Consider the following 113,989-nt stretch of genomic DNA (forward strand, 5'->3'; position numbering starts at 1 on the left):
GTCTGGAACGGCGCTACCGTCATCCGCCCCGTAAAAAGTCATCATCAAGGAGACAGTTGAACTTTCATAAACGACAGAAAAAACATTGTTTTTAAATGGATTTTCCTTAACTTAATGGCAGTGACGCAGGAGCGTGGGAACGAGTTGCGAGCCGGGGTGAATGATGGCTACGGATGCGACTGGTTCCCATGCTCCTGCGTGGGAACTGGCTGCGGAACTGTGCTACCTACCCGCGCGACTGGTTATCATAATCCTGCATGGGAACCAAATAGGTCCTGTTTCAGCAATAGGCTCAAAATGTCCACTATACGGTATAGGTAATTGCAAAAAATCTGCTAAAATGCACTTTGTTACTAGCAAAAAGGAAGTGCTCATGGCTACTGTATCCTTTGATAAAGATTTTGTAGTCAAAGATAAAGAATCCATTAAACGGATTCACCAGGATTTGGCATCTCCCCGTCAAATCACGGTAAAAAAACGTGACTATAAAGCCGAAAACAAACGGGGCGTTCAGTTATTAAAACAACAATTGTCCAACTTAAAAATCTGCTAAAAGAGCTTGGTGAAACCTCAACCACCAAGCTCCTTTCCCAATTTTGTTGCAATCTTAATGCTGATGTAGAAAATTTTCTTACACAACCCGGCAAAGCCATTCGATTTGAACAAACTGACAATGCCAGAACTTATCTTATTCTGAATGACGACTCTGGTGAGATACTGGCATATTTTTCATTATCTTTCAAAGAGTTGCGGCTGACAAATACCAGTATCAGTAAATCAAAAATTCAACGCATGGATGGTATTTCAAAAAATGCCGGGCGCATCCGTGCATTCCTCATTGGTCAAATAGGAAAAAACACTGCGGTTGCATCCAATCCAATATCCCTGGAAAACATTCTTTCTGAAATCTACGCTGTCATTTCAGCAGCGAAAGAACTGATTGGTGGTCGCATAATTATTCTGGAATGCGAAGATTCCGAGGATTTAATTAAACTTTATGAGCGACACGGTTTTACCCTTATTGCAACACTTGACCCCCAACAATCACGACTTCGTACCATGTATACGCATGTTATTGAACGTTGAGTGATGACAGCATATTTCCAGTCAAGCACCGGTCAACCAAATTTTAAAATATGCATTTCCACACGGAGCATGGGAACGCCCCCCCCGCCACAACCTCCTACCCATAATGCCGCAAGGCAAAATCAATTTCCTCGGCACAATTCTGCAGTTCAGCCACCGCCTTCCCCGCTTCCATCAAACTATAGCGCTTGTCAGACACAATAAACCCCAGTGCAGCATTAATCTGGTGCGCTTTGTTCTGGTACGGGATGGCAATGCCCACCACGCCCTGATTCAGCTCGCTGAATGTGATGCAATAACCTTTTTTCCGTATTTCCCTCAGCTCCTCCTGAACGGTTTCCGGTACTTGCCCTGCAAATGCTTCGGCATTGTCTGTGACCACTTTGCGTAACTGGGGCCTGGACAGGGTGGCCAGTACCGATTTGGACAGCGCCCCCCTGTACAAAGGCATGCGTTTACCCCGCACATAGCTGATTTTCAGGTTTTCTTCCCCAAAAAAATGACTGATGGTAATGATACGGTCGGCATAAATGGTGCCCAGCACGACATCGGAGCCCGATTTTTCGGCCAGACTGCGCATGGCTTGCGAGGAGGCCTGGATTAAAGGGTCGATATTCCTGATCTGGTAATCCAGTTCAATAATGCGAGAGCCCAGTACATAGCGGGCCCCCGAACTGTGACGCAGCAAACCGGCGTTATTCAGTTCCCGGGCATAGCGATACATGGTGGGCACGGCATAGCCCAAATGCTCTGCCATTTCTTCTATCGTCCAGGAGGGGTGTTCTGGCGTGAAAAGATCCAGCACATTCAGCATTTTGGTAAGACTAGACATGGGCAAACCGGTTTTTGGGGTGGATAAAACCTCATATTATATCAATTTACAAATTTATTGAATTTTTTATTTATTTGATAATTGATTTATATTAAATAATTATATATAATTATTTTCATTGATTTTATTAAATAGTGATAAATAATGAGCTTTAACCATAAAAACGGGCAAGATTCTTCGTTTTCTTTTAGCCATGTAGGAATTTTTGTCAAAGACATTGCACGCATGACGCAGTTTTACCAGCAGGCACTGCAACTGTTCATTACCGACAAGGGCGTGATTGGCGGCAAAGACATCGTGTTTCTTAGCCAGAATCCGGAAGAGCATCATCAACTGGCACTGGTAAGCGGCCGCCCCGAAGACGTGACGTTTAGCGTGATCAACCAGATTTCACTGCGCGTGAAGGATTTACCCACCCTGCGCCATTATCACGCCAGCCTGAAAGCCGCCGGTGCCGAACGGATCGACCCCAGCACCCATGGCAATGCCCTTTCCATCTATAGCTTTGATCCTGAAGGCAACCGCATAGAAGTCTTTATGGATACCGAATGGTATTGCGACCAACCGCTTAAGGAAACCATCGACTTTAGCCTGAACGATGACGAAATCATGGCCCGGGTCAAGGAAATTGCCCAGGCATCCCCCAAGTTCATGCCCCGCTCCGAATGGGTAAAGCAAATGCATGACCTCATGAATGCCCAAGCCTGAACCCAACAAATACCCCTATTGAATTTTTGATATTAAATAAATAAAGTAAGCAGGAAAACAAATGAAATTAATCAGTTTTAACTTGAACAATGAAGAAACATTCGGTGCGGTAAAAGGCGACGAAGTGGTCAACCTGAAGCCTTTGTTTAAAGGCGAAGCCAACACGCTGAAAGAGGTGCTTGAAAAAGACCTGCTGGCCAAGGCCGGGCAACTGGCTGCCAATGCAACGGCGACCCTGAAGTTTGCCGATCTTGAATTGTTGCCCGTGATTCCCGAGCCCGGCAAGATTTTCTGTATCGGCCTGAATTATGACGAGCACGTGAAAGAAACCAACAAGGAAAAAACCGAGTCACCGGTGATTTTCCTGCGTGTGGCCGAATCCCAGGTTGCCCATAACGACAGCATTGTTCTGCCTCCCGAGTCTGTCAAACTGGATTACGAAGGTGAGATCGCGATTGTGATTGGCAAGGGCGGCCGCCGTATTTCAGAAGAAGATTCCTGGGATCACATTGCCGGTTATGCCTGCTACAACGACGGCAGTATCCGCGATTGGCAAACCGCCACTTCGCAGTGGATTCCCGGCAAGAATTTCTGGAAAACCGGTGGTTTCGGGCCCTGGATGGTCACGGCCGATGAAATTGAACCCAACCAGAAATTAACCTTGATTACCCGCCTGAACGGGGAAGAAATGCAACGTGCCACCACCGACATGCTGATTCACAGCATTCCACGGCAAATTGCCTATATTTCCTCTTTCCTGCCCCTGAATCCGGGTGATGTGATCGTGACCGGAACACCGGGTGGCGTGGGTGCCAAACGTAATCCACCCGTATTCATGAAAGAAGGTGATATTGTTGAAATTGAAGTGGATGCAGTCGGTATTCTGAGAAATACCATTGCCGCCGAAGCATAAACATTCGTATCTGGAGACATAAATGAAAAAATGGTTGAAATCTTTCGCCCCCGTTTGCCTGGCCATGAGTCTGACAGCCGGTGTTGCACAGGCCCAAAATTACCCCGAAAAACCCATTACCTTCCTGGTGCCTTACGCTGCCGGCGGTTTGACCGACGTGTTGGCCCGTGAAGTGGGTGCCCATATGTCCAAAAAACTGGGGCAGCCCGTGGTGGTGGACAATAAACCGGGCGGTGCCGCACAGGTTGGCATGAATGTGCTGAAAAAAGCCCCTGCCGATGGATACACCGTGTTTATTGGCGATGTGCCCTCTTTGGCCACCAATGTGGGTCTGTTCAAGAATCTTTCTTATGATCCGCGCACAGACCTGCAACCTGTTGGCGAGTTGATTGTGTCACCGGCTTTGGTCGTGGTTCCCATGAACAGCCCCTACCAGACTTTTGAAGATCTGGTTAAAGGTGCCTCAGAAAAACCCCAGGGCCTGACTTACGCTTCCCAGGGTGTTGGCACGGGCGGCCATCTGTTTGGTACCCTGCTGCAAAACAAGCTGAACCAGGAAATGACCCATGTGGCCTATAAAGGTTCTATTCCAGGCTTGCAAGACACCATCAGCGGCCAGGTTGATTTCATGTATGACGCGATTCCCACCAGCGGTCCTTTTGTGCTGGGTGACAAGCTGCGTGCCCTGGCGATCGGCTCCAAAGAGCGTTCTCCCCTGCTGCCGAATGTACCCACACTGGAAGAGCTGGGCTACGGTGAGATTGTGCCTACTTTCTGGTGGGGTGCTGCCGTCAAGAAAGACACACCTCCCGAGATCGTTGCATTGCTGAACCAATCAATGACTGAAGCCATGCAGGATCCAGAGATTGCCAAAAAATTTACCAGCCAGGGTGTACTGATCAACACCACCTCGCCAGAAGCATTTACCACTTATATCAATGAAGAAATTGAGAAGTGGAGTAAAGTGATGGCCGATGCAAACATGCAAGTGAATTAATCATACAGGTAATGAATAATGAGAGGTCTTGAAAATAAAGTCGCGTTAATTTCTGGCGGCATGGGTGATATTGGCATGGCCATTGCCACCCGTTTAATCCAGGAAGGCGCCAAGGTTGTGCTGGGCGATCTAAAAGAAAAAGATGACACCTTGCTGGCCACCCGCTTTCAGGGTATGGCGGTTCCCGACTATGTACAGCTAAACGTCACGCTTGCGGAAAGCTGGAAAAGCGCTTTTGAACAGGTCGTGGCACTTCATGGCCGCTGCGATATCCTGGTCAACAATGCCGGTGTTATTTCCAGCCAAAGCGTACCGTTCAGCGATATTGATTTTCAGGAATGGAAGCGGCTGTTTTCCATTAATGTCGATGGCACGTTTTTAGGTATTCAGGCCGGCATCCAGACCATGAAAGACAATGAAAATGGCGGTACCATTGTCAACATGGGCTCAATTGCCGGGTTCGTGGGCTCGGTAGGCGGTGGCTCTTACGGTTCCAGTAAAAGTGCCATTATCAATATGACACAACAGGCAGCACTCAGTGCCGCCCGCTCAGGCCAGAAAGTGCGCATCAACGCCGTACATCCAGGCTATGTCTGGACGCAACTGGTTGATGCCACACTCAGCAAACAGTTTGGTTCAGAAGAAAAGGCACTGGAAGCGGTACGTGCCATGAACCCGATGAACCAGATTGTGACGGTTGAAGATGTGGCCGCCACCGTGGCATTCCTGGCTTCTGAAGACGCCAGAATGGTTAATGGCACCGGTATTGTGGTAGATGGCGGCAGGCTTTTGCAGTGAATGCAGGGCATTGTCTCCGTATGCATTCCCACGCTGCGTGGGAATGCATACTAACGCGGGAACGTGGGGTTTTGGTAACCACCCCGTCAGGCTTCGCCTGCCACCCCTCCACAGAGGGGAATTTTCATCGTTCTTGGAGGGGGTAGATGTCACTCGCGAAGCGTAGTGCGCAGCACAACCATTGCCAAGAAGTAGAAAAATTCCCCTCTGTGGAGGGGTGGCGCGTAGCGACGGGGTGGTTACTGGTTCCCACGCAGGAGCATGGGAACTAGATATCGTAGCGACGGGGTGGTTGGGAACCAGCTAACCATCTACCCATCAATGAACACCAGAAACTGCCCTGCCTTTGCTTCGCGCCAAAAATCCTCGGTTAAGCCGGCTATTGGGCTTCAGGGCCAGACGCTCATTGGCAAGCGCCTGGGCCAGCTCGGGTTGGCCGGCGCGAATGCTTGCTTCTATCAAGGTCAGGTCAATGATATCGCGCTGGGCATGGCTGCCCCCAAAACTGTTGGCAATAAATCTGGCTCCGTACAGTTGCTCAATGGCGGTTTGGTAGTCCTTGCGCCAGAAGGCGATAAACCCTTCAATCAGGGGCAAGGTGGTTTGACGGGTCCATTGCTGCATTTCAGACTCAAGGCCCGGTTTGATGTTCTTGCAATCTTTCAGGTTTTTTTCAACATCAATATCCCGTCCGGCACCCAGATAGGCCATGATGGCGTGCCAGTCGTTAAAGGTATAAGAATGCCCGTCGGCATGGGCCTGCCAGCAGTCGGCCAGCTCATCCCAACGATCACCCACCCCCACGCCTTCCAGGCTCAGGCGCCACAGCATGGCCGATGCATCCACCAGCTCAAGTGCCGCGGTGCTGTTGCCATGGCGGATCTGGTTATCGTAAATGCTTAGCACTACGTTTTCCTGCCCCAGCTCCTGGTGATACAGTGCCCGATGCCACCAGTTATGTACCTTGAAAAAATTGTCATTGCCAGACCAGTAGGGCAATATTCGGGCAAGGCGGTCACGCAAATTACGCGCATTGGCACGATAAAAATCCATCAAGTGACCGGCCTGCAGGGCCACAATATCCAACGGGTAATTGCAGTTGTGGATATCCAGCACCAGGGCGGCAGCGGTCCACTCACCTTTTAGCATCAAGTCCAGCGCACCCAGGTGTGAGGCTTCCCGATCGCTTAAATGCATGGTTTTCAGGTGTCGTAGCGTATCTTTGGCGTAGCCGTTCAGGACAGGCTCGGTGGCCAGGCCCAACAGATAAGCCTTAAAGATATGCGCCATGGCAAAGTCCGGTGAAATTTCTACGGCCTTGCCAACCAGACTGAAAGGATCACCGGTATAAATATTAAAAGCGGATACCGCCTGGTTGTAATAATCAACCGCCTCGGCACTAGCCTGAAAAATACGATTTCCCTGTAAATCTTTCATTATTGCCTGCTCACTCTGAAAGTTGGTTAGAACTTAAGAATACATAACGAGCAGCAAACACTACTTTTAAGGTAGTGGCCGATTCATGCTGTTTGCCAGTAAATGGTTTTTTACTATTTATTGTTTATTTTTTGTTATTGTCTGTCTGCAAGGTAATGATAAGTCGATTCCGGTACCTGAACAAGTGATAAAAAACAAACCAAGCCATTAATATGAACATCATTAAAATCAATAACATATTAACTAATATTCAGAAAAAACCGTTACCACCCATGCCCCTACTTGCTGGCCTTATGCTGTGAACGGTTACCCGAAACAACCCGCTGGGCAATTTTGACAACAGGCCCTTCAACAACACGGGTGACCATCTTGGGCAAATCCAAAGGTCGCATGAGCATTTTTGCGGCCATGCCCAAGGGGTAATGTTGCCGGAACTGTTTGCTGAATTGCGTGCACATTTTCTTGAAGTCGGTTTTATCGCTGTTGTTGTCAACCTTGCGGTGCACCATGTATACGTGCCACAAGGCGGTTTCGGCATCGCTGTTACGGGCTTCAAGTACGCGGCGGCCAATGGCGCCGAATACTTTCAGGCGGCTGGTGGGGTTCTGCTCACGATAAAGCTTGAAGTATTGGTAAAAATGCTTGTAATGGCTGATTTCATCGGCACGAATCAAACTGGCCATGTGGGCCAGCACCGGTTCACTGGCCTGCCCGGAAAGCGCCTGATAAAACGTAGCAGTACCGGTTTCCACCACGCAGCGGGCAGCCATTTCCAGGCAACGGGTGGGCTCAAGGGCCTCTTGGGTGCATTGCGCCGAATAATCAACATAAAAAGAACGGTAAGCCCGGTCCCAGTCGAATTCTGGCCAGACATGTTTGGTGTAATCGCGCAGCACATAACCATGACGGGTTTCTTCAAACTTCCAGTGGTCTACCAACCATTGCATGATTTCGGGCTGGTCATTGAAGTATTCAATCAGGTTATCGGTATACAGGTCGGCGGCAATTTCAATAAATGAAGCACCGGCGACCATATAGAACAGGTCTTCACGCGAACGAACCGCATTCAGGTCAATGTCTTGCAGGGGCACCTGGTTCAGGTCCCATAGCATGGCTGGTAAGGGTTGCTTTTGCATGGCCTGCTCCCTGGGAATGAGTGTTTTTCTTTCGTCTTCCTTAAAGAATACATGAGCACCAAATAATTTGCCACCTCTGGCAAACGCACAGGGTGGCAAATGTTCGGGCAAAACCGTAAATCAATGTGACCCCGGGGCAACGTCCCGGGACATCTTTTTCAGGCAGTATTTAGGCAGTGGCAAACCTTTTTTCAGGTTCGCTGCTGGCCATTTCCCGCATGGGTTCCAGAAGACGATCACCGTGTTCATCTTTAATGCGGGTTACCAGGCCCATATTATTCATAAGGGCGATGAACGGAGCCGGGTCCTGTTCTTCCACGTTAACCATGCATTTGCTATCCCAGGTGCCCTTGGCAATTAATATGGCAGCGGCAACGGCCGGGACGCCTGCCGTATAGGAAATGGCCTGGCTGCCTACTTCGGCGTAGCATTCTTCATGATCGCACGTGTTGTAAATCATGACTTCTTTTGGCTGGCCGTCTTTGGTGCCTTTTAGCAGGTCGCCAATGCAGGTTTTGCCCGTATAGCCGGCGGCCAGTGAAGCAGGGTCTGGCAGAACGGCCTTCACCACTTCCAGCGGCACAATTTCCTGGCCCCGTGCAGTGAGTACGGGTTTTTCTGAAAGCAGGCCCAGGTTCTTCAATACATTAAACACATTGATGTAGTGCTCACCAAAACCCATCCAGAAACGGATATTGGGTACGTCAAGGAAACGCGACAGCGAGTGCAGCTCATCGTGTCCGGTTAAATAAGCCATGCTTTTGCCGGTCACGGGCATGTCCCATTCTTTACCATGCTCAAACATTTTGTTGGCTTTCCACTGGCTGTTCTCCCAGGACCAGACGGTAGAGGTAAACTCGCGAAAGTTGATCTCAGGGTCAAAGTTGGTGGCAAAATAACGGCCATGGCTGCCAGCATTAATATCAATAATATCAATGGAGTCAACCTGGTCGAAGTAGTTGTCGTAGGCGAAACGGGCATAGGCGTTAACCACACCCGGGTCAAAACCAACACCCAGGACGGCAGTCACGCCCGCCTCTTTACATGCCTGGCTGCGTTTCCATTCGTAGTTGGCATACCAGGGCGGAGTTTCGCAAACCTTGCTTGGATCTTCATGAATGGCAGTATCCAGATAAGCGGCGCCGGTACCAATACAGGCTTCCAGCACGGACATATTCAAAAACGGTGAGCCAACGTTAATCACAATCTGGCTTTTGGTAGCGCGAATCAGTGCTTTGGTTGCTTCAATATCCATGGCATCAAGTTGGTGTGCACGCAAAACACCAGGACTTTGCAGATTGCCCTTTTCCTTGATGGAGTCAATAATGGCTTCACATTTGCCAACCGTACGTGAGGCAATATTGATATCGCCCAGCAGTTTGTTGTTTTGCGCACATTTATGTGCAACGACATGAGCGACGCCACCGGCACCGATAACAAGTACATTACGTTTCATAGGTGTACCCCTTTTATTTAAATTTAAAGATTTTATTAAGACAGGCTATTAACGTAGTCGTCATAACCAAACTCACGCACGGCACGAATGCTGCCATCGACCTCCTTGATGGCGATAGCCGGCATGTTTACGCCGTTAAACCAGTTTTTCTTGACCATGGTGTAACCGCCTGCATCCCCAATCGAAAGCCGGTCACCCACCTGCAATGGCGCATCAAAATTGCCTTCGCCAAAAATATCTCCGGCCAGACAGGTCTTGCCGCATATCTGGTAACGGTGTTCTCCGGTTTCATTACCGATGGGTGCTGTTTCACGGTAAATAAGCAAATCAAGCATATGGGCTTCGGTAGAGCTGTCCACAATAGCCAGATGTTTACCATTAAAGGCCGTATCCAGCACGCTGACTTCCAGCGTAGTGGTGTAACGCACGGTTGCCTCACCGGGCTCCAGGTAAACCTGGACACCGTAGGTTTGCGCAAATTGGCGCAAGCGTTGGCAGAATTTGTCCAGTTCATAACCCGGTTTGGTAAAACTGATACCGCCCCCTAAACTGACCCATTTCAGCTGATGCAAAATGGCACTGTAACGCGCTTCCACCTGGGCAAGAAGCTCGTCAAAACGGGCGAAGTCTGCATTTTCACAGTTATTGTGAATCATGACGCCATCAAGGCGATCGATAATGGCCAGAATACGTTCCGGGTTTCCTTCACCCAAACGGCTGAACTGACGGGCAGGGTCGGCCAGATCAAAGCTGGAACTGCTGATGCCCGGATTCAGGCGCAGGCCTTTGGGTTTGTTGCCCGCCCTGGCTTCAAAGCGCTCAAGCTGGCTGATGGAGTTGAAGATGATTTTGTCGCTGTTGGCCAGCACTTCGTCTATTTCATGGTCGGCAAAGGCAACGCTGTAGGCGTGGGTTTCACCGCCAAATTTCTGGTAACCCAGCTTGACTTCGTACAATGAGGAAGAAGTGGTGCCATCCATGTAGGGCTTCATGGAATCAAATACCGACCATGTTGCAAAGCACTTTAGGGCTAGCAGCAGTTTGGCGCCTGAGTTTTTTCTGACGTAATCAATAATTTCAAGATTACGTTGTAATGCGGTTTTATCAATCAGGTAATAGGGGGTTTGAAGCATTTTTTGTGTGTACCTTTTACTTAATCGGGAGGTCGGTTTTTTTTGCATGAAGACGTTGATTCATCTTCAAGACAATCAATGAAAATGGCAGACCGGCCAGGGAAAATAGCTGTCAACTCGAGCTTGCCGCCCAGGCTTTCAACATAGTGGCTGATAGAGGAAAGCAGCATGTCATGACGTTTTTCAAGACGGGAAACGGTGTCCTGCCCAACGCCCATGGTTTCTGAGAGATCTGCCTGTGTCAGCTTGACCATTTTGCGCAGCTGTTTCAGCGTAGCGCGCTGCATGGCGAAAACATCGCCTTTGGCGCTGTTTTCAGACGCTTTTGCAATGGCTGTGTTGTCACGCTTTTTTGACATGTAAGTTTTCTCGATATGGATCAGAGTACATATTATGCATCACAATACATATGAGTTCAAGCGCATATTTAGATTTTTAAAAAAGTTTATGAATTAACTTTTTCAGACTTCATCATGGCACACACTTTATTAATTAAATTTGCGTTGGGCGCATAGATACTGTCTTTATGGGTATACAAAACCATTTCCCCGAAATTAACGGTTTGGGTAGTGGGCAGTATGTGTAAAATGCCCTGATCAATGAAATATTGCGCAATCCCCAGTGGCAAAGCCGCAATCAGGTTTTGTCGTTCAAGCAAAATGACATTGCTCATGGTAACGCTTGACCTGATCAGGATATGCGGCTGGTTAAGCCCGTACCGGTCGCACAGCTCTATTAACCGAAGGTTAGCATATGTGTCTTCTGGCGGAAAAATCCAGTTGCACTGATGCAGGTCATCTGAAGTAATCCGGGCTTTGCTTGCCAGGGGATGCTGACGGCCACACACCAGTACCATGGGTTCATAATCAAGGATAATCCGGTTAAAACCGGTTAGGTCAATCTGTTCGCTGCTACGCCCGATAACCAGATCCAGCTTACCGACCCGCAGCTTTTCCAGTAACGGCAGTACCGTACCATCTTCAATGCTCACTTGCAGGCCTTTGACGTGCTCCATTAAAGAACAGACCAGTTCCGGCACAATGGAAATCGTGGCGGTTGGCAAGGCACCAATTTTCAGGCAACGCTGACGGCTTTGTCCCAAACGGGCAAGCTCATCCTGAATGCGCTGTGCCGAATGCAAAATTTCACGTGCATAGGGTATGAGCATTGCGCCAAAAACAGTGGGCACCGTTCCGCTGGAACTGCGATCAAACAGCGTGAAACCAAGCTCTGCCTCTATTTGGGCAAGTACTTTAGAGGCTGCTGGCTGGGTCATGTGCAACAGCTCAGCGGATCGACGAAGGTTTGCCGTCTCGGCCAAGGAAGTGATTAATTCAGCCTGGCGTTTTTTCAGGAAAAACATGGTAGATGCCAATTTGGTTATCAGGTTAGTCCAAAAATGAATTTTACAGTTATCAAGGGGTGTGGAACAATCGTCAAAAACAAATAAATCATTGACGCTAAATATAATGTTCGGAGACTGAAGTGAAATATACCCCATTTAAATACATCGGGGCGGGTTTGTCCGCCCTTTTCGTTAGCGCCCAGAACCTGACAGAAACCATCGAGTTGCTACGTAAGAAACCTGAAAAAACAATCCAGCAACCTACCACTAACCAAAAATTAAAGGGTAAATCATGACTAAACCCGTCAATTTTCTAATCTTTATCGCTGACCAGCTACGTGCAGACCATTTGGGCTGTTATGGCAACCAGGTAGTTAAAACCCCTGTGATTGACGCACTGGCCCGTCGGGGGTTCCATTTTACCAATATGCATGTGGCCACACCCATTTGTATGCCCAACCGCGCCAGCATGATGACGGGCCGGTATCCTTCCGTGCATGGTGCACGGCATAACGGCATTCCGCTTTCACTTAAAGCCAAGACTTTTGTAGACAGCTTGCGCCTTGCCGGGTACAACACCGCCCAGGTTGGCAAAATCCATTTGCAGAACATGACCAGCATGGAGCCGCTCTGGCCGCTAGAACCGGAAGAACGCACCAGGCTTGAGGCATTTGAACCCGACGACGGCAACTACAACCAGGAAAAACGTGACCGTTGGCTAGAGAGCAATGATTATGATCTTGACTATCCTTATTACGGTTTTGAAAAAGTCAAACTGGTGGATGACCATGCCGATATCGTACACGGCCATTATCGTTACTGGCTGCGGCAGAATATCCCCAATGGAGAAAGCCTGATTGGCCCTGAAAACGCCATCCCCACCCCGGATTATCAATTGAGCAAAGTTGGTCAGGCATGGCGCACACGGTTAACGGTAGATCAATACCCATCTGCCTATATTGCCAATCGCAGCATGGATTTACTTGAAGACTACGCCCAAAGCAAGCAACCCTTCTTTCTTCAGGTTTCCTTTCCCGATCCCCACCACCCGTTCACACCACCGGGAGAGTACTGGGACATGTACAAACCGGAAGACATGACGCTGCCAGACTCTTTTTATTCTGAACATGAGCGTCTTGAACACGTAAAATGGCTGCATGAAAAACGTGACTCGGGCACTGCCGCTAAAAAAGGAACAGCCGCTTTTGCCTGCGATGAACGTGAAGCCAAAGAAGCCCTTGCCCTGAACTATGGATCCATCAGCAATATTGACGCTCAGATAGGCAGGGTTCTGGACAAGCTGGAAGAAACAGGGCTGGCTGATAATATCGTGGTGATTTTTACCAGTGACCATGGTGACTTTCTGGGTGACCACCAGCTGCTTCTGAAAGGCCCTCTTCATTATCGCGGCCTGACCCGGGTACCCTTCATCTGGGCAGATCCCGTAAACCCCGAGCTAAAAACCGGTGATAGTTCCAATGCATTAACCAGTACGATTGATCTGGCACCCACCATTCTTAACCGCGCGGGAGTTCCCCTGTTTAATGGTATCCAGGGTAAAGATATGGCGCCCGTTGTTATTGGTCAAATCGACAAGTTGCGTGATGCGCTGCTCATTGAGGAAGAGGGCCAGCGCGTAATTCTGGGTTTGAATACACGGATCCGCTGCCGCAGCTTGCTGACGCAACAATATCGCATGACTATTTATGACACCGCATCCTGGGGTGAGCTCTACGATCTGGAAAAAGACCCCAATGAACTGAACAACTTATGGAACAACAAAGACATGGCTGGTATAAGGGCAATGATGATGGAAAAACTGGCATACACCAACCTGGAATTGGTCGATAAAAGCCCTTACCCGACAGCATTGGCCTGATTTCAAAAAATAAAAAATATTAATTTTGCGCTTGCATTTACTGTGAGGGCTTGGCCTGTTAAATCCGGCTACCACCAACATCAGTATCAAAATTACACGGAGACGAATTCAAAATGAAAACACAGACACTAATGATTAAAAACGGCATGGCTGCTGTATTGCTGGCCACAGCAATTTTTGGTGGACAAGCGCTGGCCGCCTACCCTGAAAAACCAGTCACGATCATCATCAACTATCCGGCCGGAGGCGCGCTTGACCTGGCAACCCGAGCGCTGGCAACCAATCTTGGCAAACAGTTCAACCAGCCCATTGTGATTGAAAACAGGCCCGGTGCTTCGGGCATTATTGGTGCCGAGAACGTGTCACGCCAGAAACCCGATGGCTACACCATGCTGGCAACCATTGACTCCCTGCTAACGGTTAACCCCTACATTTACAAAAATACAAAGTTTGATCCTGCAAAATCCCTGGACCTGGTAGGCTTGATGGGCACCTTCAACCAAGTCCTGATGGTTAACAAGGCAAGCAAGATCAAGGACATCAAGGGCTTGGCGGCACTTGCCAAAGATCGTGACCTGAACTATTCATCGGCCGGTCCAGGCACCCCGGGGCACCTGACGATGGAGAGTTTTCGTCTGGCCACAAACCTTAACATGCTGAATATTCCTTTTAACGGCAATGCACCAGCCATGAATGCCCTGCTGGGCAATCAAGTTGATGCCGGCTTTCTGGTCATGGGTGGTTCAACCCTGCAACATATCCAGGCGGGTACGCTGGTCCCCATCGCCACTTCTGGCAAAACGCGTGAATCCAAGTTACCAGACATTCCTACGGTTGCAGAAAGCGGTCTGCCCGGTCTTGAAAATTTTGACATGCAGTTCGCTTTTTTCCTGATGTCTCCCAAAGGGCTGGACCCTGCCATTGCAGAAAAATGGAACCAGGCGCTTGGCAAGGCAATGCAATCAGATGAGGTAAAAGCACAATTTGAAACGCTAACAATCCAATTGGTCAACGGCAGTCAGGAAGAGGCCCAGCGTTGGATAGAAGAATATGGCTCGAAAATGCGTCAGGTTATTACAGACGCGGACGTCAAGGTTGAATAAGCAAGAAGGAATTATCGCTTAAGGAGTTGCGAATCAGGCACAAGGGATCACTGACAATTAATCGGGTGATTCCTGCGCCTGACTAATAAAATCCTCCAGCATTTGAGTCAAGTCCTTGCAAAAGACGATTTCTTCTTCGCTGGACAGGCGTCCCAGGCTTTTATTGCGGGTTGGATAACGGCCAAACCGGTCTATCATGGCCTTGTGCTGGATTTCATGTTCCAGGGTGGCCGGATCACCCAGTTCGGTAAACAGAACCAAGGCCTTTTCATGGATACACCGGGATTCCGAATGCATGAATGGCATGATGACGAATTTTCTTTCCATGGTGGAGAGCGTTTGGTACTCAGGCAGCTTAATGGCTTCCTGGGCCAGTACCAGGGCCATGCCATCCTGGCTGAAAGCTCGCGGCGTATCGCGCCAGATATTGCGCGAAAACTGGTCCAGCACAATAATTTCAGCCAGACGCCCTTTCATGGTCGCACGCCATGCATCACACTCTCCCTGCGCCGCCGCCTCACAAACATCACCAAAGCGTTCACGAATGGTCTGGTCGTATGATTTACCACCCTGAAACCACATTTGCGGCGTGCTTTCCATGAACCAGAAATGAAGGATGTCTTGGGGAGTGGTTTGCATTGGGATCTCCATCGCCGCAGGCGAAGATCATTTCGCCCTCGTTGTAATGTTCATTTACTCAGAAAAAAATGGCCGCTTTAGATGGCGGCCGTTTCTTATTTCAAACGATAAAACGTTTGGCATAACAATGACTTAACTTAAGAATTTAACTTCACCATTTGACAAATTGTACATAGCGCCAACGATCTTGATTTTACCTTCTTTTACCAGCCCATCAAGCACGGAGCTGTTTTTGCGAATGTTTTCAATCGTGAGCAACACATTCTGCTCGGCAACCGCATCAACGAATTCATAATTGCTGCCGCTGCGTTCACCGGCATAGACAGTTGCCGTAACCGCTGGCTTGATCTGCTCCAGCAGGCCGGTCAAGTTACCCAGCTCTACACCATTGATGGCGCCTGCAATGGCACCACACGCAGTGTGTCCCATCACCAACACCAGTTTTGCACCTGCCACGGCACAGGCAAACTCCATGCTGCCAAGCAGGTCTGGTGTGGAAATATTGCCCGCAATACGTGCGCCAAAAGCATCACCAATACCGGTATCAAAAATGATCTCACCCGGCGCACGTGAGTCAATGCAACTCAGGATAACCGCTGCCGGATACTGCCCCGTTGCGGTCATTCTTTTCTGGGCAAGAAAATCATGTGATTGCATCTTTCCACTACGAAAGCGTTCATTGCCTTCGCGCAGCATATTGATGACCTGGTCAGGTGTCATGGCATCGCGCTGTTCTTGTGTTAAAGAAGCGGCCGATGCGGTAGCAGGAATAACTGATAGACCAGCTGCCAAAGCTACGCCGGCACTGGCCTTGAACCAGTTACGTCGGGCCTGGTTTTCTGGAGCACTGGGCTGACAGCAATTATGGTTGTGTTGCATAAATTTCTCCCATGAGAATATTTTGTCTGCATCAATACGCCAAGCAAGGAATTACTGAGCATACCAATGATTACTCTACTTCAGGATAAACGTCATTACCATTAACCAAACATTTAAAGTAAAGGCTACTTAATACTTTCAATTAATAACTTATTATTGATTGAATTGTTAAATTTAACATTCGCCTTACGTTTAAACCAGTCATGAAAAGTTAATTTTAGTCAAGAAAATACTACCATTAGTTACTTAAAGCAATCTGATCCACTTTGCTAACGCGAACTTGATCGCCTTGGCCTTAATGCCTTAATTGCAAAACAGGCCGCCCACAAAAAGCATGATCATATACAATCACAGAAACGACCTTGCCAATTGGAGAAAACAATGTCCGTACTGATCGTGTTAACGTCTAATGACAAAATGGGTGATTCCGGTAAAGCAACCGGGGTGTGGCTGGAGGAATTCCTTGCTCCCTATTATATTTTTACCGACAGGGGCATTCCCGTAGAGCTGGCAACACCCAAAGGCGGGGCAGTGCCTGTTGATCCAGCTTCGGTTGCCGCCCTTGAAGAATCCGCTTTGTACAAGCGTTACAAGAATGACACCAAGCTGCAGCAATTGATGCAAAACACCGTCGTGCTGAAAAAAACCTTCGCGACCGGCCACGATGCCATTTTCTATCCTGGTGGGCATGGCCCTTTGTGGGATCTTCGTTACGATGAGCACTCAAAAAAACTCATTCAGGATTTCTGGAATAACGACAAAATTGTTGCGGCCGTTTGTCATGCCGGATGCGTTTTGCTGGACGTCATTAACCAGGATGGCACTGCGCTTGTCAAGGACAAAAAACTGACCGGCTTTAGCAATGAAGAGGAAATAGCGGTTGCCTGTGAGGGTATTGTGCCCTATTTGCTTGAAACCGAATTGATTAATAAAGGAGCCCAATTCAGCAAGGCGGGAAATTGGGAAGCGCATGTGGTAATTGATGGCAGGCTGATTACCGGACAGAACCCGGCTTCTTCAGAAAAAGTGGCCCTGGCGCTGGTTAAAATGCTGAAAAGATAACGTAACAGTCAAATAATTTCAACGCCATCTCCCTTTGCAAAAAACAGAGCGCCCAATCCAGGCGCTCTGTTTTCATGCATTAAGCAATATTGTCAGGTTTTTATCAACCCGCTTATTTGGTTTTCCTGAACAGGTCCAGTTCAACTTCAAAGCTGGGTTCGGGTTTTTTGAAAAGGTATTCGCCGTTACGGATAGAGGCCAACACATCAGCACGCTGGCGCACTGCCTCGAAAGCGGACGTGGCATCCAATACCAGGAAGTTGGCCGGTTTGCCTGCCTCAAGACCGTACTGGTCTTCAACCTGCAAGGTTTTGGCACCGTTATAGGTAATCAGGTCCAGGGCCTTTTCAATTTCCGGATATGACATGGTTTGTGCCAGGTGAATGCCGTTATCCAGAATATTCATCATGTTGCCATTGCCCAGCGGGTACCACGGATCATTGATGGAGTCCTGGGCAAAACACACGTTAATGCCCGCATCCCATAGCTCTTTAACACGGGTAATGCCGCGACGTTTGGGATAGCTGTCCTGACGGCCTTGCAGGTAGGCGTTTTCAGTGGGAGGGCAAATAAAATTAAGACCTGATTTCTGAAACAGGCCCATCATGCGGAATGCATAGGCATTATCGGCAGAGCCGAAAGAACAGGTATGGCTGGCCGCAGTCCGGGCACCTATTCCCTCAACCATCACCAAGGCATTCAGCAGCTCTACAAAACGGCTATGGGTATCATCGGTCTCATCGCAATGAACGTCAATCAACTTGTTGTACTTGATGGCCAGCTCAACAGTACGGTGAACCGATTTCTCACCAAATTCCCTGGCCCATTCAAAATGCGGAATGCCACCTACGCAATCAGCACCCATTTTCAGGGCTTCCTCAACCATTTCATCACCGCCCTTATAAGCGTACATGCCTTCCTGCGGAAAAGCCACGATCTGAATGGTGACATTGTCTTTTAACTGTTCACGCAATTCCAGCATGGCTTTTAACCCGGTCAGTTTGGGATCGTCCACATCGATATGGGTACGAATAAACTGGACCCCCTTGGCAACCTCTTCACGAATGCCACGCAAGGCGCGCTCCCTGGCATCTTCAAGCGTTTGTCCTTTCTTGATATGGTGCCAGCGCTCGATGCCTTCAAACAGCGTACCGGTCGCATTGGCGGCCCCCTCATTGCGACCGGTATATACATAGTCCAGATGCAAATGAGGATCCACATAAGGCGGTACAACCAGCCTGCCTTTCAGGTCAATTTCCTCCGGGGCGGACGGCAAATGATTGCCAATCTGCGTGATCACCCCATTTTCCACAAGGATTTCCGTCGCATTATCATGACGATAAAGGCGGGCATTGATAAATTTCTTCACTTTATGACTCTCCTGGATGGACGTTAAAAACAAAAACGCCAACCCGTTAAGATTGGCGTAAATGCTTGTTTTTATTGGTGCCGCTTGCCGGAATCGAACTGGCGACCTTTTCATTACGAATGAACTGCTCTACCGACTGAGCTAAAGCGGCTTGTTATTATTGTTAGTTAAGCTTGGGATTTTATCATTTGAATGGCCTATCGTGCAAATGAACCCTACACCTTCCACAAAAACCGCTACACTGACACTTTAGCATTTATATGAACATACACCCATGACATCACTGCCCAAATTTGCCCCAAATGGCTGGCGCCGTCACAGCAACGGTACTCTTGAGCATGTTTCAGGCCTCCAGTTTGAGCCCGACCAGGCGGGTGGCATGAAACTGGTTCAATCCTCATTGCTGGTTTTCATTGAAAACGTTAAGAATGAAGGGGTTAGCCAGGAACAGGCTGAACGCCTGCTGAAAAAACTGACTTTGCAGGCCAAAGAACACTTTATTGGCCTGCTGCATTAAGGCACCCGATTATTCTTCCAGGCTGTCCAGCAACTCGGCTATTTCATCCTGGTAGGTTTCCAGCATTTCTACCGGCAGCTCGGCTTCCAGACTATGCGTCATAAAGTTTTCGGCACAAATCGTAAGCGCATTGGCAACGGCCTGCCTGTCGGTCACGTTTACCATGAGCGCATACAGGCCATGCTGCAAAGCGGCCTGTTGAGCCATGCATTGATTCAGGTTATCGGAAAGCTCTACCACCAGTGCTTTCAACTCATCAATTTCATTACTCATACTCATAAACAGTGCTTTCCTATTGGCTTATTGGCGCACTTGCGCAATTAACTCATCCAGCCAGCTTAACATCAAATCGATTTCTTCCTTGCTAATGTTAAGGGCGGGCATGAAGCGCAACAAATTGGTTCGTGGTGCATTCAGCAACAGGCCTTCAGGTGCACGAGTACGGGCGGCCTCAACAATCGCATTGCCATCTTCACGATCCAGCATCAGGGCACGTAAAAGACCCAGGCCGCGCTCACCTTTCATGCCCCATTTGGCAGACAGCTTGTTCAGGCCATCAGACAGGTATTGGGCACGCTCATTAATGCTTTCCATAAAGCCCGGTGCATTCAGCACATCAAACACGGCCACACCCGCTGCGGTCATGAGTGGGTTACCGTTGTAAGTGCCACCCTGGTCGCCGTGCTCAAAGCATGCCACTTCTTCACGGCACAGCAGGGCAGATAATGGCACGCCACCACCGATGCCCTTGCCCAGGGTCATGATATCGGGCTCGATGCCATAGTGCTGGTAGGCAAACATGGTACCGCAACGGCCCATGCCGGTTTGCACTTCATCCACAATCAGCAAAATGCCTTTTTCACGGGTTAAGGCACGCAGTTCCCGCATGAACTGCATATCGGCAGGAATCACCCCGCCTTCACCCTGCACCGGTTCCAGCATGACGGCAACGGTCTGGTCATCAATAAGCTCACGTACCGAATCCAGATAGTTCATGATGGCTTTTGGAAAGCCGTCAACCTGGGGCGCAAACTTTTTGTCCCAGCCGGCCTTGCCCGAAGCAGACATGGTGGCCAGGGTACGGCCATGAAAACTGTGGTCAAAGGTAATGATTTTGTAAGCGCCATTGCGATGGATTTGCCCCCATTTACGGGCCAGCTTGATGGCACCCTCGTTGGCTTCGGCACCGCTGTTGGCAAAGAACACGCGATCAAAGCAGGAAGCGCTGGTAAGGCGATTGGCCAGGTCAATGGATGGCTGGTTGTAAAACCCGGGCGACGGATTGATCAGCACTTTGGCCTGGTGTTCTATGGCCTGCACCACCTCGGGCGGACAATGACCCAGACAGTTAACGGCCCAACCCTGCATGATATCAAGGTATCGTCGGCCCTCCTGGTCCTCTAGCCAGGAACCTTCCCCTTTGACAAAGATCAGTTCGGGACGGGAGGTGATTTCCATTAACGACTTTACGTCAGCAGGATTAAATGCCATGACAATTCCTTTCAGGGGCAATGAACTAAACTAAACAAAACAGACACCGCATTTTAGTCAAAATCCCCGTGACTGTGCGATTAAAACCGATTCTGTGGGCAAAGTTACACACCCGTATCCTGCTGAAACAACGATCGCTTCCCAAAAGTGCACTCGCCTTTATATTTAGCGATCCTTTTTGCCTTTTTCAGTTATCATGAAGCCTGCCTTTGAATAAACCTTTTTCGGAAGTTACCACTATGTTCGATGTCCTGGTTTATCTCTTTGAAAACTACTATACACCCGATGCTTGCCCGTCTACCGACGTGCTCACCAAGCGTTTAGTGGCCGCTGGCTTCGAACATGAAGACATTAGCGATGCCATTGGCTGGCTGTATGGTCTTGCCGAAACCACTGAACAAAGCGGTGAGTTGTCGGACATGTCTGCCACCAGCACACGTGTTTATGCAAATTTTGAACAACTGCATCTGGGTCCTGAAGCCATCGGTTTTCTCTGTTTTCTGGAAAACTCCGGTGCCATCACACCCGCACTGCGTGAAATCGTAATCGACCGCGCCATGGCCACCCCCGATGCCCCGGTGTCTCTTGAGCATTTTAAAATCATTACCTTAATGGTGCTCTGGAGCCAGGAAGCCGAAGTGGATCACCTGGTTCTGGAAGAGCTGCTCACCGATGACGGAGCCAAACTCCTGCACTAATTACATTGGCCGTTTTGCGCCCAGCCCCAGCGGACCGTTACACGACGGCTCGCTGGTGGCCGCCATGGCCAGCTATCTTGATGCCCGTGCCCACCACGGCCAGTGGCTGCTGCGTATTGAAGACATTGATACCCCGCGTGTGGTGGCCGGGGCCGATCACACCATCATGCAACAATTGCAGGCCCTTGGCATGCACTGGGACGGCCCGGTCATCTGGCAGTCATCACGCCTGAACCGTTATCAGGAAGTATTCAATCAACTGAAAGAGCGCGGGCTTATCTACGGCTGCGCCTGCACCCGCAAGGAAATTGTCAGTAACGCCATTGAAAATGGCAGGCTCGGTCTGCATGGCGAACGCCCTTATGCCGGCACCTGTCGCCATGGTATTGCCGGCAACCGCCCTGCCCGGGCCTGGCGCCTTGTCATGCCCGAAGGCATCGTCCGTTTTGTGGACCGCTGGCAGGGAGAACAAAGCCAGGATGTTGTCAATGAAGTGGGGGACATTATTGTTAAACGTGCCGATGGCCTGTTTGCCTACCAGCTGGTGGTGGTCATTGATGATCATGACCAGGGTGTGACCGACATTGTGCGGGGCAATGACCTGCTAAGCTCAACCGCCCGCCAGCATTGCATTGCCCGCATGCTGGGTTATCCCACTCCCCGCATGATGCATGTTCCCCTGGTTCTGGATGAAAACGGACGCAAACTGTCCAAACAGAACCATGCCACCGCGATTGATATACAAAACCCGCTGACCAGCCTGGGTAAAGCCTGGCTGGCTCTGGGGTTTGACCCCTTGCCAGCGGGCAACGTAACGCAATTCTGGCAACAGGCCGTGCCGGTGTGGCACCGGCGCTTTGGGCTGCTGCCGGTGCACCCTACGCTTTAATGCAAAGGTTTTTCTTTGGCGTATTTAATCAATGCGCCCAGCCTGTACAAACCATGCACAAACTTGCCAAAAGGCATGGTTATGAACAAAGACAGAATAACGGCCAAATGAATCACCAGCAAAGTCGCCAGTGCCGGTGTTTCCCTGAAAACCATCAGCGCAAGACCGGTAACCGCAGCCAGGAACAATTGTGCAATGAACGCGTAATCCATGCCCATCTGCCTGATATTCACAATGGCCGGGTCCGCTTTGCGTTTGAGCCAAAACTGTCCCGCTGTACCAATTGCCAGGCTAATGCCGCCAATGGTTCCTGTGAGTTTGGGCAAACTGAAAAAATTGTACGGTGCCTGCCAGCCAAACACATAGTGAAAAATCGTACCAGACACGGTTGCGGCAAAACACAGCATGAACCCATAAAAAGTGAAGTGATGGAAACGTCGACGCCACGGAGAAATTTCATCATCCGGGTAAGTACATCCGGTTTTCACATTGCCATGCAAGTATTTCAGGCTGAATGCATCGGCCATCCCCTCTTTGACGTTTTTCCACGATAACAGCTCACCCGGCTTTTCACCCGTATCTTTCAGGAAAGCCCGAAAACCCATTATCAGCGCCGTCACTACCCAAAGGGCTGCCAAACCAAACACCGTTACCAATACACCATGCGGGAAAATAGCGTAGAAATCTCCGGCTGGCGCAGAAGAAAGGCCATTTGAAAACAAGGTTGCCACACCTAAAAGAACAATAAGGGCCAACATAAAAAACAGGCTGCTCAATAAACCGCTTTTTTCAAAACCACGCGCAATGCCACGCGGCCAGGCATAACTTTGATAGGTCGTTTGACGCACCGCAGCCAGTTGTACCGGCAAATTCACATTAAATTCATGCGGTGGCGCATACTGGCAGGCGTAGTAACATTCGCTACAGTTATGACATAAATTGGCCAGATAATTTATATCGCCCTTGGTAAAATCCAGCCGTTGCTCCATAGCAGGGAACACGGCACAGAATCCTTCACAATAACGACATGAATTACAAATACCCACAGAATGACGGGCATCTTCAATCAATTTTTCAAGCTGTTGCATGCTTTGCTGCCTCCTTGCCGGCAATCCTGCCAAATACCGTACCAATTGCCATACCAAATCCGGCAACATAACCTTTACTTAAAATATTTCCTGCCATGATTTCTCCGGCAGCAAATACATTTTTCGACACCACTTCATCTTGCATGACAACCCTGGCCTCACGGGTAACCTTGACCCCCATGTAGGTAAAGGTAATACCCGTCGCCAGTGGATAGGCATAAAACGGACCCTGATCTATTTTGCGGGCCCAATGACTTTTATTCGGCTGCAAGCCCTGTGTATGGCAATCATCAAGCTTATTGTGATCAAAGTTGCCGGCCACTACAGCGGCATTGAACTGTGCAACCGTCTCTTGGACGGTATCCACGGGAAGCCCCAGTTTTTCTGCCAAGGCTGGAATCGTATCAGCCACAATAGATTTGAAAACCGACGGCATGAAGTGACCGATTGCCTTTGAGTCAATAATGCAATAGGCGATCTGATCGGGTTGCCCGGCCACCAGACGTCCCCAGATGGCATAACGTTTGGGCCAGAAGTCCTCGCCCTCATCGTAAAAACGCCTTCCTTCTTTGTTCACCACGATACCCAGGGAGACACAATCGACCCGGGTCACGATGCCACCATCATAGCGTGGGGAACGGGCGTCAATGGCAACCGCATGTCCCTGGGTAGGATCACCAATAATGCAGGCGTTATTACGCATCAGCTCGCGTAGCATGACCCCTTCGTTAAAGCGGGTGCCACGTATGATAAAGTTACGCGCACTGGGGCCCCATGCCTCTTCCAGCCACTCCCGGTTCGATTCAAACCCACCAGAGGCGATCACTACAGAACGTGCATTTATCCTGATTTTTCTGCCCTTGCAGACAGCCTCGACACTTTCACATTCTCCGTTGGAAAAATTCAGGGTGTGGGCTTGCGTTTCGTAAAGGATTTGCACACCCGCTTTTTCTGCTGCCTTGAAATAAGCATTGACCAGGGCTTTGCCACCGCCCAGAAAAAATGCATTGGTTCGTCCCAAGTGCAACGTACCACCCAGGGATGGCTGAAAACGCACGCCATGCGCTTTCATCCAGTCAGTGCAGGATGCGGTTTCACGAATGACATAACGCGCCATTTCCTCATTCGTTTCCCCCCCTGTTACCCGAAACACATCCTGAAAATATTCATCTTCGGTATAAGCATCGGTTAAGACATCGGTTGGCGCGTCATGCATACAACGCAAGTTGCGGGTATGGCTGCTGTTTCCGCCACGCCATTCCCGTGGGGCACTTTCTATCAGAATGACAGACGCCTTTTGCTCACGCGCCGACAATGCGGCACACAGCGCAGCATTACCACCGCCAACCACCAGAACATCACATGATAATGTATCTTTCAAGGCTTCCTCTCTATTAATAATACATTTGTATTCTATTGTACACAAAAAATTATTATTGTTCAAAATAATTTAATTCGACTGGCGTTTGGTATAATTGGTTTGTCACGTTTTAATCTATGGAAAAATTTGTAATGGCTCGTAAAGCAAAACCTGGCCCACAACCGGTCAATCATGACAGCAATGTCCCTGAAGCCAGTGATCGGGGCGTCTCTTTGGGTGACCAGGCTTACAACTACATTATTCAATCACTGGAAAACGGCACGATGCCACCAGGCACACGTCTTCGTGAAGCCGAGCTGGCTGCTGAAATTGGCCTGAGCCGCACCCCCATCAGGGAAGCACTTAACCAGCTGGTCTCTGAAGGCCTTGTTGTTAACGACCCCAAACGCGGCCTGATCATTACCGAACTTGACCAGAGCATGGTGGGTGAACTTTATGAAATGCGGCGTGTGCTGGAAAGCACGGCAGCTGCGCTGGCCGCCCGTCACGCCACAGATGTGGAAATAGCTGTTTTAAAACAGATCATCGAACAGGACAAAACCAGCGATGACCCTGCCTTTCTGGCCAAAAACAATCGACTGTTTCACCAAACGCTTTATCAATGCGCCCATAACCGCTTCCTGCTGAAAACCCTTCAGGTTCTTCAAAATGCAATGTTGTTGCTGGGAAAAAGCACCCTGGCAGAAAGCGGCCGCCCATCCACCTCTTATGAAGAGCATGCACAACTGATTGAGGCGCTTGAACAACGCAACCCCGAAAAAGCCCAGGAAATAGCCAGCCAACACATTAGTGAAGCATATAAAGTCCGGCTAAGCCGTTTCCTGCTGAACCAGGCTTAATCAGTCAACTTGCGCACCCGATGATCTGACCGCATTTCCCCAGCTTTCAATTTGGGATTGAATAAACCCGCCAAACTGATCTGAGGTCATTTGTGCGGCACGTGCACCTTCCTGTGCCAATTTGGATCCAACTTCTTCACTCATCAATGCCTTGGAAGCCGCTGCGTACAGTTTTTCAACCACAGCCGCTGGTGTGCCGGCAGGCGCCACCAGCCCATGCCAGGAAACCGCATTGAAACCGGGGATGGCTGCTTCAGCAACCGTTGGCAGTTCAGGTAAAGCCTGGGAGCGCTCACTGGATGTTACGGCCAGGCCTTTAATGGAACCCGCCTTGATATGCGGCAATGCGCCGGGAATAGTCGTAAACATGAAGTCAATCTGATCACCAATCAAGGCACTGATTGCTGGCGCACCACCCCGGAACGGCACATGAACCATATCCAGTTCACGGGCATCCTGAAGCATCACGCCCGCCAAATGGCCCGGTGTCCCGCTTCCCGCTGAACCCATATTGGCTTTCCCCGGATTCGACTTGATATAGTCAATCAATTCCCGGGTACCCGTCATATTTTTATGTGCGGGACCCACGACCAGTACATTGGGAACGGTCGCGAATAAGGTAACGGGTGCAAAATCTTTAATGGCATCGTAGCTCAGCTTATTGTAAAGCGTTGGATTAATGCCATGCGTACTGGCTGTTGCCAGCAATAAGGTGTAGCCATCCGGCTTCGCCAGGGCAACAGACTGCGCTGCGATGGCACCGTTTCCCCCGCCCTTGTTTTCAACCACGATGGACTGCCCCAAATCTTTTGACATGGCTGCCGCCATAGTGCGGGCCAGGATGTCCGACGAGCCGCCTGCGGGATGCGGCACGATGAGCCGTATAGGTTGTTCGGGATAATCTGCCTGTGCGGTCACGGGCAAAATAGCAACCGCTGCAATTAAACAGGAATGAATAAATTTCATTATTAACGTTCTCCTCTAATGGTAATCTATAACTCCTTTTTTAATATACTAATGAATACATTTGAATACAAGCATATTTAATCAAAAATTTGTATAAAAAAACTGCCTGATGATTAATCAGGCAGCTAAATCATGGAAATACCCTGCAAATTACGTTATCCAATCACCCCCAAAAAAACCACATCTGCTGCAAATACCTGGCATGCATTGAATAATGCTAGCGACATGGGTTGATAACACCTACAAGCGGTTCAGGTTTTCATCCAGCAGACCGCTAAGCAGGGCCTTGCCGTCTTTGCGAACCCGGAACTCGCCATATTTGGCCCGTGCGAAATGCGGGCCTTGCCCCTCGGGGAAAAAGTACTCATGTGAGGCTAGGGATACGGTTCCGAAGGGGCCGGCTTTGTAACGCATGATGACTGTTTTACCATCAGCCAGAATCATGCTGGGATAAGATTGGGAAACACCGGCAAGCGATGCCACCCCCTTGTCATCAATAGACAAAATAGCGTAGCCTTGCATTATTTTTTGACCGTTTGCATCCTTATTGGCGGATTGTGTCGCCTGTACTGCCGTGCGCAAATGATCCACCAGTTCAAAATTCAGTGACATATAGTCACCCTGCATCAGTGAGCGCGGATCAACTGGTGCCAGCGCCAGCACCACGCGCTGTCCGGTTTGCAAAATGGCTTCATGGGTCCAGATGCCCCAGTTGGCAACGGTTAAGACCGACACCACTCCCAAAGCCGTCATGAGCGGTAGCAAGCCGCGTGCCTTGGCGGGTGCTTCAGAAGCGTGCAGTGCCTCTGGCGCCTGGGCTGTTGCCAAGGCGTGCCGATCTTGCCCCTTGCGCAGCCAATGGCGGCAGGCAACGGTTACTGTCAGCAGCACCAGCCCGGTGCCCAACAGCAGGAAGGCTTTTTGCAGCAGGCTTAACTCCATTTGGTAATAAAACATCCAAAGGAAGCCAATCATGGCAATCGCACCTGTACCCCCAAGGACCCGGTCACGGCACTGGTAGGCCAGCAGCACCAGTATCAGCCCATATACCACCCCATTGCCATTGCCCCAGTACAGGCACAAGACAAACACCAAGGCGGCGGCCAGCCATGAAAACCGGCCTGCCCCTTCCTGCCGGCGCGTGCCCCAAAGCACCAGGGCCGCTGGCAGGAACTGGAATACAATATTGCCCCAATTACCCGTTTTCAAGGGGCTTAGCCCCGCCAGGACAGCCCTGAACATGTCAAGCGGCCCCAAAACCTGTCCCAAGCCCGGTTCCCAGCTGGCTTCCAGGGTATTCAACACCGTAAGCACCAAAGTGGTCACGGCAAGCGCCCAGGCCAGCGGGCGCAGGCCGTCACGCCCATACTGATGCGCACCCACGAACAGCACCACCGAAGCCAGCGCCAGCCAGGGAACCGAATGCAAGGACAGTGTGAAAAAGGCGGCTTCGGCCGCCCCATAACTGTCATCAACCCACATAAAGGTATACAGCACCAGCAACATCAGTCCAATCGCCTGCGCGGCGGACAGGAAGCGAACCCACCCCTGTCTGAACAGAACGTAAACCGCCATGCTGACCGCGGCAATGGCACCGGCGTGCAGGCGCAACACTGCCCGCACCTCGGGGTTGAAGAAATCATCATGGATTTCCAACAGCGAGGCCGCCATCATGCCAAGGCCTATCAGCGCCAGCGAACCGGATACCAGGCCTTCCTGAGAGCGGTCTTTGCCTGAAAAGCAGATCACGCCGGCAATCAGCAGCAGCAGAATACCGCTGCCCAGGAACGACACGTTCATCATGGCCAGAAACAGGACAAACAACAGGGAAACCACCATGACCACACAAACCATCAGCAGGTGGACCGGCCAAAGGCTCTTGTGAGCACGGTCGGGATTGTTTCTGCGATACAGACGATTAATGGCTGCGGCCCCCAGGCCTGCCGTTAACAGCACCAGGCTGGCGATGATGAAGAGAGACAATTCAGACATCCGCCAAAAACTGAAAAAACTCAGGGAGCGGACCAATACCACGGCAGACAGAAACCCGACCAGGTTGGCCAGCATGAAATAATCCACCCGCTTGCGGCTGTAATACATGAAACCCGCCACAAATACCAATACGGGCACCACCCATACCAACACGTCTGTCACACGGGTTTCAGGATTGCCGTACATGCCACCATCATCAAAACCCAGCAAAGGCCACAGGCAAAAGAAGCTCAAAAACCGTGGTACCAGCCTGAAGCGGTCACCCAAACGCATAAGATTGCTTTCGGCCAGCACCAGTAATAAAAGATTAAATCCGCCAAAAGCCAGCGCCTGGTAATAATGCTGACGACTCATCATGGATAAAAAATCGTCCATGTACAATTGCCAGGCCAGGTTGATAACCGCGCACCACAGCAGGGCAATGACCGCATTGGGTGCTGCCAGCAAAAAAGGCAGCAGCAGGGCGCCCCAGATGGCAAACAGGGTCCAGGGGTCTGCTCCGGTTTGATAAACCTGGCCAATCAGTGCCAGCAGGGCACCGGTAATGACTGCAGCCAGAAACAAGGCTCCCTGGCTGCCCAGCCCAGCTTTTGCCTGCCCGGTTTTTCGGGTATAACGCCAATAAGCCAAAAAAGCGGTCAGGCAGGCAAGAATAAACAGAAGCTGGATTCCATACAGTTTCTGCAAGCTTGAAAAGTAGTCCCAATTTGCCGCAACCCATGTAACGACGCCACTTGAGGCAAACGAAACACCCGCCACGAGAGACAAAAAAACCAGGAATCCCTGCCATTTATTTAAAAATAAAAATTTCAAATTGTCATCTTGCACTTGCATGAACTGTTTTTCCTCTCGTATTATCCACGCCATACACTTATTAAAACCGGATCGGGTTTCACCATTTTGGTCAAACAGGCAGTATCGTAACGCGATATTTTATAAGATACTCCCAAAGTCCTCGGTTTGAATACTCGGAAGCATATGACTAAGACACTGATTATTGCCGAAAAACCATCGGTGGCGCTTGATATTTCAAGGGCCTTGGGCGGGTTCTCCCGCGAAGGTGATTATTTTGAAAGTGACGAATACGTCCTTTCCTCAAGCGTGGGGCATTTACTAACGCTGACCAATCCTGACGATGTTGTCCGGGGCAAGTGGTCGTTCGCCCATTTACCTGCCATTCCGGCCAAAGAATTTGATCTGAAGCCCTCCGATAAAAAATCAACCGAGCGCCTCAAACTATTGGTGAAACTGCTGAAGCGCAAAGATGTCACTGCCATTATCAATGCCTGTGACGCCGGACGTGAAGGTGAACTGATTTTCCGCTACATTGTGCAGTATTCAGGGGTTAAAAAACCCATCAAGCGCCTGTGGCTGCAGTCCATGACAAAAACCGCCATTGTTGAAGCGTTTGAGAACCTGCGTGACGATGACGCCATGAAACCCCTTGAAGCGGCTGCGCGCTCCCGTGCGGAAGCCGACTGGCTGATAGGTATCAACGGTACCCGGGCCATGACCGCCTTCAACAGCAAGGAAGGCGGCTTTTTCAAGACTCCGATCGGGCGGGTGCAAACCCCCACGCTGGCCATTGTGTGCGAGCGCGAGGAAAAAATCCGTGCCTTCCAGTCACGCGACTACTGGGAAGTGCATGCCACGTTTGTGGCGGCAGCCGGCCTGTACGAAGGCCGCTGGTTTGACCCCAGCTTCAAAAAAGACGAGCACGACCCCGAGAAAAAAGACAGCCGTTTATGGTCTTTGGCCAGTGCGCAATCGGTTGTAGCGGCCTGCCGCGGTAAAAACGGCACGGTGACCGAAGAATCCAAGCCGTCCACCCAGATGTCACCGGCCCTTTTTGACCTGACATCATTGCAACGCGAAGCCAACTCCAAATTCGGCTTTACCGCCAAAACCACCCTGGCCCTGGCACAAACCCTGTACGAACGTCATAAGGCCCTGACTTACCCGCGTACCGACTCGCGCTACCTGCCCGAAGATTACCTGGGTACGGTCAGGCAAACGTTTGACACCCTTTCGGCCAGTGACTCTCACCTTAACCGTGGCCATAAGGAATTTGCCGGAAAAATCCTGGCCAATGGCTGGGTCAAACCCAACCGCCGGATTTTCGATAACAAAAAGGTATCCGATCACTTTGCGATTATCCCAACCCTGCAGGTACCCAAGGAATTAAGCGAGGCCGAAGCCAAGATTTACGATTTGGTCACCAAGCGCTTCATGGCGGTGTTCTTCCCGCCTGCCGAATACCGCATTACCACCCGGATTACCGAAGTGTCGCAACACCGCTTCAAAACCGAGGGCAAGGTTCTGGTCAAGCCGGGCTGGCTGGAAATTTACGGCAAGGAAAGCCAGGGTGACGATGCAAACCTGATACCGGTGGCAGACAGCGAGTCGGTTCGCACCGAAGATATTGCGCCCAAGGCACTGCAAACCAAGCCCCCCGCACGCTATACCGAAGCCACCCTGCTAAGCGCCATGGAAGGCGCCGGTAAATTGGTGGACGATGACGAGTTGCGCGAAGCCATGTCCGAACGCGGCCTGGGCACACCTGCCACGCGGGCAACCATTATCGAAGGCTTGCTGAATGAACATTACCTGCGTCGCGAAGGCCGCGAACTGGTACCTTCAGCCAAAGCCCGCCAGCTGATGACACTGCTAACGGGCCTGAATGTCAAAGAGCTGACTTCCCCCGAACTGACTGGCGAATGGGAACACAAGCTCAAGCAAATGGAACAGGGCAAGCTTGACCGCGCCGCTTTCATGCGTGATATTGCCCAAACCACCCAGGTAATCGTCAAACGCGCCAAAGAATATGAACAGGCCACCATTCCCGGTGATTACGCAACCCTGCAAACCCCCTGCCCGCAATGCGGTTCGGTGGTCAAGGAAAACTATCGCCGCTACGCCTGCACCCAGTGTGATTTTTCCATTACCAAGCATCCGGGCGGACGCACGTTTGAAATTCCCGAAGTCGAAGAGTTGCTTGAAAAGAAAACGCTAGGCCCGCTTAGCGGCTTCATCAGTAAAATGGGCCGGCCGTTTTCCGCCATTTTGCGCATTACCGATGAAAACAAGCTGGAGTTTGATTTCGGCCAGAACAATGAGGACGATGCCGAGCCCGTTGATTTCACGGGCCAGACGGCACTGGGCAAGTGCCCCAAATGCGGTGCCGGTGTGTTTGACAATGGCATGAACTACGTCTGTGAAAAATCGGTGGCACAGGAAAAAAGCTGCGACTTCAAGTCGGGTAAAGTGATTTTGCAGCAGGAAATCCCTGGCCTGCAAATGACAAAATTACTGGAATCGGGAAAAACCGATTTACTGGACGGATTTGTTTCCAATCGTACCAATCGTAAGTTCAAGGCCTTTTTAACCTTGCAGGAAAACGGTAAAATCGGCTTCGAATTTGAACCTCGTCCGGCCAAGGCGGCATCAAAAACAGCAGCTAAAAAGGCAGCCAAAACAACGGCTGATGCCGCTGATAAGCCAACTGCCAAAAAAGCCGCGGCCAAAAAAGCCACGAAAACCGCCAGCAAAACAGCCACCAAGACTGCTGCCAAAAAGGCAACAAAGACAGCCGCCAAAAAGGCCGCCACCAAAACAGCGGTAAAATCAACAACAAGGAAGCTGGCTTCAGACATCCCGGATGACGACGACCCGGCTTTCTGATCCCGTTCCTGACCAAGCCCTGCAGGCCTCTTCTGCAGGGCGTAACCGGCATTGAAGCGCATGAGCAATTTTATCCAAAAGTACAATATCCCAGGCCCCCGCTATACCAGCTACCCAACCGTTCCTTACTGGGACGAGGCCTGTTTTACGGTGGATTCATATAAAGAAACCCTGATTCGCAGTTTCAATGAATCCAATGCTTCCGAGGGTATCAGCCTGTACATTCACCTGCCTTTCTGTGAAAGCCTGTGTACTTTTTGCGCCTGCCATAAACGCATTACCAAAAAGCATGCCGTTGAAGGCCCCTACATTGATGCCGTGATCAAGGAATGGAACATGTACCTGGAACTGTTGGGCAGCAAGCCCCGGATCCGGGAAATCCACCTGGGTGGCGGCACGCCCACTTTTTTCAGCACCGAAAACCTGACCCGTTTGCTGCGGGCGATTTTTGATACCTCCGAGATTGCGCCCGATCACGAATTCAGTTTTGAGGGCCATCCCAACAATACCCGTCGTGAACACCTGGAAACCCTGTATGAACTGGGTTTCAGGCGTGTCAGTTTCGGGGTCCAGGATTACGATCCGGTCGTGCAAAAAGCCATCCACCGGATCCAGCCCTACGAAAACGTCTTCAATGTGACCGATGCCTCACGCAAAATCGGCTACCACAGCATTAGCCATGACCTGATTTTCGGCCTGCCGTTCCAGACCTGGAAATCCATGGAAGCCACCATCAAGCGCACCATTTCCCTGAAACCCGATCGCCTTGCGTTTTATTCTTACGCCCATGTACCCTGGCTCAAGGGGGTTGGCCAGCGCGGTTTTGATGAAAATGACTTGCCCAGCGGCGAAGAAAAACGCGCCCTGTATGAAAACGGCAAGAAGCTGCTGGAAGAGCTGGGTTATGTCGAGATTGGCATGGATCACTTTTCCCTGCCCACCGACGAGCTTTACCAGTCCATGTTGAATAAAAAACTGCATCGCAACTTCATGGGCTATACCTCTTCGTCCACCCAGCTCATGATTGGCCTGGGCGTTTCAGCCATTAGCGACTCCTGGTATGCCTTTGCCCAGAACGAAAAAGTGGTTGAAGACTATTATGCGCGTCTGGAAAAGAACGAATTGCCCCTTTACCATGGCCATCTCCTGGATCAGGAAGACCTGGTTATCCGCCGGCATATTCTAAACCTGATGTGCCTGCAGGCCACCCGCTGGGACACGCCGGAACAACAATTTCCGGAACTGCCCCAGGTCATTGAACGCCTGCGCGAAATGGAAGCCGACGGCCTGATCAGGATTTTGCCCAACGGGATTGATATTACCGAAGAGGGCCGCACGTTTTCACGCAACATTTGCATGGCCTTTGACCTGCGCATGCTGCGCGAGCAGCCCGGTACCCGTATTTTTTCAATGACCGTATAAGCAATGAGCCTGATACCCGAAATAAAGCCCCAGCAATCGATTGAATTGCTTAAAGAGCTCCATATCCTGACCCGTGACGGAAAAATCAACCAGGACACGCGTCGCAAGCTTAAACAGGTGTATCACCTGTACCAGTTCATTGAACCGTTAATGGCGGATGTACTTAAACAGAAAGACAGCCTGAGCCTGGTTGATCATGGGGCGGGCAAATCTTACCTGGGTTTCATTTTGTATGACCTGTTCCTGAAAGACAAACCTGGCGCACATGTGTACGGCATTGAAACCCGTGCCGACCTGGTTACCAGATCAGAAGCCCTGGCACATCGGCTGGGTTTTGAAGGCATGTCATTTCTGGCCATGACCGTAGAGGAATCCATGTCTTCAACGCAACTGCCCGAAAAAATCGATATCGTGACGGCGTTACATGCCTGCAATACCGCCACTGATGACGCCATCCGCTTTGCCCTGAACCGGGATGCCCAATATATTGTGCTGGTGCCCTGTTGCCAGGCCGAAGTGGCTGCTGCCCTGCGCAGCAACAAGGGCAGCACGCTGGGTAAAACCCCCTTGTCGGAACTGTGGCGACACCCGATTCATACCCGTGAGTTCGGCAGCCAGCTTACCAATGTCCTGCGTTGCCTCCAACTGGAAGCCCGTGGCTACCAACTGACCGTGACCGAACTGGTGGGCTGGGAACACTCCATGAAAAACGAGTTGATCATTGCGAAAAAAACCGGTGGCTTCAAAAAAAGCGCCCGTGAGCGCCAGTTGCAAATCCTGAAAGAATGTCACCTTGAGGCGCTTGCCGACCGGTTTGCGTACTAGCTGATGTTGCCTTGGGCAAGGCGTTCTAGTTCCCACGCTCCCGCGTGGTAACTAGAGAGTTATTGCCTGTTTCTCGTTCCCACGCTCCCGCGTGGTAACGTGTACGAGCCTCGGCATCTGCCTATTGTTTCATCCATATGCATCCCCACGCAGGAGCATGGGGACGAGAGATCCCGCGTGGTTTCTAGTTCCCATGCTCCGCGTGTGAACCAGACGGTTATTGCCTGTTTTAACAAGAAATTGAACACAGAATCCAAGGACTTGTTAATCTGGATCAAATTGATTTTTTAATCACGGCTTAAAATTCATACTTGTATGAAAACAAGATCCGCGCAATGAACCCCAACCGGCAGCCCCTGCAACACTATTTAGCTCAAATCCTGGAAGCCATCAAACGCCTTCAAACCCACACCGGCAATATCAGTGAAATCAACTTCCTGTCCAATATCCCGGCCCAGGATTCAAGCCTGCACGAACTGGCCAACATCGCCCAGTCCTGCCGTGCACTTTGCCAGTTTTACGAGCTGTATGCCAAGGCCAACCCGCAAATCCCTTTCCAGGCAATGGCCCGCTTTGATCAATTACCAGATGGCGAAAAAAATCCGGAAATCCTGGACCTGGAAGCCATGGATCTTTGGGAAATCATCAAGGTGGATCTGCCCCGTTTTCAGCAACAGGTTACGCAAGCGCAGACTGTTTTGAAGCAGAAAAAAAGTTAATGTTATTTGGCAACCCGGGCGATGGCATCCATTAACCATTCAACCGCAGAACGGGCTTGATCACAGCCCCACTGGCCGAATCCGCGAACGCCTGATTAATTTGATCCAGTTCATAAAACTGTACCAAACGGTCAAAAGGAAACTTACCCTGCTTATACAAAGCAATCAATTGCGGAATAAAAATCTTGGGGATGCTGTCGCCCTCAATCACGCCAATCATGGATTTTCCCTCGGCCATGAGCTCATTTTGAATGTTTAAACTGACCTCGCCGGTAAAACCGACAATAGCCACTACACCCAAGGGCTTAAGCGCCGCCAGAGACTGTTTGACAACCGCAGCCACACCCGTGGTTTCAACGGCATAAGGCACACCAATACCTGAAATACGGTGTACCGCTGCCACCGTATCTGTGGTGCTGCCATTAATCACGTGGGTGGCCCCCAGTTCTTTGGCCAGTTCAAGACGATGCTCATGAACATCTACTGCAATAATAGGGTAGCAGCCAATGACACGGGCGGCCATAATGGCGCTAAGGCCCACGGCCCCTGTACCAAACACCACAATGCCTTCACTGGCTTTGGGACGCAAACGGTTCAAGACTGTACCGGCACCCGTTTGAAGGCCACAACCCAAAGGTCCTAAAAGTGCCAAATCCACGTCTTTATCAACCACCACGGCATTATCTGCCTTGGTAATCACGGTTTGACTAAATGATGACTGGCCAAAAAAAATGGAAAGCGGCTGATCATTTAAAGAATAAGGTGTCTGCCCGCCAGCCAGGACACCACCAAAATTCAATGGATTGAATTCACTACATACGGTTGGATGACCGCTTAGGCAGTGATCACAATGACGGCAACTGGCAAAGCTAAGTACGACATGATCACCCACCTGCACTGTGCTGACATCAGCCCCCACCTCTTCGACAATGCCAGACCCTTCGTGCCCCAAAATACCCGGTAACGGGAAAACGCCTTCCAGGTCACGCGCTACGGCGTCTGTGTGGCACACCCCCGAAGCAACCATTTTGAGACGAATTTCATCGGCTTTAACGGGGGCTACGTCAATTTCATGAATTTCAAAAGGTTGACCAAGACCAAAAGTAACCGCTGCTTTGGTTTTCATACAAAACTCCCTACAGGTTAAAAGGTATTCATCACCCGTCAAGCCTATCACATTCTGCCTTAAGCAACGAGATTAGTAATTATGTCACCCATGGAATACTGAACTGAACCCAAAAAGTTGGACACCCATTCAACTTATTTCTCGTTCCCACGCTCCCGCGTGGTAACAAGAAACAAGAAATGAATTATTCCTCCACATACCAGTTATCTTCAGACAGCATGACCTGCTGGTGGCCATAACCGGCCGGCATCATGGGGAAACAGTTTTCCAGTGCCTGAACCCGCACATCCAGGAAATAGGGGCCTTCGGAATCCAGACATTCTTGCAGGGCCGCTTCCAGCTCATTGGGATCCGACACAGTTGCGGCCTCCCAGCCAAATGCCCGGGCCAGCGCCACAAAGTCGGGGATGGAATCATTGTAACTATGGCTGTAACGCCCGTCATGAATCAGTTCCTGCCACTGTCGTACCATGCCCATGTGCTGGTTATTGCACAAAATAACCTTGACCGGGGTACGGTGCTGGGTGGCAGTGGCCAGCTCCTGGATATTCATAAGGACCGAGGCATCCCCACTGATACATACCACCAGCGAATCGGGATTGCCAACTTGCGCACCTATGGCAGCCGGGACGCCATAACCCATGGTACCGGCCCCACCCGAGGTCAGCCAGCGGTTGGGCTGGTTGAATTTCAGGTATTGGGCCGCCCACATCTGGTGCTGTCCCACGTCGGTACTGACAATGGCGTCACGGTTTTCAATTAAGGCATTCACCGTGCTTAGCAAGTGTTGCGGCAAAATATGAGTCTCGGACGGCGTAAAACCCAGGCAGTCTTTTTCACGCCACTTGCCAATACGTGTCCACCAGTCATCCAGCTGGGTATTGTCGCGTTCCAGTGCCTTGATCTCGGTAAACAACCCCTTCAGCAAAGGATAGCAATCGCCCACCAGCGCCACATCGGCACGCACGACCTTGTCAATGGAAGCAGGGTCGATATCCAGGTGAATTTTGGTGGCATGCGGGCAAAAATCGGACAGGCGACCGGTAATACGGTCATCAAAACGCGCGCCCACGCAAATTATCAGGTCGGCATGGTGCATGGCCAGGTTGGCTTCAAGGGTGCCATGCATGCCCAACATACCCAGAAATTGTTTATCGGTGCCGGGGAAAGCGCCCAGGCCCATGAGCGTCAGGGTGCAGGGTGCCCCCAGATAATTAACCATGTTGCTGAATACTTCGCAGGCATCGGGGCCGGAATTGATCAGGCCGCCGCCGCCATAAAACACTGGCCGCCGGGCATTCACGATTAAGGCTGCCGCCCGTTTGGTGGCCGCCTGCAATACCGATGGGGCGACCTGTGACACCGCACTGACCGGTACCTCACCATTTGCATCGGCATCAGATTCCGGGGCCGTGGCCATCTGGATATCCTTGGGAAAATCAATCAGTACCGGGCCAGGACGACCGGAGGCCGTCAGGTTATAGGCCTTGGCGACCAGGCCGGCCACGTCTTCAACCCGCTTGATTTGCGCATTCCATTTGGTCACCGGACGGGAAATGCCCACGGCATCACATTCCTGGAACGCATCGGTACCAATCGCACCGGTGGCTACCTGGCCGCTGATGCACAGCACCGGAATCGAATCACACATGGCATCGAGCAGGCCGGAAGTGGTATTGGCCATGCCGGGCCCGGAGGTTACCAGCACCACACCGGTTCGACCGGTGGAACGGGCATAACCTTCGGCCGCATGCATGGCCGCCTGTTCATGACGAACCAGAACGTGACGGATGCGCGGTTCCGCGTACAGGGCATCATACAGCGGCAGCACGGCGCCGCCCGGATAGCCAAAAATCGTATCTACGCCGTTGGCAATCAGCGTTTCCAGCAACACTTGGGCACCGCTCATGGCAGTATTCTGTAAAGGTAAGGAAGTCATGATAATTTACACACAAATTAAGGATCCTTCGATAATATCAATATTTTATTCTTCCCTGTCCGAACTCGCGCGTAATACACGTTAAACTATCCGCATTCTTCCTGCCGTTTTTACCTTCAAGGAATCTTGAAATGAGTGTTCACGCTGACATCAAACGCATCACTGTTCCTCAGCTGATGGCTTACAAGGGCCAGAAAAAAATTGTCTCCCTGACCTCCTATATTGCACCTTTTGCCCGTATTCTGGACGAATACATGGACATGATCCTGATTGGCGACTCAACCGCCATGGTGGGCTACAACATGGATGACACGCTCTCCATTACTGTAGACCAGCTTGCCGCCCATGCCAAGGCGGTGGTCAGTTCCACCCGGCGCGCCTGCATTGTGGTGGACATGCCTTTTGGCAGTTACCAGGAATCTCCCGAACAGGCTTTTCGCAATGCCGCCAAAATGCTGTCAGTCAGTGGTGCCGATGCCGTGAAGTTTGAAGGCGGTGAATACCTGGCCGAGACCACCCGTTTCCTGGTTGACCGTGGCATTCCCGTACTGGCCCATATTGGCTTAATGCCACAGTATGTCAACACCATGGGCGGTTTCAAGGCACAGGGCTTAAGCGAAGAGGCCGCCAACCGCATTTTCAATGACGCGATTGCCCAGGAGCAGGCCGGCGCATGGGGAATCGTAATTGAAGGCACTGCCGAACCGCTGGCCCGCCGCATTACGCAAAACGTAAAAATCCCCACCATTGGCATTGGCGCCTCGCCTGAATGTGATGGCCAGGTTCTGGTGGCCGAAGACATCTTCAATTTAAGCGGTTCACGTATTCCGAAATTTGCACGGCAGTTTTCTGACGTGCAGGCAACCATCCGCCAGGGTGTCGAAGCCTATGCCAGCCAGGTCCGTGATGGCTCATTCCCCACCCTGAACCACTGCTTCGGTGTACCCAAAAATGGCTAAACCGGAAAAACAGGTGAACGGTGCCCCGTGGCATGAAGTACGCAAATCCTCGCTGCATGGCAACGGGGTGTTTGCCCTGCGGGATATTCCTGCCGGTACCAAAATCATCGAATACACCGGCAAACGCATTACGCCCGAACAGGCCGATGCCATGTTTCCGGTCAATCCCGATGATCCGTTCCATACCTTTTTCTTTTCCTTAAGTTCAGGAAAAATCATTGATGGTGGCCAGCGTGGCAACGATGCCCGCTGGATCAACCACAGCTGCGACCCCAACTGTGAAACCCAGGAAGGACGCCACGGAAAACGGGTGTATGTATTTGCCAAAAGGGATATCAAAGCAGGCGAAGAACTGTTTTACGATTATGGCCTGGTCATTGACGATAAACTGACCGCCAAACTGAAAAAGCAATACCAATGCCTGTGTGGCGCGGAAAACTGCCGCGGCACCATGCTGGCCCTGCCTGAAAAGAAAAAAACCGTCAAAAAGGCGACTGCAAAAAAGAAACCGGCTGATCCGGCTTAACGCCAGTCATTGCCCAAAACCCGGCCTTATGCGCCGGGGACCCCATTAACATCAACAGCATCAGGTCAGTTCGGCCACCATTTTTTCAAGGCAATCCCGGGCATCGCCCACCACCACCCTGGTGCTGCAGGCAATCATCAGATTCAGGTTCAGGCCAAAATCCTCAACCGTAAAACCGTGTGCATCAATATCACGCCCCTGTTCATGGCCAAGCGAAACCTGCTCCACCAGCGACCGGCCATCATGGGTATACACCCAAACCGGCTTGCCCAAGGCAATGGCGAACCCCACTTCAAACACCGTGCCCGAATCGGGCTCATGCCCCCGAAAAGCATTGACATTGGCCATGACGGCATCTGCCTGGCGGATCAGCCCGATATTGGACTGGTAAATCCAGTGCGCCAGCAACGGCTTATCCAGCCCCGCCGGGGCATGATTATCCAGCGGATACAAGCCCGCAAAACCGAATGACTCACAAAGGGCCTTAAGCTGCTGGCCATATTCAACGGCATCGTGCCGGAATACATCGGGCCCGGCCAGATAAATCTTCTTCATTTAAACCACCTTTTACAACGGCAAGAGAGAAACCATCACCAACCGGAAAATGAGCAAATTTTACTTCAACCTGAAAACCGGTAAGGGTCAAATTATAGGCATCTGCCCCATGTTTACCGATTAATCGCCCGCTTTCAGCACCCCGTATCGCAACAGTGTGCGTTCTCGTGCCTGGGCATGATCCACAATAGGTGGCAAGTACACGCCTGCCATCAGCCAGGGCTCATGAATGGCCTTATCAGGCACCTGCTTCAGCTCGGGCACATAACGCCGGATGAATTTACCTTCGGGATCAAATTTTCTTGACTGAGTCACCGGATTAAAGATGCGAAACCAGGGCTGGGCATCACACCCGGTAGAAGCGGCCCATTGCCAGCCGCCATTATTCGAGGCCAGGTCATAATCATTCAGTTTATCGGCAAAATATTTTTCACCTTCACGCCAGTCAATACCCAGATCCTTGCACAAAAATGAAGCGGTGATCATGCGCAGCCGGTTATGCATGTAACCGGTCTGGTTCAGCTGGCGCATGGCGGCATCCACAATCGGATAACCTGTTCTGCCTTCACACCAGGCCGCAAAATACCCGGGATTACTATCCCACACGATGCGGTCGCAGGCGCGCTGGAAAGACCGGTTCACGACATGTGGAAAATGATACAGAATGGCCTGATAGAACTCTCGCCAGATCAGCTCGGACAGCCAGGTTGCCGCGCCGTCATTGTTTTGTTGCAGGGCAAAACGGGCCAGCTTGCGCACAGACACCGTACCAAAACGGATATGTACCGACAGGTACGACACCCCCTTGACCGCCGGAAAGTCACGCGCCTCTTTATAGCGCGCCATCCGGGTGGTGAAGTCTTCAAACAGGGTTTGCGCACCGCTGCTGCCTGCCGGCATAGGCAATGATTCCCAGGTGCCAGACTCAAAACCCATCTGTTCCAATGAAGGGATACTTTCCCCTCGTGGTTTGCTGGCCAGCCGGGCGGCATATTTTTCAACCGGATAGGCTTTAAGCTGGAAATCATCCACTTTCTTCAGCCAGGCATTCTTGTATGGGGTGAAAACACTGTATGGCTTACCCGCCTGGGTCAGAACCTCATGGGTTTCAAAAACCACCTGATCCTTGAAATCGGCAAACCCGATACCCATGACATCAAGACTGGCCGCCACCCTTTGGTCACGCGCGATGGCCACCGGTTCATAATCGCGATTGGTGAATACTTTCTGCACGCCCAGCTGCCGGGCCAATTCGGGAATGCAATCCCGGGCCGCCCCATACCTGACAATCAGCCCACTGCCCTGCCCGCCGGCATGCAAGGACAAGGCATGCAAGCCGGCATCAAGAGCCAGAACGCTTTGATGAATAAATTCAACCCGGCGGTCTTTACGGCCAGGCAGGGCATCCAGGATATCGGTATCAAAAATAAAAACACAATACACTTTGCGCGCAGTCCGCAAGGCATGGTAAAGCGCGGCATGATCCTCACAGCGCAAGTCACGGCGAAACCAGACCAGGGCCGCTGTCATGGGCGCGGACTCAGCCAGAGATTCTTTTGTATCATCCTTGAGCATCAAATTGCCTCCCGCTTGGCACGCCAGGCGGCCAAGGCCTCGATAATATCCTGGGCTTTACGAAAAAAGACGGTATTTGCCGGCAACCGTTTTGAATTGAATAAAGCCGCATTCCCACCCATCCATAGCTCTGTGCCGACAGGCAGATTCTGGCGCAATTGCTTCAGGTTCTGGATCACCTCCTGAACCGGTGCATGGGTACTGACACCAATGGCCACAATATCTGCATTCAATTCCCCGGCCGCCGCCAGAATTTCCGACAAGGGGGTATCCGCCCCCAGGGACAGGCACTCACAATTTTCAAGGGCAAAAAAGCATTCGGCCATAAGCAAACCCAACGTGTGTTTTTCTTGCGGCAAAGTCGTTAACAACACACGCGGAGTACGGATTTCACCGGGCAATTTGATGTCGATAGCCGTCATGGCGTCTCTTAAAATCCCCTGGATGGTTTCCGTAAAAAGATGCTCCTGAAATACGGAAAGCTCACCCTGCATCCAGGCAGTACCCACCTCCCGGGCCAATGGGGAAATAATATTTTCTATGGTTGCAGCCAGGCCATATTTAACCAGTTGTTGCTGTACAGCGCGACGAAATCGTTCTGACTGATTGTCTTTCAGCCACTGTATCCATTCTCTATCCAGGGTCTGTCCGTTTTTTGTTTTTCCTGAATGACGCCCGGATCCTGATTCTTGGACCGTCTTGCTTAAGGCGTGCAATTCATCCAGCGATAAGCGGGCCACCTTTGAAGGCCGGTAACCCGCCACCAGCAAACGTTTGATAACCAGCAATTTATCAAGATCAGACTGAAGATAGCTGCGATTGCCCTGTGCATCCCTTTGTGGATCCGGGAACCCGTAACGATGCTCCCACATGCGCAAGGTCATTTTGCTTAGCCCCGTGTCACGTTCAATATCGGATATTGAGTAGTTCACGGCAGGAAGAATCGTATTGGTGGTTTGGTTCATTACAAATCTACAAAAAAGAAAAAACGGTCATTTGAAAAAGTGCCTGGCTTGCTGTGCACACTTTGCTGCATTAATGGGACAGGCATGCTCTGCCGCCATTTTCACCACTCGAGGCAATAAAAACAATAGTGAATTTTAAGCTGGCCCTAAAAAAACATAATACACATATACAAAAACATTTTTATTTAAATTGTATTATACAAAATAATATTTTGGTTATACAATTATAAAAATTCATCGTTTTTTAGATGCCATTTAGAAGTCGTATTTTTTCTGCATCAAGGTTTTAATTATGAAAGTTGCCATTATCGGTTCCGGAATTAGCGGCCTGGCCGCTGCCCATACGCTTGGCAGCAGCGCCAACATTACTTTATTTGAGGCCAACAGCTATTTTGGCGGACATGCCAATACCGTCAATGTAACCCTGCCAACCCCGACAGGAAATATCAGCCATGGCATAGATACCGGTTTCCTGGTGTTCAATCAAAAAACCTATCCCGAATTGATCCGTCTTTTCAAAAGCCTGAATGTATCCACAGCCAGCTCTGATATGTCATTTTCAGTACAGGTGCCGAATGCCTTCAGGCAGCGCAATCTGGAGTGGAGCGGCAGCAACCTGAATACGGTTTTTTCACAAAGAAGCAACTTTCTGCGCCCCCGTTTCTGGCTCATGCTCAAGGATATTCTGCGTTTCAATACCTTATGCACAAAGCTGGCGAACAACCTGGATGATAAAAAACTGTTAACACAAACCCTGGAAGATTTTCTGGCGCAGCACAAATTTGGCCAGACATTCAGGGAATGGTACCTGTTGCCCATGCTGGGTTGCATCTGGAGCTGCCCCACTCAGCAAATGCTGCAGTTTCCTGTGGCAACCATGATTCGCTTCTGCCACAACCACGGCCTTGTCCAGGTTACCGACCGGCCACAATGGCTGACGGTCAACAACGGCTCACGCCAGTATGTTGAGAAAATCACCGCAAGTATTGCCGACAAACGCCTGAATACACCCGTTCTACAGATCAGGCGCAACCAAAACAGCGTGCAGATCCTGACTGCAAACGGTCTGGAGCATTTCGACCATGTGATTATGGCCACCCACTCCGATCAGGCCCTGGCCTTGCTGGAACAGGCCACGCCAAGGGAACGGGACATACTGGGGGCCATCCAGTACCAGACAAACCATGCCATTTTGCACACCGACACCGCTGTCTTGCCCGACAACAAGCGTGCCTGGGCTTCATGGAATTATGAAAGAAGCGCAAACACAGACGCTTCTTCCTCCCGTATCTGCCTGCATTACCTGATCAACCGTTTACAACCCCTGCCTTTCAGCCAACCGGTTATTGTGTCACTGAACCCGGTCAAGCCGATCGACCCGGCAACCATTATTGGCGAATATGAATACGATCATCCCGTTTTTGATATGGCCGCCATTTATGCCCAGAAAATATTGAAAAAAATACAGGGTCAACACCGCACCTGGTACTGTGGCGCCTGGACCGGCTATGGTTTCCACGAAGACGGACTCGTGTCGGGCATGCAAGTGGCCAGGCAGCTCATGGCAGAGCATGAAGACAGCCTGAAAAAAGCAGCCTGACATGAGCAGCAAAACGCCTCCCCCTTGCGCATTGATAGGTTTCGGACAGGTCTACCATGCCCGGTTGCAACCCACCGTCAATCGTTTTCGCTATCCCACTTTTTTCCTGATGTTGCCCATGCGACATCTGCATGACAGTGGTGGTGCATTGGCCATCAATAAGCCGGGGGCCATCAGTTTCCATGATTGTGACCACGGCGATGGCCGGAGCCCAGAACAGGGTGGCGCCCTGGCCTGGCTCAATGAACTGCTTTTGGCCCAGGGCATTGATGATGCCAACGGTGAAATATGGCTGCATTGCTACCCGCGTGTTTTGGGGTACACCTTCAAACCCGTCAGTTTCTGGTTCTGTCATCATGCCGACGGGCATCTTCGGGCCATTGTCGCGGAAGTCAATAACACTTTTGGCGAACGGCATTTCTATTTGCTTGACCAGCCCCGCTTTGGTGCATGGACAGACATTCAGAAAGTCTTTCATGTTTCCCCGTTTTGCGACATCAAAGGCCAGTATCACTTTTGCTTCATGCGCAGCGAACACCAGGACGGCCTGAAAACATCGGTATTGATTCACTATCACGAAGCCGAAAAACCGATCCTGAAAACCAGCATCAGCGGAACATTGCTGCCCATTACACCGGCCACTTTAAGGCGGGCGCTTTGGCGCTATCCTGCCATGACAGTCATGATCATGCTGCGCATCCATTGGCAGGCACTCAAACTCTGGGTCAAACGCACCGGATTCCGTCACAAACCCAGTCCTCCTGATCAACCTGTAACCCGTTGAGACTATTCACGATGAATACCACCACCGCCAGCAACCCACAAACCCTGAGCTTGCCCCGCAACGTACCGGCCAGTGTCAAAAACGCTTTTCGCCTGTTAAGCCATTTGCAATATGGCAAATTGATTGTTGTCTTGCCCGACGGCCAGTCCCAGCTTTTTGGTACCCAGGAGACAAGCGCAAACCAGAGTGTTCCTGTTCTGCACCTGCACAACTGGCAGGTTTGCCAGGCCGTCTTCAAATCAGGTGACATTGGTTTTGCCGAAACCTATATTTCGGGTGACTGGAGCACTCCGGACCTGCCCGCCCTGCTGACCCTGCTGGTACGAAATCGCCAGCATTTGAGCCAACTGATTTACGGCAACTGGCTGGGTCGGCTGGCGTATCGCATTCGCCATTTGCTCAATCGCAATACCCGCAGCAACAGCCGCAAAAACATTCATGCCCATTATGATCTGGGCAATGATTTTTATTCCTTATGGCTGGATAAAAGCATGAATTACTCCAGCGCCCTGTTTGAGGCTAACCCTCAGGCAGATCTTGAAACCGCGCAGATGGCAAAAATCAGACGGGCACTGGAAATGGTGCACCTGAAGCCGGGCGATCGCCTGCTTGAAATTGGTTGCGGCTGGGGGGCCCTGGCCGAGATGGCCGCCGTTCAATTCCAGGCACACCCAACGGGCGTCACGCTTTCAAGCGAACAGCTGGCGTATGCCCGCCAACGTATGGACAGCCTGGGCATGAGCGCTCAGTCCGATTTACGCCTGCAGGACTACCGCGATATCAACGACGACGCTTTCGATGCCATTTGTTCCATTGAAATGGTCGAGGCGGTGGGCAAAGAATACTGGCCCGTTTATTTCCAGTCCATCAGCCGCCTGCTTAAACAGGGTGGCCGTGCCTGCATCCAGAGCATTGTGATTAAGGATGAATTATACGAGCGTTACATCAACGGTACCGACTTCATTCAGCAATACATTTTCCCCGGTGGCTGCCTGCCCTGTCCTGACGAATTACGCCATCAGATCAACAAGGCCGGACTCAAACTGGAAAACGAATTTTCCTTTGGTCTGGATTATGCCAAAACATGCCGGCTCTGGCGTGAGGACTTCCTGGCCCAGCAGGCACAGGTCAAACAACTGGGCTTTGATGAAACCTTCATGCGGACATGGGAATTTTACCTTGCCTATTGTGAAGCCGCCTTTACGGAAGGCAGTATCAATGTCATGCAACTGACACTTGTCAAGGAGTAAAAAATGAACGCGACCCGTTTATTGGCCATGCTGACACTTGCCGCCAGCTGCGCCACGTTGCCAAACGCCATGGCTGCCGGCAAGGCCGGCCCTGTTGCCCCAACTGCCATGACGGTGTCCCTGCCTGCCAATTTGCAGCCGGTGGGCAATGCCACAATGCGTTTCCTGGGCTGGAATATTTACCAGGCGTCGCTTTGGGCGGCTCCCGGTTTTAACCCGCAACGCTATGCAGACTATCCCCTGGCACTTGAACTGACTTATTCAAGATCTTTCACAGGCAAAGCAATTGCCGACCGATCGCTGGAAGAGATGCGTCGCATTGGCCGCTTTACACCCGAACAAGAGAAACAATGGCAACAGGCACTGGCCGAAATTCTTCCTGATGTCCAGGAAGGTGACAAAATCCTGGGCTTGCACCAGCCTGGCCAAGGCGCGGTTTTCATGCAATCCGGACGCCCGCTTGGCAGTATTCGTGATTCTGAATTTTCGAACCTGTTCTTTGGTATCTGGCTTTCTGAAAAAACCTCGGAACCGGCCTTGCGACAGTCCTTGCTTGCCCTGGGTAAACCGGCCGCCAACTGAACAGGCCTGAACAAATCATGTCAGCACCTGCCAAACTTACCCTGCCACAGGCGGCAAGCTATGGGACTTTGGGGTTACCACTGNCTGGGTTTACTATTCCTGGCAAGCAGGCTGTTTGATGCCCTGACCGATCCCTTGCTGGGCCGCTTAAGCGATTTCCTGTTCAACCGGCCAAACGCCAGCATCATGCCCTTTATTGGCCTGGCATCCATCGTGCTCATACTGGGTCTGGCCGGACTGCTGTTTCCCCCCGTTCCGGTCGCTTCAGGGTCAAGACTGATCATCTGGATTACCACCTGCCTGCTCATCACCTATACCGTCTACAGTTTCCTGATGATCATGCACCAGGCGTGGGGTGCCCGGCTGGGTGGCGATGCCGTCATGCGTGGCAAGATTGTTGCTGCACGGGAAAGCGCCGGGCTGATCGGTGTCATGCTGGCCTCAGCCATTCCCGGATGGCTGGGCTACCAGGCCATGCTGATCAGCTTCATGATTTGCCTTGGCCTGGGGTTTTTCTGCTTAAGCCTGGCTACCAAACCGGTCCACAATCATTTAAACCCGACACAAGTCACTTCCCTGTGGCATCCCTTCAGGCAGGCACCGTTTCGGCGTCTTTTGCTGGTTTTCGTGCTCAATGGTATTGCCTCGGCCATTCCAGCCACCCTCGTGCTTTTTTTCATCCAGGACCGTATCCGTGCGCCTTTGGCCAGCGAACCCTGGTTTTTAGGTCTTTATTTTCTATGTGCCGCCTTGTCCATGCCCTTCTGGCTATATCTCGTGCGTCGCATTGGCCTGGCCAAAACCTGGCTCAGCGGCATGCTTTTATCCATTCTGGTGTTTATCTGGACACTTTCATTGGGTGAGGGCGATGCCATTTATTTTGCGTTCATTTGCGCATTTTCCGGTTTTGCCGTGGGTGCCGATCTGGCCCTGCCTGGCGCCATGCTTGCCGGCCTGATCCGCGCGCTGGGCCATGGCGGCAAGCATGAAGGCGCCTATCTGGGCTGGTGGAACTTCATGACCAAAGCCAATCTGGCACTGGCGGCCGGCCTGACACTGCCTTTGCTTGAATGGCTGGGTTACACCCCAGGTATCCGGGATACGCAGGCATTGCAAATGCTCAGCCTGGTTTATGCCGGCTTGCCCTGCCTGCTTAAATCTTTGGCCGCCTGGGCACTTTACCGTTTTTTCCAGGCACCACATTCACCTCAGGAGCTTTAACCATGAAGAAACGTATTTTATTTTCAGCTACCGCCCTGCTTTCAGCACTTGCCCTGGTTGGCTGCACCGGGCAACAGCTTGCCGATTACCAAAACGAAACGCCCTCCCTGGATCTGGCTACTTATTTTAATGGTCCGCTTGAGGCCCATGGCATTTTCCAGGATCGTAGCGGTAAGGTGGTCAAACGCTTCATTGTCAAAATGGAAGGCCGCTGGACGGGCAACAAGGGGGTTCTGGACGAACATTTCACTTATTCTGACGGCACCAAAGAACGCCGGGTATGGCATCTTGAAAAACTCGCCGATGGCCGCTATACTGGCACCGCGGGTGATGTTGAAGGCCAGGCACAGGGGCAGATCTCGGGCAACGCCTTCAACTGGCAGTACACGTTGAAACTGCCGGTGGATGGCAAAACCTATTCTGTCCAGTTTGATGACTGGATGTACCTGATGGACGACCGGGTCATGCTGAACCGGGCCACCATGAGCAAATTCGGCATCAAGCTGGGCGAAGTGACTTTGTCATTTTACAAATCATGATGAACCTGAATCCACCCATCACCCAGTGGCAAAACAGGCGTGTGTGGCTGATTGGTGCCTCTAGTGGCATAGGACTGGCCCTGGCTGAAAAACTGGCCGCCCAAAAAGCAAACGTGATTGTTTCGGCACGCAACCGTGAGGCGCTGGATGCTTTTGTAGCCAAACACCCTGGCAGCCAGGCCTTGCCACTGGATGTAAGCCACCCCGAGAGCCTGGCCCAGGCTTTTGATACCCTGTACAACACAACTGGCTGCCCAGACCTGGTGTGCTATTGTGCCGGCCATTACAAGCCGCTACGTGCCCCTGAATACGATCTGGAAGAAATGCTGCGTCATCAGCAAATCAACGTGACCGGCCTGCTTTATTTGCTGGACCGGCTTCTTCCCCTGATGCTGGAAAACGGCCGGGGCCATATCAGCCTGATCAGCAGCGTGGCCGGTTTTCGCGGTTTACCCAAAAGCCTGGCCTATGGCCCCACCAAGGCGGCCCTGATCAATCTGGCCGAGTGCCTGTATCTTGACTTGCATGACCGTGGGCTGGGGATCAGCCTGATAAATCCGGGATTTGTACAAACACCGCTCACCGCCCGGAATGATTTTGCCATGCCTGCCCTGATCACACCCGATCAGGCCGCCGACCATATCATTGCAGGCTGGGAGAGGGGCCGCTTCCACATTGATTTTCCGAAAAAATTCACGCTGTTTATGCGTTTGCTAAGAATCCTGCCCTACCCGCTGTATTTTTGGCTTGTCCGCAAAATAACCGGTCTTTAAGCCAATGAATGATGACCTTTACCATGAATACTGCCATGACATCACCCAGCACTCAGCATAACTCAGCCCAGCAGCGCTTGCTGGATTTTTATACCACCATCAGTCCAAACAGCCTGAACCGGATTTTTGAAATATACGCCGCGGAAGCCCGTTTCAAAGACCCTTTCAATGATGTCAAAAACCCTGCCCAAATCAGGAAAATTTTCGAACATATGTTTGAATCTTTAAATAAACCGCAATTCACCATTTTGCAATGCATTGCGCAAGACAATCATTGCTTTATCTTGTGGGATTTAACGTTTTATTTCAAAAGCACCCAGCCCGATACACGGCAAACCATTCATGGCGGCAGTCATGTGATTTTCAATGAAGAAGGCATGGTCAGCTACCATCGCGACTATTGGGATGCCGCTGAAGAACTGTATGAAAAATTTCCCCTGCTGGGTAGCCTGCTCAGATGGATCAAACGGCGTCTTTGCGTCCACTAACGATAAATTCAAACGGTTAAATAAGCCCGTTTGACGTCTTCATTTGCCATGAGTGACTGAATGGAGCCGCTGTACTTGACTTGGCCCTTTTCAAGCACATAGGCCCGATCCGACACCAGTTCAGCAAAAGGCAGGTTCTGTTCAGACAGCAAAATGCCAATCCCTTTTTCTTTAAGGGCCAGTATCATGCGGGCCATTTGTTCCACCACCACCGGTGCCACCCCTTCCGAGGGCTCATCCAGCAGCACCATGAAGGGATTGCCCATTAAGGTCCGGGCCACGCTCAGCATTTGCTGCTCACCCCCACTCATCTTGCCACCGGGCCGGTCCAGCATCTTGCCCAGATTGGGAAACAGGGAAAACAGGGATTCACGGGTCCAGACAACGGCTTCACGGCCATCGGGCCAATACCGCACGGGCTGGCGCCCCACGTCCAGATTCTCGGTCACGCTCAGGTCGGAAAACACCCGCCGGTCTTCGGGTACATAACCCAGGCCCTGCCGGGCAATCCGGTAAGGTTGCCAGCGTGAAATATCCTGGCCCATGAAAGTAACCTTGCCGCTGGTGCGATCGAGCAGGCCCATGATGGATTTAAGCGTGGTTGATTTTCCCGCGCCATTACGGCCCATTAACGCCACCACTTCACCCTGGCCCACCGTCAGGTTCACATCAAACAGGATATGTGCCCCGCCATACCAGGCATTCAGGCCCGAAACCGTTAACAGGTCTGTTTCACCCGCTGACGGCTTGGTTTTTTCCGGCAAGATGGCACTCATGTTGTCAACCCTTCTTTCAATTTTTCCAGCCCGATTCCCGAGCCCAGGTAAACCTCCCTGACCTGCGGATGGTTGCGGATTTCGTCGGGTGAGCCTTCGGCAATCAGCCAGCCCGCGGCCAGCACAATGATGCGGTCGGCATAGGCAAACACCACATCCATACTATGTTCGGTAAACAGGACACCCATATTGCGCTGCCTGGCCAGTTTGCGCGTCAGGGCCATCAATTCATTACGTTCCTGGGGCGCCATGCCTGCCGTGGGTTCATCCATGAGCAATAAAACCGGATCATTGGCCAATGCCATGGCCAGTTCCACCCGCTTTACATCACCATAGGCCAGTTCACTGCAGGGCCGGTCGGCCTGGTCGGCCATGCCTACCTGCGCCAGCAAGGTCAAGGCCTGTGCCCGGTACTGCAAGGCGGCCGGCCTGAAAAACGAAAACATTTTCCGGTGAAAGGACAGCAGGGTCATTTGCACGTTTTCCACCACGGTGAGCGATGCAAAGGTGGCGGCGATCTGAAAAGTGCGACCCACACCCAGTTGCCAGATATCACGTGCCTGCAGGCCCAGGATGGATTGACCGTTCAGGCAAACCCTTCCCTGATTGGCCCTGGTTTGCCCGCCAATCATGTTAAAGGTGGTTGACTTGCCTGCCCCGTTGGGGCCGATCAGGGCCAGCATCTCACCCTGCTCAAGGCTAAAATCCACCCCCCGGACGGCCATGAAATCGCCATAGGCTTTATGAAGATCGGTAACCTGCAACAAACTCATGGCTGTCCTTTGGGAGCAATGGCCTGACGGGCCTGAAAACGCCTGCCCAGCTGGGCAAAAAACCCGGCAATACCCTGCGGAAACAATAAAACCAGCACCAGAATAACCAGGCCGAACAGGGCTTTCCAGTAATCAGTAATACCCACCACATAATCATGCAGCACGGTATAGGAAAACGCGCCAACAATGGGCCCCAGCAAAGACTGCACCCCCCCCAGCAACACCATGACCAGGCCATCTATAGACTTGCTGATATGCAATTCTTCAGGAGAAACACTGCCTTTGGAATACACATACAGCACGCCTGCCAGGCCGGCAAACAGGCCGGCTATCACAAAAGCCAGCCATTGGGTTTGTTTCACGTTAATGCCAATCGCATCACTGCGCAATACCGAATCGCGCCCGGCCCGCATGGCATAACCAAACGGCGAAAACAGCAGGCGACGCAACACCAGCACACTGCCCGCAACGATGATAAGCGTAAAATAATAGTAGGCTTGCGGACTGCTTAACCATTCTGGCGGCCAGATCCCGATCAGACCATTGGAGCCGCCGGTAAAGCTGTCCCACTGGAACACGACTGACCAGGTAATTTGCGCAAACGCCAGGGTCAGCATGGCCAGGTAAATACCGCTAAGACGCACACAGAACCAGCCATACACCAAAGCCCCAAAGGCCGCAAACAGGGGGGCGATGAACAGGGTTGCTATCAGGGGAAGGCCCGCTTTTTGCATCAGCAGGGCGGCGGCATAAGCCCCCAGGCCAAAATAAGCGGCATGGCCAAAAGTATGCATGCCCGCCGGCCCGGCAATAAAATGCAGGCTGGTGGCAAACAGCACGGCAATCAGGGCATCCTGCGTGAGGATCATTAAATAGGGAAACTGGTCTTCCAGCAGCGGCACCCCCGCCAGTAACAGCAATGCCAGGCAAGCGGCTACCTGAAGCAGGCGGCCTGCCGGGCGAATAGGTGCCTCGATGGGTGCCGAATTGCGCGAAGCGGCCTGCTCCCTGCCCAGCAGGCCCCACGGCCTGAACACCAGTACCAGCGCCATAATCAGGAACTCAACCACCATGGTCAACTGGGAAAACTCAATTTGCAGGCCAGCAATATGTACCGTGCCCAGCCAGATACAAATGGCCTTCATTTCGGTAATCAGCAACGCTGCCAGAAAAGCACCGGTAATGGAACCCATGCCCCCCACCACCACAACGGCAAAGGCATCGCCAATAATGCGCATGTCCAGCCCCAGGCTGGCCGGTTCATTGGGCAACTCGAGCGCACCACCCAAACCGGCCAGAAAAGAACCCAGTGCGAATACACCGGTAAACAGCCATGCCTGGTTCACCCCCAGCGCCCCCAGCATTTCCTTGTCTTGCGTGGCCGCACGCACAAACGTTCCCCAGCGGGTACGGTTCAGCAACCACCACAATAACAGTAATACCAGGGGGCCGATAATAATCAGAAAAACGTTATACGTGGGAAACATGCGCCCGAACACGGGTATGGCGCCTTCCAGCCCCGGGGCCTGCATGCCCAGCAGGTCTTCAGGCCCCCATAACCAATGGGCCGCGTCGCTGGCGATCAGCACCAGGGCAAAAGTGGCCAGCAACTGGAACAGTTCGGGGGCCCGGTAGATACGCCTGAGCAAAAAAACCTCAATAAGTACGCCCAGTACGGTCACCATCAGGCCAGCCGCCAGCAGCCCCCCCCAGAATCCCAATACCGTGGCACCCAGCCATGATGTAAGCGAATAGGCAATATAAATGCCCAGCATATACAGGGAACCATGGGCGAAATTGATAATCCGGGTGACCCCGAAAATCAATGACAGCCCGGCAGCAACCATAAACAGGGATGAGGTTCCCGCCAGACCGTTCAGCAGCTGAACAATTAAACCCGAGACTTCCATTGTGACTTATTCGGCAGGACGCAGTTTTTTCACTTCCGCATCGGAAGGCTGTACATCTTTACCGTCCACATAGCGGATATCAGTCATGATGCCCTTGCCGTCCCTGACATCCAGCCTGCCCACATAAGCACCCATGGTGGACTGGTTGTCAATGTCACGGTATTCAATTTCGCCAAACGGGGTGGGCACTTTCAGTCCCTTGAAAGCCTTGATCAGGGCTTCGGTATCGGTAGAGCCCGCTGCCTTAATGCCTTCGGCCAGTGACATGATCATGGCATACCCCACAATCGAACCGGCACGTGGATAGTCGTTGAACTTGTCCTGGTAAGCTTTCAGGAAGGCATTGTGTTCAGGCGTATCAATGGCATACCAGGGGTAACCGGTCACGAACCAGCCTTTGGGGGTGTCTTCACCCAAAGGATCCAGATACTCGGGCTCACCGGTTAACAGGCTGACCACCGGCAGGTTGTCAAAGAACTGGCGGGTTTTGCCGGCCCGCACGAATTTGGTCAGGTCGGTGCTGAACAATACGTTAAACAGCGCATCGGGTTTGGCATCGGCCAGGGCCTGCACCACATTACCCGCGTCAATCTTGTTTAAGGTGACAGCCTGCTCGGCCACGAACTCCACATCGGGCTGCTGCGCTTTCAGCAGTTTCTTGAACGACTCGATGGCCGATTGTCCGTACTCGTAATTGGGATACACCAGGGCCCAGCGCTTTTTGTTCATCTTGACCGCCTCGGGAATCAGCATGGCCACCTTCATGTAGGTGGAGTCACGCAGGCGGTAGGTATACCGGTTACCGTTTTCCCAAACGATTTTGTCCGTTAACGGCTCTCCGGCCAGGAAGAACACTTTTTTCTGTTTAGCAAAATCGGCCAGTGCCAGCCCGATATTCGACAGGAAGCTGCCGGTTAATACATCCACCCTGTCGCGCGTTAACAGTTGCTGGGCCTCGCGGATGGCATTGCCCTGGTTGCCCGCATCATCACGAATCAGGACTTCGACTTTTTTACCATTCAGGCCACCGGCCTGGTTGATCTGCTCAACAGCCAGATCAATCCCTTTTTTATACGGTTCCAAAAAGGCCGGTATGGTTTTATAACTGTTGATTTCACCAATGCGGATCACATCTTGTGCGTATGCCGTTACTGATACCGACACGGCAAGCAGCGGAGCAACACCCCATTGCCAGATTTTTCTGGAAAATGCTTTCATCATCATATTTGTAGACTCCCTGCCACACGCCATTAGACAAGCTGTTTATAAACTTATTACTGAATAATTGGAAAAAGGGGGAATTAACCCGAAAAAAACGAATTTAATAGTAATTTACTGCTTTTTGATTAATTAAAAGAAGATTGTTTGATTATATTCAAGAAAATATTTTGCTTTCTTTTGTAGAATGATAAATTCTTTTTCAATAACTCCAACAGGTCAATCGTTTATGGCTGCTGCTTTTCTTGAAGGCAAAGTATTAAGTGTCCACCACTGGACAGATCGTCTTTTCAGTTTCACTACCACCCGTGACCAGGCCCTTCGTTTCAATAACGGCCATTTCACCATGATCGGCTTGCCGGTTGATGGCAAACCGTTGCTGCGTGCCTACAGTATTGCCAGCCCCAACTACGAAGAACATCTCGAATTCCTTAGCATCAAAGTCCCCGACGGCCCGCTTACCTCACGCCTGCAGCACATCAAGGTTGGCGACAATATCATTATTGGCCGCAAGCCTACCGGCACCCTGCTCATTGATTACCTCTTGCCCGGCAAACGCCTGTATATGCTGTCAACCGGTACTGGCCTGGCACCGTTCCTGAGCATCATGCGCGACCCCGAAACCTATGAGCGTTTTGAAGAGGTCATTCTGGTGCATGGAGTACGTTTCGTTAACGAGTTGTGCTATCGCGATTATTTCACCAACGAATTGCCCAACAATGAATTCCTGGGTGAAATGATCACCCATCAACTCAAGTATTATCCCACGGTTACCCGCGAACCCTTTGAAAACCAGGGTCGTATTACCGATCTTATCGAAAACGGCAAGCTGTTCACCGACCTGAATGTCCCCGAACTCAACCCCGAAGAAGATCGCATCATGATTTGCGGCAGCCCGGGCCTGTTGCGCGACCTTAAACCCATTCTGGAAAAGCGCGGCTTTAACGAGGGCAGCACCTCCAAACCGGGTGCCTATGTGGTTGAACGCGCTTTCGTTGACCAATAAACCTTTTGGCAGGAAACCACCGCCTATCAACATCCAAAATAATGATGATAGGCGGCCAAGCTAACTAAACATTAGCCGGGCCAACTATAAAACCGCTGTTTCTTTTAACTATCCGGCTAAAAGAAACAGCGATTTTTTTGCACGGGTAATCGCCACATAAAAACGGTTGCGTTCTATCGCATCATCACTGCCCCGGGCCTTAAACCCCCCAAGGCCGGCGTTATAAACCATCACCTCATCAAATTCACGTCCTTTGGCTTCACTCACGGTATAAAACCGGATGCCGCCACGTGTTTTCCAGCTTGCCAAAAGCCGGCCATACAGGGCTGGCCATTGCTCAATGGTGGCCTGCCGGGCAGACAAAAACCGCAGCAAGCCCTGCCATGAGCACCAGGCAGTCTGTTCCAGCACCCGGTGCTGGCTGGCTCCATAGCTGAACACCCCCGACAAGCGGGCAAAGGTTTCCAGTTCTGCCACCAGCCCGGCTTTCGAGTCTTTTTGCCCAAGCCACCATTGCAAGGCATTTTTCATCTCGTCAGAAAATGCCTCTCCTTTGACCGAACCACCGCGCAAATGCAGATCCAGATACATGCGCAAACTGCCAGGCGTTGCCTTATGGGCAATTTCATGCTTGGCCTGCTCGTCCAGCAGGCAATGCGGCAGGCTTAAAAACTGCAGCACCGCCTCATCCATTTTTTTAACCATGGGGGCAAGCCGGGGAAACCGTACCGAATACAGGTAAACCAGCAGACTGGCGGCAAACGTATTCACCAGCGGATAGGCCAATTCGGGGCTGCTGTCACTGCTATTGAACAGGCTAAAGGCGGCACTGACCTTATCTGCCCCATTACGGCAAACCACCGCCAAATGCGACAAACGGGCCGGCTTGATATGGGGCAGCAAATCGGCCATCGTACCCTTGACGGCCGTAATGTCTGTTTTATGTCTGGCCATTGACTGCAATTGCCGGCCCGTCAGTTTGCCGGCCAATTCGGCCAGGCTGTCACCAAAACGGTATGTTTGCAGGGAATGAATGATACGGGCCGAATAATGCTGCACATAGGTGTTGAATACCGCATCGGTATCGGTGCCACGCCAGGCAAAAATATTCTGCATGCGATCGCCAACCGCCAGAATGCGGGCCTGTGGACTTAAGATCCGGAACAGGAACGCCAGTTGCAAGGGGGTCGTGTCGTGAAACTCATCAATAAACACAAAACGGTACCCGCCCATAAAGCGCTCATCCAGGGTTTCTGACTCGAGCCGCTCCAGCAGGTCAAACACCGCCTCGGATATCAGCCGGAACCCAAACACCCCGGTTCTTTGGGCTGGCGCGACGTAAGGATCAAGCAGGAGATTTTCCGTGCCGGCCTCGGGCCCGGGCCAATGGGCCCGGTACGAGTCATAAGCATAAAAAACGCGGCGCACAAAACGATAATCAAAATTTAACTTGCCTTCACAGATGAACTCACAATCTTCGGCAGACTCGGCCTCCCAGGCCCTGGAAGCACGAAAAAATTCCAGATCCGCCATGAGCGCGTTCATGTGTTCTTCATTAATCTGCGGTGCCGTAAATTCCCAGTCAAAGCCTTCTTCACAGGCCTCTTCCACCAATTGCGGCAACAAGTCCCGCACAACGGCATCGCGGTCCAATACATAGCGTTCATCCCCCAGGCGGCGCAATAACTGATGCGCCAGACCATCAATCGTGCTGATGGTCAGATTGGGTTGTTCGGCTGACACCAGCCCCCGTTTTTGCATATAGCCGCTTAACACATCACGCCCGGCACGGCTGAATGTCATCAGCAATGTCGGCGCACTGGACACGCAATATCGGGCCTCTTCCGCAATCAGGGTGGATTTCCCGCTACCGGCCACGCCTTCGACCAGCAAGGCCTTTTCAGGATAATGATTGAACAGGTTTTGCATGAACCAATGCTTCCATTTATAAACTCAAAATAAATATTGCTTTTTACTAAAAGTAAAAACTGTGTTTACCCCAGGCACCTTGAGGCTTAGTGTGCATCGCGTCATAATAGCATCATCATTCTTCAAATATACGCAAAAAAAATTTCCATGACAGGAGCACGACATGACTGAAAGAACCCAATGCCACCGTTTGCAGGTAGCCACCGTACTGAAAGACTTCATCGATACCCGCGCCCTGCCGGGTACCGGTGTCGATCCTGCCGCCTTCTGGCAAGGGTTCGACCAGCTTATCCATGACCTCGCCCCTGAAAACAAGGCATTGCTGGCCGAACGTGACCGCATCCAGGCCGAGATGGACAACTGGTACCGCGCCAACCCCGGCCCTATCAAAAACATGCCTGCCTATAAAGATTTCCTGAAAAAAATCGGCTACCTGAAAGACGTACCGGCCGACTTCAAGGTCAGCACCGCCAATATTGATTACGCTATTTCCGACCAGGGTGGCCCGCAACTGGTGGTACCCATTACCAATGCACGTTATGCCCTGAATGCCGCCAATGCGCGCTGGGGCAGCCTGTACGATGCCCTGTATGGCACCGATGCCATCAGCGAAGACGATGGCGCAACCAGCACCGGAGGCTATAACCCTGTGCGCGGTGAAAAAGTCATTGCCTATGGCCGCGAATTCCTTGACCAAAGCATTCCGCTGGCCCAGGGCTCACACAAAGATGTCAGCCAATACAGCGTCACTCAGGGCGGGTTTTGTGCCACCCTCACAGACGGCAGCCAAACCACGCTGGCCGATCCCGCCTGCTTCCTGGGTTACCGTGGCAATCCCAACACCCCTGAAGCACTTGTGATTCGCCACAATGGCCTGCATTTTGAAATCCAGATCGACCGCAACCACCCCATTGGCAAACAGGACCTGGCCGGTGTCAAAGACCTGTTACTCGAATCCGCTCTCAGTACGATCATGGACTGTGAAGACTCGATCGCCGCTGTCGATGCCGAAGACAAAGTCCTGGCCTACAGTAACTGGCTGGGCCTGATGAACGGTACCCTGAGTGATACCTTCGTCAAAAACGGCAAGACCATGACCCGTACCCTGAACCCCGATCGCCAGTACACCACCAAAACCGGTGAAACAGCAACCCTGCAGGGCCGCTCGCTCATGTTTATCCGTAACGTCGGTCACTTAATGAGCAATCCGGCCATCCTTGACGAAAACGGCAATGAGGTCCCTGAAGGCATCATGGACGCCGTCATTACCAGCCTGATCGCCATTCATGACCTGAAACGTGAAGGCAGCGAACGCAACTCACATACCGGCTCCATCTATATTGTCAAACCCAAAATGCATGGCCCCGACGAAGTTGCCTTTGCCACCCAACTGTTCAGTCGCACCGAACAACTGCTGGGCCTGGCTCCCAATACCCTGAAAATGGGTGTCATGGATGAAGAGCGTCGCACCAGCGTCAACCTGAAAGCCTGCGTATTTGAAGCCAAAGAACGCATCGCTTTCATTAACACCGGCTTTCTTGACCGCACCGGTGACGAAATCCACACTTCCATGGAAGCCGGCCCGGTTATCCGCAAGGCCGATATCAAGCAAACCGCCTGGATTGATGCCTACGAGCGCAATAACGTACAAACCGGCCTGGCCTGCGGCCTGGTTGGCAAGGCACAAATCGGTAAAGGCATGTGGGCCATGCCAGACCTGATGGCCGCCATGATTGAACAGAAAATCGGCCACCTGAAGGCAGGTGCCAATACCGCCTGGGTGCCTTCACCTACCGCAGCCACCCTGCATGCCCTGCATTACCATCAGGTTAATGTGAAAGAAGTCCAGAAAAGCCTGGAAGGTGATACCACCGATTACCTTGACCGCATCCTGACCATTCCGGTAGCTGAAAACACAAACTGGAGCGAAGAAGAGAAACAACAGGAGCTTGACAACAACGCCCAGGGTATCCTGGGTTATGTGGTGCGCTGGGTAAACCAGGGCATTGGCTGCTCCAAAGTACCCGATATCCACGATATCGGCTTAATGGAAGACCGGGCCACCCTGCGCATTTCCAGCCAGCACATTGCCAACTGGCTGCGCCATGGCATTGTCAGTGAAGAGCAGGTTCGCAAAACCCTGGAACGCATGGCTGCCGTGGTTGACAAGCAAAATGAAGGCGATCCGGCTTACCGCCCCATGGTTGGCAATTTTGATACCTCTCCCGCCTTCCAGGCCGCCAGTGACCTGATCTTCAAGGGCCTGACTCAGCCTAATGGCTATACCGAGCCGCTATTGCATCACTGGCGTCAGGTTGCCAAGGCACAATATCGTTCATAAGCCGCTTATTCATAAACCCCATGCACCTTCCCCCAAGGCATGGGGTTTAACCATGATTAAGCAGTAAAGTCAATTTCATTTTCAACGGAATTAACAGAATTTAAGCGAAAAACCCTTAAAATAAAAGCTATTGCTTGCCTTACCTTTTTAAATGGTAGTAAACTCAAGCACATAGGATCATCAAAATCACACAAGGCTGAAAGGTTGCAGGGCCCCATCTGCCGTTTTTTCCGCATGGGATTCCCTACCAGACACACCACGTCACCCAAGATCAGGACGATGGAAAAAGTCAATTCAGAAACTGACATGCAAACCCCGAACACCTCCTATTCAGGGCAGAAGGAATACGCTGCTCACGGCATGCGCTATCGCTGGTATTTTTATCTGGCCCTGCTCCTCATTCCGGTCATCACCATTCTGGCTTGCAACGCGATTACCAATTTCTACAATACTCATATCGACTCCTGGGCCTACCATGACCGGTTTTATGTTCAAGAACAAAACCAGGACCCCATACCGTCACAAATCCTTTACGAGGAAGCCCGTAAATACCTTCCTGCCAATGCCATTCTGGTTAGCGCAAAAATTGATCAGTCCCCCGATAGCAGTGCCCAGTTCAAGTTCAAGGTAAACGGACTATATAACCAGAGCATTTTCCTGAACCCCTATACCGGTGAGGTGCTGGGCGTCCTGGATGGCCAGCAATCCAATACCCGGTTCTGGGTTGGCACCGTCATTTACTGGCTGCTCCTGTTACTGACATGCTGGCTGGCACTATGGTGCGCGCTCAGGATAGAACGTTGTCGATCTTCTTGAACATGCTTCATTTGTTCCTGCTACGCCTCTTGCCGGTACTGGGTCTCTTGCTATCCACCCAAGTACATGCCAAAGAACAGGTCAGTCCATGCATACAATATGAAAAGGCGGACCAGAACCGGGTTCATATTGCCAAAATCGACCTTCACTGCCCCGGCATTCAAATCATTGGCACCCCAATTAAACAAGCCAATCAAACCACCTCCAATTTTGCTTTTCCCAACAAAACCACCGTCGCCATTAACGGTGCTTTCTTTGATGCAAACAACAAGCCGCAAGGCTTGAATGTCAGTAATGGCATCCGCTGGCCGGGCAGCTACGACACCACCCACCATTCCTTTCTGGCCTGTACCCTTGAAAATCGTTGTTTTATCGAGGCGCCCAACCGAAAGACCGCACATAACCCCGCCTGGCATACGGTTATTTCAGGGTGGCAAACCCTTAAAAACGGCCGCTATATCTGCCCGCATGGCAGCCAGAAAATATGCCATTCAAACGCCCGTGGCCAACACCCCCGTACAGCACTGGGCCTAAGCAACAATAATCGCTATTTATATCTGGTCGTGGTGGAAGGCCGCAAGACTGATTTTCAGGGATATACCCTGAACCAGCTGGCGCGCCTGTTTAAAAAAATGAATGTGAACAATGCCCTGAACCTGGATGGCGGCGGCAGCAGCACCATGATTATCAACCGCACCCGAGTCAATGAACTGCCATCACGCCAGTTCTTCCTGGAGCGCAATGTCGCCAACCATCTTGGCATTATCGACACCACGCCGCATTAACGTCATCTTCGGTTCACGTCAACCAGCCAAACGCAAGCTGAGCAGAGCCAGAACGACAACAGATTAACCCGACACGGTTTCGTTAATACCGGCCTGCATTTCCAGCGTTCTGCGGCTTTCAAAAAAGCGGGTTTGTCCGGTGACCGGATCGGTAAAGCCTATTGAGCGTGCCAGCAGTTGCAAGGGTTGGTCAAAACGGTTCTCTTCACGGGCAGGTAGCATGACAGGATAAAACTCATCGTTACAAATGGGCAAACCCAGGCCATTCATGTGAACCCGCAGCTGATGCTTTTTACCCGTAAGCGGTTCCAGCAAATAATGACCCCACTTCCCGTTATGCCGCAACAGGCTGATGCGGGTACGGCTGTTGGGCTCCTCGGCGACTTCTTCCATGGTGAAATACCGTGCACTTTTGCGGATATGGCTCTCGCGTATCAGGGGAAATTCCATGCTGGCCCTGAAAGGAGCGATCGCCTCATAGGTTTTATAAACCTCACGTGTCTGAAATAATGTCTGGTAGGCACCCCGATGGTGTTTATTGGCACAGAAAAGCAGCAGACCCGCCGTATCCCGGTCAAGGCGGTGAATCGGGCTCAGCTCAAAGTTATTGAGCTGTTTACGCAGGCGGATCAGGGCGGTTTCCTGCAAATAACGCCCACCCGGAATACTGGCCAGAAAATGGGGTTTATCAGCCACCACCAGACATTCATCCTGGTACAGTACCTCTAGGTCAAAGGGGACGTTCACTTCGGCAGGCACTTCACGGTAATACCACAACCAGCTATCCGCGACAAAAGGACTGTCCAGCCGCATGGACACACCCGCGGCATCCACCATATCCCCGCGGGCCAGCCGCTCACGCAGGATATCAGGGGGCATATGCGGAAATTTCACCAGCAGAAAACTGAACAAATCGGGCCATTGCTGCTCTCGCGGCAAATACAGGCGACTGGGTACTATGCCATCGCGCACGGGCAAGGGAAAAGATTGAGACATGAAAACAGAAACAGGGCTAAACCGTAAAAAAAGATTATAGCCCTGAGGATGCCTACATTACAAAGCGCGTAATATGGACTCTACCGTTCCTTTCGCATCACCAAAACACATAAAGCTGTTGTCTTTGAAAAACAGCGGATTTTGCACACCGGCATAACCCGTGCTCATGGAGCGTTTGAACACGATCACCTGCTGCGCTTTCCAGACCTCAAGAACCGGCATGCCGGCAATCGGGCTGGTCGGGTCTTCGCTCGCGGCCGGATTCACGGTATCGTTGGCACCAATCACCAGCACTACATCGGTATCGGCAAAGTCTTCGTTGATTTCGTCCATTTCAAGCACGATATCGTAAGGCACCTTGGCTTCGGCCAACAACACGTTCATATGACCGGGCAGACGGCCCGCCACCGGATGGATGCCAAAGCGCACGTTAATCCCTTTATTGCGCAAGTGCTGGGTAATTTCAGCCACCGGATATTGGGCCTGGGCCACTGCCATGCCATAGCCGGGGGTGATAATGACCGAACTGGCGTTCTTCAGTATTTCCGCCACTTCTTCGGGCACCATTTCACGATACTCACCCATTTGCTCAGCGCTGCTGCTGGCAACCGCATCATTGCCAAAACCACCGGCAATCACCGAAATGAAAGACCGGTTCATGGCCTTGCACATGATATAGGAAAGAATCGCCCCCGATGAACCCACCAGGGCCCCTGTCACGATCAGCAGGTCGTTGGACAGCATGAAACCGGCAGCGGCCGCGGCCCAGCCCGAATAGGAGTTGAGCATGGACACCACCACTGGCATATCGGCGCCCCCGATGGAAGCCACCAGATGCCAGCCAAACGCAAGCGCGATGAAGGTCATGAGAATCAGGGCAAAGGTTGAGCCGCCCGAAGCAATAAATTGCCACATCAGCAGGAATGACACCAGCAATGCCAGCGCATTAAGCTTGTGACGATGTGGCAACATTAAGGCCTTGGAGCTGATGGAACCGCGCAGTTTGCCAAAAGCGACAATGGAGCCCGTAAAGGTTACCGCACCAATAAACACGCCCAGGAAAACCTCACCCAGATGAATGTTCTGCATGGCGCCTGACACGATGCCATGGCTGTCTGCCGTGATATAACTGTTGTAGCCCACAAAAACCGCCGCCAGGCCCACAAAACAGTGCAGCATGGCAATCAGCTCGGGCATTTGCGTCATTTCCACTTTTTGTGCCAAACGCATGCCGATGGCACCACCAATGATCATGGCAATGATAATCCAGACCAGTCCTTCCACGTTCTGGCTGAAAATGGTGGCCAGCAGGGCAATCGCCATGCCGGCAATCCCGAATGTATTGCCATTGCGGGCGGTTTCCTGTTTTGACAAGCCTGCCAGACTGGCAATGAACAACAATGCGGCAATAATATATGCCGCCATAACCAAACCTTGAGACATATTATTCACCCTTGTCTTTTCTGAACATTTTCAGCATGCGCTGCGTAACCAGGAAACCACCTGCAATATTGATACTGGCAATGAGAATGGCAATAAATGCCAGCACACTGACCAGCCCGTTGCCATGCCCGATTTGCAGCAGGGCGCCCACCACAATAATGCCGGAAATCGCATTGGTGACCGACATAAGCGGCGTATGCAGGGAGTGGGTTACGTTCCAGACCACGTAGTAACCCACCACGCAAGCCAAAACAAAAACCGTAAAGTGAGACAGGAACTCGGGGGGGGACCAGGCACCTGCCAGCCCAAACAGCACAAGCAGTACGGCCAACACCCCCAGCTTGAAGCGGGCGGATTTCGGTTCGGCTTTTTTGACCGCGGCAACCGGCTTGGCAGCAGCGGCAGGCGCTGCCGATACACTGATGGCCGGGGGCGGGAAAGTAACGGCACCCTGGGTAATCACGCTCATATTGCGCAACACCACGTCTTCCTGATTGATATCAATCTGGCCGTCTTTATCCTTGCACAGCAGTTTGCTTAAATTCACCAGATTGGTGGCATACAGCTGTGAAGACTGGGCCGGCAAACGACCGGGTAAATCGGTGTAACCCACGATCTTGACACCGTTATCGGTTACAAAAACCTCACCGGCACGGGTATATTCGCAGTTGCCACCCGCAGCGGCCGCCATGTCCACAATGACTGAGCCCGGTTTCATGCTGTCCACCATGTCACGGGTAATCAACCTGGGTGCCGGTTTGCCCGGGATTAAGGCAGTGGTAATAATGATATCCACTTCCCTGGCCTGTTCGGCAAACAGGGCCATTTCGGCACGAATGAACTCTTCGGACATGGTTTTCGCATAGCCATCAGAAGATGAGCCGTTTTCAGCACCAAAATCCAGTTTCAGGAACTGGCCACCCATGGATTCAATTTGCTCGGCCACTTCAAGGCGGGTATCAAAAGCCCGCACAATGGCCCCCAAAGATCCGGCCGTGCCAATAGCGGCCAGGCCAGCCACCCCGGCCCCTATCACCAGCACCTTGGCAGGCGGCACCTTGCCGGCTGCCGTGATCTGTCCGGTAAAGAAACGACCAAACTGGTGGGCGGCTTCAATAACAGCGCGATAGCCGCCAATATTGGCCATGGACGACAGGGCATCCAGGGACTGGGCCCGCGAAATGCGTGGCACCATGTCCATGGCCAGCACGTTGATCTGCTTGCCCGCCAGCTTTTGCACCAGCTCGGGATTTTGCGCCGGCCAGATAAAACTGACCAGTGTGCCGCCTTCCTTGAGCAAGGCAATTTCTTCATCAGTGGGAGCATTGACCTTGTAAACCAGGTCTGACTGCCAAACTTCTTGTCGTGTGCCTGTTTGTGCACCGGCCTTAATATAAGCCTGATCATCAAAACTGGCCAACTGGCCAGCCGAATGTTCAATCATGACATCAAAGCCCAGTTTTTGCAGCTGTTCAACCGTTACTGGCGTTGCCGCCACCCTGGTCTCCCCCTGCAGGCTTTCTTTGGGTATACCTATACGCACAACCTACCTCCCTATAGCTTTTTAAATAAAAAATCCCAATCAAGTATTTCTGTTTATTATGGTCATTGATTTTTTTCTAACGTAACATACTAATGTTTAATCATGTATAGATTTTTTAACCTGACTGTTTAATAATCTGTTCATGCATTAATATAGGCAAAAAACATACAGCCCCCCATGACACCCACCCACACTAAAAAACAAAAACGTGACTTATTCTGGTTTCCAGTAGCACTGGTTCTTTTTGAATTTGCGGTTTATATTGGCAACGACCTGGTGCAACCGGCCATGCTCACCATTACGCATGAATTCAAGGTGGATGACAGCTGGGTTGCTTCTTCAATGTCGCTGTACATTCTGGGTGGGGCCCTCCTCATGTGGCTGATCGGTCCCCTGTCAGATCGGTATGGCCGGCGCCGGGTCATGCTGGCCGGAACGCTTTATTACGCCCTTACCAATCTCCTGATCCTGTTCAGTGTCAATATTGAAAGCTTCATGCTCATGCGACTGCTGCAAGGTGTGTCTCACTGCTTCATCGGGGCGGTGGGGTATGTCAGTATCCAGGAAGCCTTTCGGGAAAGCACGGCTATTAAAGTCATGGCTTTAATGGCCAATATTGCGCTTATTGCTCCCCTGCTGGGCCCGCTGGCCGGTGCCGCCCTCATCAGCTATTTGTCCTGGCACTGGGGATTCATCCTGATTGCCAGCATTACCTGCCTGAGCCTGATTGGCCTGTTCCGCCATATGCCCGAAACCGTTGACCTGGGCGCCCCCAAGGAACCCATCCGTAGCGTCCTGGACCACTACAAAACCACCCTGCGCAACCGGAAATTCATGCAACTGGCCCTGTTCAGCCCCATTATCGGACTGCCCATGCTGGTCTGGATCGGACTGTCTCCGGTTTTTCTGGTCAAAGACCTGGGCCTGGATAACCTGGGCTATGCCAAATCCCAGATTCCCATTTTTGCCTGCCTGATTCTGGGCAACCTGGCCCTGGCCCGCGTATCGGGAAAAGTACCGCTTGGCCAAACCGTCCACCATGCACTGCCACTGGTTTTTCTGGGCGGACTTAGCCTGTTGCTGGCCGGGCTGCTACCGGCCTTTACCCTGGCCGGGCTGATTGTGGGCATGAGCCTGCTGTCTTTTGCCCAGGGCTTGAGTTTTGCCGTCCTGTACCGCCTTACCCTGCTCGCCTCTCAGGCACCCAAAGGTGTGGTTGCCGGTGCCATGAGCCTGATCATGATGTTCATGTCCGCCATCAGTATCGAAGCCTTCAAATGGCTTTATGTCAGCGCCCATTTGCCCTGGCTCTGCTTTGCCTGCGCTGTCCTGGCTGGCATCTATGCCTTGCTGACCCGTCCGGTCATGCGCCTGGCCATGCAAAAAAACGATCCGGCCTAACCCTTACACAGGCACCCAACCATGGCCGAAACCGACATTGCTGTTAAAATCGTCCCAACAAGACTTTTTTTCATTCCATTGTCATGGCCATCCATAAGAACAATAACCTGCCGCTGGTATCCGTCCAGGCACTGAAAAAACATTTTCCCATCAATAAGCATCAGACCGTCAAGGCCCTGAATGGTATTTCATTTAATATCCATAAAGGGGAAACTTTCGGCCTGGTGGGAGAATCCGGTTGCGGCAAATCCACGGTGGGCCGCACCATCATGGGCCTGTACCTGCCCACAGCGGGCCAGGTCCACATTAATGGCAAAGATATCCACCAGACAAGCGTGCAAGAAAACAGAACAAGGCGCCGCCAGGTCCAGATGATCTTCCAGGATCCTTACGCCTCGCTTAACCCACGCGCCACCATTTTTGAAATTATTGCCGAGCCGCTGGAAATTCATCAGGTTCATAAAGACAAAAATGCCCTGCGCCAACACGTTTACAAGCTACTTGAAGAAGTGGGGCTGAATCCCTCTCACGCCCACCGTTACCCGCATGAGTTCTCGGGCGGCCAGCGCCAGCGGGTGGGCATTGCCCGTGCGCTGGCCCTTGAGCCGGAAATCATCATTGCCGATGAGCCGATTTCGGCGCTTGATGTATCCATCCAGGCCCAGATTGTGCTGCTGTTGCAACGCCTGCAGCAAGAAAAAAAACTTACTTACCTGTTTATTGCCCATGACCTGGCCATGGTGAAATATTTGTCAGACCGGGTAGGCGTCATGTACCTGGGCCAGATGGCTGAAGTGGCCGGCAGCGATGAATTGTATGCCAATCCCCTGCACCCTTATACCCAGGCATTGCTTTCCGCGATTCCGGTGCCCGACCCCGATCTGGAACAAAAGCGGCAACGTATTTTGCTCAAGGGTGAATTACCCAGCGCCATCAACCCACCCACCGGCTGTGTGTTCCATACCCGATGCCCGCAGGCACAGGCTGTTTGCCGGCAACAGCCCCCTGTCTGGAAAGAGCATGCGCCCGGTCATTTTGCCGCCTGCCACTTTATTGCCGAAGGAAATCGTTAACATGAAAAGCTACCTCATCAAACGATTCCTGCTCATGATTGGCACGATTTTCACGATCGCTTCACTTACCTTTATCCTGATGCACCTGATTCCGGGCTCCCCCTTTGAACAGGACCGGCAAACCAGTGTCGCCGTGCAAGAGAACCTGCGCGCCTTCCACCAGCTTGACCAGCCCCTGTACATACAGTACTTCAGCTACCTGAAATCCATTGCCACCTTCAACTTCGGGCCGTCTATTTCCAGTCCCGATACCACCGTCAATGAATTGATTGGCCGCGGTTTTCCGGTTTCATTCGAGCTGGGGATGTGGGCCATTGGCATTGCCCTGGTTTCCGGCCTGGTGCTGGGCGTCATGGCGGCCTTACACCATAATGGCTTGATTGACCACCTGTGCATGGGCATTGCCGTACTGGGCATTTCCATCCCCAATTTCGTGCTGTCCACCCTGCTGATCCAGGAATTTGCCGTCAATCTGGGCTGGTTTCCGGCCGCCACATGGCGTACGCCCATGCATATGGTGTTGCCGGTAACCGCCCTGGCGACCGCCCCCATGGCCATCATTGCCCGGCTGATTCGCGCCAGCATGCTTGAAACCCTTACACAAGACTACATCAAAATGGCCCGTGCCAAAGGCCTGTCACCCATGCGGGTGGTTATCCGGCATGCCCTGCGCAATGCGCTCATGCCGGTCGTGACCCTGCTGGGCACCCTGATGGCCTCCATCCTGACCGGTACTTTCGTGATTGAAAAAATTTTTGCCATTCCGGGCATGGGGCGCTATTTCATCGACTCCATCAGCACCCGGGACTACCCCGTCATCATGGGCACCACCGTCTTCTACAGTGCCATTCTTGTTTTCATGCTGTTTTTGGTCGATATGGCGTATTGCCTGCTAGACCCCCGCATACGACTTAACCATCAAGAGGGGCAAGCATGAAGCAACACGAGCAAGGCGATTTTCCGCCCGAATGGCTGCAACCGGTCGTCAGGAACGCGGGTGATATCCACGTAACCATTGAGCGCCCTTACGTTTCCTACTGGCAAGATGCCTGGCAACGCCTGCTGCGCAATAAACTGGCCATGCTCGGGCTGGTGTTTTTGCTGGCCCTGGTCAGCATGGCCATTTTTGCCCCCTTGTTTTCCCCGTATTCGGCCGCTGCCCAAGACCTGAGAAACCAGAACCTCCCGCCTTCGGCCATGCACTGGTTTGGCACCGATGACCTGGGTCGCGATGTCTTCACCCGCACCTGGCAAGGTGCCCGGATTTCACTGTTTGTCGGATTCATGGCTGCACTGATTGATTTTGTCATTGGGGTGGCATACGGTGGATATAGCGGCCTGAAAGGCGGCAAAACCGATACCGTCATGATGCGTATTGTCGAGATCCTGTATGGCCTGCCCTATTTGCTGATGGTTATCCTTTTAATGGTTGTCATGAAACCCAGCCTGTTCACCATTATCATTGCCCTGACCATTACCGGCTGGATCAGCATGGCAAGGATCGTGCGCGGTCAGGTCCTGCAACTTAAAAACCTTGAATTTGTCACGGCCTCACAAACCTTCGGTGCCAGCACCGGCCGTATTATCCGCAAAAACCTGCTGCCCAACACCATGGGTCCCATTATTGTGCAAATGACCCTGACCGTACCCAGCGCGATTTTTGCGGAAGCTTTCCTGAGCTTCCTGGGATTGGGCATCCAGGCCCCCCACGCCAGCTGGGGTGTCATGACCAATGATGCCTTGCCCGTTATTTTGTCGGGTGACTGGTGGCAATTGTTTTTCCCGGCCCTGTTCATCTCCCTTACCATGTTTGCCTTCAATGTGCTGGGTGATGGCCTGCAAGATGCCCTGGACCCAAAACTGAAGAAATAGCGATGAATACACCTGCCTTGCTTGAAATTCGACATCTTTCAATCCAGTTCCGCACCCATGGCGGACAGATTCATGCCGTACGTGACCTGTCGCTCACCGTGCGACCCGGTGAAACCCTGGCCATTGTAGGTGAGTCGGGCTGCGGCAAATCGGTTACCTGCAATGCCATCATGGGGCTGTTGCCAAAGCACTCCGCCAGGATTACCCAGGGTGAAATCCTGTTTAAGGGACAAAACCTGCTGGATCTGGATGCAAAGGCCATGCGCCAGCTGCAGGGCAACCGGATTGCCATGATTTTCCAGGACCCGATGACAGCACTGAACCCCACCCTGACCATTGGGGAACAATTAACCGAAGGCGTTATCAGGCATCAAAACCTGACGCCTGATATTGCCAGACAAAAAGCCGAAAAAATGCTTTCCCTGGTGGGTATTGCCAATCCACAGGAAAGGTTGGGCCAGTATCCGCACCAATTGTCGGGAGGCATGCGCCAGCGCGTGGTCATTGCCATTGCCCTGATGTGTGAACCGGAACTGCTGATTGCCGATGAACCTACCACGGCCCTGGATGTAACCATACAGGCACAAATCCTGGACCTGTTCAGCCATATCCAGGCCGCCACCGGCATTTCCATCATCCTGATCACCCATGACCTGGGGGTGGTGGCACAAATTGCCAGCCAGGTAGCCGTCATGTATGCCGGGCAGTGTGTGGAATCGGGCTCCCAACGGGATATTTTCTATCATCCGCAACACCCTTACACCCAGGGTTTGCTGCAATCTGTCCCGAGACTGGATATGGCGCGCGAAAGCCTGCGTCCGATTCCAGGGCAGCCACCCGATCTGTTTTCACCGCCACCGGCCTGCAGTTTTTACCAGCGATGTCCCAAGGCCCTGGTTATTTGCAACAAAGTACCTCCCAAACTCACTACAATCAGTCACACTCAACAAAGCCTGTGCTGGTTGCAAGACTTACGCACCCGTAGTAATTTATCCGCCTGCCTGTAAAACAGGCAATCATGCAACTGCTTACCGAAGGATATTCTCCATGAAACAAAAACTGTTGGCTGCCTGTCTTGTAACCGTTTTGGCGACCACCCTGTCTGGTCCCGCTTTGGCTGAAAAAGTGCTGCGCCTGAACAACACCGAAGAGCCCACCTCGCTGCATCCAGCCGCCGGTTTCAACCTGATTTCATGGGAACCCCTCAACAACCTGGTTGAGGGCCTGGTCAGGCTGGATGGGCAGCATCTGGCTGCCCCGGCCGCCGCCGAAAGCTGGCTGATTTCCGAAGATGGCAAAACCTACACCTTCAAGCTGCGTGCCAACGCCAAGTGGTCCAATGGCGACCCGTTAACTGCCCATGACTTTGTCTATGGATGGACACACATGCTGGCTCCGGAAACGGCCTCGCCGGCCGCTTTTCTGGCTTACCCCATTGCCGGCGCCAAAGCCTTCAACGAAGGCAAAGGCCAGGATCTGGGCATCAAGGCACTGGATGAGCACACCCTGGAAATCACGCTGGAAGCGCCCAACGTGTCATTCCTTAATGTCATTACCAATCCCAACTTTGCACCGCTTAACCAGAAAGTGGCCAAATCCAACCCCAAATGGCATGCCGAAGCCAACACTTATGTCAGCAATGGGCCTTTTTTATTAAAAAACTGGGAGCATGCGCAAAGCATGCGTTTTGAAAAGAACCCGCATTACTGGGATGCCGGCAGTGTGCAAATTGATGCCGTGGATTTTGCCATGGTCAATGACCCGAACACCTCGTATCAGATGTATCGCACCGGCGAACTTGATCTGACTCCCTCGCCCCTGCCGTCTGCCCTGTATGATAAAGTCAAAGACCATAAAGACTTCAGGAATGTACCGCAGGCAGGTGGTTATTTCTTCCGTTTCAATACCCGAATGCCTCCTTTCCAGAATGCGGATATCCGCAAGGCGTTTGCCTTGGCCATCAACCAGGAAGACATTGTGAAATATGTCACCAAGCAGGGACGCCAGGCCGCTTACGGTTTTGTGGCGCCCGGTTTTACCGGCCCCAATGGCAAAGATTTCCGTGAAGAAAACGGCCATTTGCTAAGCACCAGCCCGGAAGCCGCCAAACAGCACCTTGCCAAGGGTATGGCCGATGAAAACTACAGCACCTTGCCCACGGTAACGCTTAGCTATATCAACAATCCCGGCGACCGGAAAATTGCCGAAGCCATGCAAAACATGTACCGGGAAATCCTGGGGGTGGATATCCAGCTGCAAAGCATTGAAAGCAAGGTTTTTTATGCCAAGCAACGCGGGCTTGAACTGCAATTTTCACGCAGTTCTTTCGTTAATGATTATGCCGACCCTTACAACTCGCTGGAAAGTTTCCTGGGCAACTCGTCCATGAACCGTACCGGTTGGACAAACCCTGAATACGACAGGCTGGTTGGCCAGGCCAACACCGAACCGGATGCCCAAAAACGCTGGAACCTGCTTTTACAGGCTGAAAAGATACTGTTTGACGATATGCCCATTTTCCCGCTTTTTTTCTATAATCAAATTTATCTGCAAAAAGAAAACATCAGTGGAATACTGCGTCACCCCGTTGGCTATATCGATTTGAAATACACCCAGATTAAATAAAAGTAAGGAATACTCATGATCGACCTCATTATTGCCGATTTGGAAAACCCTGCTCATGCTGCGGCAATATTAACTGTCTTGAATGATTACGCTTCCGACCCCGCAGGTGGTGGGCAGGAGTTATCAGCCCATGTACAGAAAAACCTGATTGCCTCCCTGAAAAAACGCAGCAACATCTACACGATTCTGGCCTTCCGCCAGCAACAGCCAGTCGGGATAGCCTTATGCATGGAAGGTTTCTCTACTTTTGCCTGCAAGCCCCTTCTTAATATCCACGATTTTGCGGTATTAAGGCCCTACCGTGGCCAGGGTATTGGCAAACTCATGCTTGGCCGGGTCAAACAACTGGCCAAAAACCTGGGTTGCTGCAAAATCACCCTCGAAGTCCTTGAAGGCAACACGGTGGCACGTCATCTATACGAAGAAGAGGGATTCCTGGACAGCCACCTCAATCCTTCCATGGGAAAAGCACTGTTCATGCAATTTCCCATGGAAACGGAATAATCTGCCTAATTGGCCACACCCTGGCCATGCTTGTTTTTTCAACAGGTTTCCAAAAGGCCTAATAGCCAACTATAGAAACATCTGTTGCTTACAATAACAACCCAACCTCCTTGCATTTGAGATGATGAGCTTGACATGGTTTTACATTGCAAGGAGTGAGTGATGAACATCAAAAGCCAAAGCCGCATTATCCTGATTGGCCTGTTCAGCCTGGCTATTACCGGATGTGCCGGATATGACCGTTATGGCTACAACGGTAACCAACGCACAACCGCCACTGTGGGTGGTGCAGCATTGGGTGGTTTGGCGGGTGCCGTTGTTTCCGAAGGGGATCCTTTTGTTACTGTGGGTGGTGCAGCCCTTGGGGGCCTGATTGGCAACCAGCTTTACCGGGATGATGACCGCTCATACCGCCGTAGCCGCGATCGCGATGACAGATACTACCGGCGCACATACGATAATAACCGCCGATACAGGGACAATCGCCGTTACTGGGATTAGTCTTCCGGTTTAACGATGATGCCAGACAAGCTGTTATGGACTGAAAACGCCTTGGTACCTGGAGAATCCCCTGCACCAGGGCGTGTCATATCATGGTAATGGATTATCGCTTTCAAACCACATCATAGCCGGCGTCTTCAATGGCTTGCCTGATTTGTGCCGGGCTGACCTGGCCATTGGTGCTGACTTTCACCTTTTTTTCTTCAAGACTGACCTGTGCAGCCTCTACACCATTTATTTCCTCCAGGGCTTTCTTGACATGCGCAACACAATTGCCGCAAGTCATGCCATCCACCTTAAACTCCAATTCTTTTTCCATGGTAGGTTCCTATTGCTTAAACAAGGTTGAAAATACACGCCTATCTTAAACCTTCTCATAATGGTAATGTCAAGACAGGTATGGTGAAAATCCCATCCAGCCCCCAAACAGTTGCCTGATCACACAATTACCATCTGCCGGCACCATCCATTCACACAATACCAAAACCGTTATCCGCGATTAACTGCCGTGCATTATCCTGGCCACCCGGTTTTCATGCAGGCCATCCATTTCACCGGGCAGGATTATGCGGCCATCCAGTGCCGTGACCCCCCGATAACCCACCGAATAGGTGCAAAAACCCATGCGCACATAATGGGCGCTGTAATCGTAATTATCATGATGATGGCCATGAAAATGCGTGTGTACACCCAAATGGCGGGCCAGGTGATCCAGCACCTGAAAGCCGAAACGGTTACACGAGGGCGCCTCATGGGTCACCAGCACATCGGCATTTTCTTTTAACAAAGCCTCGTACTCAGATGGAAAAATCGTGCTACGATGCCGCAAGTTCACGCCATTTCGCCAGCCGGCCCGAAAGCCGCCCCGGGCAATAAACTCTTCGGGAGAATAAAAATTCCAGCCGGATTTGGCCGGATCCCAGATTTTTCCGCGAAAAACACCACCCAGGCCGGCAATCCGCACACCCGCCACCTCACACACCCGGCCGCTTAAATTACGGTGTTTCAATTCGGACAGAAACAGGTTGTCGTATTGCTGTTCGGTATCGGTATCGTGATTGCCGTGAATCCACCAAACTTCAGTCAGATTGATAATATCGGCCAATTGCTCATGAAACGGATACGGTGTTTGTATATCTCCCAGAAACACAATGGCCTGCGGCCTGATTTGCCTGACAATATCAGCGCAATGATCAAAGCCGCCATGCGTATCTCCAAAGAAAAGAATTTTATTGTCTGTATCCATAAAAATTTATTTGGCGTCTGTTTCGTTGAGAAAACCATGAACCTGGCCCTTCTCTTCCTCCTGAACCTAATCATAGCTTAATTTGGCATTTTGTTAAGACCAATCCTGCTACAAATTGCCAGACACGAATCAAGCCTTCATTTCATTTGGCTGGCATAAACGGTGCCACCCACAACAGCAACTGATAAACCATTATAAAAACCAACAAAAAAACATCCCAACATAAAAAACATCACCTTTTTGTTAAAAAAAACCGTAAAACAAAATAATTTTAAACATTAAACAATTATTTATTTACAAATTAAATAAAACAAATAAAATGGAAATACTTGATAAATATGATTATTTTTGTTAAACTAGAAGTCTTAACAAAAATTTATATATTCAAATTGTGTTCATCATGTAATAAACATGATTTAACCTGTCAATGGGTAAATTTATTTCACCCTTCAATTAATGTTGGTATGTATCGACGGCAGCGCCGTTTTCCGCACACCCTCTTTGGCAAGCACAGTTATTTTTCAGTAACCTGCGAAACTTAAGGAGGCTTAGCGCCATGCTTAAACCTACTAAACTCATCTCGGCAACCATTTTTTCCATGGCTACCCTGGGCCTGGCCCAATCTGCCCAGGCTGCTGACACCCCTCAATGTGAAGTTAACCGCCCCATCAATATTGGTGGAATGACCTGGGAATCCAATCTTATTCTGGCAGAACTTGAAAGCTATATCCTGCAAAAAGGTTATGGTTGCAAAACCGATATCCTGCCAACAGAAACACTGTCAGCCATCGCTGCACTGGAACGCGGCGATCTCGACATCAAACCCGAAATCTGGCTTAACAGCGAACGCGACCCCTGGGAAAAAGCCGTCGCCACCGGTAAAGTCAAAGCCATCGGCTCACTTTTCACAGGCGGTGAAGCCTGGTACATACCCAAATACACGGCAGAAAAATACCCTGACATCAAAACCCCTGCCGACCTGCTGAAATACAAAGACAAATTCAAAGACCCCGAAGATCCATCCAAAGGCCGTATCTTTGGCTGCCCGGCCGGCTGGAGCTGCGAAGTGGTCACCAATAACCTGCATAAAGCCCTCAAGCTGCAAGACGATTTCAACATGTATTCACCCGGCACCGGCGCAGCACAAAAAGCCGCCCTCATGTCGGCCTACAAGCGCAAACAGGATATCGCCTTTTACTACTGGTATCCAACACCACTGGTTGGCTCACTTGAGCTGGTAGAACTTGAACTGCCCGAACACGATGAAAAAACATTTGCCTGTTTAACTGCCATCGATTGTGAAAATCCACAACCTTCTGCCTATCCAACCACACCTGTTTATACTGGCATTAACGTTGAATTTTCCAAACAGGCTCCTAAACTGGCCGAGTTTCTAACTAAAATAACCCTGCCCGTTGACGTCCTTGATGCCGCTTTGGCGCGTATGGAAGAAACCGGTGATGAAGCCAGTGACATCGCCACATGGATCCTGAAAAGCCATGCCAACACATGGACCCAATGGGTTCCTGAAGACGTCGCAAAACGTGTCCAGGCTTCACTGTAATATAAACCCGTCACAACAATAAAAACATGAGCTTGCTCCGGCCCTTTCCTGTACAGGACAAGGCCGGAGCAAGCTCCATCATTAATTAAAAAACGGATCTTATATGTTTCCCGAAATCATTTCATCCCGCAGTGTGCGTGACAGCATTGACGGTTTTGTCGATTACCTGGTCATGAATTACGCCGACGGCTTAAATAGCATGTCCGAACCCATTCTTGCCGCTCTGGTATGGCTGGAACAATTATTGCGCAACGCACCCTGGTGGAGCATCATTATGCTCACCATGCTTCTTGCCTATGGCATGAGCCGGCGCATTGCATTCAGTTTTGGCATGGGTGCCATGCTCTTTCTGCTGGGTGCCATGGGGCTTTGGGACGCCGGCATGCAAACCCTTTCGCTCATGATCATGGCAACCGGTCTTTCCATTATTATTGGCATTCCCATGGGCATTCTCATGTCCAAATTCGACCGTTTCCGCTCTGTCATGCTACCCGTACTGGACGTGATGCAAACGATGCCCAGCTTCGTCTACCTGATCCCTGTCGTCATGCTGTTTGGCCTGGGCAAAATACCAGCCATTATTGCCACCGTCATTTATGCCGTGCCACCGGTTATCCGATTAACCGACCTTGGCATCCGCCTGGTTGACGCGGAAGTCCTTGAAGCCTCCCGCGCCTTTGGTGCTTCCAGTACCCAGCAGCTTTTTGGTGTCCAAATTCCCCTGGCCCTGCCCAATATCATGGCAGGTATTAACCAAACCACCATGATGGCGCTTTCCATGGTGGTGATTGCCTCCATGATTGGTGCGCGCGGCCTGGGTTATGAAGTATTGCTGGGAATTAACCGCCTTGAAGTGGGCCGCGGCCTGCTGGCAGGGTTGGGTATTGTCATTCTTGCCGTACTGTTTGACCGGATTACCCAGTCTTATGGAAAACGCAAACAGATCAGGGGTGCACGATGAGTAAAATCGAAGTCAAACATATTTACAAGATCTTCGGCAAGCACCCTGAAAAATGGCTTGATGCCGTCAAACAGGGTATGAGCAAGGAAGAGTTGCTGGCCAAAAGCAAACATACCCTGGGCCTGAAAGATATTTCGCTGAACATTGAAGAAGGCAGCATCTATGTCATCATGGGCTTGTCAGGATCAGGCAAATCCACGTTAATCCGCCACTTCAACCGGCTTATCGAACCCACCGCAGGGCAGATCCTGGTTGATGGCACCGATGTGACCACGCTGGGAAAAAAAGAACTGGAAAAATTCCGCCAGAAAACCATGAGCATGGTGTTCCAGCGCTTTGGCCTGCTGCCCCATAAAACCACATTGGAAAATGCCGCCTACGGACTGAATGTCCAGGGTATAGGCAAAGACAAGGCACAGGAAACCGCCCGCTACTGGCTTGAGCAGGTTGGCCTGGCCGGTTTTGAAAACCAATACCCCAGCCAGCTGTCTGGCGGTATGCAACAACGGGTAGGCTTGGCCAGGGCCTTGGCCACCGATGCTGAAATTTTGCTCATGGATGAGGCTTTTTCGGCCCTTGACCCGCTGATTCGCCGGGAAATGCAAAACCAGCTGCTGGAACTGCAATCCCGCCTTAACAAAACCATCGTATTCATTACCCACGACCTGGATGAAGCATTGCGGCTGGGTAACCGGATTGCGATCTTAAAAGACGGTGAACTGATTCAGGAAGGTACGCCCGAAGATATCCTGCTGTCGCCCAACAACGAATATGTCGAGGCATTCCTGCAGGATGTAAACCGCAGCAAGATCCTGAATGCCGGTCATGCCGTTAATAAAACCCGTTTGGCACTTACCATGCGTACCCGCCCCCTGCTGGCACTGGAAAGAATGAAGCAGTATGATTACCAGTTTGCGCCGGTTCTTGATGGTAATCTGATTGCCGGTATCCTGCATTTTAGCGATGCCGAACAGGCCGTCAGAAGCGGGCTGCGTGACATTTCCAGTCTGGTCAAGGATATCATCAGTGTACCGGCCAGTACCGGTCTGGATGCCGTGCTTACCCACATGCTGCAGTCTGATCAGCCGGTGGCGGTTACCGATGAAAACGATGAATTCATTGGCATGATGTCACGGGCCAAAGTAGTGGAACTGGTGACGACCGATACCCCCAACACCGACAACAGCAATGGCGCCGGCAGCGACCCTGAAAACCCAGATATTGCCAGCGATGACAATCCTGCTGAAAAACCCGCTAATGCAACGGGCCATACTGATAACAGCAGTCAGGCCGACGATACCGGTAAAAGCGCCTGACCTCAACCTGGCAAACAGCCCCTTGAATCTTGGTTTTCCAAGTATTTAAGGGGCTGTTTTTATTAGCTGAAAAATGTTTATTGCTTAAGCTTGTAACCGGTCCTGAACAGCCAGGCAATAAAACCAAGGCAAACAAACAGGAACACCACGATCATGCCCAGGCTGATATAGTGATTGACGTCAGACACGCCATAAAAACTCCAGCGAAAACCGCTAATCAAATACACCACCGGGTTCAGCAGGGCGACTTTCTGCCAGAACTCGGGCAACATATTAATGGAATAAAACGCCCCACCCAGAAAAGTAAGCGGTGTAATCACCATCAGCGGAATGATTTGCAGTTTTTCAAAGCCTTCCGCCCACAAGCCAATAATAAAGCCGAACATGCTGAACGTGACCGCCGTCAGAAACAGAAACAGCAGCATCCAGACGGGGTGCTGTATTTCATAATCCACAAACAATCTTGCCGTTAGCAAAATCAAAGCGCCAACCATTATCGATTTGGTCGTTGCCGCCCCCACATAACCAATAACCACTTCCACAAAAGATACCGGCGCCGACAGTATTTCATAAATGGTTCCCGACCAGCGTGGCATGTAAATGCCAAAAGAGGCGTTGGAAATACTCTCGCTAAGCAGGGAAAGCATGATCAGGCCCGGTATGATAAAAGCTCCGTAACTGACTCCGTCCACCTGCCCCATGCGCGAACCAATAGCCGCACCAAACACCACAAAGTACAGGGAAGTGGACAATACCGGCGAAGCAATGCTTTGCGTCAGGGTCCGGAAAGCCCGGGCCATTTCAAATAAATAAATAGCTTTGATGGCATACCAATTCATGCTGGCTCCTTGACCAGATTGACAAAAATTTCCTCAAGCGAACTTTCTTTTGATTTCAGGTCGGAGAACTCAATCTGCGACTGGCCCAGCCGCTTCAGAAATAACGCAATACCACCGGAACCGCCCTGCTCCTGCCGGGTATCATAGGTATAAACCAATGTTTTTCCCTCATCGGCCAGGCTCAGCTGAAATTCCGCCAGTTCTGGCGGAATAAACATCAACGGCATGCTCAGCTGCACATGCAACTCTTTTTTGCCCAGCTGGCGCATCAGGGTTGCTTTTTCTTCCACCAGCACAATTTCACCATGGTTGATCACGGCAATCCGGTCAGCCATATCTTCAGCTTCCTCAATGTAATGGGTCGTCAAGATGATAGTTACCCCGTTTTCCCGTAAACGGCGTACCATACGCCACATATCATGGCGAAGTTCCACATCAACCCCCGCGGTGGGTTCATCCAGAAACAAAATGGCCGGTTCATGGGACAGGGCCTTGGCGATCAATACCCGCCGCTTCATACCGCCGGAAAGGCTCAAGAGTTTATTGTTGCGTTTGTCCCATAAAGACAGATCGCGCAAGACCTTTTCAATATGGGCCGGGTTGGCCGGCTTGCCAAACAGGCCCCGGCTGAAACTGACTGTGGCCCAGACGGTTTCAAAGGCATCGGTATACAGTTCCTGGGGTACCAGGCCAATCCTGGGGCGTATCTTCCTGGCATCCCGGACAATATCCATGCCATCAACGGTTACCGTACCGCCGGTTGCATTAAGCAAACCGGTCACAATACCGATCATCGTGGTTTTACCGGCGCCATTCGGACCCAGCAAGGCAAGGATTTCTCCGCGCCGGATATCAAGACTGACCCTTTTAAGCGCGCTGAAACCGTTTTTATACGTTTTGTCCAGATCCCTGATGGACACAATCGTGTCTGCTTTTTCCATGCTTTTTTCCTGATGATTGACTTGCTTGCCTGACTGCGGATTGAATACCAACGTTTCCAGCAGTCCCTGATTGCGCTATGATTATTCCATCTTTTCAATATCCTTCATATTACATAAACATCATGTCATCTGTTCCAGGAACACGCGGTTACGCCCAAAAGCCAGAGAAATTTGCCAAAGACTACGAAAGCGTCACGTTTGAAAAAGTCCACAAGCCCGTCAGGCATTATTATCCCATCCACAACAAACTGGCCAGCATTCTGGATATTGGCGCCGGTACCGGCCGCGATGCCGCCGCCTTGGCACGGGCAGGCCATTTTGTGGATGCCGTTGAACCCACCGCAGGCATGCGTGAACACGGCCAGCAACTGCATGCCAATGAACAAATCAACTGGATTGACGACAACCTGCCACATTTGCATAAAATTGTCGCCAGCCACAAAAAATATGATCTGCTGCTGCTAACCGCGGTATGGATGCACCTGACGCCAGAAGAAAGGGAAACCGCCATGCGCGTTTGCAAAAACCTGCTGCTGCCCGGTGGTGTCATGTCACTGTCCCTGCGTCATGGCCCGGTGCCCGCCGACCGACATATGTTTGATATTCCCGATGAAGAGGTGATTGAACTGGGCAAGGCACATGGCCTGCACCTGCTGCACCACAGTGTTCACAAAGGTGACACGCTGGGCCGTAATGAAATTCACTGGAGCTATGTGGTTTTTTCTGCAGCGCCTTCCGCATAAACACATCATCATAAAAAATTTGAAACTTTAAATGATTAATGAATATACCCGCTTCGCCCGACAGCATTTTCCGGAACTGTGCCAGCCCCGCCCCCTGGACAGCCACAAAGGCACTTTTGGCACCCTGGGTATTCTGGCCGGTGGCAAAAACATGGTGGGTGCTGCCCTGCTGGCGGCACGGGCCGCCCTGAAACAGGGTACGGGACGGGTTCATGTTGGCTTTACCCAGGACAGCCAACCGCTGGAAGTCGATACCGTGCAGCCCGAACTCATGCTCAACACGGCAGGAAAACTGCTGGGCAAAGAAGATATTGGCGCATGGGTGGCCGGTTGCGGCATGGGCCTGACACCCCTGGCGCAAAATTGCCTGGCGACCCTCTTCAACCGTTACCCCTATGCAGCCATTGTGCTGGATGCCGATGCCCTTACGCTTTTGTCTGAACACGCCTTTGCGCTTTCCCATGACAAGGCCCCACTGGTCCTGACGCCTCACCCGAGTGAAGCGGCCCGGCTGCTGGGCTGCACCACCGCCGATATCCAGAAAGACCGGAATCAGGCAGCACGAGAAATTTCAGGAAAACATACCGCCTGGACCGTCCTGAAAGGCTATCAAACGGTTATCTGCAGTCCCAAAGGGGAAATCACGGTTAATCATACCGGCAACCCGGGCCTGTCCACGGCTGGCACCGGAGATGTCCTCGCGGGTATGATTGGCGCCTGCCTGGCGCAGGGTATCACACCTGAACAGGCCATTGCCGGGGCGGTATGGCTGCATGGTGCCGCTGCCGATTATCTGGTATCACAGGGCATTGGCCCTGTCGGCATGACCGCCGGTGAAGTGCTGGATGCAGCCAGAACGGTGCGCAACCTGATTACCGTCCAGGCTTAATTAAAAAAATCGTATAAACTGAAATTAATTTCAAATTAAACCAGGATAGATAATGGCAAATATTTTAAATAATAAAAAATTTATAAATGCAGAAAATACAGCAAATGGAGAGGTATCTGGCGAAACCGTTTTTAACTATAAACAGGATGGCAAGCAAATAGAAGCCGTTTATTCAGGGGGTATTATTAAAAAAGGACACCTGATTGGTGTAATGACGGGCGATAATACATTTACCATGTTCTATCATCATGTAAACCTGAATGATGACATACGTGCAGGCCAATGCCATAGCACTATACTCACAGAACAGAATGGCAAACTAAAACTCATTGAAAGCTGGCAATGGCTCAATGGTGATTGTTCTAAGGGCCAATCTATCTTGATAGAACACGCATAAAAAAGCCACTGTCACATACAGCTTGCGACAGTGGCTTTAAACAGGATGCCGTATATACAGCCTGTTTTTAGAACTTAGTGATCACCCACGCTCCTGCGTGGTAACGAATCATTTACAGCAGTTCTTTACGCAATTCTGCCGCGCTCTTGGGCGACAGCAAACCTGGTGGCACGTCAAACGCTGTTTTCGCACCGGTCTGCCCCATCTGGTTCAGCCTGTAAGCGGCACGGGCATAGGCAACCAGCACGCTGGAGGTAAATTCAGGATTGCTATCCAGCGCCAATGAATATTCCATGACCTGGTTAGTGCCCGCACCAGTTTTACCACTGCGAATCACAAACCCGCCATGCGGCATGGCGGCATGGTCACGCTTGAGTTCTTCTTCAGTAATAAACGTAACCGTAGTATCGTAATCGGCAAAATAATCGGGCATGGTCACGATAGACTGTTCCACTTCGCCGGCACTGGCGCCTTCGGCCAACACCACATAGCAATCACGCTTGTGCTTTTCACGGGTGCTTAGTACAGGCATGGTACCGCTGCGTACCTTGTTCATGGCCTCTTCCACCGGAATGGTGTATTGCACACCGGCTTTAACGCCTGGCAGGCGGCGAATGGCATCAGAGTGCCCCTGGCTTAAGCCCTTGCCCCAGAACGTATAAGTGGCGCCTTCTGGCAAAATGGCTTCGCCAAACAGACGGTTAATCGAAAACAGGCCCGGATCCCAGCCAATCGCGATCAGGGAAGTCTTGCCAGCCAGTTCGGCCGAATTGTTCACTGCTTCAAAATACTCGGGAATTTTGGCATGCGTGTCAAAACTGTCAACCGTGTTGAACAAGGCAGAAAGAGCCGGTCCCTGCTCGGGCAAATCGCTTTTTGAACCACCACACAATACCAGTACGTCTATTTTGTCCTGGAATTGGGCAATATCGTCCAGCTTGTAAACCGGCACGTTTTGATTAACCAATGAAACACTTTCCGGGTCACGGCGTGTAAACACCGCCACCAATTCCATATCGGGTGTTTTTGCAATGGCAAGCTCCGTACCCCGGCCCAAATTGCCATAACCGGCAATACCCACTCTGATTTTCTGACTCATGCAATCGTTCTCCGTTTAAAGACAACAATTTTAACCGCAAATCAGACCGAATTTTTAGACAATCCAAATAGCATGCCAGGTTAACCTTAGTATGACCAATGATTAAGATAGAATTGAAATCATCCACCTTGATGACCAAGCCGCCATGATGTATGACCTTTTTGCCAACGAAACCACGGGTGAACATGAACAGATCGGCCCCGCCGCCTGGGTGCTAAGGGGATACGCACTGGCATACGCGCCCGAATTGCTGAATGCCATACAAATATTGGAACAAATCTCCCCTTTTCGCCATATGACCACGCCGGGGGGCTTCACCATGTCGGTTGCCCTTACCAACTGTGGCCGTTTTGGCTGGAGCAGTGATGAATCAGGTTATCGCTATTCTCAAACTGATCCCCTTAGCGGCAAAGCTTGGCCAGTCATGCCCGACATATTCATGAAACTGGCCAGCGAAGCAGCGGCAGTAGCCGGTTTTCCCCGTTTCCAGCCCGATGCCTGCCTGGTCAACCGCTATCTACCCGGTTCAAGGCTTTCTTTACATCAGGACAAGGATGAACGCGACTTCAGCGCCCCCATCGTTTCCGTTTCATTGGGCATGCCTGCCGTATTTTTGTTTGGCGGCCTGAAACGTACCGACAAAGCCCGGCGCATTCCACTGTTACACGGCGATGTCGTGGTTTGGGGTGGCCCCGACCGGCTACGTTACCATGGCATTTTGCCGCTAAAAGACAAACCGCACCCATTGCTGGGTAGCGTGCGATTGAATTTTACGTTTCGCGAGGCGGGCTAGATTCGGGCATAAACCCCACTTCACGCAAAATTTCTTCCGTATGTTCACCCAGATTGGGTGCATGCCGGTAAATACCGGGCGGGGTTCGTGAATAATTACCCACTGGCGCCACCGTACGCAAATGACCTTCGGTGGGATGCACCATTTTCACAATCTGTCCCGTCGCCTGCAAATGAGGATCCTCCAGCAAGTCTTCCACCTGATTCAAGGGTGCTACCGGGATATCTACCGCCGCCAGGGTTTCAACCCAATAGGCAACGGTATTACCCAAAATCATATCGGCCAGAAAACCATATACCTGGTTCACATGCCGGGCCCGGGATTCCACCGACTCAAATACTGAACCTGGCACCAGCAAATCGGGTCGGCCCACCAGGTCCAGAAAGCGCTGCCAGTGCTTATTGGTATGCACAATCACGCAAACATAACCGTCAGCAGCCTGATACGGTTTTCGTGGTTCCACCAGCAGACGGGAATAACCCATTTCGCCTTTGGGGGGTTCAAACGTGGCACCGCCAAGATGGTCATTCAGGACAAACTGCGCCATGGTTTCGAACATGGGAATTTCAATCGATTGCCCCTGCCCGGATTGCCGGCTTTCCAGTACGCCTGCCAGGCAGGCAATACCCGCCTGCAGGCCCACAATGCGGTCTGCCATGGTCAGGGGTACATAACGGGGTGGCAAGCCCGTATGCTGGCTGTACAGGGCCGGAATGCCCGTCATGCCCTGGATAAGATCATCGTAGGCCGGTCTGCCGGCATAAGGACCGTTATCACTGAATCCGTAGGCACCCGCATATACAATCTGCGGATTGACAGCCTTTACCGCCTCATAAGACAGTCCCAGACGCGCCATTGCCTGCGGGCGCACATTGTATAAAAAAACATCAGCGGTTTTGGCAAGGGCCAGACAGGCCTCACGGCCTTCTGGCGTTTTAAGATCCAGCACGACCGAACGCTTGTTACGATTCAAGTGCAGGAAATTGGAGCCCATGCCTTTATGCTGCCGATAGCCCATATTCCGGGTGGTATCCCCGGCGGGCGACTCAACCTTGATCACATCAGCCCCCAGATCGGCCAGAATCTGCGTGGCAAATGGCCCCATCACCACCGATGTCAAATCAATAATACGGATACCTTTAAGCGGACCGCAGGGTTCTGAAGCAAGCATAGTCATATTCTCTTCATCATTAACAAACTGTCCGGACATAACAGACAGGAGGTCGGTCATGTCATATTCAGGCAAAAATCACGTCCAGGGTGACGCGAATATTATCCTGCTGCTCCAGCCCGGACAACGCCTTAAACAAGGGCTGGGCCTTGCCGGCAATGCCCGTATGGTTTTGCCAGATCTGCAGGCAATCCATGAATTTGGCTTTCAGTGTTTCGGCATCAAGTGGTAAATTGGCATGCCCTATCGGGTAACGGATATTACCCGAATCAAATACACGGCCATCCTTCAATTCAATAACAACCCGGTCGTGCAAGGCGAAAGCGGTATCTGCCGGATCAAGCTCATCGGTAATTGCGATGCGTATCTTCGGATAGAGAGATTGCAGATCGGCTCTTTTGACAAAATCATCACTAAGCTCTGCCAACCCCACTTTACGAACCAGCAATGCGCAGGCAATATCAAATTCAAGACTGAACTTGGCTTCAAGCCCTGTTTCAGGGCATGGGTTCCTTAGCATGGATGCCTGCGGCTGGCCAATGGTGGCGACAATGGACGTAATTTCTTCAAGATTAAAATTTTCTTTATTGATAATGGCCAAGGTGCCGTCTATCACCCTGTGACCGGAATAACAAACCGGATATTGCTTGATATTCAATCCCTGCTGCACCAGCCGCCAGGTTTGACCCAATGTGGCGGGTGTTTGGGTATCCACATTGCCGGCCAGCGAGGTGGCTTTCAGAAAACCGGCCCGATGCTCGAAAATATCCGGACAGGCGGTAATGCCGGCGCGGGCCAGTTCTACTGCCTCTATGGCCATGCTGGCTGCACGTCCTGCATGCAGGGGTTTGGTCATCGTACCGAAATTGGCCACCAGCCCACTGGCCATACTGGCAGCAATTCCCAAGGCATTGGCGATTAATTCCTGGGGCAAACGGCTTAAATACGCATAGGCGGCTGCCCCTGCCACGGTGCCGAAAATGGTGGTCGGGTGCCACCCCTTGATATGGTAGGGGTCTTTTTCACGGGTAAACAGTTCGGCCCACACCTCATACCCCAAAATATAGGCATTTAAAACCGCTTGTCCAGACGCCGACAGATGAATACCGCCCGTCATCACAACCGGCATCAGTACCGTGCTGGGATGCGCCGACATGGCTACATCGTCGTAATCAAGGGCATGCGCTGCGGTTGCCCACAGGCAAGCCGCCTGTTCCAGTGGCAAGTGTTTTTGTTTAAGAAAAGGCACCGCCACATCAGTTTGGCCATTGCCTGCCCGCTGGCCAAAATGCCTGGCCAGAATTTGCACCACCGGCTCTTCACTGCCGGCAAACATGCAAGCCATGCTGTCCATGATGCCAATTTTGGCCAGGCGATACGCCTCCGGATCAACCGGATATTGATCAAACTGGTTAATAAAATGGACAATATCCTGCGTCAGACTACTCATTTTTCTTATCCTGAATAAAATTATGCTTATTTGCCTTTGAAGACCGGCTTGCGTTTTTCATTGAAGGCAAGCACACCCTCATAACGATCCTCGGTTTCAACCAGATGGTTATAAGCTTCAACTTCAAAGCGATAAGCGGTACGCAATTCCATTTGGCCGCCATAGCGCACGGATTTTTTGATTTGTTTCACCGAAAGCGGGGCATTACCGGCAATCACCGTTGCCGTTTCCAGTGCGGCGTCAAAAACAGCAGCGGGTTCGCAAACTTTATTCACCAGGCCCCATTCCAGCGCCTGTTCTGCCGTAAACGGTTTACCCGTCATGAGAATTTCCTTGGCACGCCGCTCACCAATCGCGCGCGGCAGGTTTTGTGTGCCGCCTGCCCCTGGCATGATGCCCAGGCCAACCTCGGGCAAGGCAAACCGGACATGGCTGCCAACATAAATAAAATCGCAACTTAACGCCATTTCAAAACCGCCCCCGTAAGCATGTCCGTTAACAGCCGCAATCACGGGAACCGGCAAATCAACCAGCGTCCAGTACATCCGTTCAAACAGTTCATGCTGCTTTTGCCATTGTTCACGGGTCATGCCATTGCGCTCTTTTAAATCGCCGCCAGCACAAAATATTTTTTCCTGTGCCCCCGTCAGAATAACGCAGCGAACCGGACCGGCATCGGCCGTCAGACGGTTCCATAAATCCAGTAAATCATGACCCATTTGCGTATTCAGCGAGTTGCCGGCAGACGGTCTGTTAAGGGTGACGACCAGGACGTGCTCATGACGCAGTTCGGTTGTTATTGTTTCGTATCCGGTTAATTCAAAAACCATGTTTGTCCCTATATAAATTTATGTGCACAGGCATTAATATATTTACTTCGTTTTGTACGTACATTATAAATATTTATCAATTAAATTCAATTAAATCAATTACTTTAATAATTTATAATTGTACGTATATTAAATATGAATTATGATCTTTCATCCAGACATTCACGAACCCGGCCATGCAACAAAAATCTGTTCCCCTGAAAAAACCCATCCCCAGGGAATCCGGCAACAAACGGATGCCCCGTTATGCATGGTTGCATCAAACCTTGCTCACGGATATTGAATCAGGCAAATATCCGGTAGGCAGCTATTTGCCAACCGAAGAACAATTAAGCATTATTTATGGCGTCAGCCGGCATACGGTTCGTGAAGCAACCCGTCGTCTGGCTGAAAAAGGAATGATTACCCGGTCTCCCAGTACCGGGACGGTTGTCAATTCGGCAACCCCCATACAAAACCAATCGGTCTATGTTTCAACCTTTGGTTCCATGAATGACTTAATGCTGTATACCGCCCAAACCCGCATTGAACCCTTTGCCCATGAAACCATACTGGCCGATCAGGACATAGCGCAGCAGCTGCTTGTACCGCTTAACGAAAAACTGGTCCGTTTACACGCCTATCGCAAACTGGTCAAGAATGATTTGCTGATTTCCTATTCACACATTTACCTGAATCCCGCTTTCAAAAGCCTTAAAAACCGGCTTAAAGGTAACCACCCCAGTGTTTTTGAGCTTTTAAAAACGGAATTCAGTCAGGAAATCGTGAAAGTTCACCAGGAAGTAGGAGCATGTCTTATGCCTCATCAAGGCATACAGGCGCTGCAACTTAAACCAGATTGCCTTGCTTTACGTATTACCCGCGTTTATTTTGACAAATCAAACCGCCTGCTGGCGGCCTCAGACAACTTCTATATTGAAAACAACTTCCGCCTGATTACCACATGGCAGAAAGAAAATGAGTAAACCAAAAGTTTAATTAAATAATGTTATTCAATAAAGAACTTATTCATTCTTCCTTATGGAGACAATATATGAAGAAATTTATCGCTTCACTCTTACTTGGCTGCACACTTGCTACCGGTGCGGCATTCGCCGCTTACCCTGAAAAAAGCGTTCGTATTACGGTACCCTACCCAAGCGGTCAAACCACCGATGTGATTGCCCGCTTGCTGGCAGAACAGTTTTCAAAAGAACTGGGCCAGCCTTTTGTGGTTGAAAACAAAGGGGGTGCAGGCGGCATTATTGGTGTGGAAGCCGCCAAACGGGACAAACCCGATGGTTACAGCCTGTTGATTGCCGCATCAGGACCATTGGGCATCAACCCTTCCCTATATACCAACCTGCCTTATGATCCAGTCAAAGACTTCACGGCCGTTGCCATGGTTTCAATGGTGCCTTTGTTTCTGGTGACCCGTAGCGATTTCCCGGCAAATACGGTCCCGGAACTAATTGACCATATCAAAAAAAATCCGGGCAAAATCAATTATGGTTCAGGTGGCATTGGCTTAACCAATCACTTAACCATGGAAATGTTCAAACAGGCTACCGACCTTAGCCTGCTGCACGTTCCCTACCGGGGTGCCACGGCCGCGGTGGCGGGCTTGGTGGGTGGTGATACCAGTGTCATGTTTGAAGCGGCTCCAGCTATCAAACCATTGGTCCAGGACGGGCGCCTGAAAGTATTTGCCGTTGCCAATAAAAGCGGTGCCCAGGCTTTTGAGGGCGTACAGCCACTGGATAAACTGGGTGTTCCCAACTTTGATGCCACTGCATGGATTGCATTGATTGCGCCAACCGGCACACCTGATGAAGCTATCCAGACATTAAATAAAACCATGAACAAAATTTTGCAGGATCCTGAGCTTAAAGCAAAACTGGCGACTATTGGCAATGAAGTTTTTATTGCCAGTCCGCAAGAAAGCCAGGCATTTATTAAAAAAGAAATTGAAAGTTGGGGTAAAGCTGCCAAAGCGGCAGGTGTTGAACCGGCAAAATTGTAAAACCGGGTTTTTCAGTTATTAAAGCCGGTTTTACGGCAATATTTTTTCAACACTGCATTTATCACGGGATATTGAATCCTCTGATGAATGCAGTTTTTTATTGGTCAAAATTTATATTTTCAGAAAAATTTTGATAATTCAAAAAAACAGGTGTTTATGCCGATTTTGGGTTTTCTTTTATGTTATTAAACTTATTTATATATAAATGATTAATAGACAGATGCTCTGTGGATAAGTCTGGTTACCCTATAATTTTCTTTATTTTCAATAATTTACAGCAAAATTTTGTTGTTTACTTATGCTCTTTTTAAAATTGGATAAAGTTGAACAAGTTATCCACAAAAATTCTAAGATCTGCTTATGAACTTTTCATACAAAAGTTATCCACAAATCATTTTCTTAGCAGTTATCCACAGGTCGAATTTTCATTTTCCCCGTTTTTTTGAGCATTTTTTGACCAATTTAATGGATTAATTTGTAAAACAGGTTTTTGTATTTGAAAAAATTCGCACAGCGATTATTTATATCTATACATTTAAATGTATTGATATATTTTTTGTTACAACTTATAATATTTGTGTAATCCGAGCTTTATTTTTTTACATAAATATCAACAGGGAGATAATATGGCTTATACCAAGACAGGGTTATCTGCAGCAAGAAGGAAACTCATCAAAATCATGGGAGCTTCAGGTCTTGGCATGTCTGGCCTGGCTTCTGTTGCACAATTTGCTTCTGCTCAAACTATATTAAATAATAATGTTCGTATTGTGATTGCCGGCAGTGGTCTGGCGGGTCTGGCAGTTGCTTACCGTTTACGCAAGCAGTTGCCCAATGCAAAAATCACCATTCTTGATGCCAAGAAAGAACATAATTACCAGCCAGGTTATACCCTGCTGGCAACAGGTATCTGGAACTCAACCCAAAGTGTTCGTGATCGCAATGAACGCTTAATGCCACAAGGGGTTGAGTGGGTACAAGAGGCTGTAGGCGGTTTCGAACCCGAATTGAACCAGGTTCAAACCGTTTCGGGTAAAAAGTTTGACTACGATTATTTAATCGTGGCCACGGGACTGGTTTTCAGATACAACGAAATTGAAGGCATGGATATTTCCGCGATTGGCCAAAATGGCGTGGGCAGTGTTTATCACAGTCCCGATGCGGCAGCCAATACCTGGAAAGCCATGGATGCATTTCGCCAGGAAGGCGGTCGTGCCGTGATGACATTGGCGCCCACGTTCATGAAATGTGCCGGCGCCCCCCTGAAAATGACCTTCATGGTGGCTGACCGGCTGGATGAAGCAGGTGTAAAAAGTAATTCACAGGTTGATTTTTTTGCGCCGTCCACGTCTATTTTCAGCGTAAAAACGGTAAATGATCTGGTGCTTGATCGATGGAAACAACTGCCGGTTAGCACCAATGTTCATTTCCACCGGAAATTGACAGGTGTTGACATCACGGCCAAAACCGCTTATTTCACTGATCAGGATGGGGCGGTTCATAAAGAAGACTATGGTTTCCTGCATGTCGTGCCGCCCATGTATGCCCCCGATGCCGTAAACCAAAGCAGTCTGGTGGTTGCTGATGGCGTGCAAAAAGGCTGGCTGGATGTAGACAAGGGAACCTTGCAGCATACCCGTTACCCGAATGTATTTGGATTGGGGGATGTAAACGGGACGCCACGCGGAAAAACAGCGGCCACTATCAAGAAAAGTGCGCCCATTATGGTGCATAACCTGTTGCAACACATGCAAGGTAAACCGGCAGACCAGCTATTTGATGGCTATACATCGTGCCCTATGCTGATTCGTCGCGGTTCGGCCTGGTTGGTTGAATTCAACTATGCCGGAGATCTTACCCCCACTATGCCGCTTATTGACCCCTTACAAGACAGTTACCTGGCCTGGTTCTTAGAGGACATGTTGTTAAAACCCGCTTATATGGCCGTTCTGAAAGGCAAGGCTTAGTTTAAAAGGAGAGAATAATGACTGAATTTTTACTGGGCCTGAATATTCTATATGAGTGGTTTTTGTTAAGCCCCGTTTTGCCAGCAGTGATGGTGTTGCTGTTGCTTGCCGTTTATATATTGGCTTTGCTTAAAAAACCGCTTAACTGGAAAGGTGGCTGGCCATTAAGCTGGAAACTGGGTGCATTACTGGCCATTATTGCTTTTTTTGGCGTTCCCTGGTGGGTGGATTCTTCGGTTGCCGAATTGAAATATCTTCCCGATTGGTTAATGAATATTGCCATGGCAATAGGTATTGGCGCTTATGGTGCCTTGCTGGTGTGGCCATTGCTGGGAATGAAACGTAAGACCTGATTGATCCCGGGCGTAAATCCCCGTTTAATCCAGGACGGGGAATCCACTTGGCCATAACTAATATTCAAGATTATTGTCCCGCTAATGGAATTGATCAGTTCATTTCCAGTGAATCTGCGCTTAATATTCCTGCCGAAATGGTTCATTATGGTGTTAGCAAAGCCGCATTGCAGGGTGTTTCACGCGGGCTTGTTGAAAGCATTGCCTAAGGTGCTTACCGTTAACGGGAACCCCCGTCATTGGGTAAATTGTCTGGCTGTATAAAAAAGACTGACATCGATTTTACATGGATGTCAGTCTTTTTTTGTTTAAGCCGTTGGCAAGATGATTATGATGCCTGTTAGCTGGTTTCGACGTTGTCGCCAGAGCAGTAAATTTTGTACAGTGCGGCAATAATGGGTTCGGCATTTGCCGTACTTAAGCGGTAAGTCAGGGTGCGCTGGTCGCGCGTGAAGTCCACCACGTTTTCACTACGTAATTTAGCCAGATGATTGGACATGGCAGTTTGGCTGATACCCACAATTTTGGTCAATTCGGTGACGTTACGCTCACCTTCAAGAAGTGTGCATAAAACCAGCAAACGGTGAGGATGTGCAATGAGTTTTAAAAAGCGGGCAGCTTTTTCGGCACTGGCAGCCATGTCTTGCATGATGGGCTCGTATAATTGAATAATTCTGTGATTATAGACTTAAGCATAATATTAATCAATAAACATCAATATATTTGAATTTCATGATTTATTGATATAATAGCGGCAAGACTATTATTTCCCTATTACAGGAGTGCCCCGTCCATGAATGATTTAAACATCCCGCAAGCCGATCAATTAATCAAACCGCTGGTGACCGCTTTTTTTGATGAGCAAACCAATACCTATTCCTATATTGTGCAAGACCCGCTTTCCAAGGCTTGCGCCATTGTAGACCCAGTCCTGAATTTTGATTCGCCATCGGGTACAACCAGTTACGAAGGGGCAGACGTCATTATTGCGGCGGTTAAACAGCAGGGTTTGCAAACCGAGTGGATTATTGAAACGCATGCCCATGCCGATCACCTCTCTGCCGCTCCTTATATCAAGCATACCCTGGGCGGGAAAATTGCCATTGGTGAAAAAATAACCACCGTTCAGCAAACTTTTGGCAAATTGTTTAACGACGGGCCTGGTTTTGCACGTGATGGAAGCCAGTTTGATCATTTGTTCAAAGAAAACGAAACCTATAAAATTGGTCACCTGACAGCCACTGCCTTATATACGCCTGGTCACACGCCTGCTTGCATGAGTCATGTGATTGGTGACGCCATTTTTGTAGGTGATACCATTTTCATGCCCGATGGCGGTACTGCCCGAGCCGATTTTCCAGGTGGTGACGCAGCTGAACTTTATCGCTCGATTCATAAAATCTTAAGTTTGCCGGGTGATTACCGTATATTTGTGTGCCACGATTATGCGCCCAATAATCGGCCTTATGCCTGTGAAACCACGGTGGCAGACCAGGTTACTCACAATATTCATGTGAAAAAAGGGATTAGTCTGGAAGAATTCGTGTCAATGCGCCAAACCCGTGACAAGACCCTTGGCATGCCACGTCTTATTTTGCCATCCCTGCAAGTAAACATAAGGGCGGGAAATATGCCGGAACCCGAAGATAATGGGCTTGTGTATTTGAAATTGCCGGTGAATGCTTTTAAATAAACATTCAAACAGATGAGTCTTTGAAAAGCGGGAAATGCATATTGTTTAATCGGGTAAACGCATTTGATGTATCCGGTTTATCAGACATTTTACTCAAGAACCTTGCATTTCCTGCTTGAACAAATCAATAAATGCCTGGGTCCGTGTGGGTAACAGTCGTCTTCCGGGGGTTACGCACCAGACCGTATCGGCAGGCATGGACCATTCAGGCAAAATGCGTACCAGGTGGCCTTCTTTTTCATACGCACGCGCAAACATTTCTGACAGCCCCACAATGCCCATGCCCTGGGCAGCCAGGTCTTGGTGCAAACCAACCGAATTGGATGAAATCCTGTGCAGGGGCAAGCCTACCCACTCTTCTTTATCATTGTTCAGTTTCCAGGGAAGAAAATCACCCCGGCTGTTAATTAATACCATCCCTTGATGTTTAAGCAAATCCTCGGGTGTGGTAGGTGTGCCGTGTCTTTTCAGATAAAACGGGTTGGCATAAAGGCCATTATTCAACACTGCTATTTTGCGAGCAACCAATGTACTGTCATCGGGCAAAGAAGGGGCAATACGAATGGCAATATCAAAACGCTCCACAATCAAGTCTACCCTTCTTGCCGATAAATCCAACTCAACGGAAACCTGGGGATACTGACGGGTAAATTTCTCAAGGAACGAAACCAGGGCAAATTCCTTGAATTCGGTGGGCAGGGAAACCCGTAATTTTCCCTGTGGTGTGGTTTGCCGATTCTGGGCAAATGCGCTGGCTGCCTCGGTTTCTTCCAGCAGACGTTTGGCATGCTCCAGTACCCCCTCACCAAAATCGGTAATGGCCAGTTTGCGGGTACTGCGGGTAATCAGTTTTTCTCCCAGCAGGGTTTCCAGTTCACTGATACGCCGTGACAAGGTGGATTTGGGCAGTCCCGTATGATCGGAAGCCGCAGAAAAACTGCCATATTCCATAATATGGGCAAACAAAATCAAGTCATTCGCATTTAAAACCATGGATTTGATCCCTTATTATTCCATTGATGGGACAATTATATCCAAATTAAGTGCTTCTGCTTTCAGACAGTATTGAATAGAATGTTAAACATCAATAAGTCATTATTTACACATCAGGAATTTTTTAAGGAAGCGGTTCCATGCGTCAACGATATACCCCTACCGCTATTGCCATTCACTGGTTAATGGCTTTGGGCTTAACGGGCACCTTTGCCCTGGGCTTTTATATGCAGGATCTGCCCTTGTCTCCGTCGAAGCTGCAATTTTATGCCTGGCATAAATGGGCGGGTATTGCCATGCTGATATTGGTGTTTGTCCGGCTTGCCTGGCGCATAACGCATGCCTCACCTCCATTACCTGCCTCCATGTCCGGATTCATGCGATTTATGGCGCATGCGGCTCATTGGGTGTTGTATGCCCTGATGATATCGATTCCTTTTAGTGGCTGGCTGATGAGTTCAGCGCAGGGATTCCAGGTAGTCTGGTTTGGCGTTTGGCCTTTACCGGATCTGGTGGGCAAGGATGCAGCGCTGGGTGAATTACTGAGCACCGTGCACTGGGTCTTGAATTACGCTTTACTGGTTTTTGTGGTTTTACATATTGCTGCGGCGCTTAAGCATCATATTGTGGACAGGGATGATATTTTGACACGCATGATCCCGGTTCTGGAAAAACAGAAATAAGCGAAATTATCAGGAGAAATTAATGTTGAAACAGCATTTGCGTCATTTTTTTACCGCTACAGCCTTGTTGCTTGCCATGACGGGTACTGTCAGTGCGGTTGAATATAAAACCATTGATCCATCGGCCAGCAAATTGTCTTTTACCTATAGCCAGATGAACGTCAATATGGATGGGCACTTCAAGCAAGTCAATGCATCACAATTCAGTTTTGATCCTGCCGTGCCGGAACAGGCTCGTGTGATCATTGAAATACCGCTTGCGGATATTGATGCCGGTTATGGTGAAGCCAATGAAGAATTGAAAAAAACCGAATGGCTGGATATATCCACTTATCCGGTTGCCAAATTTGAGTCTGTCAAGGTCCAGGCCTTGGGTGACAACCGTTTCCAGGTGGATGGCAAGCTTGACATCAAGGGCAATACCCGTGACGTATCCATTCCATTCACGTTTTCTGAAAAAGACGGTCAGGGTATTTTTGAAGGTGAATTTGCTTTCAAACGGGCCGATTTTAAAGTGGGTGAAGGCATGTGGGGAGATTTTGGCATTGTAGCCAATGACATCCGGATTACATTCAGTGTGGTGGCAGGACAATAATCCTGTCGGTTTATACCCAACAATATATTTGAGTTATTTTTTATTAAATGAAAGGATTTATCATGAAAAAACATCTTATTGCAGCCGCGTTTGCAACGCTTATCGCTTCACCTGCCTTTGCGGCCACCGAAACTTATAACATTGACCCAAGCCATACATTCCCGCGCTTTTCTTATGACCATATGGGCATGTCCAAGCAGATTCTGCGTTTTAACAAAACCTCAGGCACTGTACAGCTGGACAAGGAAGCCAAAACCGCTGCCGTTGATATCACGGTAGACATGAAATCCATTGATACCGGTTTTGAACTGTTTGATGAACATATCCAGGGTGAAGATTTTCTGGATACAGGTAAATTTCCAACCGCCACGTTCAAATCCACCAATGTGGTCTTTGAAGGTGATAAGCCGGTCAGCATCGACGGTGACCTGACCATCAAGGGCATTACCAAACCGGTAACCCTTACCATCACTTCTTTTGTCAATATGCCTCATCCCATGTTGAATAAAGATGCCATTGGTGCCAACGCCACCGCCGTCATCAAGCGGACCGAATTCAATGCCGGTAAGTTTGCACCCGGCGTGGGTGATGAAGTTACACTGGATATCGCATTGGAAGCCGTCAAGCAATAATCGGATTATTTGAATCATGCCCGATATGATTTTCATATCGGGTCGTTGCAAATCATTCCTTGCTGGCACACATAACAAGCGGGCTCTTTAACTGGGCCCGTATATTTGCCAGGATGTATTCGGATTGATGGCTGTTTATTTTTTCCACAGGAGTTTTACATGTCGGATTTATCGGATTTCCCCATTACCAAACGTTGGCCCGCCCAGCATCCTGACCGTTTGCAACTGTATTCATTGGCCACTCCCAACGGGGTCAAGGTGTCAATCATGCTGGAAGAAATCGGTTTGCCTTATGAGGCTCATTACGTGGATTTTGGAGAAAACGAAAGCCATACACCTGAATTTTTGTCATTGAATCCCAACGGCAAGATTCCGGCCATTCTGGATCCGAATGGTCCTGGTGGTAAACCCCTCCCCCTGTTTGAGTCAGGTGCGATTTTGCAATACCTGGCTGAAAAATCGGGTAAATTGCTGCCCACAGAGCCTGCCCTGCGTTACGAAACTATCCAGTGGGTGCATTGGCAGATGGGCGGTGTAGGTCCCATGTTTGGGCAACTGGGCTTCTTTTACAAATTTGCGGGCAAGGAATATGAAGACAAACGTCCTTTGGAACGATATCGTGCCGAATCCAAGCGTTTGCTGGGTGTGCTGAATACGCGCCTTGAAGGCCGGGATTGGGTCATGGGCAATGAATACACGATTGCCGATATTGCCTTGCTGGGCTGGGTGCGTAACCTGATTGGTTTTTATGAAGCCAGGGAGCTGGTTGATTTTGACAGTTTTGGGAATGTAGCCAAATGGCTGGATCGTGGTCTTGCCAGACCTGCTGTGCAACGCGGGCTGGCAATTCCTGTAAAACCCTGATTAGAAGCGGTAGCCAACGCCAACGGTGGCTACCCAAGGGTCAATCTTGGCGGTTCCAATCCGTTTTCCGTCAAGTTTGACCTTGGAGTCGATATCGATATAGCGCAAATCGGCATTCATGAACCAACGTTCACTTAAGCGGATATCAACACCCACTTGTGCGGCAATGCCCCATGAGTCTTCAAGCTTGAGCTTTTTGAAACCAAGGGTTTTAAGCGCACCCTGGGGTTTGGTATCAAAGAACGTTGTATAGTTTAAACCTACACCAACGTAAGGCTGGATGTCTGCATCCGGGAGGAAATGCCACTGTACGCTAAGGGTCGGTGGCAGATGTTTTGTTTTACCGATTTTTCCGAGATCGCCACCCAGGTCTGTTGCATCGCCATAAATTTTATGGCTGAATGGTGTTGCCGCCAGTAATTCTATGCCGACATTTTTAGTGGCCATGTAAGTGAGGCTAAAGCTGGGTTGCATGTTGTTGCTAACGTCCAGATCTATGCCTTTGGGAACCAACCCCTTGCCTACGGTGCCGTTATTGGACTTTGGCATGACACCGGTGACGCCTGCCTTGACAAGCCAGTCGCCAGCTTCGTGGGCCAAGGCCGGTGTTGCGGCAAAAATACCCATGGCCACTAAACAGCCGGTTACTACTTTTGGTGTGAACTGCATCAGATTTCTCCACAAACAGATAAAAATTACATCAGGCTCTAGGTTGATGCAAAAGGTAACTGTTTGTCTTGAGCCATATCAAACTTTGTAATAGGTTTGAAACAATACATTGTTTGATATCAAACGCCTCTGATATTCCACCCTTATTTTTTGAGAAAACCAAGCCATTTATCCAGGGATGGCATGCCCTTTATGGTTTGCGTACTGTATTCCGGGTCGGGCAAACGCTCAAGCGTCGGGTGAGATTGCACGTATTTGAGGAAACTGTCTGCATAGGGCAGAAAAGTATCTTCACGGGCAATCCCTGGTGCCGTGGCAAAGTGCTGATAGCCATCCTTGCCATCTGCCAGAAAATCAATGGTTATCACTTTGTAAGTGCTTTCCGGATTCAGGGCCACCCAGGAACCGTCTTCCTGCCGGGTTTGCAAATTAGTCAGCCGATTCTGCTTTGGTGCCATCAGGTCAAGATCCCAACGCAAGCCAGCTGCATAAGGGTATGAACCGGTATTGCCGGCAAGCACCGAGTCAATGGCATCTTCCAGCACTTTTTTGAGATCATGGCCTTTCATGGTTAGTCTGACCAGCATGTTTCTGAATGGCAGAACAGTGTAAATATCTCCAACCGTTATCGGTCCTGCCACAATATCCGTGCGGACGCCACCGCCATTTTGAATCGCGATATCGGCTCCACCAAAATGTTTCCCCTGCATTAGAAAGGCATGGGCGACCAATTGCTGCATATCTCCGCCATGAGGATTGGGATGTTGCCTGACATCACAGCCAGCCAGTTTTGAGTTGCCAGCCCCGGCCAGGCCAGGGAATCGGCGACTGCAAATATCGTAAGGGGCTGTGCCAACCGGTTGGCTGGCAAATGCCAGCAGTTTTTCACGATGCGGTTCAAGCACTGACTGTGCGCTGGTAGCCGGTTCAATGGGCATGATTTCTGTTTGTGCAGCCAAATCGGCCAGAATGGCTTGTTGTTCCTGGACGTTGACGGGATTTCCCTTGCGATTGAAATCGGTACCGATGAGTACATGTGCTTGTCCCTGGCAATCACTGACGTTACCATCTGCATCAAAACGAACATTGAGTTCACCGACTACTGAACTGTACTGCCAGGCCTGCACCAGACAAACCGGCTGATGATCGGCATTGACAAGTCGTGTGGGGTAAGGTCCCTTGGGTTCCAGACCATAATCATCCAATGCTTTGCTGCCCAGTAAGGTATGGGAATCGCCACCTATAATCACATCGACCCCCGATAATTGCTGTGCCAGTTTTTGTTCGGCAGCATAACCCAGGTGGGCCAGCACGATAATCCGGTTAATGCCTTGCTCAGTCAGCCGGTTAATTTCATTTTGCACCGCTTCAAGTTCATCACTCAGGATCGTGCCCGCATCAGGACGTGAGGCGTTTTGAGTTTTATAGGCAGTGGTTACACCCACGATACCGATTTTATGGCCGCCACGTTCCAGCACAATAAATGGTTTGATGACGTTGCCGCCCAGTGGCGAATTGGGACCAGGCTTAAGATTGCTGGAAAGCAGTGGTGTCTGGCAGTTTGGATGACTCCCGAGCATTTCGATAAAGTTGAATAATGCCAGATCACCCAGGTCCAGTTCGTGATTACCAACGGTCATTGCATCAAAACAGACGGTATTCATCAGGTCGGCATCGGCCTGCCCCGCTGACAGGCTATGGTAAAGCGTGCCGGTTGTGGCATCACCGGCATGCAGTTTCAGAACATTTTCCTTGTTTTGGGCCAGTGATTCAAAAGCAGCGGTTACTCTTGCGAATCCACCCATGCTGACTGAAACCGGTTCACGTTGAGGTTGTTTACCTGTCTTTAATAACAGGCTGCCAGGATAGTCATCCAGATTGGAGTGGTGGTCATTGATATGCAGAATAGTCAGTTCATTGGCGTTTGAAACAGGAGTCGGGGTTTGCCCAATAGCAATACCCGAACAGCATAGACCCAGAATGAATACGAATGACTTGTGCAATTTCATGACTTTACCTTTAGATATGCTACGGAATATGCTAGCAGAAAGCCAGGCATGGAACGTCAGCAAAATAAAAAAAACTGAAATGTTATACTCATAACAATAAATTTCGACTATTAAGAGTATCCGATAATGAGCAGGAAAAAAGTCCCCATCAATACGCAGGAAGATATCGCCAAAGCCCGAGAAGCCGCAAGGTTGGCTGCAGATGTCCTGCACATGATTGCACCTTACGTTCAGGCAGGTATTACCACCGAAGAACTGGACCGGATTTGTCACGATTATATTGTTGATGTACAGAGGGCCATTCCAGCCAACGTGGGGTATTGCGGGTTTACCAAAACCATTTGCGCATCGGTCAATCACGTCATTTGTCATGGCATTCCCTCACCAGGCAAGGTACTCAAGAACGGTGACATCATCAATATTGACGTTGCCGTGATTAAAGATGGCTGGTATGGTGATACCAGTCGCATGTATTTTGTGGGTCCGCCCAGTACCTTGGCCCGTCGTCTGGTTTACACAACGTATGAAGCCATGCGCGCCGGTATCATGCAGGTTCGTCCCGGTGCTACCCTTGGTGATATTGGCCATGCCATTCAAACCGTTGCCCACCGGGAAGGTTTTAGTGTGGTACGTGAGTATTGCGGACATGGTATTGGCAAAATTTACCACGATGAACCACAGGTGCTTCATTATGGCAGTCCTGGTCAGGGCCTGAAACTTGAACCGGGCATGATGTTTACCATCGAACCCATGATTAATGCCGGTAAAAGACATTGCAAGCAACTGGCGGATGGCTGGACGGTTATTACCAAAGACCGCTCCCTGTCGGCCCAGTGGGAACATATGGTGGTGGTGACTGAAGATGGTTTTGAAGTACTGACCCAATGGCCCGAGCACATGCCTGAATATCCCACGATTCCGTGATGAAAAAATCTTGTATGCTATAGCCAGTGTTGGTTATGGCATGCAAGATGGTGTGATTTTTGCCTGGCATCGTACCCGTTTTTTGATGTGGTGGCTTCTGGTTTAAAAAAATGGCCTTGGTGAGTTATGTGTTATCGGGTCTTTTGACATGATTCTTTGACCGGTAAAAATCAATCTGGAAACTGCCAGGTTGTTCAAAACCGACGTGATGGGCAGAGTCGGGGGCAATCACGATTTGTTCACCGGTGTTCAGGACAACCTCTGTGGGTGGTTCTGTTTCATAGGTAAAACGCAATGTTCCGCTAATAACCCTTAACAATCCATAGGTACCCGGTTTGATGAAGTGGCTGGCTTTCAGCCTTTCCGGTAAGGTATCAGGGGTGAACACGGGTGATTGGCTGTAGCATTCCAGCCCTGGCGGCATGGTATCGGGTAATGTCATGACGGTTGTCTCCTTGTAAGCTGTTAAACCGGAACCCGGTTGGGTACGTTTTGGTATTACCTTAACCATTTTATGATCCGATTTTTCACACCCTTGCCATAATTTAGCAATAATCGTTAAATATTAGTGATAAATCAATGAAATTGAATATGAGATCTAATAACATGGGCAGGTAATATTATCTTTTTATCTGTATATGGCAGATGGGAAGCACACTTAAAAAGAGGTTCGAATGCAGATTAATGGCATTACTTTGAAAAGAATATCTTTAGGGATCCTTTGTTCTTTAACGGTTGTGACCAACGTGCATGCCGATATCGCAAAAGGCAAGGCTGCTTATGAACAATACGATTTTGATACTGCATACCAAGAGTATAAATTAGAAGCTGACAAGGGCAATACCGATGCCATGATTTTAATTGGCGGTTTATATGAAGACGGTCATGGTGTTGAAAAAAGTTATGATAAGGCGCTTGAGCTGTACCAGAAAGCAGCCGAACTAGGTAATGGAGCAGCTTTCAATAGCATGGGGCTTATGTACCGTTTTTCCCGTGGTGTTGAGCAGGATTACACTAAAGCCATAAAAATGTTTGAAGAGGCACTTAACCGGAAAAACACCGATGCCCTTACCAATCTGGGGTTAATGTACGAAAGGGGGTATGGTGTATCTGACAATAAAATTGTTGCCTGGGCCTTGTACAATCAGGGTAAAACCATGAAAAATCCTGATGCGGTAAAACTGTTCCTGAGTGTTGAAATGGGTATGAGTAAAGACGATATTGCCAAAGCCCGCGACTTGTATCGTGAAATGTATAAGTCACCTGAAGATACCGTTTCCATTCTTCAAATGTATCTGGATAAGAATGATTAATCCAGGTGTTATATAAAAAAGGGCCGGTTCATAATTTTGAACCAGCCCTTTTTCAATGAATGAATTACTTTACCTCATGTCAAACAGTTCCTGATGGAAATCATCTTCAGACAGGCCTTTTTGTATCATGTCTTTTTTTAGCGATTTTCCAAAACCTGCCGGGCCACAGAACCAGATATCGGCTGTTTGCCAGTCTGGCACGATGTTGCAAATCCGCTCGGCATTTAGATGCGGATCTTTACCCGAGACAATGACATGCAAGGTCACTTTTGCCTTTTGTGCGAGTTTCCTTAGCCTTTCAATAAAGTCCTCTTGTGGTGCGCTGGTGCTATAAAACAAGTGGATTATCTGGTTATGATTTTCAGTGCTTAATTTTTGCAGGCGGGCAATAAATGGGGTAATGCCAATGCCACCACCTATCCATATCTGTCTGGGTTTGTCTCCATTGAACATGAAGCGTCCATAAGGACCCTCAATACTGGCCAGATCACCTTTTTTAAGGGTTGTTGGCATGACATTGGTGTAGTCACCCAGACCCTTTACCATAAAGCTGATATTACCGTCATTGTTCCATGAAGAAGATATGGTAAATGGATGCGCTCCTTCATTATTATCAAATGTGACAAAAGCAAATTGACCGGTTTGGTGGCTCTGCCAATAGCTTAACAGTTTGATATCTATTTTGAGGACCCGATTATCTGTAAAGTATTCCAGGTTACTGATTTCTCCGATTGCTTTGCGGTAATGGCCTACTTTTCTAGACAGGGATATGATGGCAGCGACGGTGCCTCCGAACATGAGAAGCAGCATGACAGGCCCGATGGATTCCCGCCAGTAATAAAAAGGCATCAGCACTACAGAGTGAAATACAAGAAACAGGTAAACAATAGGCAGCAATCGATGCGTTTTGAAAAAGTGCTTATAGGGAAATTTTTTAATCAGAGCAAGAGAAATCAATATTACGACGGCATAAAATGCCCATTCCCCAATGCTTTCAGCCAAGCCACGCTGTGACTGGAAAAAGCTGAAAATGGCATTCGCCGGCTCGGCCCGTGGTCCACGGGCAGGCCTTTCCAGCATGCCCCAACCCACCAGCCATTTGGGTACTTTCACCAGAAGCCAGTGCATAATGGATATGACGAGCCCTGTAATGCCAAGCCATTTATGCAGGCGATAGGTTTTATCCAGCCCGCCGGTTAAGGGCTCCATAAAAACAGGACGCAAAGCCAGGATCATGGCAATGCTCATGGTACCTATTCCAATAATACCGGTATGACTTAACAAAGAAGATCGAACGGCAAAAAACTGGTTGTTTTGCGAAAAAATGGTATCGGTCATCAGCCAGAGTAATGTCAGTATTACCAGAATGGCGAAAAATGAAACTTTGATTTTTTTCATGGCTTGATCCTTGCATTTACCCGCACAGGAAATAGGTGAGGAAAATATTTTGATTACACCATTGTAACCTTATGTTAATACCAACTGAATCAGTATCAGTTGGTATTTTTAATTTTGAGCTTACATTCCAAAATGTGAGTGAGAGAAATCAAAGGTCAATGTTATTGCCGTATTTACATGGTTTCATTGAGTTTCAATTGGGGAATAGTTGTTTTTTGGATAGATGCCCCAAGATATTTTTTAGCATAAAAAGAAACCCCCCAAAACCGGTTTTTTCAGGTTTTGGGGGTTATTCAGGCGAACAGCTTTATTGCCTTTGCCAACTATTCAGGCAGGTGATTACAGAAAACCGGGTTGTCCTTTGGCCGGGTCTGTTTCACGGGCTGCCTGTGCGTCGGCCACAGTCATGCCCAATGCTTTGGCAACACCTTCACCATACGCCGGATCGCAGGCATGGCAGTTACGGATGTGACGGTATTTGATGAAATCAAGTGCATCACCCATGGCGGCTGCCGTGTTGTTGAACAAGGCCTGTTTCTGCGTATCGCTCATTAAATTGAACAGGGCACGTGGCTGACTGAAGTAATCATCATCATCCTGGCGGTAATCCCAGTAATCGGCATCACCGTTGATTTTCAGTGGCGGCTCTTTATACTCGGGCTGGGCTTGCCACTGATGGAAGCTGTTGGGCTCATAGTGCGGCAAACCACCATAGTTACCATCAACACGGCCAATACCGTCACGGTGGTTGGAATAGACCGGGCAACGTGCCTGGTTTACAGGGATTTGCTGATAGTTGGTACCTAAACGGTAACGCTGGGCGTCAGCGTAGTTGAACAAACGGGCCTGTAGCATTTTATCGGGTGAAACACTAATACCGGGCACCAGATTGCTGGGGGCAAAGGCAGACTGTTCAACATCCATGAAGAAGTTCTCGGGGTTGCGGTTCAGTTCAAACTCACCCACCTCAATCAATGGGTAGTCGCCATGCGGCCAGACTTTGGTCAGATCGAACGGGTGATAAGGTACTTTTTCAGCATCGGCTTCTGGCATGATCTGGACACACATTGTCCACTTCGGAAAATCACCATTTTCGATTGAATTGAACAGGTCACGCTGGTTGCTTTCGCGGTCTTTACCAATTACGGCTTCCGCTTCAGCGTCTGTGAGGTTTTGAATGCCTTGTTGGGTGCGGAAATGGAATTTAACCCAGAAACGTTCGTTTTGTGCATTGATGAAGCTATAGGTATGGCTGCCAAAACCGTGCATGTGACGGTAAGATTTGGGAATACCGCGATCAGACATCACAATAGTAACCTGATGCATTGATTCGGGCAGCAGCGTCCAGAAATCCCAGTTGTAGGTGGCATTGCGCAGGTTGGTGCGCGGGTCGCGTTTAACGGCTTTGTTCAGGTCGGGGAAGTTGCGTGGATCACGGAAGAAGAATACGGGGGTGTTGTTCCCCACCATATCCCAGTTACCTTCCTCGGTATAGAATTTCAGGGCAAAACCACGAATGTCACGCTCAGCATCAGCAGCACCGCGCTCACCGGCAACAGTTGTGAAACGGGCAAACATCTCGGTTTTTTTACCCACTTCAGAGAAGATTTTGGCACGAGTATATTTGGTAATATCATTGGTTACGGTAAAAGTGCCAAATGCGCCCGATCCTTTGGCATGCATACGACGCTCAGGAATCACTTCGCGGGCAAAATTACCCAGTTTTTCATGCAACCAAACATCCTGGGCCAGCAAAGGTCCACGTGGGCCAGCAGTCAAGCTGTTCTGGTTATCGGGAACAGGTGCGCCAAAATCGGTAGTCAGGTGGGTGACGGGACATTTTTTGATATCTTGACTCATTGCATTTCTCCATTGTATGGGTGAGTTTCCCGTTTGGGAAAACACTTGATGGTTCCAATATAGCACACCTGTATTCAACGTAAATTTGCATTATTTTATGTTGATAATAGTTTTATTGTATAGATTATAAAAAACAAATAAAATATACCCATAATTAGGATGGGTGTAAAAAAATCCTGATAGATTATTGCGTGCTATCGAGCTGTATTTTTACGGTACTTGCCGTTGCGCAGAGATGGCATGCTGAATCCAGCTGTATTACAGTGGCATTACCTTTGCCAACCCGGCTGCAGCTGGTATTAAGCAAAGGCTTAATTTTTTAACTTTAAAAGGCAAATTTGAAATGAGAAAAACCGGATTGGCGATATTGCTTGCTTCTTTTTTTGCTGTTGGTTGCGCCAGTAACCCTGACCGTGAAACCCAGGCTCCTGACATGCATACTGCTGAAATCGCGCTGGATTGGAGCGGTACTTATGGCGGTGTTTTCCCTTGTGCCGACTGTGAGGCCATCCAGGTACAACTGGAATTGCTTCCAAACAAAACCTATAAACTAAGGCAAGAATACGTGACCAACCGTCCTGGAAACAGGATTTTTGAAACCGGCGGAAAATTTGAATTCGATAAAAACAATCCTTCACTGATCCGTCTGGATGACAAGGCCGACAACAGCGTTTATTTTGTCGGGGAAGGTCATGTGGAAGCAAGAGACAGGCAAACCGGCCAGCCCATGTCTACCAGGCTGAATTACAAATTAATAAAAAAATAAACTTATTCCGGTTTTAGTCGCACGTCTCAGGGTTTCCCTGGCGTGCGAGTCCCTTAACTATTTTTTTTTACACATCGTTTAGTGTGGCAGTGTCAGTACTCCCTTGCTTTGCAAATCAGCCAGTTCCTCATCACTTAGCGCAAGCAGTCGGGTAAGGACTTCACGTGTTCCTTCACCCAATTGTGGCGGCGCATGACGTATGGGAAGACGTTGTCCGTCCAGGCGGTAAGGGGGGGCAAAAACATGGGTACTGCCGGCATCCGGGTGAGGCATTTCCTGAATCAAGCTGCCCTGTCTGGATCGTTCACTGGTAAGTGCCTCATACAAACCGGCGACTTCGCCGCATGGAATACCGCAGTCAGTCATGCGATCCAGTAACTGTTTACGCGGATACTTCCCGATAGCTTCAACCAAAAACGGCAGCAGGATGTTTCTGTGCCTGGCACGTTCCACATTGGAAATAAAGCGGGGGTCTTCAGCCAGTTCCGGGCATTCAATAACCTGGTTACAGAATTTGAAAAATTGTGCGTTATTACCGACCGCAATGATTAAGGGGCCGTCTGCCGCTTCAAACATGCCATAAGGCATGATAGAGGGATGCTCATTACCATAGCGTGGCGGATCTTTTTCCAACAACAGGGCATCCAATCCGTAATAACCGGTAATCATGATGCCACAATCATATAAAGCAAGTTCAATGAGCCGGCCCTGGCCAGTTTTACTCCGCTTGTACAGGGCGGCCAACACAGCCTGGGCAGCATGCATGCCTGTCATCATGTCAACCACAGCCACCCCAAACTTGAGTGGAGGCTGGGTGGCCTCTCCGTTCAGGGCCATCAGACCGCTCTCTCCCTGGATCACAAGATCATAACCGGGCCTTTTCGCCTCTGGGCCGCGGGTATCGTAACCGGCAATGGCGCAATAGATCAGGTCGGGTTTAATGGCTTTAAGCTGTTCATAGCCAAGTCCCAGCTTTTCAGCGCCACCCGTTTTAAAGTTATGAATGACAACATCAAACGAAGGCAGCAGCTTATAAATAAGCTGTATCCCTTCTTTGCTTTGCAAGTCTATAGTAATTGAACGCTTGTTGCGGTTCATGCTGTTGTAATAGGTCGTTTCGGTTTTACCAATACGCATACCCCAATCACGCGTATCATCGCCACGGGCCGGATGTTCCACCTTGACCACTTCCGCACCAAAATCGGCCAGTACCTGTCCGCAAAGCGGTCCTGCAAAAACCCGGGAAAGATCCAGTACGCGTATATCATCCAGTGGAAAATCTATATTTGCTGAAAGATTTGGGGTTGCCACTATTATTCTCCATCTTAAATTTGAATTTAATATAGTAAAAATATACAGATTATATTGTGTACATTCATTTTACGCATTATAATTTGTAAAATGAATATACAGCTTGGGGTTTGTATGCCTGAATTTACCGTTCGCACTGCCGAACAATTACCCATATTATTACAAGCCTTTCGTAAACAGGCCGGTTTAACACAAGCCGCCACCGCAAAACGACTGGGTATTACCCAGCAAACCTTTTCCGCTCTGGAACGTAACGCCGATAAAATAAGTACCGATCGCCTGCTGCAGGTACTAAGCCTTTTTGGGGTGGAACTGGTCTTGCGTGAAGCATGTAGTCCAACTGAACCTCAAAACTCTTCCGAACCCGTTTGGTAAGCACATGGGAAGACGCTCTCGCACCCGATCCCTGGGCCTCTGGATGAATGGCAGTTTTGTTGGTACCTGGCGTATCCAACCACATATGGGTGAAGAGCTTCAATATGATGCTAATTGGGTCTCTTCAAAACAGGGACGGCCATTATCTTTATCACTTCCTTTTACCCCAGGCAATGAGCCTCATCGGAATGATACCGTTCGCACTTATTTTGAAAACCTGTTACCGGATAGCAAGGATATTCGTGAACGCATCGCTCGCCGGTTTCAGACCAGGTCTATTGATGCCTTTACTTTATTGACCGAGATTGGCAGGGATTGTGTGGGCGCCTTGCAAATTTTGCCAGAAGGCATCACACCAACTAATGTCGAAACCATCCAGGCAACAACCATGACAGAGGCCGAAGTGGCACAGTTGCTGCGCGGTGTCATAACACCCACGCAAATGGGTGGTCCTGAATTTGATAATGATGACTTTCGTATTTCCATTGCCGGTGCACAGGAAAAAACTGCCTTGTTATGGTTCAACAATCAATGGAACCGGCCACATGGCACGACCCCAAGCTCCCATATTTTAAAGCTACCTCTTGGGCTGGTTGGCAATATGCAATTCGATCTTAGTGAATCAGTCGAAAATGAATGGCTATGTTCAGAAATTCTGGCGGCCTATGGCTTGCCAGTAGCACAAACGAAACCTTTGCAGTTTGAAGAGATGAAAGTACTGGCTGTGGAAAGATTTGACCGACGGTGGTGGAAAAATGATAGTGGCACACCTTGGTTGGTTAGATTGCCACAGGAGGATATGTGCCAGGCTACCGGTACCCCGCCTCACCTTAAATATGAAGCTGATGGAGGCCCTGGGGTAAGCCGCATCATGAGCTTACTGGAAACCTCCATACAAGCAGAACAAGACAGGAGAATGTTTTTTGCTGCACAAGTCCTGTTTTGGATGCTGTGTGCAACAGATGGACATGCAAAAAATTTCAGCCTGTTTATACAGCCAGGCGGTGTTTATAAACTCACGCCACTCTATGATGTCATATCAGCCTACCCGGTTCTAGGAGAAGGTCCCGGTAAATTATCACCTTTTCGTGCAAAAATGGCGATGGCGGTACGCTCAAAAAATCCTCACTGGATCACGCGTGATATCAGACGCCGGCACTGGGTGGCTGTTGGAGAGCGTTATGGCATTATGACAGCCGACGGTCACGATGTGCATCATATTCTTGATGACTTGGTCTCACGTACACCAGAAGTTGTACATACGGTTCGAACCAAGCTGCCGCCAAATTTTCCTGAAACATTGGCTGACAGTATCTTGAATGGCCTGCAGTCTATGGCAGACAGGCTTGCAGATTGAATAAGTCCCGCTGCATTCCACCACCTGAACCTTACTGGTTATAGGTGGCGGTAGTTCATATTTGGATAATTGATATTTAGTGTTACGGGTATCGGTATCTGTCAAGCTAGTTGGAACATAAGTCACGCGGCCTCTAACACTTTTTTGTGTTGAATGATCTCCTGGTTTTTATCGGGATTGAGCCATACTTCCCCAATCGGTTGCCAGTTACGTGTCTGACCTGACCAGCGGGCGGGATGGGCACGTTGGGCCTGTTGCCACTGTCCGACGGATTGACACCGAACGGCTTTGAACTGGCGTACCTGACCGGCATGGCGGTGAACGATATTGACAGCGTCATTGGCGCTGCCCGCAGCTTGCTGACGGGGCGTACCCAATGGGTTGCGGTAACCAGTGCCGCACCCGATACCTGGACACCATATGAGATGAAGGTTGTGCTTGTCAGCCGCAGCCAAACCAAAGTTATTTCACATTCGCGTATCCACGCCACCCCCAAGGGCACGGGTGACCTCTTCTGCGCCACCCTGACCGGACTCTGGATCAAGGGCATGGATCTGTTTGAAGCCGCCACCCAGGCGTGTGACCAGGTGGTGCAAGCCCTGCGTTATACAGAACAGGCACAAAGCGCTGAATTGTTGCTGCCGCCAATGGCGGGTGGTCATGGTAACCATGAAATACAGGTACGTGAATCGGAGTCACGATGATATCTGCGTAACCTCCAATAACATCGACAATGCACCGAAAGGCTCCTGCAATAAGAACTGATTTACCAGCTAAGGATATTTCCATCACTGTTTCACTTCTATGACAACACTAGATACCCCCAGACAAACCAGGGTCACAGGATATTTTTATTAAGATTTAAAAATTTTTGTATAAAATTAAAGTTCGTAATCCAGTACAACTGTATTGAGCGCCAGCTGGTTTATCATTTTTTTCAACAATACATGCGCCTCTGCCACTTGGTAATTATCATGTGCATTTTCGTCGACAAACTCAACCACAAATGCATGTGTATACCCATGTGCCCTGCCAGAAACATTTTTGACAAAACGCATATTAATGACATCTGTTAATTCATTTTTGATATTTATACAAAATTTCTCGATTTTCTTGTGTTCCGCTTGCGTAATATTTTTATTGAATTCAAGCATGACTATATGGTGAAACATTTGACTCTCACTTCTTGTTTATTCAGGTAGAGATGAAATCTGACTGGACGGTTTAAAGCAGCGAAGCGGCATGATTCGTCATCATGAAATGGTCAGGCCGCCATCTACCACCAATATATGACCGGTAGTTGATTTAGACTCATCAGAAGCAAGGTACAAAGCTGCATGGGCGATATCATCCGGCTGCACCAGTCCAAAAAGCTGGCCATCCAATGACTTGGACGTAACACCATCTTCCTTAAGTAACTTAAGCACACGTTCAGTCGCAGTGGCTCCGGGTGCGACAGCATTAACCCGAATCTTATCTTTTGCATACTCAACAGCCATGGAACGCGTAAGCGCACTCACAGCCCCTTTTGCCGCAGTATAAGCATCTTTACCATGAGTACCGATCAGGGCAAAAATAGATGTGCTATTGATCACAGAACCGCCATTACCGGCATCTATCATTGCTTGAATACCATATCGACATCCCAGCCAGGTTCCAAACAAATCCAGCTTCATTTTGTCCCAAAACTCATCAATTGGTGCGTCAGTAACGCGTGAGTCCCTGGCTGATGACCCACCTGCGTTGTTATAGAGCACATCCAACCGGCCATAAGTTCGGAGGATTTGTGCCACTGTATTCTGAACACTGTCGCCTTCTGTTACATCAGTCGGAATGAATAGTGCCTTTTCCCCGCCTTCTTGATTGATAAGGGCTACCGTTTCCTCTCCCGCATTTATGTCACGTTCTGCAATCACAACCGTGGCACCTTCACGGGAAAAAAGCAGTGAGCTAACTCTCCCGATACCAGCTCCCCCACCAGTAATCAATACTACTTTTCCTTCCAAGCGTTTCATAAATTTTCTCCTTGATAGATCTAGTGTTGGAATGGATCGTACTTGACACTCAAGCCAACACAAGCCACTCCAAGCTTTCCTTAGATTCCTAAATAAGCTTTGCGTACTTGTTCACTTTTAGCCAGATCATGTGCTGGACCATCCAGCAAAATCTGACCACGTTCAATGATAAAAGCATGAGTTGCAATTTCGAGTGCCATTTCAGCATTTTGCTCGACCAACATCACATCGACACCTTCTGCCGCAATATCCAGAATGATCTGGGCGATGTCATCCACAATAGCCGGAGCCAAGCCAATAGTCGGCTCGTCAAGCAAAAGCATCTTTGGTCTGGCCATCATTGCACGACCCACAGCAACCATTTGCTGTTGTCCCCCACTTAGACTCCCAGCTCTTGCACCAAGACGATTCTTGAGCGCTGGAAAACGTTCCAAAACCTCATCTAGATACTTTTTAATAGCCGTTTTATTTCTTTCCAGATAAGCCCCTGTCTCCAAATTCTCGCGAACTGTCATATCTTTGAAAAGACGCCTACCCTCCGGCACCAACACCAGACCACGCTCAACAAGACAATCCGGCGCTACTCCAGAAATATCCTCACCAAAAAACCGAATACTGCCTTTGTGTGGGGTAATTAACCCGGTAAGCGCTTTCATAATGGTCGACTTGCCCGCACCATTCGAACCCACGATTGTCGCGATAGTTCCTTTTTTAACAGAGAAAGTCACGCCATCCACAGCAGGTACAATCCCGTACTTTACGGATAAATCCTTAACTTCGAGCACGATATCATTGTTTTTCATGTCGTTTCCCCAGGTAAGCCGAAATTACGTTCGGATTGCTCTGCACTTGTTCAGGCGTTCCAGTTGCAAGAAACTCTCCGTGATCTAATACGACGATACGGTCACAGATCTCCATAACTGCTTTCATATTGTGTTCCACCAGCAAGATCGAAATACCATACTCTTGCCGCATCCTGTGAAATATTTCCAATACCGAAACTACCTCAGTCTGGTTCAATCCAGTAAGTGGCTCATCAAGGCATAACAATTTCGGTCGAGCGGCAAATGCTATGGCAATACTGACCAAGCGCTGCAAACCATGTGGCAAACTACCTGCCACATTATCCAAAACTTCAATAAGTCCCATTAACTCAGCAGTTTCACGCACTCTGGCATCGCGTTCTGCTTTATGCTTGATAGAAGAAAAGGTTCCGATCACAATATTGTCGTAGACTGTCATATCTCGAAGCATACTATCGTGCTGAAAAGTACGGACAAGACCCAATCGCGACACCCGGTCAGACTTAAACCCGGTAATATCCTGCCCGTTAAAATTCAAGGTTCCACTACTGGGTTTGAAAAATCCGCTCACTACATTGAAAGTGGTACTTTTGCCAGCCCCGTTGGGGCCAATCAATCCAAGAATTTCATTTTTATTAACATAAAAACTCAACTCATTGACAGCTATTAAGCCACCAAACCGACGGGATAATTTATCTACTTTTAGAAGTACTTGAGTATTCATAAACTCCTCCTAAACCGATGACTTTGTCGCCACAACGGGTGCAGGCGAAGATTTTTTGAAATACCGTTTCAGCCCAATTAGGCCTTCTGGCAATATGGTTACGGACAGAACAATGGCAGCACCATAGAAGATGTGTTCGTAAGGTCCAAAGCTCAGTGCAAACTGTGCCAGCAATGTTAAAACTATGGCCCCAACTACAGCACCTGAGATATGCGATTCACCACCCACTTTGAGATAGGCCAAGGCATATACCGAAAGCAGAAAACTAAAATCACCAGGACTAATCACGTTATTTCCATAGGCCATCAGGGCACCGGCTATACCGGCAACAAAGGAGGAAATCCCAACACATAGTACTTTTGCAAAGTGCACGTTTATTCCGACTGTCTCAACAATGGCATCATTATTTCGGATAGCGATCAAGACCTTCCCATAATCTGATTTTTCCAGTTTCCAGAGTAACCACAACATTCCAATTACAACAGTAACGACAAATACAGGATAATAACGTTCCAGGTATTCGGGAGGAAAGATACCAATCATGCCAGAGCTGCCACCAATGATTTCAGTCTTGGTGTAGATCATCCGAATCACTTCTGTGAAGGCAAAGCTTATTAGCATGAAATACGGTCCCTTAGCACGTAAGGTGACATAACCGAATCCGATGCTAATTAAACCTGCAATGAATGCCGCCAACACTAGTGTTAAATAGAACGGTAGGTCTAACAACACCGTGCCAGAGCCAGCAACATAAGCTCCTATCCCAACAA

At 50.2% G+C, this 113,989-nt stretch carries 112 protein-coding genes, 1 tRNA gene and 1 pseudogene (1 of these 114 cut by a window edge); 62 read left to right on the forward strand and 52 right to left on the reverse strand.

Annotated features, from left to right (window positions below):
* Positions 1 to 160: 160 nt before the first annotated feature.
* Together IE074_RS14765 and IE074_RS04180 are read left to right on the forward strand one after the other, a co-directional pair.
* Entirely contained in the window at positions 161 to 553 is a 393-nt protein-coding gene (locus tag IE074_RS14765) for a hypothetical protein (protein ID WP_229793876.1), read from the forward strand.
* A gap of 239 nt (positions 554 to 792) precedes the next feature.
* Positions 793 to 1,086 (forward strand): N-acetyltransferase, encoded by a 294-nt coding sequence (locus IE074_RS04180; RefSeq protein WP_211182203.1) that lies wholly within the window; start codon positions 793 to 795, stop codon positions 1,084 to 1,086.
* Positions 1,087 to 1,183: 97 nt separating this feature from the next.
* Here the strand turns inward: IE074_RS04180 and IE074_RS04185 are convergent, their stop codons facing one another.
* Positions 1,184 to 1,918, reverse strand: coding sequence for an IclR family transcriptional regulator (locus IE074_RS04185; RefSeq protein ID WP_189384197.1), 735 nt, complete (start codon positions 1,916 to 1,918; stop codon positions 1,184 to 1,186).
* A 144-nt stretch (positions 1,919 to 2,062) separates the two neighbouring features.
* On the opposite strand from IE074_RS04185, the gene IE074_RS04190 reads away from it, so the two are divergent.
* From IE074_RS04190 to IE074_RS04205, 4 genes are all read left to right on the forward strand, one after another.
* The gene (locus IE074_RS04190) at positions 2,063 to 2,626 is read left to right on the forward strand and encodes a VOC family protein (protein ID WP_189384198.1); all 564 of its coding nucleotides are present in this window, start codon (positions 2,063 to 2,065) and stop codon (positions 2,624 to 2,626) included.
* A 61-nt stretch (positions 2,627 to 2,687) separates the two neighbouring features.
* Complete coding sequence (locus IE074_RS04195) at positions 2,688 to 3,539, forward strand: fumarylacetoacetate hydrolase family protein (RefSeq protein ID WP_189384199.1); 852 nt, start codon at positions 2,688 to 2,690, stop codon at positions 3,537 to 3,539.
* 22 nt (positions 3,540 to 3,561) lie between these two features.
* Positions 3,562 to 4,536: a Bug family tripartite tricarboxylate transporter substrate binding protein gene (locus IE074_RS04200; RefSeq protein WP_229793877.1), complete on the forward strand. Its 975-nt coding sequence runs from the start codon at positions 3,562 to 3,564 to the stop codon at positions 4,534 to 4,536.
* Between the two features lie 18 nt (positions 4,537 to 4,554).
* On the forward strand, positions 4,555 to 5,334 hold the full coding sequence (locus tag IE074_RS04205; protein WP_189384200.1) for an SDR family NAD(P)-dependent oxidoreductase: 780 nt from the start codon (positions 4,555 to 4,557) through the stop codon (positions 5,332 to 5,334).
* 318 nt (positions 5,335 to 5,652) lie between these two features.
* On the opposite strand, the gene IE074_RS04210 is transcribed toward IE074_RS04205, so the two are convergent.
* From IE074_RS04210 to IE074_RS04235, 6 genes are all read right to left on the reverse strand, one after another.
* On the reverse strand, positions 5,653 to 6,771 hold the full coding sequence (locus IE074_RS04210; protein WP_229793878.1) for a tetratricopeptide repeat protein: 1,119 nt from the start codon (positions 6,769 to 6,771) through the stop codon (positions 5,653 to 5,655).
* 278 nt (positions 6,772 to 7,049) lie between these two features.
* Positions 7,050 to 7,907 (reverse strand): ferritin-like domain-containing protein, encoded by an 858-nt coding sequence (locus IE074_RS04215; protein WP_229793879.1) that lies wholly within the window; start codon positions 7,905 to 7,907, stop codon positions 7,050 to 7,052.
* A gap of 169 nt (positions 7,908 to 8,076) precedes the next feature.
* On the reverse strand, positions 8,077 to 9,363 hold the full coding sequence (locus IE074_RS04220) for a saccharopine dehydrogenase family protein (RefSeq protein WP_189384201.1): 1,287 nt from the start codon (positions 9,361 to 9,363) through the stop codon (positions 8,077 to 8,079).
* Positions 9,364 to 9,398: 35 nt separating this feature from the next.
* Positions 9,399 to 10,496 carry a carboxynorspermidine decarboxylase gene (locus IE074_RS04225; RefSeq protein WP_189384202.1) on the reverse strand — a complete coding sequence of 366 codons (1,098 nt, stop codon included), beginning with the start codon at positions 10,494 to 10,496 and terminating at the stop codon, positions 9,399 to 9,401.
* Positions 10,497 to 10,516: 20 nt separating this feature from the next.
* The gene (locus tag IE074_RS04230) at positions 10,517 to 10,855 is read right to left on the reverse strand and encodes a helix-turn-helix domain-containing protein (RefSeq protein ID WP_189384203.1); all 339 of its coding nucleotides are present in this window, start codon (positions 10,853 to 10,855) and stop codon (positions 10,517 to 10,519) included.
* 86 nt (positions 10,856 to 10,941) lie between these two features.
* Positions 10,942 to 11,859, reverse strand: coding sequence for a LysR family transcriptional regulator (locus IE074_RS04235; protein ID WP_189384204.1), 918 nt, complete (start codon positions 11,857 to 11,859; stop codon positions 10,942 to 10,944).
* Positions 11,860 to 12,133: 274 nt separating this feature from the next.
* On the opposite strand from IE074_RS04235, the gene IE074_RS04240 reads away from it, so the two are divergent.
* Together IE074_RS04240 and IE074_RS04245 are read left to right on the forward strand one after the other, a co-directional pair.
* Positions 12,134 to 13,720 carry a sulfatase family protein gene (locus tag IE074_RS04240; protein ID WP_189384205.1) on the forward strand — a complete coding sequence of 529 codons (1,587 nt, stop codon included), beginning with the start codon at positions 12,134 to 12,136 and terminating at the stop codon, positions 13,718 to 13,720.
* 113 nt (positions 13,721 to 13,833) lie between these two features.
* Positions 13,834 to 14,823 (forward strand): Bug family tripartite tricarboxylate transporter substrate binding protein, encoded by a 990-nt coding sequence (locus IE074_RS04245; RefSeq protein WP_189384206.1) that lies wholly within the window; start codon positions 13,834 to 13,836, stop codon positions 14,821 to 14,823.
* Positions 14,824 to 14,880: 57 nt separating this feature from the next.
* On the opposite strand, the gene IE074_RS04250 is transcribed toward IE074_RS04245, so the two are convergent.
* Both IE074_RS04250 and IE074_RS04255 read right to left on the reverse strand, forming a co-directional pair.
* Positions 14,881 to 15,462, reverse strand: a complete 582-nt coding sequence (locus tag IE074_RS04250; protein WP_189384207.1) for a DUF924 family protein — start codon at positions 15,460 to 15,462, stop codon at positions 14,881 to 14,883.
* A 132-nt stretch (positions 15,463 to 15,594) separates the two neighbouring features.
* A complete protein-coding gene (locus tag IE074_RS04255) occupies positions 15,595 to 16,341 on the reverse strand; it encodes a carbonic anhydrase family protein (RefSeq protein ID WP_189384208.1) in 747 nt (248 codons plus the stop codon).
* 381 nt (positions 16,342 to 16,722) lie between these two features.
* On the opposite strand from IE074_RS04255, the gene IE074_RS04260 reads away from it, so the two are divergent.
* On the forward strand, positions 16,723 to 17,403 hold the full coding sequence (locus IE074_RS04260; protein ID WP_189384209.1) for a type 1 glutamine amidotransferase domain-containing protein: 681 nt from the start codon (positions 16,723 to 16,725) through the stop codon (positions 17,401 to 17,403).
* Between the two features lie 112 nt (positions 17,404 to 17,515).
* On the opposite strand, the gene codA is transcribed toward IE074_RS04260, so the two are convergent.
* Positions 17,516 to 18,772, reverse strand: a complete 1,257-nt coding sequence (codA, locus tag IE074_RS04265; protein ID WP_189384210.1) for a cytosine deaminase — start codon at positions 18,770 to 18,772, stop codon at positions 17,516 to 17,518.
* Between the two features lie 75 nt (positions 18,773 to 18,847).
* A tRNA-Thr gene (locus IE074_RS04270) sits at positions 18,848 to 18,923 on the reverse strand.
* Between the two features lie 123 nt (positions 18,924 to 19,046).
* Here IE074_RS04270 and IE074_RS04275 point away from each other — a divergent pair.
* Entirely contained in the window at positions 19,047 to 19,289 is a 243-nt protein-coding gene (locus tag IE074_RS04275) for a hypothetical protein (protein WP_189384211.1), read from the forward strand.
* 9 nt (positions 19,290 to 19,298) lie between these two features.
* On the opposite strand, the gene IE074_RS04280 is transcribed toward IE074_RS04275, so the two are convergent.
* Positions 19,299 to 19,568: a hypothetical protein gene (locus IE074_RS04280; protein WP_189384212.1), complete on the reverse strand. Its 270-nt coding sequence runs from the start codon at positions 19,566 to 19,568 to the stop codon at positions 19,299 to 19,301.
* Between the two features lie 21 nt (positions 19,569 to 19,589).
* Positions 19,590 to 20,780 carry an acetylornithine transaminase gene (locus IE074_RS04285; protein WP_189384213.1) on the reverse strand — a complete coding sequence of 397 codons (1,191 nt, stop codon included), beginning with the start codon at positions 20,778 to 20,780 and terminating at the stop codon, positions 19,590 to 19,592.
* A gap of 239 nt (positions 20,781 to 21,019) precedes the next feature.
* On the opposite strand from IE074_RS04285, the gene IE074_RS04290 reads away from it, so the two are divergent.
* Together IE074_RS04290 and gluQRS are read left to right on the forward strand one after the other, a co-directional pair.
* On the forward strand, positions 21,020 to 21,478 hold the full coding sequence (locus IE074_RS04290) for a Smg family protein (RefSeq protein ID WP_189384346.1): 459 nt from the start codon (positions 21,020 to 21,022) through the stop codon (positions 21,476 to 21,478).
* Entirely contained in the window at positions 21,453 to 22,367 is a 915-nt protein-coding gene (gene gluQRS / locus IE074_RS04295; RefSeq protein WP_189384214.1) for a tRNA glutamyl-Q(34) synthetase GluQRS, read from the forward strand. The genes IE074_RS04290 and gluQRS overlap by 26 nt, the downstream gene beginning before the upstream one ends.
* Here gluQRS and tcuB read toward each other — a convergent pair.
* Positions 22,364 to 23,455 carry a tricarballylate utilization 4Fe-4S protein TcuB gene (tcuB, locus tag IE074_RS04300; RefSeq protein WP_169292975.1) on the reverse strand — a complete coding sequence of 364 codons (1,092 nt, stop codon included), beginning with the start codon at positions 23,453 to 23,455 and terminating at the stop codon, positions 22,364 to 22,366. The genes gluQRS and tcuB overlap by 4 nt on opposite strands.
* The gene (gene tcuA / locus IE074_RS04305; RefSeq protein ID WP_189384215.1) at positions 23,442 to 24,836 is read right to left on the reverse strand and encodes an FAD-dependent tricarballylate dehydrogenase TcuA; all 1,395 of its coding nucleotides are present in this window, start codon (positions 24,834 to 24,836) and stop codon (positions 23,442 to 23,444) included. The genes tcuB and tcuA overlap by 14 nt, the downstream gene beginning before the upstream one ends.
* A gap of 131 nt (positions 24,837 to 24,967) precedes the next feature.
* Between tcuA and IE074_RS04310 the strand changes: the two genes are divergently transcribed.
* A complete protein-coding gene (locus IE074_RS04310; protein ID WP_189384216.1) occupies positions 24,968 to 25,675 on the forward strand; it encodes a GntR family transcriptional regulator in 708 nt (235 codons plus the stop codon).
* Here the strand turns inward: IE074_RS04310 and IE074_RS04315 are convergent, their stop codons facing one another.
* On the reverse strand, positions 25,676 to 26,641 hold the full coding sequence (locus tag IE074_RS04315) for a Bug family tripartite tricarboxylate transporter substrate binding protein (protein WP_189384217.1): 966 nt from the start codon (positions 26,639 to 26,641) through the stop codon (positions 25,676 to 25,678).
* Positions 26,642 to 26,881: 240 nt separating this feature from the next.
* Entirely contained in the window at positions 26,882 to 29,467 is a 2,586-nt protein-coding gene (locus IE074_RS04320; RefSeq protein WP_189384218.1) for a GDYXXLXY domain-containing protein, read from the reverse strand.
* A 144-nt stretch (positions 29,468 to 29,611) separates the two neighbouring features.
* Between IE074_RS04320 and IE074_RS04325 the strand changes: the two genes are divergently transcribed.
* The 4 genes from IE074_RS04325 to IE074_RS04340 all read left to right on the forward strand — a co-directional run bounded on the left by IE074_RS04325 (position 29,612) and on the right by IE074_RS04340 (position 35,280).
* Positions 29,612 to 32,314: a DNA topoisomerase III gene (locus tag IE074_RS04325; protein ID WP_189384219.1), complete on the forward strand. Its 2,703-nt coding sequence runs from the start codon at positions 29,612 to 29,614 to the stop codon at positions 32,312 to 32,314.
* 60 nt (positions 32,315 to 32,374) lie between these two features.
* Positions 32,375 to 33,736, forward strand: coding sequence for an oxygen-independent coproporphyrinogen III oxidase (gene hemN / locus IE074_RS04330; protein WP_189384220.1), 1,362 nt, complete (start codon positions 32,375 to 32,377; stop codon positions 33,734 to 33,736).
* Between the two features lie 3 nt (positions 33,737 to 33,739).
* The gene (locus IE074_RS04335; protein ID WP_189384221.1) at positions 33,740 to 34,561 is read left to right on the forward strand and encodes a class I SAM-dependent methyltransferase; all 822 of its coding nucleotides are present in this window, start codon (positions 33,740 to 33,742) and stop codon (positions 34,559 to 34,561) included.
* A gap of 335 nt (positions 34,562 to 34,896) precedes the next feature.
* Positions 34,897 to 35,280: a ribonuclease HepT family protein gene (locus IE074_RS04340; RefSeq protein WP_189384222.1), complete on the forward strand. Its 384-nt coding sequence runs from the start codon at positions 34,897 to 34,899 to the stop codon at positions 35,278 to 35,280.
* Positions 35,281 to 35,311: 31 nt separating this feature from the next.
* Here IE074_RS04340 and IE074_RS04345 read toward each other — a convergent pair whose 3' ends face one another.
* Both IE074_RS04345 and ilvB read right to left on the reverse strand, forming a co-directional pair.
* Positions 35,312 to 36,406 carry an NAD(P)-dependent alcohol dehydrogenase gene (locus IE074_RS04345; protein ID WP_189384223.1) on the reverse strand — a complete coding sequence of 365 codons (1,095 nt, stop codon included), beginning with the start codon at positions 36,404 to 36,406 and terminating at the stop codon, positions 35,312 to 35,314.
* Between the two features lie 184 nt (positions 36,407 to 36,590).
* Complete coding sequence (ilvB, locus tag IE074_RS04350) at positions 36,591 to 38,345, reverse strand: biosynthetic-type acetolactate synthase large subunit (RefSeq protein WP_189384224.1); 1,755 nt, start codon at positions 38,343 to 38,345, stop codon at positions 36,591 to 36,593.
* A gap of 131 nt (positions 38,346 to 38,476) precedes the next feature.
* Between ilvB and panB the strand changes: the two genes are divergently transcribed.
* Both panB and IE074_RS04360 read left to right on the forward strand, forming a co-directional pair.
* On the forward strand, positions 38,477 to 39,304 hold the full coding sequence (panB, locus tag IE074_RS04355) for a 3-methyl-2-oxobutanoate hydroxymethyltransferase (RefSeq protein ID WP_189384225.1): 828 nt from the start codon (positions 38,477 to 38,479) through the stop codon (positions 39,302 to 39,304).
* The gene (locus IE074_RS04360; protein ID WP_189384226.1) at positions 39,297 to 39,830 is read left to right on the forward strand and encodes an SET domain-containing protein; all 534 of its coding nucleotides are present in this window, start codon (positions 39,297 to 39,299) and stop codon (positions 39,828 to 39,830) included. Before panB ends, IE074_RS04360 begins: the two co-directional genes overlap by 8 nt.
* Before the next feature lie 60 nt (positions 39,831 to 39,890).
* Here the strand turns inward: IE074_RS04360 and IE074_RS04365 are convergent, their stop codons facing one another.
* The 3 genes from IE074_RS04365 to IE074_RS04375 all read right to left on the reverse strand — a co-directional run bounded on the left by IE074_RS04365 (position 39,891) and on the right by IE074_RS04375 (position 42,925).
* Positions 39,891 to 40,385, reverse strand: a complete 495-nt coding sequence (locus IE074_RS04365; RefSeq protein ID WP_189384227.1) for a nucleoside 2-deoxyribosyltransferase — start codon at positions 40,383 to 40,385, stop codon at positions 39,891 to 39,893.
* Positions 40,386 to 40,505: 120 nt separating this feature from the next.
* Entirely contained in the window at positions 40,506 to 41,960 is a 1,455-nt protein-coding gene (locus tag IE074_RS04370) for a cryptochrome/photolyase family protein (protein WP_229793880.1), read from the reverse strand.
* Positions 41,960 to 42,925 (reverse strand): MerR family transcriptional regulator, encoded by a 966-nt coding sequence (locus IE074_RS04375; protein WP_189384228.1) that lies wholly within the window; start codon positions 42,923 to 42,925, stop codon positions 41,960 to 41,962. The genes IE074_RS04370 and IE074_RS04375 overlap by 1 nt, the downstream gene beginning before the upstream one ends.
* Before the next feature lie 292 nt (positions 42,926 to 43,217).
* Here IE074_RS04375 and IE074_RS04380 point away from each other — a divergent pair, with 292 nt between their 5' ends.
* The 8 genes from IE074_RS04380 (at position 43,218) to IE074_RS04415 (ending at position 50,162) form a co-directional block, all read left to right on the forward strand.
* The gene (locus IE074_RS04380) at positions 43,218 to 44,525 is read left to right on the forward strand and encodes an NAD(P)/FAD-dependent oxidoreductase (protein WP_189384229.1); all 1,308 of its coding nucleotides are present in this window, start codon (positions 43,218 to 43,220) and stop codon (positions 44,523 to 44,525) included.
* Position 44,526: 1 nt separating this feature from the next.
* Positions 44,527 to 45,309 carry a DUF1365 domain-containing protein gene (locus IE074_RS04385; protein ID WP_189384230.1) on the forward strand — a complete coding sequence of 261 codons (783 nt, stop codon included), beginning with the start codon at positions 44,527 to 44,529 and terminating at the stop codon, positions 45,307 to 45,309.
* 11 nt (positions 45,310 to 45,320) lie between these two features.
* The gene (locus IE074_RS04390; protein ID WP_189384231.1) at positions 45,321 to 46,559 is read left to right on the forward strand and encodes an SAM-dependent methyltransferase; all 1,239 of its coding nucleotides are present in this window, start codon (positions 45,321 to 45,323) and stop codon (positions 46,557 to 46,559) included.
* A 3-nt stretch (positions 46,560 to 46,562) separates the two neighbouring features.
* Positions 46,563 to 47,141, forward strand: coding sequence for a chalcone isomerase family protein (locus tag IE074_RS04395; protein WP_229793881.1), 579 nt, complete (start codon positions 46,563 to 46,565; stop codon positions 47,139 to 47,141).
* A gap of 60 nt (positions 47,142 to 47,201) precedes the next feature.
* Positions 47,202 to 48,362, forward strand: a complete 1,161-nt coding sequence (locus IE074_RS04400) for an MFS transporter (RefSeq protein WP_189384232.1) — start codon at positions 47,202 to 47,204, stop codon at positions 48,360 to 48,362.
* Between the two features lie 2 nt (positions 48,363 to 48,364).
* Positions 48,365 to 48,901, forward strand: coding sequence for a DUF3833 domain-containing protein (locus IE074_RS04405; protein WP_189384233.1), 537 nt, complete (start codon positions 48,365 to 48,367; stop codon positions 48,899 to 48,901).
* Positions 48,901 to 49,674: an SDR family NAD(P)-dependent oxidoreductase gene (locus tag IE074_RS04410; RefSeq protein ID WP_189384349.1), complete on the forward strand. Its 774-nt coding sequence runs from the start codon at positions 48,901 to 48,903 to the stop codon at positions 49,672 to 49,674. Before IE074_RS04405 ends, IE074_RS04410 begins: the two co-directional genes overlap by 1 nt.
* Before the next feature lie 35 nt (positions 49,675 to 49,709).
* On the forward strand, positions 49,710 to 50,162 hold the full coding sequence (locus tag IE074_RS04415) for a nuclear transport factor 2 family protein (RefSeq protein WP_189384234.1): 453 nt from the start codon (positions 49,710 to 49,712) through the stop codon (positions 50,160 to 50,162).
* A gap of 8 nt (positions 50,163 to 50,170) precedes the next feature.
* Here IE074_RS04415 and IE074_RS04420 read toward each other — a convergent pair whose 3' ends face one another.
* Genes IE074_RS04420 through IE074_RS04435 form a run of 4 tightly spaced genes read right to left on the reverse strand, consistent with a single transcriptional unit; the run spans position 50,171 to position 54,842 of the window.
* Positions 50,171 to 50,938, reverse strand: coding sequence for an ABC transporter ATP-binding protein (locus IE074_RS04420; RefSeq protein WP_189384235.1), 768 nt, complete (start codon positions 50,936 to 50,938; stop codon positions 50,171 to 50,173).
* The gene (locus IE074_RS04425; protein WP_189384236.1) at positions 50,935 to 51,711 is read right to left on the reverse strand and encodes an ABC transporter ATP-binding protein; all 777 of its coding nucleotides are present in this window, start codon (positions 51,709 to 51,711) and stop codon (positions 50,935 to 50,937) included. Before IE074_RS04425 ends, IE074_RS04420 begins: the two co-directional genes overlap by 4 nt.
* Entirely contained in the window at positions 51,708 to 53,621 is a 1,914-nt protein-coding gene (locus tag IE074_RS04430; RefSeq protein ID WP_189384237.1) for an ABC transporter permease, read from the reverse strand. The genes IE074_RS04425 and IE074_RS04430 overlap by 4 nt, the downstream gene beginning before the upstream one ends.
* 6 nt (positions 53,622 to 53,627) lie before the next feature.
* A complete protein-coding gene (locus IE074_RS04435) occupies positions 53,628 to 54,842 on the reverse strand; it encodes an ABC transporter substrate-binding protein (protein WP_373297769.1) in 1,215 nt (404 codons plus the stop codon).
* A gap of 226 nt (positions 54,843 to 55,068) precedes the next feature.
* Between IE074_RS04435 and IE074_RS04440 the strand changes: the two genes are divergently transcribed.
* Entirely contained in the window at positions 55,069 to 55,845 is a 777-nt protein-coding gene (locus IE074_RS04440) for a ferredoxin--NADP reductase (RefSeq protein ID WP_189384238.1), read from the forward strand.
* Positions 55,846 to 55,953: 108 nt separating this feature from the next.
* Here the strand turns inward: IE074_RS04440 and IE074_RS04445 are convergent, their stop codons facing one another.
* Entirely contained in the window at positions 55,954 to 57,774 is a 1,821-nt protein-coding gene (locus IE074_RS04445) for a UvrD-helicase domain-containing protein (protein ID WP_189384239.1), read from the reverse strand.
* A 163-nt stretch (positions 57,775 to 57,937) separates the two neighbouring features.
* On the opposite strand from IE074_RS04445, the gene IE074_RS04450 reads away from it, so the two are divergent.
* Positions 57,938 to 60,115, forward strand: a complete 2,178-nt coding sequence (locus IE074_RS04450) for a malate synthase G (RefSeq protein WP_189384240.1) — start codon at positions 57,938 to 57,940, stop codon at positions 60,113 to 60,115.
* A gap of 56 nt (positions 60,116 to 60,171) precedes the next feature.
* On the opposite strand, the gene IE074_RS04455 is transcribed toward IE074_RS04450, so the two are convergent.
* Positions 60,172 to 60,423, reverse strand: a complete 252-nt coding sequence (locus IE074_RS04455; RefSeq protein ID WP_169292948.1) for a hypothetical protein — start codon at positions 60,421 to 60,423, stop codon at positions 60,172 to 60,174.
* On the opposite strand from IE074_RS04455, the gene IE074_RS04460 reads away from it, so the two are divergent.
* Entirely contained in the window at positions 60,422 to 60,931 is a 510-nt protein-coding gene (locus IE074_RS04460; protein ID WP_189384241.1) for a PepSY domain-containing protein, read from the forward strand. The genes IE074_RS04455 and IE074_RS04460 overlap by 2 nt on opposite strands.
* Positions 60,916 to 61,716 (forward strand): phosphodiester glycosidase family protein, encoded by an 801-nt coding sequence (locus IE074_RS04465; RefSeq protein WP_229793882.1) that lies wholly within the window; start codon positions 60,916 to 60,918, stop codon positions 61,714 to 61,716. Before IE074_RS04460 ends, IE074_RS04465 begins: the two co-directional genes overlap by 16 nt.
* Before the next feature lie 63 nt (positions 61,717 to 61,779).
* Here the strand turns inward: IE074_RS04465 and IE074_RS04470 are convergent, their stop codons facing one another.
* The 3 genes from IE074_RS04470 to IE074_RS04480 are packed head-to-tail and all read right to left on the reverse strand — an operon-like array spanning position 61,780 to position 65,698.
* On the reverse strand, positions 61,780 to 62,712 hold the full coding sequence (locus IE074_RS04470) for a pseudouridine synthase (RefSeq protein ID WP_189384242.1): 933 nt from the start codon (positions 62,710 to 62,712) through the stop codon (positions 61,780 to 61,782).
* 57 nt (positions 62,713 to 62,769) lie between these two features.
* A complete protein-coding gene (pntB, locus tag IE074_RS04475; RefSeq protein ID WP_189384243.1) occupies positions 62,770 to 64,155 on the reverse strand; it encodes a Re/Si-specific NAD(P)(+) transhydrogenase subunit beta in 1,386 nt (461 codons plus the stop codon).
* Position 64,156: 1 nt separating this feature from the next.
* A complete protein-coding gene (locus IE074_RS04480) occupies positions 64,157 to 65,698 on the reverse strand; it encodes a Re/Si-specific NAD(P)(+) transhydrogenase subunit alpha (RefSeq protein ID WP_189384244.1) in 1,542 nt (513 codons plus the stop codon).
* Positions 65,699 to 65,875: 177 nt separating this feature from the next.
* Between IE074_RS04480 and IE074_RS04485 the strand changes: the two genes are divergently transcribed.
* The 8 genes from IE074_RS04485 to IE074_RS04520 all read left to right on the forward strand — a co-directional run bounded on the left by IE074_RS04485 (position 65,876) and on the right by IE074_RS04520 (position 73,674).
* Positions 65,876 to 67,099, forward strand: a complete 1,224-nt coding sequence (locus IE074_RS04485) for an MFS transporter (RefSeq protein ID WP_189384245.1) — start codon at positions 65,876 to 65,878, stop codon at positions 67,097 to 67,099.
* An 83-nt stretch (positions 67,100 to 67,182) separates the two neighbouring features.
* Positions 67,183 to 68,172, forward strand: coding sequence for an ABC transporter ATP-binding protein (locus IE074_RS04490; RefSeq protein ID WP_189384246.1), 990 nt, complete (start codon positions 67,183 to 67,185; stop codon positions 68,170 to 68,172).
* A 1-nt stretch (position 68,173) separates the two neighbouring features.
* Positions 68,174 to 69,109, forward strand: a complete 936-nt coding sequence (locus IE074_RS04495; RefSeq protein WP_189384247.1) for an ABC transporter permease — start codon at positions 68,174 to 68,176, stop codon at positions 69,107 to 69,109.
* Positions 69,106 to 70,044 (forward strand): ABC transporter permease, encoded by a 939-nt coding sequence (locus IE074_RS04500; RefSeq protein ID WP_189384248.1) that lies wholly within the window; start codon positions 69,106 to 69,108, stop codon positions 70,042 to 70,044. Before IE074_RS04495 ends, IE074_RS04500 begins: the two co-directional genes overlap by 4 nt.
* 2 nt (positions 70,045 to 70,046) lie before the next feature.
* Positions 70,047 to 71,051: an ABC transporter ATP-binding protein gene (locus tag IE074_RS04505; protein WP_189384249.1), complete on the forward strand. Its 1,005-nt coding sequence runs from the start codon at positions 70,047 to 70,049 to the stop codon at positions 71,049 to 71,051.
* Between the two features lie 40 nt (positions 71,052 to 71,091).
* Positions 71,092 to 72,669, forward strand: coding sequence for a peptide ABC transporter substrate-binding protein (locus IE074_RS04510; protein ID WP_189384250.1), 1,578 nt, complete (start codon positions 71,092 to 71,094; stop codon positions 72,667 to 72,669).
* A 15-nt stretch (positions 72,670 to 72,684) separates the two neighbouring features.
* Positions 72,685 to 73,173 (forward strand): GNAT family N-acetyltransferase, encoded by a 489-nt coding sequence (locus IE074_RS04515; RefSeq protein WP_189384251.1) that lies wholly within the window; start codon positions 72,685 to 72,687, stop codon positions 73,171 to 73,173.
* Between the two features lie 162 nt (positions 73,174 to 73,335).
* Complete coding sequence (locus IE074_RS04520; protein ID WP_189384252.1) at positions 73,336 to 73,674, forward strand: YMGG-like glycine zipper-containing protein; 339 nt, start codon at positions 73,336 to 73,338, stop codon at positions 73,672 to 73,674.
* A gap of 112 nt (positions 73,675 to 73,786) precedes the next feature.
* Here the strand turns inward: IE074_RS04520 and IE074_RS04525 are convergent, their stop codons facing one another.
* Together IE074_RS04525 and IE074_RS04530 are read right to left on the reverse strand one after the other, a co-directional pair.
* Positions 73,787 to 73,993, reverse strand: a complete 207-nt coding sequence (locus tag IE074_RS04525; protein WP_189384253.1) for a heavy-metal-associated domain-containing protein — start codon at positions 73,991 to 73,993, stop codon at positions 73,787 to 73,789.
* 180 nt (positions 73,994 to 74,173) lie between these two features.
* On the reverse strand, positions 74,174 to 74,920 hold the full coding sequence (locus IE074_RS04530; RefSeq protein ID WP_189384254.1) for a metallophosphoesterase family protein: 747 nt from the start codon (positions 74,918 to 74,920) through the stop codon (positions 74,174 to 74,176).
* 556 nt (positions 74,921 to 75,476) lie between these two features.
* On the opposite strand from IE074_RS04530, the gene IE074_RS04535 reads away from it, so the two are divergent.
* The 3 genes from IE074_RS04535 to IE074_RS04545 all read left to right on the forward strand — a co-directional run bounded on the left by IE074_RS04535 (position 75,477) and on the right by IE074_RS04545 (position 78,761).
* Positions 75,477 to 76,484 carry a glycine betaine ABC transporter substrate-binding protein gene (locus IE074_RS04535; protein ID WP_373297765.1) on the forward strand — a complete coding sequence of 336 codons (1,008 nt, stop codon included), beginning with the start codon at positions 75,477 to 75,479 and terminating at the stop codon, positions 76,482 to 76,484.
* A 103-nt stretch (positions 76,485 to 76,587) separates the two neighbouring features.
* Entirely contained in the window at positions 76,588 to 77,445 is an 858-nt protein-coding gene (locus IE074_RS04540) for an ABC transporter permease (RefSeq protein WP_189384255.1), read from the forward strand.
* On the forward strand, positions 77,442 to 78,761 hold the full coding sequence (locus tag IE074_RS04545; protein ID WP_189384256.1) for a quaternary amine ABC transporter ATP-binding protein: 1,320 nt from the start codon (positions 77,442 to 77,444) through the stop codon (positions 78,759 to 78,761). Before IE074_RS04540 ends, IE074_RS04545 begins: the two co-directional genes overlap by 4 nt.
* A gap of 77 nt (positions 78,762 to 78,838) precedes the next feature.
* On the opposite strand, the gene IE074_RS04550 is transcribed toward IE074_RS04545, so the two are convergent.
* Complete coding sequence (locus tag IE074_RS04550; RefSeq protein WP_189384257.1) at positions 78,839 to 79,600, reverse strand: ABC transporter permease; 762 nt, start codon at positions 79,598 to 79,600, stop codon at positions 78,839 to 78,841.
* Positions 79,597 to 80,541, reverse strand: a complete 945-nt coding sequence (locus IE074_RS04555; protein WP_189384258.1) for an ABC transporter ATP-binding protein — start codon at positions 80,539 to 80,541, stop codon at positions 79,597 to 79,599. Before IE074_RS04555 ends, IE074_RS04550 begins: the two co-directional genes overlap by 4 nt.
* Positions 80,542 to 80,663: 122 nt before the next feature.
* Here IE074_RS04555 and IE074_RS04560 point away from each other — a divergent pair, with 122 nt between their 5' ends.
* From IE074_RS04560 to IE074_RS04570, 3 genes are read left to right on the forward strand one after another with little or no spacing between them, the layout of a single operon-like run.
* Positions 80,664 to 81,284 carry a class I SAM-dependent methyltransferase gene (locus IE074_RS04560; protein ID WP_189384259.1) on the forward strand — a complete coding sequence of 207 codons (621 nt, stop codon included), beginning with the start codon at positions 80,664 to 80,666 and terminating at the stop codon, positions 81,282 to 81,284.
* 31 nt (positions 81,285 to 81,315) lie between these two features.
* Positions 81,316 to 82,173, forward strand: a complete 858-nt coding sequence (locus IE074_RS04565) for an NAD(P)H-hydrate dehydratase (protein WP_189384260.1) — start codon at positions 81,316 to 81,318, stop codon at positions 82,171 to 82,173.
* 52 nt (positions 82,174 to 82,225) lie between these two features.
* Positions 82,226 to 82,570, forward strand: a complete 345-nt coding sequence (locus IE074_RS04570) for an avidin-fold protein (protein WP_189384261.1) — start codon at positions 82,226 to 82,228, stop codon at positions 82,568 to 82,570.
* Between the two features lie 112 nt (positions 82,571 to 82,682).
* Here IE074_RS04570 and IE074_RS04575 read toward each other — a convergent pair whose 3' ends face one another.
* A complete protein-coding gene (locus IE074_RS04575; RefSeq protein ID WP_189384262.1) occupies positions 82,683 to 83,669 on the reverse strand; it encodes a diaminopimelate dehydrogenase in 987 nt (328 codons plus the stop codon).
* Positions 83,670 to 83,814: 145 nt separating this feature from the next.
* On the opposite strand from IE074_RS04575, the gene alkB reads away from it, so the two are divergent.
* A complete protein-coding gene (gene alkB / locus IE074_RS04580) occupies positions 83,815 to 84,462 on the forward strand; it encodes a DNA oxidative demethylase AlkB (protein WP_189384263.1) in 648 nt (215 codons plus the stop codon).
* On the opposite strand, the gene IE074_RS04585 is transcribed toward alkB, so the two are convergent.
* The 3 genes from IE074_RS04585 to IE074_RS04595 are packed head-to-tail and all read right to left on the reverse strand — an operon-like array spanning position 84,440 to position 87,913.
* A complete protein-coding gene (locus IE074_RS04585; protein WP_308429746.1) occupies positions 84,440 to 85,693 on the reverse strand; it encodes a CaiB/BaiF CoA transferase family protein in 1,254 nt (417 codons plus the stop codon). The genes alkB and IE074_RS04585 overlap by 23 nt on opposite strands.
* Positions 85,694 to 85,700: 7 nt before the next feature.
* On the reverse strand, positions 85,701 to 87,083 hold the full coding sequence (locus IE074_RS04590) for an MmgE/PrpD family protein (RefSeq protein ID WP_189384264.1): 1,383 nt from the start codon (positions 87,081 to 87,083) through the stop codon (positions 85,701 to 85,703).
* Positions 87,084 to 87,109: 26 nt separating this feature from the next.
* Positions 87,110 to 87,913, reverse strand: a complete 804-nt coding sequence (locus IE074_RS04595) for an enoyl-CoA hydratase/isomerase family protein (protein WP_189384265.1) — start codon at positions 87,911 to 87,913, stop codon at positions 87,110 to 87,112.
* A gap of 176 nt (positions 87,914 to 88,089) precedes the next feature.
* Here IE074_RS04595 and IE074_RS04600 point away from each other — a divergent pair, with 176 nt between their 5' ends.
* The 5 genes and pseudogenes from IE074_RS04600 to IE074_RS04620 all read left to right on the forward strand — a co-directional run.
* Entirely contained in the window at positions 88,090 to 88,878 is a 789-nt protein-coding gene (locus IE074_RS04600) for a GntR family transcriptional regulator (protein WP_189384266.1), read from the forward strand.
* A 68-nt stretch (positions 88,879 to 88,946) separates the two neighbouring features.
* Positions 88,947 to 89,915 carry a Bug family tripartite tricarboxylate transporter substrate binding protein gene (locus IE074_RS04605; RefSeq protein WP_189384267.1) on the forward strand — a complete coding sequence of 323 codons (969 nt, stop codon included), beginning with the start codon at positions 88,947 to 88,949 and terminating at the stop codon, positions 89,913 to 89,915.
* A gap of 626 nt (positions 89,916 to 90,541) precedes the next feature.
* Positions 90,542 to 91,882 carry an NAD(P)/FAD-dependent oxidoreductase gene (locus tag IE074_RS04610; protein ID WP_189384268.1) on the forward strand — a complete coding sequence of 447 codons (1,341 nt, stop codon included), beginning with the start codon at positions 90,542 to 90,544 and terminating at the stop codon, positions 91,880 to 91,882.
* Between the two features lie 17 nt (positions 91,883 to 91,899).
* The gene (locus IE074_RS04615) at positions 91,900 to 92,235 is read left to right on the forward strand and encodes a hypothetical protein (protein ID WP_189384269.1); all 336 of its coding nucleotides are present in this window, start codon (positions 91,900 to 91,902) and stop codon (positions 92,233 to 92,235) included.
* 98 nt (positions 92,236 to 92,333) lie between these two features.
* Positions 92,334 to 92,441 (forward strand): annotated as a pseudogene (locus IE074_RS04620) (oxidoreductase); the annotation flags it as partial.
* A gap of 134 nt (positions 92,442 to 92,575) precedes the next feature.
* On the opposite strand, the gene IE074_RS04625 reads toward IE074_RS04620, so the two are convergent.
* Positions 92,576 to 92,884, reverse strand: coding sequence for an ArsR/SmtB family transcription factor (locus tag IE074_RS04625; RefSeq protein WP_189384270.1), 309 nt, complete (start codon positions 92,882 to 92,884; stop codon positions 92,576 to 92,578).
* Between the two features lie 144 nt (positions 92,885 to 93,028).
* Here IE074_RS04625 and IE074_RS04630 point away from each other — a divergent pair, with 144 nt between their 5' ends.
* Positions 93,029 to 93,928 (forward strand): MBL fold metallo-hydrolase, encoded by a 900-nt coding sequence (locus tag IE074_RS04630; RefSeq protein WP_189384271.1) that lies wholly within the window; start codon positions 93,029 to 93,031, stop codon positions 93,926 to 93,928.
* A gap of 93 nt (positions 93,929 to 94,021) precedes the next feature.
* On the opposite strand, the gene IE074_RS04635 is transcribed toward IE074_RS04630, so the two are convergent.
* A complete protein-coding gene (locus IE074_RS04635; protein WP_189384272.1) occupies positions 94,022 to 94,921 on the reverse strand; it encodes a LysR family transcriptional regulator in 900 nt (299 codons plus the stop codon).
* A gap of 140 nt (positions 94,922 to 95,061) precedes the next feature.
* Here IE074_RS04635 and IE074_RS04640 point away from each other — a divergent pair, with 140 nt between their 5' ends.
* The 4 genes from IE074_RS04640 to IE074_RS04655 all read left to right on the forward strand — a co-directional run bounded on the left by IE074_RS04640 (position 95,062) and on the right by IE074_RS04655 (position 97,695).
* On the forward strand, positions 95,062 to 95,604 hold the full coding sequence (locus tag IE074_RS04640) for a cytochrome b (protein ID WP_189384273.1): 543 nt from the start codon (positions 95,062 to 95,064) through the stop codon (positions 95,602 to 95,604).
* A gap of 22 nt (positions 95,605 to 95,626) precedes the next feature.
* Entirely contained in the window at positions 95,627 to 96,199 is a 573-nt protein-coding gene (locus tag IE074_RS04645; protein WP_169292914.1) for a YceI family protein, read from the forward strand.
* A 62-nt stretch (positions 96,200 to 96,261) separates the two neighbouring features.
* Positions 96,262 to 96,831 carry a YceI family protein gene (locus tag IE074_RS04650; RefSeq protein WP_169292913.1) on the forward strand — a complete coding sequence of 190 codons (570 nt, stop codon included), beginning with the start codon at positions 96,262 to 96,264 and terminating at the stop codon, positions 96,829 to 96,831.
* A 159-nt stretch (positions 96,832 to 96,990) separates the two neighbouring features.
* Positions 96,991 to 97,695, forward strand: coding sequence for a glutathione S-transferase N-terminal domain-containing protein (locus tag IE074_RS04655; protein WP_189384274.1), 705 nt, complete (start codon positions 96,991 to 96,993; stop codon positions 97,693 to 97,695).
* Here the strand turns inward: IE074_RS04655 and IE074_RS04660 are convergent, their stop codons facing one another.
* Positions 97,696 to 98,364 carry an OmpW/AlkL family protein gene (locus IE074_RS04660; protein WP_189384275.1) on the reverse strand — a complete coding sequence of 223 codons (669 nt, stop codon included), beginning with the start codon at positions 98,362 to 98,364 and terminating at the stop codon, positions 97,696 to 97,698.
* Positions 98,365 to 98,507: 143 nt separating this feature from the next.
* Complete coding sequence (locus tag IE074_RS04665) at positions 98,508 to 100,373, reverse strand: bifunctional metallophosphatase/5'-nucleotidase (RefSeq protein ID WP_189384276.1); 1,866 nt, start codon at positions 100,371 to 100,373, stop codon at positions 98,508 to 98,510.
* 126 nt (positions 100,374 to 100,499) lie between these two features.
* Between IE074_RS04665 and map the strand changes: the two genes are divergently transcribed.
* On the forward strand, positions 100,500 to 101,297 hold the full coding sequence (map, locus tag IE074_RS04670; RefSeq protein WP_189384277.1) for a type I methionyl aminopeptidase: 798 nt from the start codon (positions 100,500 to 100,502) through the stop codon (positions 101,295 to 101,297).
* Between the two features lie 124 nt (positions 101,298 to 101,421).
* Here map and IE074_RS04675 read toward each other — a convergent pair whose 3' ends face one another.
* The gene (locus IE074_RS04675) at positions 101,422 to 101,739 is read right to left on the reverse strand and encodes a TehB family protein (RefSeq protein WP_189384278.1); all 318 of its coding nucleotides are present in this window, start codon (positions 101,737 to 101,739) and stop codon (positions 101,422 to 101,424) included.
* A 253-nt stretch (positions 101,740 to 101,992) separates the two neighbouring features.
* On the opposite strand from IE074_RS04675, the gene IE074_RS04680 reads away from it, so the two are divergent.
* A complete protein-coding gene (locus tag IE074_RS04680; RefSeq protein WP_189384279.1) occupies positions 101,993 to 102,610 on the forward strand; it encodes a tetratricopeptide repeat protein in 618 nt (205 codons plus the stop codon).
* 69 nt (positions 102,611 to 102,679) lie between these two features.
* On the opposite strand, the gene IE074_RS04685 is transcribed toward IE074_RS04680, so the two are convergent.
* Together IE074_RS04685 and IE074_RS04690 are read right to left on the reverse strand one after the other, a co-directional pair.
* Entirely contained in the window at positions 102,680 to 104,008 is a 1,329-nt protein-coding gene (locus IE074_RS04685; protein ID WP_189384280.1) for a ferredoxin reductase family protein, read from the reverse strand.
* Positions 104,009 to 104,347: 339 nt separating this feature from the next.
* On the reverse strand, positions 104,348 to 105,868 hold the full coding sequence (locus tag IE074_RS04690) for a catalase (RefSeq protein ID WP_189384281.1): 1,521 nt from the start codon (positions 105,866 to 105,868) through the stop codon (positions 104,348 to 104,350).
* A 343-nt stretch (positions 105,869 to 106,211) separates the two neighbouring features.
* Here IE074_RS04690 and IE074_RS04695 point away from each other — a divergent pair, with 343 nt between their 5' ends.
* The gene (locus tag IE074_RS04695) at positions 106,212 to 106,634 is read left to right on the forward strand and encodes a copper resistance protein NlpE (protein ID WP_189384282.1); all 423 of its coding nucleotides are present in this window, start codon (positions 106,212 to 106,214) and stop codon (positions 106,632 to 106,634) included.
* Between the two features lie 78 nt (positions 106,635 to 106,712).
* Here IE074_RS04695 and IE074_RS04700 read toward each other — a convergent pair whose 3' ends face one another.
* Complete coding sequence (locus tag IE074_RS04700) at positions 106,713 to 107,945, reverse strand: CaiB/BaiF CoA transferase family protein (protein WP_189384283.1); 1,233 nt, start codon at positions 107,943 to 107,945, stop codon at positions 106,713 to 106,715.
* A gap of 114 nt (positions 107,946 to 108,059) precedes the next feature.
* Here IE074_RS04700 and IE074_RS04705 point away from each other — a divergent pair, with 114 nt between their 5' ends.
* From IE074_RS04705 to IE074_RS04715, 3 genes are all read left to right on the forward strand, one after another.
* The gene (locus IE074_RS04705) at positions 108,060 to 108,320 is read left to right on the forward strand and encodes a helix-turn-helix domain-containing protein (RefSeq protein ID WP_189384284.1); all 261 of its coding nucleotides are present in this window, start codon (positions 108,060 to 108,062) and stop codon (positions 108,318 to 108,320) included.
* A 4-nt stretch (positions 108,321 to 108,324) separates the two neighbouring features.
* On the forward strand, positions 108,325 to 109,677 hold the full coding sequence (locus IE074_RS04710) for a type II toxin-antitoxin system HipA family toxin (RefSeq protein WP_189384285.1): 1,353 nt from the start codon (positions 108,325 to 108,327) through the stop codon (positions 109,675 to 109,677).
* Between the two features lie 236 nt (positions 109,678 to 109,913).
* Positions 109,914 to 110,381, forward strand: a complete 468-nt coding sequence (locus tag IE074_RS04715; protein ID WP_189384286.1) for a PfkB family carbohydrate kinase — start codon at positions 109,914 to 109,916, stop codon at positions 110,379 to 110,381.
* A gap of 177 nt (positions 110,382 to 110,558) precedes the next feature.
* On the opposite strand, the gene IE074_RS04720 is transcribed toward IE074_RS04715, so the two are convergent.
* The 5 genes from IE074_RS04720 to IE074_RS04740 form a co-directional block, all read right to left on the reverse strand.
* Positions 110,559 to 110,831 carry a Dabb family protein gene (locus tag IE074_RS04720; RefSeq protein ID WP_229793884.1) on the reverse strand — a complete coding sequence of 91 codons (273 nt, stop codon included), beginning with the start codon at positions 110,829 to 110,831 and terminating at the stop codon, positions 110,559 to 110,561.
* A 99-nt stretch (positions 110,832 to 110,930) separates the two neighbouring features.
* A complete protein-coding gene (locus tag IE074_RS04725; RefSeq protein WP_189384288.1) occupies positions 110,931 to 111,692 on the reverse strand; it encodes an SDR family NAD(P)-dependent oxidoreductase in 762 nt (253 codons plus the stop codon).
* Between the two features lie 80 nt (positions 111,693 to 111,772).
* Positions 111,773 to 112,495 (reverse strand): ABC transporter ATP-binding protein, encoded by a 723-nt coding sequence (locus IE074_RS04730; protein ID WP_189384289.1) that lies wholly within the window; start codon positions 112,493 to 112,495, stop codon positions 111,773 to 111,775.
* Positions 112,482 to 113,219 carry an ABC transporter ATP-binding protein gene (locus tag IE074_RS04735; protein ID WP_189384290.1) on the reverse strand — a complete coding sequence of 246 codons (738 nt, stop codon included), beginning with the start codon at positions 113,217 to 113,219 and terminating at the stop codon, positions 112,482 to 112,484. The genes IE074_RS04730 and IE074_RS04735 overlap by 14 nt, the downstream gene beginning before the upstream one ends.
* A 9-nt stretch (positions 113,220 to 113,228) precedes the next feature.
* On the reverse strand, positions 113,229 to 113,989 hold the 3' portion of the coding sequence (locus tag IE074_RS04740) for a branched-chain amino acid ABC transporter permease (RefSeq protein ID WP_189384291.1). 184 nt of this gene lie beyond the right edge of the window; 761 of the gene's 945 nt are visible here — the last part of the coding sequence; the start codon falls outside the window, past its right edge; the stop codon is at positions 113,229 to 113,231.

Source organism: Advenella faeciporci (assembly GCF_014652395.1).
In the GTDB taxonomy this organism is placed as follows: domain Bacteria; phylum Pseudomonadota; class Gammaproteobacteria; order Burkholderiales; family Burkholderiaceae_B; genus Advenella; species Advenella faeciporci.

What these genes read in the sequence shown, in the direction of transcription:
- IE074_RS14765 (WP_229793876.1), top strand. Translation starts at nt 161, where the DNA reads ATGATGGCTACGGATGCGACTGGTTCCCATGCTCCTGCGTGGGAACTG.
- IE074_RS04180 (WP_211182203.1), top strand. Translation starts at nt 793, where the DNA reads ATGGATGGTATTTCAAAAAATGCCGGGCGCATCCGTGCATTCCTCATT.
- IE074_RS04185 (WP_189384197.1), bottom strand. Translation starts at nt 1,918, where the DNA reads ATGTCTAGTCTTACCAAAATGCTGAATGTGCTGGATCTTTTCACGCCA.
- IE074_RS04190 (WP_189384198.1), top strand. Translation starts at nt 2,063, where the DNA reads ATGAGCTTTAACCATAAAAACGGGCAAGATTCTTCGTTTTCTTTTAGC.
- IE074_RS04195 (WP_189384199.1), top strand. Translation starts at nt 2,688, where the DNA reads ATGAAATTAATCAGTTTTAACTTGAACAATGAAGAAACATTCGGTGCG.
- IE074_RS04200 (WP_229793877.1), top strand. Translation starts at nt 3,562, where the DNA reads ATGAAAAAATGGTTGAAATCTTTCGCCCCCGTTTGCCTGGCCATGAGT.
- IE074_RS04205 (WP_189384200.1), top strand. Translation starts at nt 4,555, where the DNA reads ATGAGAGGTCTTGAAAATAAAGTCGCGTTAATTTCTGGCGGCATGGGT.
- IE074_RS04210 (WP_229793878.1), bottom strand. Translation starts at nt 6,771, where the DNA reads ATGAAAGATTTACAGGGAAATCGTATTTTTCAGGCTAGTGCCGAGGCG.
- IE074_RS04215 (WP_229793879.1), bottom strand. Translation starts at nt 7,907, where the DNA reads ATGCAAAAGCAACCCTTACCAGCCATGCTATGGGACCTGAACCAGGTG.
- IE074_RS04220 (WP_189384201.1), bottom strand. Translation starts at nt 9,363, where the DNA reads ATGAAACGTAATGTACTTGTTATCGGTGCCGGTGGCGTCGCTCATGTC.
- IE074_RS04225 (WP_189384202.1), bottom strand. Translation starts at nt 10,496, where the DNA reads ATGCTTCAAACCCCCTATTACCTGATTGATAAAACCGCATTACAACGT.
- IE074_RS04230 (WP_189384203.1), bottom strand. Translation starts at nt 10,855, where the DNA reads ATGTCAAAAAAGCGTGACAACACAGCCATTGCAAAAGCGTCTGAAAAC.
- IE074_RS04235 (WP_189384204.1), bottom strand. Translation starts at nt 11,859, where the DNA reads ATGTTTTTCCTGAAAAAACGCCAGGCTGAATTAATCACTTCCTTGGCC.
- IE074_RS04240 (WP_189384205.1), top strand. Translation starts at nt 12,134, where the DNA reads ATGACTAAACCCGTCAATTTTCTAATCTTTATCGCTGACCAGCTACGT.
- IE074_RS04245 (WP_189384206.1), top strand. Translation starts at nt 13,834, where the DNA reads ATGAAAACACAGACACTAATGATTAAAAACGGCATGGCTGCTGTATTG.
- IE074_RS04250 (WP_189384207.1), bottom strand. Translation starts at nt 15,462, where the DNA reads ATGCAAACCACTCCCCAAGACATCCTTCATTTCTGGTTCATGGAAAGC.
- IE074_RS04255 (WP_189384208.1), bottom strand. Translation starts at nt 16,341, where the DNA reads ATGCAACACAACCATAATTGCTGTCAGCCCAGTGCTCCAGAAAACCAG.
- IE074_RS04260 (WP_189384209.1), top strand. Translation starts at nt 16,723, where the DNA reads ATGTCCGTACTGATCGTGTTAACGTCTAATGACAAAATGGGTGATTCC.
- IE074_RS04275 (WP_189384211.1), top strand. Translation starts at nt 19,047, where the DNA reads ATGACATCACTGCCCAAATTTGCCCCAAATGGCTGGCGCCGTCACAGC.
- IE074_RS04280 (WP_189384212.1), bottom strand. Translation starts at nt 19,568, where the DNA reads ATGAGTATGAGTAATGAAATTGATGAGTTGAAAGCACTGGTGGTAGAG.
- IE074_RS04285 (WP_189384213.1), bottom strand. Translation starts at nt 20,780, where the DNA reads ATGGCATTTAATCCTGCTGACGTAAAGTCGTTAATGGAAATCACCTCC.
- IE074_RS04290 (WP_189384346.1), top strand. Translation starts at nt 21,020, where the DNA reads ATGTTCGATGTCCTGGTTTATCTCTTTGAAAACTACTATACACCCGAT.
- gluQRS (WP_189384214.1), top strand. Translation starts at nt 21,453, where the DNA reads ATGACGGAGCCAAACTCCTGCACTAATTACATTGGCCGTTTTGCGCCC.
- tcuB (WP_169292975.1), bottom strand. Translation starts at nt 23,455, where the DNA reads ATGCAACAGCTTGAAAAATTGATTGAAGATGCCCGTCATTCTGTGGGT.
- IE074_RS04310 (WP_189384216.1), top strand. Translation starts at nt 24,968, where the DNA reads ATGGCTCGTAAAGCAAAACCTGGCCCACAACCGGTCAATCATGACAGC.
- IE074_RS04315 (WP_189384217.1), bottom strand. Translation starts at nt 26,641, where the DNA reads ATGAAATTTATTCATTCCTGTTTAATTGCAGCGGTTGCTATTTTGCCC.
- IE074_RS04320 (WP_189384218.1), bottom strand. Translation starts at nt 29,467, where the DNA reads ATGCAAGTGCAAGATGACAATTTGAAATTTTTATTTTTAAATAAATGG.
- IE074_RS04325 (WP_189384219.1), top strand. Translation starts at nt 29,612, where the DNA reads ATGACTAAGACACTGATTATTGCCGAAAAACCATCGGTGGCGCTTGAT.
- hemN (WP_189384220.1), top strand. Translation starts at nt 32,375, where the DNA reads ATGAGCAATTTTATCCAAAAGTACAATATCCCAGGCCCCCGCTATACC.
- IE074_RS04335 (WP_189384221.1), top strand. Translation starts at nt 33,740, where the DNA reads ATGAGCCTGATACCCGAAATAAAGCCCCAGCAATCGATTGAATTGCTT.
- IE074_RS04340 (WP_189384222.1), top strand. Translation starts at nt 34,897, where the DNA reads ATGAACCCCAACCGGCAGCCCCTGCAACACTATTTAGCTCAAATCCTG.
- IE074_RS04345 (WP_189384223.1), bottom strand. Translation starts at nt 36,406, where the DNA reads ATGAAAACCAAAGCAGCGGTTACTTTTGGTCTTGGTCAACCTTTTGAA.
- ilvB (WP_189384224.1), bottom strand. Translation starts at nt 38,345, where the DNA reads ATGACTTCCTTACCTTTACAGAATACTGCCATGAGCGGTGCCCAAGTG.
- panB (WP_189384225.1), top strand. Translation starts at nt 38,477, where the DNA reads ATGAGTGTTCACGCTGACATCAAACGCATCACTGTTCCTCAGCTGATG.
- IE074_RS04360 (WP_189384226.1), top strand. Translation starts at nt 39,297, where the DNA reads ATGGCTAAACCGGAAAAACAGGTGAACGGTGCCCCGTGGCATGAAGTA.
- IE074_RS04365 (WP_189384227.1), bottom strand. Translation starts at nt 40,385, where the DNA reads ATGAAGAAGATTTATCTGGCCGGGCCCGATGTATTCCGGCACGATGCC.
- IE074_RS04370 (WP_229793880.1), bottom strand. Translation starts at nt 41,960, where the DNA reads ATGCTCAAGGATGATACAAAAGAATCTCTGGCTGAGTCCGCGCCCATG.
- IE074_RS04375 (WP_189384228.1), bottom strand. Translation starts at nt 42,925, where the DNA reads ATGAACCAAACCACCAATACGATTCTTCCTGCCGTGAACTACTCAATA.
- IE074_RS04380 (WP_189384229.1), top strand. Translation starts at nt 43,218, where the DNA reads ATGAAAGTTGCCATTATCGGTTCCGGAATTAGCGGCCTGGCCGCTGCC.
- IE074_RS04385 (WP_189384230.1), top strand. Translation starts at nt 44,527, where the DNA reads ATGAGCAGCAAAACGCCTCCCCCTTGCGCATTGATAGGTTTCGGACAG.
- IE074_RS04390 (WP_189384231.1), top strand. Translation starts at nt 45,321, where the DNA reads ATGAATACCACCACCGCCAGCAACCCACAAACCCTGAGCTTGCCCCGC.
- IE074_RS04395 (WP_229793881.1), top strand. Translation starts at nt 46,563, where the DNA reads ATGAACGCGACCCGTTTATTGGCCATGCTGACACTTGCCGCCAGCTGC.
- IE074_RS04405 (WP_189384233.1), top strand. Translation starts at nt 48,365, where the DNA reads ATGAAGAAACGTATTTTATTTTCAGCTACCGCCCTGCTTTCAGCACTT.
- IE074_RS04410 (WP_189384349.1), top strand. Translation starts at nt 48,901, where the DNA reads ATGAACCTGAATCCACCCATCACCCAGTGGCAAAACAGGCGTGTGTGG.
- IE074_RS04415 (WP_189384234.1), top strand. Translation starts at nt 49,710, where the DNA reads ATGACATCACCCAGCACTCAGCATAACTCAGCCCAGCAGCGCTTGCTG.
- IE074_RS04420 (WP_189384235.1), bottom strand. Translation starts at nt 50,938, where the DNA reads ATGAGTGCCATCTTGCCGGAAAAAACCAAGCCGTCAGCGGGTGAAACA.
- IE074_RS04425 (WP_189384236.1), bottom strand. Translation starts at nt 51,711, where the DNA reads ATGAGTTTGTTGCAGGTTACCGATCTTCATAAAGCCTATGGCGATTTC.
- IE074_RS04430 (WP_189384237.1), bottom strand. Translation starts at nt 53,621, where the DNA reads ATGGAAGTCTCGGGTTTAATTGTTCAGCTGCTGAACGGTCTGGCGGGA.
- IE074_RS04435 (WP_373297769.1), bottom strand. Translation starts at nt 54,842, where the DNA reads ATGATGAAAGCATTTTCCAGAAAAATCTGGCAATGGGGTGTTGCTCCG.
- IE074_RS04440 (WP_189384238.1), top strand. Translation starts at nt 55,069, where the DNA reads ATGGCTGCTGCTTTTCTTGAAGGCAAAGTATTAAGTGTCCACCACTGG.
- IE074_RS04445 (WP_189384239.1), bottom strand. Translation starts at nt 57,774, where the DNA reads ATGCAAAACCTGTTCAATCATTATCCTGAAAAGGCCTTGCTGGTCGAA.
- IE074_RS04450 (WP_189384240.1), top strand. Translation starts at nt 57,938, where the DNA reads ATGACTGAAAGAACCCAATGCCACCGTTTGCAGGTAGCCACCGTACTG.
- IE074_RS04460 (WP_189384241.1), top strand. Translation starts at nt 60,422, where the DNA reads ATGCAAACCCCGAACACCTCCTATTCAGGGCAGAAGGAATACGCTGCT.
- IE074_RS04455 (WP_169292948.1), bottom strand. Translation starts at nt 60,423, where the DNA reads ATGTCAGTTTCTGAATTGACTTTTTCCATCGTCCTGATCTTGGGTGAC.
- IE074_RS04470 (WP_189384242.1), bottom strand. Translation starts at nt 62,712, where the DNA reads ATGTCTCAATCTTTTCCCTTGCCCGTGCGCGATGGCATAGTACCCAGT.
- pntB (WP_189384243.1), bottom strand. Translation starts at nt 64,155, where the DNA reads ATGTCTCAAGGTTTGGTTATGGCGGCATATATTATTGCCGCATTGTTG.
- IE074_RS04485 (WP_189384245.1), top strand. Translation starts at nt 65,876, where the DNA reads ATGACACCCACCCACACTAAAAAACAAAAACGTGACTTATTCTGGTTT.
- IE074_RS04490 (WP_189384246.1), top strand. Translation starts at nt 67,183, where the DNA reads ATGGCCATCCATAAGAACAATAACCTGCCGCTGGTATCCGTCCAGGCA.
- IE074_RS04495 (WP_189384247.1), top strand. Translation starts at nt 68,174, where the DNA reads ATGAAAAGCTACCTCATCAAACGATTCCTGCTCATGATTGGCACGATT.
- IE074_RS04500 (WP_189384248.1), top strand. Translation starts at nt 69,106, where the DNA reads ATGAAGCAACACGAGCAAGGCGATTTTCCGCCCGAATGGCTGCAACCG.
- IE074_RS04505 (WP_189384249.1), top strand. Translation starts at nt 70,047, where the DNA reads ATGAATACACCTGCCTTGCTTGAAATTCGACATCTTTCAATCCAGTTC.
- IE074_RS04510 (WP_189384250.1), top strand. Translation starts at nt 71,092, where the DNA reads ATGAAACAAAAACTGTTGGCTGCCTGTCTTGTAACCGTTTTGGCGACC.
- IE074_RS04515 (WP_189384251.1), top strand. Translation starts at nt 72,685, where the DNA reads ATGATCGACCTCATTATTGCCGATTTGGAAAACCCTGCTCATGCTGCG.
- IE074_RS04520 (WP_189384252.1), top strand. Translation starts at nt 73,336, where the DNA reads ATGAACATCAAAAGCCAAAGCCGCATTATCCTGATTGGCCTGTTCAGC.
- IE074_RS04525 (WP_189384253.1), bottom strand. Translation starts at nt 73,993, where the DNA reads ATGGAAAAAGAATTGGAGTTTAAGGTGGATGGCATGACTTGCGGCAAT.
- IE074_RS04530 (WP_189384254.1), bottom strand. Translation starts at nt 74,920, where the DNA reads ATGGATACAGACAATAAAATTCTTTTCTTTGGAGATACGCATGGCGGC.
- IE074_RS04535 (WP_373297765.1), top strand. Translation starts at nt 75,477, where the DNA reads ATGCTTAAACCTACTAAACTCATCTCGGCAACCATTTTTTCCATGGCT.
- IE074_RS04540 (WP_189384255.1), top strand. Translation starts at nt 76,588, where the DNA reads ATGTTTCCCGAAATCATTTCATCCCGCAGTGTGCGTGACAGCATTGAC.
- IE074_RS04545 (WP_189384256.1), top strand. Translation starts at nt 77,442, where the DNA reads ATGAGTAAAATCGAAGTCAAACATATTTACAAGATCTTCGGCAAGCAC.
- IE074_RS04550 (WP_189384257.1), bottom strand. Translation starts at nt 79,600, where the DNA reads ATGAATTGGTATGCCATCAAAGCTATTTATTTATTTGAAATGGCCCGG.
- IE074_RS04555 (WP_189384258.1), bottom strand. Translation starts at nt 80,541, where the DNA reads ATGGAAAAAGCAGACACGATTGTGTCCATCAGGGATCTGGACAAAACG.
- IE074_RS04560 (WP_189384259.1), top strand. Translation starts at nt 80,664, where the DNA reads ATGTCATCTGTTCCAGGAACACGCGGTTACGCCCAAAAGCCAGAGAAA.
- IE074_RS04565 (WP_189384260.1), top strand. Translation starts at nt 81,316, where the DNA reads ATGATTAATGAATATACCCGCTTCGCCCGACAGCATTTTCCGGAACTG.
- IE074_RS04570 (WP_189384261.1), top strand. Translation starts at nt 82,226, where the DNA reads ATGGCAAATATTTTAAATAATAAAAAATTTATAAATGCAGAAAATACA.
- IE074_RS04575 (WP_189384262.1), bottom strand. Translation starts at nt 83,669, where the DNA reads ATGAGTCAGAAAATCAGAGTGGGTATTGCCGGTTATGGCAATTTGGGC.
- alkB (WP_189384263.1), top strand. Translation starts at nt 83,815, where the DNA reads ATGATGTATGACCTTTTTGCCAACGAAACCACGGGTGAACATGAACAG.
- IE074_RS04585 (WP_308429746.1), bottom strand. Translation starts at nt 85,693, where the DNA reads ATGACCGACCTCCTGTCTGTTATGTCCGGACAGTTTGTTAATGATGAA.
- IE074_RS04590 (WP_189384264.1), bottom strand. Translation starts at nt 87,083, where the DNA reads ATGAGTAGTCTGACGCAGGATATTGTCCATTTTATTAACCAGTTTGAT.
- IE074_RS04595 (WP_189384265.1), bottom strand. Translation starts at nt 87,913, where the DNA reads ATGGTTTTTGAATTAACCGGATACGAAACAATAACAACCGAACTGCGT.
- IE074_RS04600 (WP_189384266.1), top strand. Translation starts at nt 88,090, where the DNA reads ATGCAACAAAAATCTGTTCCCCTGAAAAAACCCATCCCCAGGGAATCC.
- IE074_RS04605 (WP_189384267.1), top strand. Translation starts at nt 88,947, where the DNA reads ATGAAGAAATTTATCGCTTCACTCTTACTTGGCTGCACACTTGCTACC.
- IE074_RS04610 (WP_189384268.1), top strand. Translation starts at nt 90,542, where the DNA reads ATGGCTTATACCAAGACAGGGTTATCTGCAGCAAGAAGGAAACTCATC.
- IE074_RS04615 (WP_189384269.1), top strand. Translation starts at nt 91,900, where the DNA reads ATGACTGAATTTTTACTGGGCCTGAATATTCTATATGAGTGGTTTTTG.
- IE074_RS04625 (WP_189384270.1), bottom strand. Translation starts at nt 92,884, where the DNA reads ATGCAAGACATGGCTGCCAGTGCCGAAAAAGCTGCCCGCTTTTTAAAA.
- IE074_RS04630 (WP_189384271.1), top strand. Translation starts at nt 93,029, where the DNA reads ATGAATGATTTAAACATCCCGCAAGCCGATCAATTAATCAAACCGCTG.
- IE074_RS04635 (WP_189384272.1), bottom strand. Translation starts at nt 94,921, where the DNA reads ATGGTTTTAAATGCGAATGACTTGATTTTGTTTGCCCATATTATGGAA.
- IE074_RS04640 (WP_189384273.1), top strand. Translation starts at nt 95,062, where the DNA reads ATGCGTCAACGATATACCCCTACCGCTATTGCCATTCACTGGTTAATG.
- IE074_RS04645 (WP_169292914.1), top strand. Translation starts at nt 95,627, where the DNA reads ATGTTGAAACAGCATTTGCGTCATTTTTTTACCGCTACAGCCTTGTTG.
- IE074_RS04650 (WP_169292913.1), top strand. Translation starts at nt 96,262, where the DNA reads ATGAAAAAACATCTTATTGCAGCCGCGTTTGCAACGCTTATCGCTTCA.
- IE074_RS04655 (WP_189384274.1), top strand. Translation starts at nt 96,991, where the DNA reads ATGTCGGATTTATCGGATTTCCCCATTACCAAACGTTGGCCCGCCCAG.
- IE074_RS04660 (WP_189384275.1), bottom strand. Translation starts at nt 98,364, where the DNA reads ATGCAGTTCACACCAAAAGTAGTAACCGGCTGTTTAGTGGCCATGGGT.
- IE074_RS04665 (WP_189384276.1), bottom strand. Translation starts at nt 100,373, where the DNA reads ATGAAATTGCACAAGTCATTCGTATTCATTCTGGGTCTATGCTGTTCG.
- map (WP_189384277.1), top strand. Translation starts at nt 100,500, where the DNA reads ATGAGCAGGAAAAAAGTCCCCATCAATACGCAGGAAGATATCGCCAAA.
- IE074_RS04675 (WP_189384278.1), bottom strand. Translation starts at nt 101,739, where the DNA reads ATGACATTACCCGATACCATGCCGCCAGGGCTGGAATGCTACAGCCAA.
- IE074_RS04685 (WP_189384280.1), bottom strand. Translation starts at nt 104,008, where the DNA reads ATGAAAAAAATCAAAGTTTCATTTTTCGCCATTCTGGTAATACTGACA.
- IE074_RS04690 (WP_189384281.1), bottom strand. Translation starts at nt 105,868, where the DNA reads ATGAGTCAAGATATCAAAAAATGTCCCGTCACCCACCTGACTACCGAT.
- IE074_RS04695 (WP_189384282.1), top strand. Translation starts at nt 106,212, where the DNA reads ATGAGAAAAACCGGATTGGCGATATTGCTTGCTTCTTTTTTTGCTGTT.
- IE074_RS04705 (WP_189384284.1), top strand. Translation starts at nt 108,060, where the DNA reads ATGCCTGAATTTACCGTTCGCACTGCCGAACAATTACCCATATTATTA.
- IE074_RS04710 (WP_189384285.1), top strand. Translation starts at nt 108,325, where the DNA reads ATGGGAAGACGCTCTCGCACCCGATCCCTGGGCCTCTGGATGAATGGC.
- IE074_RS04715 (WP_189384286.1), top strand. Translation starts at nt 109,914, where the DNA reads ATGGGCACGTTGGGCCTGTTGCCACTGTCCGACGGATTGACACCGAAC.
- IE074_RS04720 (WP_229793884.1), bottom strand. Translation starts at nt 110,831, where the DNA reads ATGCTTGAATTCAATAAAAATATTACGCAAGCGGAACACAAGAAAATC.
- IE074_RS04725 (WP_189384288.1), bottom strand. Translation starts at nt 111,692, where the DNA reads ATGAAACGCTTGGAAGGAAAAGTAGTATTGATTACTGGTGGGGGAGCT.
- IE074_RS04730 (WP_189384289.1), bottom strand. Translation starts at nt 112,495, where the DNA reads ATGAAAAACAATGATATCGTGCTCGAAGTTAAGGATTTATCCGTAAAG.
- IE074_RS04735 (WP_189384290.1), bottom strand. Translation starts at nt 113,219, where the DNA reads ATGAATACTCAAGTACTTCTAAAAGTAGATAAATTATCCCGTCGGTTT.